Genomic DNA, 115,343 nt, shown 5'->3' on the forward strand with positions numbered 1-115,343 from the left:
TTTTCTTAGTGAATATAAATCAATATAGAACCGTTCTAAATAACTAACTTATACCTTTTTAAAGGCTCTAAACATTTCTCTTTTTCCCGGAGGACCAGCCAATTTTTCTACTGTAAATCCAACAGAAATCATGCTTCTTTTAACAACTCCGCGGGCTGCATAAGTAACAAGGACTCCATTTGGTTTTAAACTATTATACATTTTCTGAAAAATTTCAGTACTCCAAAGCTCCGGCTGCACACGGTATCCGAAGGCATCAAAGTAAATCAAATCAAAAATTTCAAAATCGTCAATTTCATCAAAAAATTGTTTCCTTTTGGTTAACGAGAAACGGCTGCTAATTTCTATTTTTTTATTCCATTCACTTTTATGCATTTTTTGAAAAATGTTATCAAATTCCAATGCTTCCAGTTCTGCAACATAATTCATCTGCAAAACTTCCTCTGAGTCGACAGGATAAGCCTCTACTCCAACATAATCGATTTGCTGCTTTTTTTGTTCTGATTCCAAAAAAGTAATAAAGGCATTTAATCCTGTTCCAAAACCAATTTCAAGAACAGTAACCGGACTGCTTTCAAATAAGGACAATCCGTTTTTTATAAAAACATGTTTTGCCTCTTGTATTGCGCCGTGTTTAGAATGATAACTTTCGTTCCATTCCTGCAAATGAATTGTGGTTGAACCATCTAGCGTTTTAATTATTTCTCTTTTCACAATTTCGAATTATATAATGGAGTTGAATTAATTTTGAGTCTCTTTTAATGATCAAATTTAGCTAAAACAAATGCGTAAAGCCTTAAAAAACGATAGTTTTTTCATAAATTCTTTATAAAATTCAGCTAAAATTTTAGGTTTATTATAAGATAAATAAATCTCAGTCAAACATAGGAATTAATGCAGTTTTACCAAGTAAATTATATATTTTTCCGTAATTTTGCATTTAAGAAAACCTATTCTTCATCAGATCATTACATTATATTTCATCTGCTGGATAATACAAATTAGATAAAAACTTTACATAATTATGAGTACAACTCAAACAAGCAAAATTGAAATCAGAAAAGCTGATTCTTCTAAGATAAGTTCTGTAGACTTTGAAAACTTAAGCTTTGGTGCTGTATTTACAGACCATTTATTTGAATGTGATTACAAAAATGGACAATGGCAGACTCCGGTCATTAAGCCTTATGCGCCAATTTTAATGGATCCTTCTTCAAAAGTCTTTCATTATGGACAAGCTATTTTTGAAGGAATGAAAGCTTATAAGGATGAAAATAATGATGTTTGGTTGTTCAGACCTGATGAAAACTATAAGCGTTTCAACAATTCTGCTGTACGTATGGCAATGCCTGAAGTTCCGGAAGACATTTTTATGGAAGGTTTAAATGAATTATTAAAAATTGATCAGGAATGGATTCAAAGAGGAAACGGAGCAAGTATGTACATCCGTCCTTTTATGATTGCTACAGGTCCCGGAGTAATTGCAAATCCTTCTGACGAATATAAATTCATGATTTTACTTTCTCCTGCAAAATCTTATTATGGCGGAGAAGTTAAAGTAATTATTGCTGAACATTTCAGCAGAGCGGCAAATGGTGGAATTGGTGCTGCGAAAGCTGCCGGAAACTATGCTGCACAGTTTTACCCAACTAATCTGGCAAACAAAGAAGGTTTTCAGCAAGTTATCTGGACTGACGACGCAACGCATACAAAATTAGAAGAAGCAGGAACAATGAATGTTTTCTTCAGAATCAACGATACTTTATTAACAGCTCCAACAAGCGAAAGAATTTTAGATGGTATTACCAGAAAAAGTTTAATTACTATGGCTGAAAAAGAAGGATTAAATGTTGAAGTTCGCCCGGTAATCGTTTCAGAATTGGTTGAGGCTGCTAAAAACGGATCATTAAAAGAAATTTTCGGAGCCGGAACTGCTGCTGTTATCAGCGTAATTAAAGGATTCTCTTATAAAGGTGAATATTTTGAAATGACACCAATCGAGAATTCATACGCTTCATTCTTAAAAGAAAAACTAACAAGTCTTCAAAACAAACTTACTGAAGATACTTACGGATGGACCGTTAAAGTTCAATAATCCGTATAGATAAATAAAAACAAACCCGATAGAATTTTAAATCTATCGGGTTTTTTATTTTACAACAACTTCGAAAAATCAGGTTTAAAATAATTTGGGCCTTTCATTACTTTTCCGTCTTCACGATAAATCGGATGTCCGTCCTCACCCAGTTTACTCATATTGCTGCGCTGGATTTCGTCAAAAACAGCTTCAATCTTGTCTTGCAGGCCGTGTTCAATAATAGTTCCGCATAAAATGTACATCATATCTCCAAGAGCATCGGCAATTTCAACTAAATCATTATTTTTAACCGCTTCAAGATATTCTTCATTTTCTTCTTTCATTAAATTATAACGAAGCAGTTTTTTAGTTTCTCCCAAATCAGCAATTGGAGTCTGGCTGTGACCTATTTTAAAAGCAGTATGAAATTCAGTAACCGCATCAAGTTGTTTTTTCATGTTTTTATTCTATTAAATGAGACGGCAAATTAGCAACAAATCGTATACAATTCTCTAAATTTGTCAAAAATAATTTTTAAGTATGTTTAGTCAAGGACAATTAATATTCGGTCTCTGTTTTTTTATTGCATTTGTAATCGTAATGATTTTTGCTTACCGCAAAGATCTTGCACTTCATAAAGTTTTTTACAAAGGAAACTATAAAGTATTAATTGTGTTTTTGCTTTTTATCGCCCTTTTATTTGTTATCAAAATCTTTTTAAAGAGATAATACATTCTATTATTTTTAGTTATTAGTTTAGACTCCCAAGAAAATTTATAACTTTACGAAAAACCTGCACCAATGAAGATTCTAAAATATTTATTCCTTTTACTTTTATTAAGTTTAGTTGCCCTAACCGTATTTGTTGCTACCCAAAAGGGGATTTTTTCTGTTGAAAGAAGCAAAGTAATCAATTCGCCAAAAGCGACTGTATATAATTATGTAAATGATTTTAGAAACTATGAAGATTTTGAATCATGGGCAGTTGAAGATTCATCTCTAAAATTTACTTTTCCAAGTAAAACTAGCGGCAGCGGTGGTTCTTTTTATTGGTCTGGCGAAGAAGGTGAAGGAAATGCAGTTACTGTAAAAACAAAAGACGGAGAAAGTATCGAACAAAAAATGAAATACGACGGTACAGAAGCCGACGTAACCTGGACTTTTAAAGATACACTGGCAGGAAAAACAAAAGTAACATGGAAAGCAAAAGGAACAATGAGCTTTTTGTTTAAAATATACGCCGCACTTAACGGAGGGTCTGATAAAGTTATTGGAACTATTTACGAAAAAAGCCTTGTAAATATCGATAAAAACCTTGACTACGAAACAAAAACATACGCGATACAGGTAAATGGTGTGGTGAAGAAAACAGAAACTCCTTATATCAAACAAACTTTTACAAGTGAGATTTCTAAAATTAATAAAAATGCTAGAATTGTAATTCCGAAGCTTATTCATTTTAGCGAAACCAATAGTTTAAGCACAAACGGAAAACCTTTTATCATTTATCATACTTATGATACAGCAAAAGGATTAGCCAAAATTTCGATTTGTCTGCCAATCAACAAAGAAATTTCAATTAGTGCCGGAAGCGATATCTTATCCGGAAAATTAAATTCGTTTGATGCTGTCAAAACAACTCTGAAAGGAGATTATTCACATACGAATGAGGCAATTGCAAAAACAACTGCTTATATTAATAATGAAAAAATATTTCCTGAATTAGGCTGGTCGCACCTTGAAATTTTAACCGCCAGTAAATTAGATGTAAAAAGTCCGTCTAAATTAATAACCGAAATTTATTTTCCAATTAAACCAAAAGTTACTGCAGCTCCTGTTACAACACCAGATTATCAATCTGGAACAGAAACTAATCCAAGTACCACAAATACTGCTGCAGAACAAACTACTACAACGCCAAATACAACAACACAAAAACCGGCTGTTAAAAAACCGGTAACACCAAAACCTGTGACACCGGCAGCAGCTCCGCCTGCAAAAACGGAGGAAGATTCTGAATTTTAATTTTTTTAAAGGCTGAATTAAACCTTTTCTGTAAAATTCATTCTAACTAATTATAAAGTTTTTTAAATCAGGAAGTTTGATCGACGAGAAGGAATTTATACAACAATTATTAGATCCTAAAACGCAAAACTCGGCGTTTCAAAAACTGATATCTGATTATCAAAAACCGCTGTATTCTCATATTCGAAATATTGTTTTGAATCATGATGATGCAGATGATGTTCTGCAGAACACTTTTGTAAAAGTATTTCAATACTTAAAGAACTTTAAAGGAGAAAGCAAACTTTTTTCCTGGATGTATCGAATTGCAACAAATGAAGCTTTGACTTTTTTAAATCAAAAGGCAAAATTAAAAGGTATCACCTCACAGGATTTACAGAATAAAACAATCGACAATTTAAAATCAGATGTTTATTTTGACGGAGATGAAATCCAGATCAAACTTCAAAAAGCAATTATTACATTACCGGAAAAACAGCAGCTGGTTTTTAAGATGAAGTATTTTGAAGAATTAAAATACGAAGAAATCGCAGAAATTCTCGGAACATCTGTTGGTGCTTTGAAAGCATCTTATCACCATGCGGTAAAAAAAATTGAAGCATATGTTACATCAAATTAAACCTTTTATAGCAAATCTTATCTTACAGACATTATGAAAGAATTTAAATTAGAAAACGGACCAAAAATAACATCAGGATTTAAAACTCCGGATCATTATTTTGATACTCTTTCAGTAAGTGTTTTAGAACAGATAGAAAAAAAAGAAAGAGAAGTAAAAGTTATTCCGCTTTACAAGCGTAAAAAAGTTATTTCTATAGCGGCTGCCGCAGCAGTTTTAATCGCTTTTATGATTCCAACGGCAAATCATTATTACAAAGCATCAAAAGAACTGGATGAAGCAACACTGGAAACCTATCTGGCATATCAGTCAAATTTGAATCAATATGATTTAATTAAAGAACTGGATACTAAGGATATCGATAAATTGAATAAAAATGTAGCTCTTGAAGAGGAAACTTTAGAAGATATTCTGGCTGCAAACCCAAACATTGAAAATTTAATTTCAGAGTAAAAACAAAATTATACCAATATGAAAATTAAAAATATATTAGCCTTACTTCTGTTTTTAGTTACTTTTTCATTTTATGCCCAAAATGATAAAATAGATGAAAAACGTGAAAAAATTAAAGCTTTTAAAGTTTCGTTTTTAACAACAGAACTTGAACTGACTACGGCAGAAGCTGAAAAATTTTGGCCAATTTACAATGCTTACGATGACAAGCAATTTGAATTGAGACATGATAAAATGAAAACCTATCTGAGAAAATTAGATGATGACAATCTAAATTCTATTTCAGAAAAAGAGGCTGTAACATTGTTATCACAAATAGAAACAACAGATAAAGAATTATATCTTTTGCGTGAAAAATTTATGAGCAGTATAAAAAAGGTACTACCGGCAAAAAAAATATTAAAGCTTAAAAGATCTGAAGACGATTTTAGCCGAAAATTATTAAAACAATATCGGGATAAAGCGGGAAAATAATTCCTTCAAGAAACAACAGCGATAAGAACCCTATATAATAATACTTACTTTATTATTTAGGGTTCTTATTTTTTATTTAAAATTTAGTCGGACTACTTTATTGTATCCTGCAGCGATTGCAGTATTTCTATTCACAAAACGAAGAGTAAAAAATTTAGAATCTGTAGACAGCTGTGTCCAGTTTTCGCCTCCATTTTGAGAATATTGAATTCCTTCAGAACCAACGCAGATAATTTCCCTTCCATTACCTCCAGGCACATACTGTACACATGAAGCGTAACCAAAGCCCATATTCTGGCCTATTAATTCCCATGTTTTTCCACCATCTTTAGTAAAAGCCTTATTGTCCGTTTTTTTATTTGGAAGATCATAATCTCCTCCGGCAATAAAACCATGTTTAGAATCGTAAAAATCAGCAGTATAAATACCAGTCATCGCTTTTCCCTGAACAATAGGAGTTTCGACAACCTTCCATGTTTTTGCTTTATCAGGAGAATAAAAAACCCTTGCTTTTTTTCCGCCGGAAACCAGCCATGTATCATCTCCCTTTATAACAATATTAGTATTACTGGCGGCAAATGCAGCTTCGCCCGTAGCGTTTGTAGGCAATTTATCTGATAATAATTTTGTCCAGGTTTCTCCTCCATCGCGGGTTACAATTACTGAAAAAGTATCTTCTGTCGGGTCACCAATTGCGATTCCTTCTTTGTCATTCCAGAATTGCATACTATCATAAAAAACTTTTGGATTAACTTCTTTATAAACGAGCTTTACTTTTCGGTCTTTCTTTGAAACGGAATACAAAAGGGCGGGATTTGAAACACTTAGTAAAAAAATATTATTAGAATTCTGAGCAATGCTTCTGAATTCTAATTTAAGTGTATCACGGTAAATATGCTCTTCAAATTTCTCTTTTTTTTCCAGATCATAATATCCAAAACGAGAATTATCTCCGCCGTACCAAACTTTATTTTTATCAATTAAAATTGCTCTGATACTAATTTTATCTTTAAACAATGTGTCTATTTTCATTGATGTAAAACCACTGTTTGATGCTACTTTCGTTTTATAATTAAATGTACTGAAAGAAGACATCAATAAAATAAAAATACCACAAAATACAATTAGTTTTTTCATATAAATTAAAATTTGTTAATGCTAAAATACAATTATTTATAACATTACAAATATGTTTTGTCTTTTTTCAGAAAATAATAATTTACGTGCTTTTTTTGTTTAATAAAAAAATAAAAATAATTCAACAAAATTGTAAAACATTAATTACATGATAATTACAAACTCAAAACCTAGTAAATAAATTTGTGGCACAGTAATTGAATATCTCGTAATACAAATAATTTAATATGATTTCATCATGAAAACGAAATTACTTTTAATAGCGCTTGTTGCATTAGTTTTTGGTTCTTGTGGAGCACAAAGTCAAACTACTGTTTACGCAAAAAATTCAGATATAAGTGATAATTTAGATCTTAGAGCAGTTGCTTCGATGTTTGGAGAATCTGCAAATCTTCAGGATTTTGAAAGAAGATTGAACGATCCGAAATATCAAATATCAAACCTTGATTTAAATGGCGACGACGAAGTTGATTATTTACGTGTTATTGAATCTGTAGAAGACAGAACTCACGTAGTAATTATTCAGGCCGTTTTAGATCGCGATGTTTATCAGGATGTAGCTACGATTGATGTAGAAAGAGATAATTACAATAAAGTTAGCGTTCAGGTGGTTGGTAATACTTATTTATATGGAGATAATTACATTTACGAACCGGTTTACAGTATTGCACCAGTTATTTATACTTCATTTTGGGTTACAAATTACAGACCTTACTACTCAACATGGAACTGGGGCTATTATCCAACCTACTATACTGCATGGAGACCTTACCCTATTTACAGATACAGAAATAACATAAATGTTTGTATCAATGTACACAACAGTTATAACTATGTAAATACAAGAAGAAGTTACAGAGCTCCGGTTCTTTATGAATCAAGACGTACGTATGGTTACGAAAGAATGAGACCAAACTATAGTTTTGCTCAAAGACATTCTAATGTAAGCAACAGATATGATTTGGATCAAAGAAGAATTGCAAGCCGAGAATCTAACAGGAATCAAAATGTTTATAATTCTAACAGATCAAATGCCGGACGTCCATCATCTGTAGAAAACAGAAATACGACTAGAGATTATAATACGAGAGATAATAATAGTGGCAGAAATTCATCTGACAGAAGTTACAATACAAATCGTGTAACCAATAACAGCAGAGAAAATATGCCTGCTGCAGAAAGACCAGCACGAACTGAAAATACTCAAAGAGATTATAATAGAAATAATCCAGGTGTTTCTACTCCATCTGTTCCAAGAGGAAATTCAGAAAACAGAAATTATTCAAACAGAACATCTTCACAAGAAAGTCAGCCGCAAAGAAGCTACTCTGAAAATAGAGGAAGTTCAAACAGAGCAAGCTCATCTCAGTCTGCTCCGGTTCAAAGAACGGAATCACCAAGAAGTTACTCTGAAAACAGAGGAAGCTCTCAGGGAAATTCAAATGCATCACGACCTCAAAGCGCTCCTCAGCGTTCAGAATCACCACGAGTGAGCCAGGAATCAAGAGGCGGAGGCCAGCCGCAAAGAGAAAGCAGTTCAGGTTCAAGAGGCGGCGGAAGAAGAGGTTAAGAATACTTCAATTTATATTTAAAATTAAAAGCACAATTTGGGGATTGTGCTTTTTTTTATCTTTTTAATTATAATTGTCGCTAATTTGTTTTAAAACAGTAAATTTGCAACCGTCTTTTATTAAAAATATACATGAGCGCATCGCATAAAAACTTACATAGTAAGTTGTCTATTGGGGGTTTATTGATAACATTGGGGATTATTTATGGAGACATCGGTACTTCTCCATTGTATGTAATGAAAGCTATTCTTGGCGATCATACAATAAATGCCGATATTGTATTAGGAGGAATTTCCTGTGTTTTTTGGACATTAACACTTCAAACTACAATAAAGTATGTTCTTATTACACTAAGTGCTGATAATCATGGCGAAGGTGGTATTTTTGCATTATATGCATTAGTCAAAAAAACTAAAATTCAATGGCTGATTGTTCCCGCCATTATTGGAGGGAGCGCACTATTAGCCGATGGTATTATTACCCCTCCAATTTCGATTTCATCTGCAGTTGAAGGTATTAGGGCATTCTATCCTACTATGGAAACAAGAACAATTATTTCTATAGTAATCACCATTTTATTCATTTTATTTACCATACAGCAATTTGGTACCAAACTGGTTGGAAAATTCTTTGCTCCAATGATGCTGATCTGGTTTGCCATGCTTGGAACTTTAGGTTTTATACAAATTATACACTTCCCGGAAGTAATTAAAGCTATAAATCCGTATTATGCTTATCATTTGCTTTCAGTTCACCCTGACGGATTTTTTGTACTAGGTTTTGTATTTTTATGTACAACCGGAGCCGAAGCTTTGTACTCGGACATGGGACACTGTGGTAGAAAAAACATCAGGATCAGCTGGATTTTTGTAAAAGCAACTTTAGTATTAAATTACTTTGGACAGGCAGCTTACCTAATTCACCACGAAGGAAGTACATTGCAGCAGTTAGGCGGTGAAAATGGGAATCCGTTTTACCTTATCATGCCGCATTGGTTTTTACCATTCGGAATTGTAGTTGCAACTTTAGCCGCAGTAATTGCATCTCAGGCGCTTATCAGTGGATCATTTACATTGATCAACGAGGCAATGCGTTTGAATTTCTGGCCAAAAGTAAAAATCAAATATCCTACAGAAGTAAAAGGGCAATTGTATATTCCGTCAATAAACTGGCTGTTATTTTTTGGTTGTGTTGGAATTGTACTGCACTTTGAAAAATCAGGAAATATGGAACATGCATATGGTTTAGCAATCATTTTATGTATGATTATGACAACCATTTTACTGAACTATTATTTAATCATGAAACGTGTGAAACTATACTTCATGGTGCCGCTTATCACAATTTATTTATTGATTGAATTTAGCTTTCTGATTGCTAACATCACAAAATTTGCCGAAGGTGGTTACGTAACTTTAATCATTGCAACGCTTCTTATTTCGATAATGACAATTTGGTATTTAGCTAAGAAAATCAACAAAAGCTACACGAAAATTATCAAGATCGACGATTATAAAAAGGTATTGGTAGAATTAAGCCAGGATCTTTCAATTCCTAAATATGCGACACATTTAGTTTACATGACCAATGCAAATCGTGTTGACGAATTAGAGGAGAAAGTAATTTATTCAATTTTACAAAAGCGTCCAAAAAGAGCTGATATTTACTGGTTTGTACACGTAAACATTTTGACTGAACCTTATAAAACGCAATATAAAGTTACTGAAATCGCTAAAGATGACATTTACAGAATCGATTTTAATTTAGGTTTTAGAGAGCCTACAAAAATCAATTTGATGTTTAGAGAAGTAATTCGTGATATGGTAAAACGCGGCGAAGTTGATATTACAAGCCGTTACGAATCATTAAACAAAAACAATATTATTGGTGACTTTAAATTTGTATTGTCTGAGAAATTCCTATCAAATGACAATGATTTAAGATGGCATGAAAATATTATCATGAACTCTTATTTCTTCATTAAAAAATTAAGTTTATCTGAAGAAAGAGCATTTGGTCTGGACAGCAGTTCAGTAAAAATAGAGAAATTCCCAATGGTGCTTCACGCACCTGAAAATATTGGATTGACAAGAATCACAAAAGAATAATCTTCTTGCAGAATCAATATAAAAAACACTCTTTTAAAAAATTTATCAGAGTGTTTTTTCTTTTAAACAGAAAGCTAAACAACAATCCTAATTAAAAATTTAACTTTCAATCAATTAATAGTACCTTTGCACCTCAAATATTAGAAATGAGATTACACAGAAATTTAGTTTATACTACCATCGATTCTTTGAATGCAATTTTCAATGAAGGCGAATATGCAGATAAAGTGGTAGCAAGAGCATTAAAAAAAGACAAACGTTGGGGAAGTTCTGACAGGAAGTTTGTTGCTGAAACAATATATGAAATTGTTCGTTGGAAACGTTTATATGCAGAAATTGCAGAAGTAAAAGAACCATACGACAGAGACAATTTATGGAGAATGTTTGCGGTTTGGGCAGTTTTAAGAGGTTACCCAATTCCGGATTGGAGACAGTTAGACGGAACTCCTGAGAGAAAAATAAAAGGTCGTTTTGACGAGCTTTCAAAAGTTAGAGCTTTAAAAGAATCTATTCCGGACTGGATGGATGAACTTGGCGTGAAAGAACTTGGCGAAAAAGTATGGGCAAAAGAAATTGCGGCTCAAAACCAGCCTGCAAAAGTTATTTTAAGGACAAATACGCTTAAAGGAACTAAAGAAAATCTAAGAAACACGTTGATGGACTTAAATATTGAAACAGAATATTTAAAGGATCAGCCTGAGGCTTTAGTTTTAAAAGAAAGAGCAAATGTATTTTTAACAGATGCTTTTAAACAGGGACTTTTTGAAGTTCAGGATGCTAACTCGCAATTAGTTGCAGGTTTTCTGGATGTTAAACCCGGAATGCGAGTTGTAGATACGTGCGCCGGAGCCGGTGGAAAAACACTGCATATTGCTTCTTTAATGGAAAACAAAGGACAATTGATTGCAATGGATTTATATGAAAGCAAACTAAAACAATTAAAATTAAGAGCCAAAAGGAATGGCGCTTTTAATATAGAATACCGTATTATTGACACTACTAAAGTGATTAAAAAACTGCATGAAAAAGCAGATCGAGTTTTAATTGATGCACCTTGCAGCGGATTAGGAGTTTTAAAAAGAAATCCTGATTCTAAGTGGAAATTGCAACCTGAATTTATCGACAATATTCGTAAAGTTCAGAGCGAGGTTTTAGAAAACTATTCTAAAATTGTAAAACCGGGAGGAAAATTAGTATATGCTACCTGTTCTGTTTTACCATCTGAAAACCAGGAACAAGTACAAAAATTCCTTAAAACAGAAATAGGACAGCAATTTACTTTTGTAGAAGATCGTAAATTATTAGCCTCAGATTCTGGATTTGACGGATTTTATATGGCACTTTTAGAAAGAAAGAAATAAATGTAAATTCATATTTTTAAATTCCAAATTCTAATTTGGCTTAAAAATTAAAATATTAAAAATCCCAAATTCCAATCTTTATTATTTGGAATTTGGGGTTTTTATTTTTGAAGATTATCGTAATTCATTTAGTCCCTACGGGACATTATCATGTGCGGCCTATTTTTTTTCTACTGATATATAACTCCTAGCGGAGTTTTATCGAAATTATATTGCTTTCATAAGTAAACATAGAGTATATCGTAGAGATTATAAATAGATAAAAACTACAAAACACACAGCCAGTTTGTCCCGTAAGAACTACATTCTTAAACACAAAAAACAAATCCAAAATTCCAACCATACTATTTGGAATTTGGGATTTTTATTTTTGAAGGTTATCGTAATTCATTTAGTCCCTACGGGACATTATCATGTGTGGCCTATTTTTTCTACCGATATATAACTCCTAGCGGAGTTTTATCAAAATTATATATTGCTTTCAATAAATAAACATAACAAATCTCGTAGAGATTATATATCGGTAAAAACTACAAAACATACATTCAGTTTGTCCCATAGGGACTAGACATTCTCAAACACAAAAAAAAATCCCAAATTCCAATAATAGTATTTGGAATTTGAGATTTATAAAATTGGAATTTATTTATTTATTTTTTACCCTCTAAAGCTTGATTTTCGCAATAACTTTCCGTTTTCGTTTTCTTTGAATTTCGGAACAAAAACTATCTCTTTTGGTTTTTCAAATTTTCCTAAAACATCAAAAAAGTCATCAGAAAAATCATATTTCTCTCCTTCAATTACTAAAATAAGTTTTTCTCCCAAAACAGTATCCGGAACTCCTGTCACGAAAAAACGATTATTAATTAATCCTGTTAGTTTAGCTTCAATCTGCTCCGGAATAAGCTTCACTCCTCCACTATTAATTACATTGTCAATTCTTCCTAAAAATACAAATTGGTTTTCATTTATTAAATCGACCAAATCATTGGTGACAATTGGTTCTTCAGAAATTGCAGCAACATAAATTACAAGACAGCCTCGATCATCTTTTTCAATTTTTACATTTGGCAGAATTGTAAAAGCAGTCTCTCCTATTTTCTTGGCCGCAATATGGGTTATGGTTTCGGTCATTCCATACGTTTCATAAATCTCAGATTTAATTGGCAGAAGTTTTTCTATAAGATCACTGTCTGTTTTTGCTCCGCCAATAATTAACTTTTTTATGTTTGTTAATTTTTCGAGGGAATTTTGAACCTGCAAAGGAACCATTGCAGCAAAATCATAATGTTTATTATTATGTGCCAGAGGTTCTGTGCTTGGAAGTGCAATATCAAGCTCTAATCCTAAAATTAAACTGCGAACAAGCATCATTTTACCGGCAATAAACTGAGTAGGAAGACAAAGTAAGGCTTTATTTCCCGGCTCCAGATTAAAAAAATCTCCGGTTGCGAGTGCTGACTGAATCATCGCCTTCTTTTCTAATCGAATTAATTTGGGAAGTCCAGTTGTTCCGGAAGTTGTCATTTCCATATAATCCTTATGATCAAACCAATCCAGAAAAAATTCTCCGATAGCGCGTTCATAAATATCCCCTTCTTTTATAAAACTATATCCAATACGGCATAAATCTGCAGCGTTTAAATGATATCCGTCTAGTTTAAAATAATTATGAACATTTTTATGTGTTAAGTTTGGCATAGTGTGTTTAATTTAAGTTTAAAAAATCTGCAGCCTCGTTTTTTTGATCATTGATTTTACCCGTTAATTTCTCTTTCCAATTGCTCCAATTGTATTTTTTGCTAAAAATAAAAAGCAAAATAGGATACACAATTACAACCGGCAGAATAACATCTGCTCCGGCAGAAGGTTCTGACAGATCTCTAAAAATAGAATGTGTTTGAAAAACGGTCCAGTCTGAAGTGACCAGCAAAGCTCCAATAAGATTATTTCCGGCGTGAAATCCCAAGGCAAGTTCCATTCCGTCATCCATTAAGGTGATAATTCCCAAAAATAATCCGGTTCCTATATAATAAATCATAATGATATACCCCATTTTGGTAACTTCGGGATTAAGAATATGCATCGAACCAAATATAAGCGATGTCATGATTAATGGAAACCATCTGTTTTTGGCCAGATTAGCAAAACCCTGCATTAAATATCCTCTAAAAACATATTCTTCCGTAGAGGTTTGAATTGGAATAAGAATTGTTCCAATGACTACCAAAATCAAAAAAGGAATCGGTTTAAAATTCCAGACAAATTTGTCCGGCGATTGAAAGTAAAGCACTAAAAAACTGATGACCGAAAAGACAGACCAAAGTAAAAATGAAAAGAAAATTCGTTTCCAATCTACTTTTTCTCTTCCGGTTGTTATGGATAAAAGTGTTTGATTGTGCAGATATTTTACCACAAAATATATTCCCGCAAAGGCAAAAAGAAACGAAATCATCACTAAAAACAAAGTAAGATTGGGTTCAAACATTTTTAAAGCGGAGTCATTATCCGTTGGGAAAGCAGCTTTTTCTTTAAAAGTTTTATAAAGAACCGCAATAGAAAAAGGAATCTGACCTATAAATGATGCCGTAATAATAAAAACTGATCCTAAAAGGTATTTCCAAAAATAATTTTCAGGCTTAACTCCTTGTTCTAAAAACATACTCTTAATTTTTTTGAAATGAGAATTCGATTTAAATAGTAAATCCTATTTTTGTTGTACTAAATAAGAACTGTTTTTAGCAAATCTTATTATAACAGACATTAAATATAGCAAAATGATACAAATCTACCATAATCCGCGCTGTGGAAAATCAAGAAATTGTTTGGCCTTTATTGAAAACACTAAACAAGACTATGAAATAATTCCTTATTTGACCGAAACTCCGACTTTTGATGAATTAAAAGAACTTCTTAAAAAATTAAATTTAAAGCCGGCCGAATTAATTCGCACGAAAGAAAAAATCTGGATTGAGAATTACAAAGGAAAAGTTTTAAACGATAACGAAACTATTCAGGCAATGGTCGATAATCCAATTTTAATTGAAAGACCTATTGTTGTAAAAGACGGAAAAGCCATTATTGGAAGGGACTTAGATAATGTGGCTTCTTTTTTAGATTGATTATAAAATAATCAATTAACATTTTTTTGTGATCTTTCTCTTTAAACCAAAAGGTACATTTGCCATCTAAGAAGAAAAAGAAACCAAAAAAATGAAACAAATCAATTTTGCTGTAATGCTTGTGCTGTTTTTCACAGGATTTTACACTTATGCACAACAAGGACCGCCTGCAAGAAATAAAGTTAAGGTTACCGGAAAAGTTTTCGAAAAAGTAAGCAAACAACCTCTTGAATATGCTACTATATCCATAATGGCTCCAAATGACACAAAAGTCATTGCCGGCGGAATCACGAATCCAAAAGGGGAATTTGAAATAGCTGTAGCTCCCGGAACTTACGATATAAAAGTAGAATTCATTTCGTTTAAATCGACAGAAATAAAACAAAAAAGCATTCAGGAAGACACTAATTTAGGTGTTGTTAATTTATCTGAAGATGCGGCACAGCTGAATGAAGTTGTGGTTCGTGCCGAAAAATCAACCGTTGAAATTAAACTGGACAAAAAAGTTTACAATGTTGGTCAGGATATGATGGTAAAAGGCGGAACTGTCAGTGACGTTTTAGACAATGTACCTTCAGTTTCTGTTGACACGGAAGGAAATGTAAGTTTAAGAGGAAGTGATAATATTAGAATTTTAATTGACGGACGGCCTTCAAACGCAATAAATGTTGCCGAAGCTTTACGCCAGCTTCCTGCAGATGCAATTGATAAGGTTGAAGTTATTACCAATCCTTCTGCACGTTATGATGCTGAAGGTGGATCCGGAATTATCAATATTATCCTGAAAAAAGGTAAAAATCAAGGTTTCAACGGAACTTTTATTGCTTCAACAGGACTTCCTGAAACATATGGTTTAAGTGCCAATTTAAATTACAAAACTGAAAAATTAAATTATTTTACAACTGCTGGTTACAACTACAGAACCAATGAAGGTGCAGGATTAACTAATTCTCAATACTTTAACGAAGACGGTTCTACAAAAAGTTATCTTGATGAAGACCGTGATACTAAAAGAATCAGAGATGGTTTTAATGGAAGAGCGGGGATTGAATGGACAATTACACCAACTACTTTCTGGACAAATGCCATCAATTACCAAAAAAACAGTGGTGAAGATAAAGATTTAATCAATTACAATAATTTTGATGCTGGTCATAATTATACAGGATCATCTTATCGTTTAAACAATGCTGATACTGGAAGTGACAACGTTGAATTTACTTCAAACTTAATTAAAAACTTTAACGATAAAGGACACAAACTTACTGCCGATCTTTCTATTTCCAGAAACACAGATGACAGTAATAGTATTATTGATGCTTCTCCAACGTTTAATACTACTTTAAACAATCAGGTTCAGAAACAGGTACAAGTTCAGGCCGATTATGTTTTGCCTTTAGGGAAAGGAAGTCAGTTTGAAGCTGGTTACAAAGGAAGTTTTGGAGATTTAAATAATGAATACTACGTTACGGACGAAAACAATGTAAAAGATCCAAACCTCTCTAACAATCTGGAATACAAAGAAAACATCAATGCTTTGTATACTCAATACGGATTCAAAATAAATAAATTCTCTTATTTATTTGGCCTACGCTGGGAAGATACCAACATTCAGGTTAACCTTTTAGATTCGAACGATTTCAATACCAAAAAATACAACAACTTATTTCCAAGTGCTTTTATCAGCTATGAAATTTCAGACCAAAGTAATTTTACAGCAAGCTACAGTAAACGTTTATCAAGACCAAGAGGACGTTTCATGAACCCTGCAACAAATTACTCAAGTAATATTAACATCTTTCAGGGAAATCCGGATTTAGATCCATCTTTGACAGACAAATATGATATTGGATATATCAAGCGCTGGGATAAAGTAACTTTTAATACTTCTGCTTATTTTGAAGATACCAAAGATGTTTTCAGCTTTGTTAGAACACCAACAGGAGAATTAGTAAACGGGATTCCGGTAATTTTAAGCCGTCCTATCAACTTAGGAAAAGAGCAAAAATTTGGTTTTGAATTTACATTAAATTACAATGTGTTTAAATGGTGGAAATTAAACAGTAACTTCAATTTCTTCAATGTAAAATCTACTGGAGAAAACACTTATACAGATGTTGTTACAGGCGAAACCATAGTTCAAAACCTTGACAACCAAGCCAATTCATGGTTTGCAAGAATCAACTCAAAAGTTACCTTACCATACAAAATTGACTGGCAGTTAACAGCAATGTACAACGGAGAGCAAAAAACAGCTCAAGGGAAAAATTTAGGACAATTCGGAATGAATACTGCTTTTAGTAAAGATGTATTAAAAGACAAAGCAACCATCGCTTTTAACATTAGCGACGTTTTCAATTCAAGAATTATGAAATCCTATACTTATCTTGAAAACCAAACATCTTACAGCGAAATGCAGTTCCGTAAACGTCAATTTAATTTATCGTTCACTTATCGTTTTAATAAACCTAAAGGAGAAAGAGATAAAAACACACAGCCTAGAAATGATGGCGGCGGCGAAGGTGGAGGAGAATTTCCGGGATAAACTTTGTTAAATTCCAATAAAAAGAAATTCCAGATTCCAATTTAAAGTTGGGATTTGGAATTTCTTTTTTGTTTTATTTTAAATTACAATTTTGCAATAAAAAAAGGACTCGTAAAAACGGGTCCTTTTTATTGAAATCAAATCAAATTAAATTGATTGTTCTTCTTGTCTTTTTTTAGCTCTCTTTTCTTTGAACATTTCCCAGCTAGCACCCGTAACCCAGTAAGATACGAAACCAACTAAGAAAAACATTAACCAAAACCCTATAGTTAGTATGGTTAAGAAAAGTAAAAAGCCTAAGTACTGTGAAAATTCAAACATGTTTTCCGGAATTTTGAATGTTACCACAAATGTAGGGTATATATTTTTCCTCAGCAATAAAATCTAAATCAATTTTCAGGAAATAACATTTATCCGTATATTTATACTCATTTTAAATAAGGATTTTTTCTGAATATTATTCAACTATCTAAAAAAGAAGAACATGAGTATTATCAGGAGCTGAAACCTGCTGTCCGCTATATCTTTCGTGGCGAACACCGCCACAAAAGGATGCCGCTTCCATCAGGGCTAGGCCATCCGTTTTTAAAAGAACTGCATTTTTCAGCATAAAAAATCAACATTTCACCTAGACAAAAAACATATAACAAAATATATTTTTTATAAACAACATATTACTATAAAATGAAATACAGAATAGAAAAAGACACCATGGGCGAAGTTCAGGTCCCGGCAGATAAATACTGGGGTGCACAAACAGAACGTTCCCGAAATAATTTTAAAATTGGAAATTCAGGATCAATGCCGAAGGAAATCATCGAAGGATTTGCTTATTTGAAAAAAGCGGCCGCTTACGCCAATTATGATTTAGGTGTTTTACCAATAGAAAAAAGAGATGCGATTGCTGCGGTCTGCGATGAAATTCTGGAAGGAAAATTAGACGATCAGTTTCCGTTAGTGATTTGGCAGACAGGTTCAGGAACGCAAAGCAACATGAATGTAAATGAAGTAATTGCAAATCGCGCTCAGGTTTTAAAAGGATTTGAAATTGGCGAAGGCGAACAATTCATTAAAGCAAATGATGATGTAAATAAATCGCAGTCATCAAACGATACTTTCCCAACCGGAATGCATATTGCCGCTTATAAAATGGTTGTGGAAACTACAATTCCGGGAGTTGAAAAACTCCACGCAACTTTAGTAAAAAAAGCTGCTGAATTTGCAGCAGTTGTAAAAATCGGCCGTACACATTTAATGGATGCAACACCTTTAACTTTAGGACAGGAAATTTCAGGATATGCAGCCCAGGTAGCTTTTGGACTGAAAGCTTTAAAAAACACATTGGCACATTTATCTGAAATTGCTCTGGGAGGAACTGCTGTTGGAACCGGATTAAACACTCCGAAAGGTTATGACGTAAAAGTTGCCGAATATATTTCAAAATTTACGAATCACCCTTTTATAACAGCCGAAAATAAATTTGAAGCTTTGGCTGCACACGATGCAATTGTTGAAACACACGGAGCATTAAAACAATTGGCTGTTTCTTTAAATAAAATTGCAAATGATGTTAGAATGCTTGCATCAGGACCGCGTTCAGGAATTGGAGAAATCCATATTCCGGAAAATGAGCCGGGATCATCCATCATGCCGGGAAAAGTAAATCCGACGCAATGTGAAGCCCTAACAATGGTTTGCGCTCAGGTTATAGGAAACGATATGGCAATTGCCGTGGGCGGAATGCAGGGGCATTATGAATTGAATGTTTTTAAACCGGTTATGGCGGCAAACTTCCTTCAGTCGGCTCGTTTGTTGGGAGATGCCTGCGTTTCATTTGACGAACACTGCGCGCAGGGAATTGAACCAAATTATAAACGTATTAAAGAATTAGTAGACAATTCTCTTATGCTTGTAACTGCCTTAAATACTAAAATTGGCTATTACAAAGCTGCTGAGATTGCCCAAACTGCTCACAAAAACAGAACAACTCTTAAAGAAGAAGCTATTCGCCTTGGGTATGTTTCTGCTGAAGATTTTGATTCCTGGGTGAAGCCTGAAGATATGGTTTAAATTTGATATTAAAATTAAAAGAGGGATTTTAGTCCCTCTTTTAATTTTACTTTTTTATGAGTCATAAAGCTTTGCAGGATGTTATCTGACAGCATCTTACAAAAGCTTTTTCATTGTTCTATTTTATCACTGCTTAAATCTTGGATATTTAACAATTATTAGTTACTAATATACAGATAACCCGTTTTTTCAACTCTTCTTTCATCGTTATCAAATTCAAGTGTATAGAAATACGTTCCTGTAGGAAGCTTATCTCCTCTTATGATTGTTGCACGTCCATCTGAGAAACCTTCAAAAGGATCTGTTACATTATCATAACCTTTTTTCTCATACACTATTACACCATATCTGTTATAAATCCTAACCACATTATTTGGAAAACAATCGATGCCTTGAATTATAAATGTATCGTTTCTACCGTCTCCGTTCGGAGATAAACCATTATAGATGTTTGGAATACATAAAACATTAATTCTTTGGGTGAAAGTAGTTTGATTACCACATTCATCAATTGCAGTCCACGTTCTGTCAAGTGTATATTTCGCAGTGCAGTCACCATCGGTTTTGGTTTCGTAATAATTTACTACTGCTGTTCCGCATAAGTCGGTCGCAGTCAGAACAGCTGGTTCCGGAATTGTATTACAGTCTGCGTTTACTACTGCCTGAGGTAAAGGTTCAACAAAAACAGGTGCCGTTGTATCAGTTACAATAACTGTTTGTGTGTGTGAAGTCTGATTACCGCATGCATCAGAAGCTATCCATGTTCTGTAAAGCTTATAGTTTCCTGAGCAGGTTCCGTTTACTCTCACTTCATTATAAGTCACTTTGGCTGTCGAACAATTATCCGATGCTGTAAGGACTGCTGCTGTCGGAACTGAATCAGAACATTCAACCGCTATATTGGCTGGTAGTGCCTCTGCAAAAACAGGTGCTGTAGTATCAGACGCTATAATAGTCTGAACCAATTGTGATGTTAAACCACTACAATCTGTTAATGTATAGGTTCTTGTCAAAATGTATGGACTAGCAGCACATCCTGAGCCTCCGTTGTTTGCATCTGTTATCGTTATGGTAACATTATTGTTGCAATTACCTGTTACATTGGTTACTGCATTACTGTTTGCTACAGGAATATCAGCAATACACTGCACAAACATGTCAGCCGGAGCCGTGCCCTGAGGTCCTTTTGTATTGTTAATTGTATACGTATATACCCAGTTATGAGTATGCTCTGCACAATCCTTAAAGCTGTAGGTGTAAGTAACTATTCCATTACAAACTGGCATTGGCGAAATAACCGGTGCCAAAGCTGTTAATATATTTCCACAGTTGTCTTTTACTTCAGGGACTACAGGTGCCGTAACAGCAGAAATACAATCAACTGTTGATGCACCGTCTTCCGGCATGACAAAATCAGCTCTTTCTATTGTAAATGTCTGCGTAACGGAAGTAGTGTTCATAACTGTATCTTCTCCAGTATCTCTTACCTTATTATTGTTCGGATCTTCGTATTCCTTTACTGTGTAAGTTCTTAGTACGTTTCCATTACATCCCGGGTCAGGTCCATTTGAAGCTGTAATTTCAATTACGCCACAAGGAGTATCTCCAATATTTCCATCTCCGTTTCCTAAAGCTTCGTATTCTGCTTCTGTTAAAGTCTGCGCTGTCGGTAATTCGCTGTAACACGCTATATTTGCTGCCGGGAATGTTGGTACTTTTACTTCATATACACAGCAGACAGGCGCTACATCTGCCACTGTTACAATGTTGCATGCATAAGCATCCTGAATTTTTACATCGTAATTTACTCCTGCTAAAATTTTATCAGAGGTCCATGAATTACCAGACCATGTTCCAGGAGTTCCAGTACCTGTTACAGTATAAGGCGGCTGACCTGTTACATTTAATGTCAACACATAACCATTACCGTCTAAAGCACACTGAGTTGAAGGCGAACCGTTTAGTGCAACGTGCTCAATAATGATATTTTGATCTGCCGTTGATACATTTCCATTTCCATCATTAAAAGTCCAGGTTACTACTGTGGTACCTTCATCAGTAATTGGGAAAACTGCGGTCGTGGTCCCTGTTACGGTTCCAGCACAGTTATCCACAGCCGTTGGCGCGGTCAAAGAAGCGACCTCGCATTCTGCCCTGACATCTGCTAAAACTGGTGCAGCAGGTGCTGTAACATCGGTAATAATTACATTCTGGTCTGCCGTGTTTTTATTGCCGTTTCCATCGTTAAAAGTCCACGTTACAATAGTGGTTCCCTGCGCTGTGATTGGAAAAACTGCGGTCGTTGTTCCTGTTACGGTTCCCGCGCAGTTATCCACAGCCGTCGGTGCGGTTAAAGAAGCTATCTCGCATTCTGCCGTGACATCTGCCAATACTGGGACTGCCGGAGGAGTTGTATCAGTAATAATTACATTCTGGTCTGCCGTGCTTGTGTTGCCGTTTCCGTCATCAAAAGTCCACGTAACAACAGTGGTTCCCTGCGCTGTGATTGGAAAAACTGTCGTTGTGGTCCCTGTTACGGTTCCCGCGCAGTTGTCCACAGCCGTCGGCGCGGTTAATGAAGCTATCTCGCATTCTGCCGTGACATCAGCTAAGACCGGTGCGGCCGGTGCCGTGAAATCGGTAATAATTACATTCTGGTCTGCYGTGCTTGTATTGCCGTTTCCATCGTTAAAAGTCCACTTAACAACAGTGGTTCCCTGCGCTGTGATTGGGAAAACTGCGGTCGTTGTTCCTGTTACGGTTCCCGCGCAGTTATCCACAGCCGTCGGTGCGGTTAAAGAAGCTATCTCGCATTCTACCGTGACATCTGCCAGGACCGGTGCAGCAGGTGCTGTAACGTCCCTAATAATCACATTCTGGTCTGCCGTGCTTGTATTGCCGTTTCCATCGTTAAAAGTCCATGTAACAACAGTGGTTCCCTGCGCTGTGATTGGAAAAACTGCCGTTGTGGTCCCTGTTACAGTTCCCGCGCAGTTGTCCACAGCTGTTGGTACCGTTAAAGAAGCCACCTCACATTCTGCCGTGACATCTGCCAATACTGGGACTACCGGAGGAGTTGTATCAGTGATAATTACATTCTGGTCTGCCGCGCTAGTATTGCCGTTTCCATCATTAAAAGTCCACGTTACAACAGTGGTTCCCTGCGCTGTGATTGGGAAAACTGCCGCTGTGGTCCCTGTTACAGTTCCCGCACAATTATCAGTTGTTGTTGGAGTTACCGGAGTTACGCTACACTGACCTGTAATATCAGCTAAAACTGGTGCAGCAGGTGCTGTAACGTCCCTAATAATTACATTCTGGTCTGCCGTGCTTGTATTACCGTTTCCGTCATTAAAAGTCCACGTAACAACAGTGGTTCCCTGCGCTGTGATTGGGAAAACTGTCGCTGTGGTCCCTGTTACAGTTCCCGCACAGTTATCCACAGCCGTCGGCGCGGTTAAAGAAACGACCTCGCATTCTGCCGTGACATCTGCCAATACTGGGACTACCGGAGGAGTTGTATCAGTGATAATTATGTTCTGATTTGCTGTTGCTATATTTCCGTTGCCATCATCAAAAGTCCATGTTACAACAGTGGTTCCCTGCGCTGTGATTGGGAAAACTGTCGTTGTTGTTCCCGTTACGGTTCCCGTGCAGTTATCCACAGTCGTCGGCGCGGTTAAAGAAACTATCTCGCATTCTGCCGTGACATCTGCTAMRACYGGYGCRGYRGGTGCTGTRACATCGGTAATAATTACATTCTGGTCTGCTGTGCTTGTATTGCCGTTTCCGTCATTAAAAGTCCACGTAACAACAGTGGTTCCCTGGGCTGTGATTGGAAAAACTGTCGTTGTGGTCCCTGTTACGGTTCCCGCGCAATTATCAGTTGTTGTTGGAGTTACCGGAGTTACACTACACTGACCTGTAATATCAGCTAAAACTGGTGCAGCAGGTGCTGTAACGTCCCTAATAATCACATTCTGATCTGCTGTGCTTATATTGCCGTTTCCGTCGTCAAAAGTCCAAGTTACTACTGTAGTGCCCTGCGCTGTTATAGGAAATACTGCCGTTGTGGTTCCTGTTACGGTTCCAGCGCAGTTATCAGTCGTAGTTGGTGCAGTCGTCGTTGCTTCACATTGTCCAATAACATCTGCTAATACCGGAACTGCTGGTGGTGTTGCATCAGTGATAATTACATTTTGAATTGATTTTGATGTATTTCCGTTTCCGTCATCAAAAGTCCACGTTACAACAGTAGTTCCCTGCGCTGTGATTGGGAAAACTGTCGTCGTGGTTCCAGTTACGGTTCCCGCGCAGTTATCCACAGCCGTAGGTGCGGTTAAAGAAGCTGCCTCGCATTCTGCCGTGACATCTGCCAGGACCGGTGCGGCAGGTGCTGTGATATCGGTAATAATTACGTTTTGATCAACTGTTCTTGTGAAACCTCCTCCATAATCAAATATCCAGGTGACTATTGTACTTCCTTGTGTAGTGATTGGAAAAGAAGAAGATGTTGTTGCGGTAATAGTTCCTGCACAAGCATCTGATATAGTAGGTGCTACAAGTGATACGCTGCACTCTGCATTTACCGTGTTTAAAGGTACTGGAAATGTTGTTTGTTGTATTTCAATAATGGCTTTTGTTGTATTTTCACAATTACCATCGTTAAATAAATAAGTGACTTCATGGTTTCCAACTGTTGAAGCAGCCAGATCAATTGTTCCTGTTGCAGCATTTACAACTAAACCTGTATCTCCTGAATATATACCACCAGTTAATCCGGTTTGCGTTACCCCAGCAGTTCCTCTATTACAATAACTTGAATTGATGTAGGATATAGCTGCTACTGGTAACGGATTAACAGTAACTGTCACGGGTTTGATATCTGAACATCCTGCAGCGGTTGTACCTTTTATGTAATACGTCCCACTTTCAGTTACTGAATTCGGGTTTGTTAAAACATTTACACCTGCTGCATCACTATAATAAGTAAAGCTTAAACCAGTTGTACTTCCTATAGTTACTTCTTCTGCTGTAAGATCAACAGTCGTCCCTACACAAACGGCTGCTGGATTAACTGTAATTATTGTTGGTTTTGGATTAACTGTAATTACTACAGTATCTGCCTGCACATTCTCACAAGCTGCATCGGTGTCTCTTACACTTACAAGTGCATAAGCAAAAGTTCCTGCTGAATCGGTTGGAACTGGTATGCTGACTGAATTTCCAACAGTTGTTGTTACAGTTTGTTCAGGACCTCCATTTATTGTATAAATGAAAGTATATGGCGCTGTCCCCCCAGCTCCTGTAAAAGTTACACTTGGCATTGCCGCATCCTCACAAACTGCTGTAGCTCCATCAATAGTTGCAGTAATATCTAAAATTGTTACTTTTTGGACTGCAGTCGAGGTATTTCCGTTACCATCATTAAAAGTCCAGGTTATGTCTGTTGAACCTTTAGCTGTAATTGGAAATATCGTTGTTGTGGTACCGATAACTGATCCTGCGCAATTATCAAATGCAGTTGGAGGTGTTGGAGAAATAGGACATTTACTTATTATATCAACTAATGTTGGTATATCCGGAGCTGTAACATCATGAATAATTACATTTTGATTTGCAGTTGAAATATTTCCATTTCCATCTGAGAACGTCCATGTTATTATTGTCGTTCCCTGACTTGTAATTGGGAAAATCGTATTGGTTGTTCCTATAACTGTCCCTGCGCAATTGTCTATTGTTGTTGGGGCAGTCGGTGAGGCTAATTCACATTCTACCGATATGTCTGCCAATACAGGTACAACCGGAGGAGTAGTATCTTGTATAATTACATCCTGAGTCACTGTTCTTGTAAAACCTGCTCCATAGTCAAATGTCCAGGTAATGGTCGTTGTTCCTTGCGAAGTTATTGGAAAGGTAACATTTGGTGTTGCTGTTATAAGTCCGGCACAAGGATCTGTTAGGGTTGGCGCCGCCACTGTTGCAGTACATTGTGCTGTGAAATTACTTAAGGCATCCGGTAAAGTTGTCTCATTAATTGTGATAATAGTTTTGGCTATATTTTCACAATTTCCATCTGTAAAAGTATACGTTACATCATGATTTCCTGTTGTAGATGCCTCTAAAGCAATTAGACCTGTTGTTGAATTAATAACTAAACCTGAATCTCCTGTATAAGTACCACCAATTATTCCGGTCTGTGTTACCGCCGCTGTTCCTCTGTTACAATAGGCTGAATTTGGATAATTAATAACTGCAAGTGGCAGTGGGTCGACTGTTACTGTGTTTGTAAATGTATTGGTGCAGCCGCCAGGGTGTGTGATTGTAGCTGTATATGTAAAATCTACCGGAACAGACAAAGGAGTTCCATCATACTTAAATATTGGATTCGAAGCAGTAACATCACTTAAGTAATCAGCAGGAGACCAGCTTACTACTGCACCATTTGAAGGATTCCCTATAGTTACCGGAAGACCGCACATACAGTAAAAGCAGTAGTTTGAGACTCATATTTTATTGGTACGTTTACTACAGTATCTACACATAATTGAGGATTATTTGCTACCCTAATAGCGGCGGCAATGTTGCAAATAGATGATTCAGGTATTGAGAATGATGCCGTTGTCTGTTCTGCACTGCTCGCTCCTGCGGCAATATTCATTGTCGCATCATTTATAGTCTGTGAGTATAAAATAGGTTTCGCTGCAGTATATAATCCATCACCATTTAAATCATTAAAGAAATCAATAATTATGGGCGTATTGTTTGCAATAGTTCCCGTATTGTTAATAGTATATTTTATTATGGCATTGTTTGTTGTTGTTGATGCATATGCGGCGATACCACTTGTTGGGGTAATCGTAAATGTCGTTTTAGTAACATTTATATTTGATTTTGCGCTGCCTGTGATTACTGTAACATCACATGGTGATACACCACAGGTTACTCCTGGTACCGAATAAATCGCGTCAAGTTTAATGGCATCTGTTGTTAGTCCGCAGTTTAATGTTTTAGCATCAATAATTTTTAGCTGAATACTAAATTTTGCGGTTTCATTTTGTTGTAAATTAGAAGGATCAATTACTCCTGTTGGTAAAGGGAAATTAAGTATACGATTATTACCCACTACAACATTATTTATCGGTTCGCCTACATTTGATGCTCCGGAAATATGAATAACCGAACCTGTAACATAATCCAGTGATTTTGGCATAGTAACAAATATAGATTCACCAGGACTTAATGGCTGTACGCCCTGATTTGTCACCTCAATTTGATAAAGAGCGCCACTACCGTCATTTTTTAAATCAACTACACCTGGTGCTAAATAATATGCATTTAATAAAGCTGGTTTCATACTTAATTGCATTGCATTTCCTTTAGCAGCATATTCTACAACTTTTCCGCAGCCGCTCGTCGATCTGATATTATAACTTACCGCTGATCCGGATGCAAAACCACAACTGGTTTCTCCTCGATATGTAAAGACAAAACTATTTACACCCGCACCAGACCAGGGTAAAAATGATATACCATTAGGATCTGCAGAAATATTCCACTCCCATGTACCTCTGCTGCTATTGTAAACAGGCTCTTTTAAAGTTTTAGTTATTCCATTATATGTTAATGTACTTGTGCCTGCTCTTGCACTATATCCGTCAGGAAAAACAGCTTCGAGTATAAGATTTTCAGCATTACCTACTGCAGTATTAGAAACACTTAGAGTATAATCTATCTTATTTTCTCCAGATGTTTCATTAGTACAAAATTGTACCGGATTGGCAGGTGAAGTTACCGTCATACTTAAATTTACATCTTTAGGAAATAAATTAAGATCTGCTTTACTTTGGGTAGAAGTACAGGTTGGAATCGAGGAATTAAATCCCTGATCAGGATCGATGGGATAACCAGTCGCACCAAAATTATAAGTATACTGGAGTTTATCATTAGTACAAGCTGTATAATGTGCCTCCACATCAAAAGTAGCAGAAGCAGCAATATCTCCAAGTTTTACCCAATATTTACCAGTACCGTAACTTATTGCAGGATATACTGTACCTGTGGCTACATTCGTTAATTTGGTTACCGTAATATTATTATTTGGAGAAACAAAACTCATCCAGTTATTTGGCAGAGCTGCTGAACCTCCTGCTGCTGTAATAGCGGCTGTATCAGAAGTATTGGTTACCTTAACCTGCCAATTTACAGTGCTTCCTACTCCGTCTACATTTTGTAAAGTTGGGGCTGAATTAGCTGTATAATTATAGTAGACGGTGTTATTACTTCCATAATTGAAAGTGGATGATGTATTTTCTGTATTGCTTCCATTTGATTCAGTGGTATACAAATCAAAAACCTGATTCACATTTGCAATAATAGGACCTGCAATAGCACAAACGGGAAGCATATAGAATGCAAGGGTAGTGCTCCCATTCACCCCTATCCAATCGGATACCACAGGTAAATTTGACGTAGACAACGGCATACCATTACTTCCCAGAGCTGCATTGCTAAACGTAACTACAGTATTACCTCCTACGTAAGTGACAGATAATAACGAAGGATCAAATTTATATAGTCCGCTGTTACCAACAACCAAACTGGAAGTATAATAGGGTTCTTTACCTGCAGATGTATCTAATATCCAAATTCCTGGCAAAGTCGCCTTTACATTTCTTATCACTCCATACGTTCGAACCTCATTAAGAAAATGGTCTCCCGTAACATCAATACTATTTTGCCCGTTAATAACGCTGGCTCCAATTCTATAGCTATTTTGTCCTACAATTGCCTGTAAACTTGAATTATTATTAAGTGCAAGATATAACCTCTGGATAGAAAACCCAACAGGAATAGCCTGACAGTCAGATGATACTCCATTAACATCCTTTGTATATAAATCACCTTCTAAATTTGCTAATTGACTGTAAGTATAACTCAAATTATCACGAGATACTTTAGTAAACCAATTTATTGTAATTTGGTCTCCTACTTGCAATACATAATTAATTTGCTTTCCTGATCCTATTTTAGCACCTAAATTAACCTGTTGTAATTGTAAATTATTTACTGCATCAGTACTAAATACTATATCTGCAACTGTAATATTACCACTTACTGTACTGCCGTCTGAAGCTTTTGTAATGGTGATAGTACCTGCTAAATCTGAAGCATTAGTACTAATTTTATCAAAATTCGAACTGTTTGTTGCTGCGTTAGAAGTGTACTTTACCCTTGCCCATAATTCTGTAAAGGCAGTAGAATTGACTACACCTTTAAAAACAGTTTTTACTTTATCTTTAGAAACAGCGCCATGTAAGTTAATGCCCGGCGTGTTTTCATCAACATACGCTGTTGGCATATACCATACGTTTGTATTACTTGGGGCAGGCACATAACCAAAAGTAGCACGCGTCATATCAAAATAGGTAGTGCCAACTGTAGCACAGCCGCCATTAATGACAGCATAATTTAGACTCTGGCTGCTGCATCCATAAGGCATCGTAATCCCACAACCAGGAAAAGCAAAAGTTGAGCTGTATTGAATAGTTTTATTTGTTACTGTTCCTGTACCACTTACCACTAATGGAATTTGAAGTAAATCATCACTTGCGGTAATGCCGGCCAAATTAACTGAAGGACTTATTACCAGTGTTTTAGTTGCTGCATTATAAGTTATAGCAGAAGCTGGGATAACAGCACCTGCTGCAGTATACATATATCGTATAGGCTGAGAAGCATCATAATCCAAACCATCCGGCAATATAATAGTAAAAGTTTTTAATGTCTTTCCGGGCTGCACAAATGCTCTGGCCAATCCTGCGCTAAAGGTTGTCGATAATATAATTTTATCTCCCGGATACAAGGCTGCTTTGTCCAGACTAGCAGTGAAAGTATTGTATTGTTGAGCACCTACCTGAAAAGTAGGTTTAGTATAATCAGTAAGAAGACCATAAGGGTAGTTCGTTCTATTTGTTCTTACACCACATTGATCTATATAACTGCTTCCCAGGCAAAAATAATTACTGCCTGTATTAGGTAAAGGCAGACTATTCAACGAACAGGTCAGATATGCCGAAGTATTAAAACCATATTCAAAATCTAATTGAAAACTTTGTCCCGCCGGTAAATCATCATACTTACCATCACCGTCTAAATTTTGCAATAATGTTCCGTTAGCACTTGTAAGTCCTGCTAAATTTATTACCCAGCAATTTGGAAGACCTGGAATTAAAGCACTGCTTCCCGTCCCGTTACGTGTCAGTACCAAACTAGTAACATCATTTCCATTAAGTAGAATTTTCTTTATAGCAATTGCTTCCGGTTCTATAATAGGTGCAAGGCTTGCATTAGAAAAATTCATACTCCACGGAAACTTCAAATTGTAAAGCGCCGATGCTGTCCCGGAACCTGTATTTGCAATTGTATAAGACACTTTTCCATTAGTACAAAAATCAGGATAAGTTGTTCCTGTAAGACGCGTTACAGACATAGCAGGATTACCAACCGCAGTAGAAATAGCTGCTGTAGAACTATCAGAAAAACACAAACTACCTTTGCTGTCTCCTGAACCAGCTTTTATATTCAAAGCAATGGAATTTCCCGTTGAACAGCTTAACATTTGTTCAGTAAGGATTATCGTAATTTCTTCACCGGGATCAAAACTGGTATTCGCTGCTCCTACCGCAGTTGTTACGGCACTTTGTAATTCTGTTCCGGTAAGTGTCAAACGGAAACCATTTGTTTTCGTCGATACAGTTCCATGATTTGCACCTGCAACTTTATAATAGGCAGATTGAGAAGCTGTTGTCACTGTACTTTCTATATAAACCGTAGTAACTGGAATAACACCCGTATTTTTAAATTTTATTGTTCTTAAAGCATCTGTTTTAAGTGGAGTTGAAAGTACCTGGGGACTGGGCACAGTAGTAAATAAAAAAGCTGGCGAAGGCGTATTGCCGGCAACAGCGCTGGAACCTGTCGCTATTGTTGATCCTCCTGATATCACACTATAATTAATAGTCGATGCTGAGTATCCGCAATTAATACGTAAATTAAAAGTAATTTGTAATGTATTACCAACAGGGATACTATTTAATGTAAAAGTTGGGTTCTGCAGATTAGCAATACTCAATTGGCTTGCACCCGTTATGCTTCCAGCCACATATTCCATACCTGCCGGAAGTGCCAATGAAAAAGTCGCATTATTAAGCGCCCCTGTGTTATTGTTAACAATATCTACCTTATAAGCACCTGAAGCTCCGCCTTGCTCAATACTTATAGGTTGATAAGAAGAGGGAGCATTAATTTGTACTTGTGCTGCCAATTTTATACCTATGATGTGTATTAGTAACAATAAAATCAATGTAGTTTTTGATTTCATAAATAAATTTGTTAGTTAACGGATTTCAGAAAAGAGAAAAAGTATAATCAATACTTTTTACCAGATAATAAAAGGCGCAAATCTCTAGCTATACTCAATAATCTACTGCCTTCATAAATTTTTAAAATAACAAATAAGGGTTATAAATGACTGGAACAAGCAGTTTCGATTTTTACTTATCGTTCTTTTTGCAGGCACACAACGATAAATAAATAATAGGCTGGTAAAATCTCTGTCGATAAAGTATGGAATTAAACTTTAGACTATCTGCTTGTAGGAATAATGGAGGGGTAATTTTCGAAATAAAATAAATCGTGCTGATACTCAACATCAAAGTTACTGAATTTCAATACATTAATAACAAAAAATTATTAAAACTATTATTATAGGCTAATTTATATTTTCTTACATAATAGATAATGAAGTAGTTTCCAAAAAAAAAGGAAAAGTCTTTTGACTTTTCCTTTTTAATTAAAGCAACAATTCTGATGCTTGGATACAAAATTATTTTTCCTCTATATATTCCTGCAGATAACTGAATCTTTCTGTTAACTTACCATTTTCCGTGATTTTGGCACGTTTTAAAATTCCGTCTTTATCTCCGTTAAAAAAGGCGGGAATTACATGTTCCATAAATTGTTCCCCGAAACCTTCACTGGCATCTTTCGGTATTTCACATGGAAGATTATCAACAGCCATAACCGCCACGGCAGCAGGATGAAAAATATCGACTTCTTTGTCTTCTAAAGGAAAATAACCGTACAGAGGCTCTGCAATTGTTGAAGAACGAAGCGTGCAGGCAATCGGGCCATTCACATCACAGGAAATATCTGCTACAACTTTCAATTTACAATCACTTGCATTTAGCATTTCTCTTGTCAAAATCATCGGAGCATTGCTGGCGTAAAAATGACCCGCAAAATAAATATCTGAAACCTTGGTAAATTTCTCAAAATCTGAAGTATATGCTTCAGGATTTTCAACGAAATCTTTAAAATCCAAAACTTGTCCGTCAATTCGTTTGTTATATTCCAAAACATCTAACTGCACATATACTGCCTGCGCATATTTTTTGTTCAGATAATTATCAACTGTGATTTCTTTTACTTTAATTGCATCCAAAATTTCTTTTGCACCGCTCCCCACCTTTCCGGTTCCGGTAATCACAAATTTTAAAGCTGGCATCGTAATGCGTTTCAGCTGTGCAATTAAGGCTTCTTTACCAGAAAGTGTTTCGGCTTTGGGCAGTTTAAACAATTCAAATTTAATCCCGAAAGCACGAATTCCGTTATAAACACCAACCATTCCGGCATATTTTCCAAAACCAATTAATCGACGGTCGAGGGCATCAACAATGGTTTCATGATCGTACAGATCAATGTTTTTTTCTAAAATAGCCTGAAGCAATTTTCTGTTATGCGGCTGTTTTTTTATGGTATGCGAAAAAAAGAAATAGGATTTATTTGGAATTAAATTTTCAACAGGAACTTCTTTTACACCAAACAAAACATCACAACCCGAAACATCATCTGTAACGCTGATTCCCATATTTTTATATTCAGAATCCGAAAAAATTCTAATATCAGAACTTTCAACTTCTACTGAAGCTTGATGATATTGCTGTTTAAGTTTTGCAAGCTCATTTGGAGAAAAAACAACTCTTCTGTCTGGTGGATTTTTTCTTTCTTTTATAATTCCAAATTTCATTTAAATAAATTTAAAGCATTTAATAATATAACTTTTTACATCGCATTTGTTTCAAATATAACAAATTTAGTTAAATTTTTGTTTTAAAATTACTATTTAGAATGTTTAAAAACCGTGAGTAGCTGAAAAACAAAGAAATAAGAAAAACAATAGTTAAGAATATGTTAAAACCTCTATTTCAAATGACAGAAAACTGAGAAAACAACAAAATTGAATTCGATATATTTGTTTTTAAAGAACGATGCAAATGATTTTCCTTAAAAAAACAAAGATACCACAAATACTTTTTTCTTTATTAGTTTTAAGTGCTTGTGGAAATGATAATAAAACAAAAACGGTTACTACTCCAGCAGTCGAAGATACTTTGCCCAAAATGAAGCCGTTAGGCCCTGAAAAGAAAATTTCTCAGGCTTACAAAAATTCGGTTATTGGCAGAATAAACCATTTTTATAATAAAAACTGGCCTAACAACAGCATGAACGGAAGCTTTTTAGTAGCCCGAAATGGTCAGATTATTTTTGAAAGATATAATGGTTTTGCCAATAAAAATGAGGGTACAAATATAACGGCAGAAACTCCGGTACAAATTGCTTCTGTTAGTAAAGTTTTAACTGCTACTGCGATTTTAAAACTGGTAAATGCCGGTAAAATAGATTTAGATCAAAAAGTAAATACGATCTTAAAAACATTTCCTTATGAAGAATGTACGATTAGAATGCTTTTAAGCCATCGTACGGGAATGCGTAATTATGCTTATTTTACAGATCATGATAAATCGGTTTGGGACAGACACAATCAGCTTACGAATAAGGATATTTTAAACCTTTTGGCGACTAAAGACATTGGTTTAGAATCTAAGACCGGAACCCGTTTTAGTTATTGCAACACCAATTATGCCATGCTGGCGCTTATTATTGAAAAGATTACAGGTCTGAAATATAAAGATGCAATGTCTGAAATGATTTTCAAACCTTTAGGAATGACACATACATATGTTTTTGATGATGACAAAGACAGAAAGAAAATTGTTCCTTCATATAAAGGAAATGGCGTTGAAATTGGTTTTGATTATCTTGACAATGTTTACGGAGATAAAAATGTTTTTTCAACTGTACGCGATCTTTTAAAATTTGACCGGGCAAGACAATCACCAGACTTTTTAAAACCTGAATTGCTAAAACAAGTTTATACCGGTTACAGCAATGAACGTAAAGGAACTAAAAATTACGGTTTAGGAATCAGGATGATTAATTGGGAAACCGGACAAAACTATTATTTCCATAACGGCTGGTGGCACGGTAACACTTCATCTTATATCACTTTAATGAAAGAGAACGTTACGATCATTGCTTTGTCTAACAAAATGACAAGAAACACCTATGCTGTGCGTAAATTAGCTCCTGTTTTTGGTGATTACCCTTTTAATTTTAAAGACGAAGAATAAAATTATAGTCGTAAAGCCGAAAGCCCAAAGTCGTAAAGTCTTAAAAACCATTTGCCAATGCTGACTTTGGACTTTCGACTTTGGACTTTAAGACTTTTTTTTAAAAAATTTAGCAGATAGTAATTTCAAAAACTCTAAATTTGCAAACTTATTTTTTGGGGTCGACTGGTTTTGACAGCAAGTCGAATTGAACAGTAAGCACGTCGAGCATTGAGACCTTGCTCGTAAATATAAGATCTCAAACTTTTACACGGCGAAAATAATTACGCTTTAGCTGCATAATCCGAATCATAGTAAGATTGCGCCACGTCTCTACAAGGTAGAGAAGCTGGATTCTCCTGGAAAGCCTTGGTTTGTGGCGTTCCGTTCAGGGGAACCGTAAAAATAAACCTAGATCTCCATGAGCTTCGGGTGGATTTCGAAAATTAAGAAGATAAGTGTTCGGTGGCTGTTTCTGGCCTAGCTTAACATCGAAAATCTAATCAGGAAATAAGCGTGTAGAAAGCTCTTTAGTTGCTTGTTTGGACCCGGGTTCGATTCCCGGCGACTCCACAAAAAAGCCTGTAAACTCTTTGTTTACAGGCTTTTTTAACTTTCTAAAAAAACGTCAATCCAAAACTCCATCCTATCCATCCAATAATATCTTTACTATTATTGTTAATTACATTATAGCGTTTGGTGCGATCCTGAACAAATGTAGAAGTATTTAAATTTCCATCTTTATCTCTTTTTTCAGACCAATATAGATTAAAAGAAGGCCCCGCAGATAATGCCACACCTTTGAATAATTGAAAAGAAAAAGAAGAATCAAATTTATTTAAGGAATTGTATCGGTCCCAATTTCCTAAATAAAGATATTGTGTGCTAAATTCAGGATTATAAGAAAAACGTTTTCCTAATGGAATGTTTTTTCCTAATCCAATTCCAAAAGAAAACAGCTTTTCTTCGTCATTTCGTTCGCTTCTTCCGGCCATCAAAATAGTATACATTTTATGATCTCCTGTTTTTACAGAAAGATTTACATCTGAGATTTCGTTGCTCGTAATGCTGATTTTTTTATAACCGCCTTTTTTAAAGTTTAACAAACCAAAACTATAACCAGACGGCGAATCTGTAATATTTACCAAGCCAAACTGAACTCCGTCTAATTCTTTGGCATAATTAAAAAGTCCGGCAATTTGAGCGCCTTGCACTTTATCTTTTCCAATATTATAAATACCTGCAAACTGTAATCCGTTTTGTGAACCATTTACTGTATTATGAATCCCGGCTACCTGAAGTCCTTTTGAATCCTTATACACATTGTTGTAAATACCGGTCATTTGCAAACCAATCTGCGAACCTTTTACACTATTATGAATACCACTTATCTGCAATCCGTTCAAATTGCCAAAAACATTGTTATAGATTCCGGCTAACTGAACTCCATTTACAGATCCGCCAACAGTATTAAATATTCCGGCCATTTGAAGTGCTTCGACATTCATACGGTTAATATTGTAAAGTCCGCCTATTTCTAAACCGCGAACTCCGGCATTATAACCGCCTAATACATTTAAGGAAAAATTATTGACAATTTGAGCATTCATCATACCGTGTGTGCTGATACTCGGAATTAACGAAGCCTGCACCGGAACCTTAGATATAAATCCGCCAATATTAAGCGATTGTATTTTTTGTTTTGAAGAAATAAAGAAACGCCCGATTCCTGATTTTTCAATTGCAGAGAAATCCCCGTCGATATAATCAGATGTTGATTTTCTATTTTCTTTCTGAATTTTAACCTCAGAAAGAAACATCGTAGTCACCGTTTTATAATTTTCTTTAACAGCAGTTAACTCAATAGTTTGGGATATATTTTTTAACCGAAGTTCAAAAACGCCATCCTTATTCGTCAATGTCGACTGCAGTGCATTTTTTTCAATTACACTGACGTTTTCAAGACGTTTATTGGTTTGCACATCTATAATGTAACCGCTTACGATTTGCTGCTGATCGTTAGTGCTGTTTTTTTCTAATACAAAAGCAAGTTCTAAAGGAGCATAACGAACAATAATAAAACCTGGCGATTCTTTATATTCGTATCGATTACCCAACAGCTGGTCTAAAGTTCCTCTAATAGTAGAATTAGCGGTATTGATGCTGACAATGCTGTCCTTTACAGCCAGTTTTCCGTAATAAGCAAATCTAAAATTTCCTTTTTCTTCCATTAAGTCCAAAATACTGCCTAATGGTTTCTTATCCGCCTGAACAGATATTTCGTTGTCTAATATAGCCTGAGCATTCACTTTAAGAAAAACACCCGAAAAAAATACAATTAATGCAAAAATAAACTTTGAGCTGTTTAGCATATAAAGGAATTACTCTACTATTATCTGCAAAATAACAAAAAGTGTTTTAACTTATATAATTTCTGACACGATTAATTTTGTTCATTATACCAAAAGGTAAGCATCAATAATCCGTTTAAAATAAGTGGTCTTTTTATTTTCATTTTCAAGAGTCATAAACCTAAAATAAGTTTATTTTTTACACTTAAAAAACTATCACAAAAAACCCTAAATGTGGACTATTTTGCCCCTGCTTTTTCATCATTTTTCTCTAACTTAGCAGTCTACATTTTAAAATGTAAGATTAAAACAAACTTTGTTTTTCTGCAAAATACTGAATGAGAAATAATTACCGTTATTTCTCTTACTTTTTTACTGCAAAAACATTCTTCTAATAATTTAGTTAATTGAAAACTATGAGCAAATTTGATTTTGGAATTGTAGGACTTGGTGTAATGGGCCGTAACCTACTTTTAAATATTGCAAGCCACAACTTCGCGGCCGCAGGTTTAGACTTAGACACTGAAAAAGTCAACTCTCTTCAACAAGAAGCCGATTCTGATCATACAATTGAAGCAACAACAGATGTTAAACATTTTGTGGAGCTTATTCAACAGCCAAGAGCAATTATGTTATTGGTTCCTGCCGGAAAACCGGTTGACAGTGCCATTGCAAGTTTATTGCCTCATTTAGACAAAGGAGATATTATTATTGATGGCGGAAATACATACTTCACCGATACTGACCGAAGATTTCTGGAATTATCTGAAAAAGGAATTCACTTTTTTGGAATGGGAATCTCTGGCGGAGAAAAAGGTGCGAGATTTGGCCCTGCAATGATGCCGGGAGGCGATCAGAAAGCATACGAAAGACTTCGCCCTATTTTTGAAGCTATTGCAGCAAAAGTTGACGGGGAACCTTGTGTAGAATATTTAGGAAACGGTTCTGCAGGTAACTATGTAAAAATGGTTCACAATGGAATTGAATACGGAATCATGCAGTTGATTTCTGAGATTTATGATCTGATGAAAAGAGGTTATAATCTTGATGATGCAACAATTCAAAAAACTTTTGAAGAATGGAACCAGACGGATGATCTTAGATCGTACTTGATCGAAATTACCGGAAAAATCCTGAAACAAAAAGATGAAGACGGAAGTCTGCTTATCAATAAAATTTCAGATTGGGCAAAATCTAAAGGAACAGGAAAATGGACTTCTCAAAATGCAATGGATTTACAAGTTCCGGTTCCAACAATCGACGCAGCAGTCAATATGCGTGATATGTCTAAAACAAAGCCGGAAAGAATTGAAGCTGCCAAAAAACTGGTTTGGAATTCTGACGCCGCTGATATAAATACAAACGAAGCCGTAGCGGCATTAAAATCAGCTTTGTATTTCTCTATTGTAGTAACTTATGCCCAGGGTCTGGCACAACTTTATACGGCATCTAAAGAATATAATTACGGATTAAATCTGGAAACTGTTGCCAAAATATGGCGAGGCGGATGTATTATTCGTGCTTCTATTTTAGAAGATTTCAGAAAAGCATACGTTTCAAAATCAGATTTACCAAATTTACTTTTAGATTCAGGAATCGCTTCAAAATTAACAGCGAACCAGCAAGGAATAAGGACTGCAGTTCAGTTTGCTGTCCAAAAAGGATTACCTGTGGCAGGATTAATGAATTCATTAGCTTATTTTGATGCTTACCGATCTGAAAATCTTCCAACAAATCTAATTCAGGCGCAGCGTGATTTCTTCGGGGCGCATACTTACGAGCGTATTGACACCGCCGGAGTTTTCCATACTCAATGGTCTGAATAAGAACTTAAAGCAACACAACTACACACAATGACTAAAAATAAACTAAAAAATCCAACAATCATTGTTATTTTTGGAGGAACCGGAGATTTGGCAAAGAGAAAACTCTTTCCCGCTTTTCAAAATCTGTATCTTGACGGACGTATGTCTGAAAAGTTTCAGATTATTGCTCTTGGAAGAGCAGAAAAAACCAATGAAGATTTTCGCAGTTATGTCTTAGAAAACTTAAACACTTTTTCAAGAAGAAAAGGCATTTCTGACCCTGAAACAGAAAAATTTCTTTCTCATATTACTTATCATAGTCTTGATATTGATAAGGAAGAATCTTATATCGGATTAAACGAAAAGATCAACACTTTTGATCTGGCTTTTGGAGAACGTGCCAATCGTCTTTTTTATCTTTCGATTACGCCTTCTTTCATTTCGACGATTTCAAGCAATATCAAAAAGATTGGACTTGCCGCAAACCCGAAACAGGATCGTATTATTATTGAAAAACCTTTTGGTTACGATAAAGCCTCTGCAATCGAATTGAACGAAATGCTTTCGCAGACTTTCAAAGAAGAGCAGATTTACAGAATCGACCATTATTTAGGTAAAGAAACTGTTCAGAATATTTTGGCTTTCCGTTTTGGAAATTCAATGTTTGAACCTTTATGGAGCCGTAATTTTATTGATTTTGTTCAGATCACCGTTGCAGAAGAAGTGGGCGTTGAAGAACGAGGCGGATTTTATGAAGGTGTTGGCGCTTTAAAAGATATGATTCAGAATCATTTGCTTCAAATTTTGTGTATGACGGCTATGGAAGCTCCTGCATCATTAAATGCAGATGACATACGTAATCGTAAAGCAGATGTTTTAAAATCAATTCGCCGCATTAAACCGGAAGAAGTTGATCATTATATTGTAAGAGGCCAGTATGGTCCGGGTGAAATAAAAGGAACTCCGGTTCCGGGATATCGTCAGGACAAAGGAATTGCTCCGGATTCTAATACCGAAACTTATGTGGCAATGAAAATATATCTGGATAACTGGAGATGGCAGGGAATTCCTTTTTACCTCCGATCCGGAAAAAGAATGGAAGAAAAACAATCTTCTATTATTATCCAGTTTAAGCCAGTTCCGCATTCTGCATTTTCTTATGGAAAAGAAGGAATGACACCAAACCGACTGATTATCAACATTCAGCCAGCAATGGATATTAAACTGCAGTTTATGACCAAAAAACCGGGGCTTTCACTTTCATTGCGACCTGCAGAAATGGTTTTTGACTATTTTGCGTGTTCTACAATGTCACCGGAAGCTTATGAAACCTTAATTGCAGATGCTTTGTTAGGAGATCCTACCCTATTTATGCGCTGGGATCAGGTGGAAGAAGCCTGGGATGCTATTGATACCATTCAGCAGGTATGGAAAACTGTTGCTCCAACTAATTTCCCTAATTATAAAGCCGGAAGCTGGGGACCGGAAGAAGCAGACGAATTATTGGCTCGCCAGGGACATGCCTGGATTCCAAATACACAAACCAAAGAAGATCTTATAGAAGATGATAAAAATATATAATAACACTGAAGAAATTAATAGTAAAGCTGCAGACCTTTTTATAGAATCAGCACAAAAAGCAATTACTGAAAAAGGCAAATTTACAGCGGTTCTTACCGGAGGTTCTTCTCCTGCGGGAATTTACAAACTATTAGCTTCTGATGTTTACAAAACTAAAATAGACTGGAGTAAAGTTTTTATTTTTTGGGGCGATGAACGCTGGGTACCTCTTAATGATGATTTGAGTAATGCAAAAATGTCTTACGAAACATTATTGAACCATGTTGCCATTCCAAAAGAAAACATCTTTGAAATGTATAAAGATGGTGTTACACCAGAAACTTATGCTGCTGAATACGAACAGTCAATTAAAAAGGTTTTAGGCGATGAAGGAAAATTTGACCTTATTTTATTAGGCATGGGTGATGATGGACATACTGCGTCACTTTTTCCGGGTCAGGCAGTTTTAGAAGAACAAAATAAATGGGTTGACGCTTATTATTTAGCTCCTCAAAGCATGTACCGTATTACACTTACAGCCCCATTAATAAACAAAGCCGAGAAAATAATCGTAGTAGCTTTTGGTGAAAAAAAAGCACACGCTTTGAAAGAAGTAACAGCCGGCGTATACAACCCGTCGCTTTATCCTATGCAGTTAATTAAACCTGTTTCCGGGGAATTATTATTTCTTGTAGATAAAAGTGCTGCGGGAACAAATTAAGGATTTGTTTTAAAATCTATAATAAAAAGTTTATACTGCAAAGTATAAACTTTTTATTTATTGAAAACCGCAGAATTTAGATTATTGATTTTAGCTGCAGGTAAAAATATGTTTGGAGCCGCTTTTCTGGAAATTGATTAAAGCTTCTTTTAAGTCACCTCCCAAATTGGAGGTAATGACCCGTAATACTTCTTTTAAATCTTTAAAATTATTTGGTTTTACAAAATAACACATAGAACCTAAACCAGATGCCGATTCCATATCTTTTTTATGCGAAGATGTAGAAATCATAATTACAGGAATGTCCTGATAATCTGCATTTTTCTTTAACAATGTAAGACAGTCCCACCCATTCATAATAGGCATATTGAGATCCAGAAAAATAAGTTCCGGCTTTTCAGTAATCCCATTTAATATTTCAAATACTTCCTTACCATTTGCTGCACAATGACACACAATATCTTCATCTATCTCTTCTAAAGCCTCACAAAACATTTCTGTATCATCTATATCATCATCAGCTAATAAAATTATTTTCTTTTTCATAACATTAAATATTGTTTCCATTTTGTTCCAAAGGAAGCGTAACAATAAAAGCAGCGCCTTCGGAATTGCTTTCTGCGATTATATTTCCTCCATGACGCTCTGCTATTTTTTTACAAAGCGATAATCCTAAACCGGTTCCTTCATAATTATCTTTGGAATTAAGACGGGTAAAAGTTTCAAATATTCGTTCTGCTTGTGCTGGTTCAAAACCAATTCCATTATCTTCTATTTTAATGAGAGCAAATTTTTGATTGCCCTGTGCTATTATTTTGGAAGATATAATTATTTTGGGCGGTACTCCATTTTTGGCAAATTTTATAGAATTATTAATCAGATTATAAAAAAGCTGATAAAGAAGTACAGATGCTCCTTCCAGTGTTGGAAGGTCTTTGTAATCAATTTTACCACCAGTTTTTTGTAAAGCGATTTCTAAATCAATTTCTATATTTTTTATAACCTCTTCAAGATTTACCAAAGTTGGCTTTTGCAGGTCGGCATTGATTTTAGAATATGCCAGAACTCCATCAATCATATTGTACATCCGATCTGTCGCAACGTGTATTCTTTCAATAAACCTCGCAGCAGGTTCTTCTAACCTGCCGGCAAAATGATCTTCGAGCCTGCTTGTAAAGGTTTTAATTTTTCGGACAGGTTCTTTTAAATCATGCGAAGCGACATGCGCAAACTGCTGCAAATCTTCATTAGAGCGTTTTAATTCTTTGGTTCTGTTTTCGACAAGAATTTCCAGTTTTTCGGTAATCGTTTTTTGTTCGTGAATATCTGTACAGGTTCCAAACCATTTAATAATTTCTCCGGCCGCATCTTTTACCGGTACCGCTTTACTTAAAAACCATCTAAATTCTCCTGTTTTTCCATTCCGTAATCGAAATTCAATTTGATATGCAGTCCCTTTTTGAATACTTTCATACCAAAATTGTTTTACTACCGAAACGTCGTCCGGATGCAATATGGGAATCCAGCTGTCATCTCCAAATTCATTTTCTTTAAAACCGGTATATTCATACCAGCGTTTGTTATAATAATCAACAAAACCATCAGGCCTTCCTGTCCAGATAATCTGAGGAACCAAATCTGCAAGAAGCCTGAATTTTTCTTCGCTTTCTTTAATAATCTGTTCTACTTCTTTTTGCGAAGTAATATCACTAGCAGCACCAAACCATTCAATTATGTTATTCTGATGGTCTAAAATTGGAATTGCCCTTGAAAAAGTCCATCGTAAAGTTCCATCAGCTCCTAAAACCCGGTGTTCTAATTCAAAAATACTTTTATTTGCTATTGATTCCTTAATATTATGCTGAACTTTTTCCTTATCATCCGGATGAATGTATTTATCAAACCAATTTTGGATAGGCTCTTCTACATTAGAAATAAATCCGCGGCCTTCCATAGTATGCATGATTGTCCAGTCTGCATTCATACTATACACCATATCAGAAGAAGCATTAACTAAAGCACGAAAACGGTTTTCACTTTCTTCCATTTTTTTTCTTGCCACTACCTGCTCCGTAACATCTACTGCTATCTGAATCATGCCGGTTATTTGTCCGTTTTCAACTAATGGGCGATAGGACAAATTATAATAATAGTCTACCATTTCACCGGTACGATTATGCTGGACCAATACTTCACTTTGATCAAAAGGAACTCCTTTATTATAGACGTTTTGAACCTGAGTCCATACATATTGCCCTTTTAATTCGGGTAAAACATCTATGAGGGGCATTCCTATAATTTCTTCTCCACGGCCAATCATGGCGAGCATGTGCTTATTGATCTGCTCAATTACCAAATTGTCCCCCATTAAAACCAAAGTTGGAGACGGTGTCTGATCTATCATCGATTTTAGTCTGGCTTCACTTTCTTCTATCATTTTTCTTGATAAATACTGCTGTTCCTCTGCCAGTTTTATTTCTGTAATATCTCTCGTTGTCCCTGCAATAGCTTCAACTTCTCCTTTTTCATTTAAAACCGGAGCAAATATATAATCGTAAACCCTTTTACCTAATTCTGCGTGCGGAAAAGATACTGTTCCTCTGATAGATTTTTTGGAAGCAACCACTTCGTCGATTTCTTTTTCATGCATTACCGCATGCCATTCTTCATAACCATTTTCTCTTAAACCTTTTCCAATTGCATCCTCTGCCGATTTCCCCCACATATTAAGCAGGGCTTTATTGGCATAAGTAAAATTATAAGATAAATCAAATACATAGACCAAATCCGGTGTCGTATTGGCAATAGAATCGTAAAGTCGCCTTTCTCTCTCTGCAGCGATCAATGCATTGTTGAGTGTAATCTCTGTTTTTTTTCTTTCGGTAATATCTTCTGTAGTAACAATGATTAAGTCATCCTGTTTTACAACAGTAAACCGAAACCAGAGCTTTATGCCTTCTCCATCGTACCAGCACTCAAAATTAGCTGTTACTCCGGTTTTCGCCGCTTCTATAAATTTTTCGAGAATGCCATTTTCTTTTACGGTGGGAAAAACAGCGCTGAACCGTTTGTTTTTATATTCTAAATCGCCAATCCAGTTTTTTGTGTAAGAATTAAAAAGCAGCATTGAAAAATCTTCTATTTCGCCTGTTTCATTATACAAACACTGTAACACTGCGATTCCATTTGCAGCAGAATTAAAAACGGTTTGAAAAAAATCATTATTTTCTGTTAGTTCCATCGCTGCTTTTTAATTTGTAAAAGGAGTAATTGTTTTTGCTTTGTTAATGCTAATATACCAAATTTTACAGTATTATATTAAGTATTTTCTTTACGATTAATTCGATCCGGCAATAACTAATTGGTGAAGCCTGATGGTTCCCGAAATGAAAAAATTGTGAAGTCCCATTTTTACAATCAGGTCATCACAAGCAGAGCCAATTACAAAACCTGAAAGACAAAAAAGAAATCAAATGCGACTGTCGCAAATTATATAAATTAAAGACTAAATTAAAATTGGTTTTAATTACGCAATCTTTATTAAATTAATTACGAAACCAGTTTAGCGGGTTTTATTTCTTTTTTGAATAAGTAAGTTTTTCAATTTCTCTCAGAAACTCAGAATCAAATTCAGAATAGGCACGCAAAGTGTATTTTTCATCCCGTTCGTGCATTACCAAACGAATTTTTTGAACCATCAGCCAAATGGGTTCATAGCGTTTATGTCCTAAAAGATACTGCAATTGTAAAATGGAAAATTTCCTTTTAGAAAGTGTCATTAATTCAATGCAGATCATCCAGTATTTTACAGGCAGATTGGAGTTTTCCATAACCGTTCCGGATTTCAGGCTGATTCTGTTTTTGCACTTTTTGCATTGAAATTTTAAATCAATTCTTCTAAAAGAATGCATATTATGCCCGCACTTTTTACAAACCAAACCGTTTTCCAAACGTTTGTTTTTTAGTTCCTCGATGCAGGTTTCCTCGTCGTTATATTTTTCAAAATATTTCCGTAATTCCATTTAGCAAAATTCTCTTTGAAGAATTAAATATAGAGTAAATCGGCTTTGATAAAAACTATTTAAAATAAAAAAGAGGATAATCAAGTAGAAAATCCTCTTTTAAAATTATAAAAAATGCAATTACAGTTTGTGGGCTATTTCTTTTTTGTATTTATTCAGAATAGATTTTGTCATACCCAGATTTGCTTTGGTCGAATCTACTGCCAGATAAATAAAATATTCTCCATTATCAGAAACGTCAATAATATGAATTTGAGACGTAAGCGTAATCATAATATTATCAATAACCTGATCTTGCAATTTTAAAGCTTTTATAGCATTCATTTTTGCTTTAACCACTTCAAGATTGTAGGCAGATGCCAGCTCCGGATCAAAATCATTAGAAACAGAATGCGAATAATAAGACATTCCGCTTTTAATTTCTGCTACAGAAACTGCGATAAAACCAGGTACGTTCTTTTTAAGATCTTCTCCAAATTGTTTTAAAAAATCAGACATAAGTTTTTGGTTTAATATAGGTTCTAAATGTTATTTCATGTGGATCTGACACAAATTTATATATCTGATTTTATTTAATTATCCGCAATTCGTACCTATTTTTATTTTTTTTCTTACTTTTTTCCAACCAGAAATTTCATTTTTAATTCCACAAAAAAAGGGAAGATGTAAACACCTTCCCTTTTTATAACTAACCTTTAAAATTTAAAAAGTAACAAATTTTGCCCCCAGACTAAACCATCTTGCCGGTAATGGAAACGCTCCAACTTCATAGTAAGTGGTATTAAAAATGTTTTGAGCATCAATAAAAATGGTAAATTTATGAATAGACTGGCTCACTCTCATATCGTTTATCCAATAGGAAGCTCCGGTAACTCTTTCATTAAAACGAGTAGCCAATAATATTGAAAAGTCTTTATGCTGAAAATCTATCGTATTGGTTACCTGATGTTTTAAAGAGGAAATTAAATATTTAGAATAAGGCTCATCGCGGGTATCCTTAAATTTAGAATCCAGATAAGAATATCCTAAAGTGAAATTTAATTTTGAATTATCAGAAAAATCAAATCTATATGATCCGCGCATATTGATTCCATTTGTAAGCAAATCTCCATAATTCTGACTTTGCCACGGCACCGTTGTCACCATTCTTGTCCAGTCGATATAATTGCTGATTTCTCTGTAAAAATAACTGGCATTTAAGTTTAACGATTTTCTGCTGAATTTAAATCCAAACTCACTTTGAAAAGCATTTTCAGCAGCTAAGTCAGGATTTCCTATATTTCCCGGACGCTGATTTAGGTATAAATCTGTAAACGAAGGAATCCTTTGACTAGTCCCCACATTAGCAATAACCTTAAATTCATTTGTCAATTCATAACTTGCGTCAATGCCCGGGTAGATCTGCCATTTATAATCTGAATTATAATTAAGATAAGTTCCTAAATTCACGTTTAGTTTCTCAAACAAATATGTTCTGTATTCTGCATAAATCCCTACATTTTCACGATCGTGATTTCCAATGTTTGAGGAATGAATATCTTCATTTCTGAATTCGGCACCAAAACCAATTTCTCCTTTTTCTGTTTTGATCGAAGAATTCAGTTCTGCCGCAATTGAGTTTGTGTAATGCTGGCTTCTTCCTGCATTCAGATTGTTATTTCCCAAATACCTGTAATCGTCATAATTATATCTATACGTAACTCTTGGCATAATTTTCCAATTTTCCGTAATTGAGTGTTTCGACTGAATATTAGCAAAAGTCGTCTGCACTACTTCTGTAGAATTTTTATCGCCCGGCGCAGCATAAAATCCGTTGGCGCCAAATCCGTTCTTTACGTACCCAAATGAGCCTAAAATTTCATTCGAATCATTGATTTGTACATTTCCCTGATACAGGATTTTATTGTTTTCAAATCCGGTATTGTAGCGATATCCATTACTTTTATCGTGCGAAGCAAAAATAGAATGCTGGTGTTTTTCTTTTCCTAAAACAACTCCCGCCTGAACTCCGCCTGCGTAAAATGTATCTCCTGTATTTTCAGAATCTTTTTCAAAATTAGAACCGGCATACGTGCTCAATAAAACACCCGATTTTACTGGCTTTTTAGTAATAATATTAATCGCTCCCGTTAAGCTGTTGATTCCAAATATTCTTGCAGCCGGACCACGCAAAACTTCAATTCTCTCAATTGCTTCTACCGGAAGAGGCAGATTAAGCATATTATGAGCAGTTTGAGAGTCTATTATTTTCGCACCATTTAACAAAACAACAGTCTGCTCAAAACTTCCTCCGTCTACACTTATATCAGCCTGTCCTCCAAAAGGTCCTCTTTGTCTTATATCGACACCGTTTGCATATTGCAAAACTTCCTGAAGCGTACGTCCCGGTAACTTTTTAATGGTTTCATTATTGATAACATACACATTTCTGTTTTGCTTAGAAATTGGTGTGCTTAAACGGTTTTCATGAATTATTACCTCATCAATTTCTATAATCGAATCCCTTTTTGTCTGGGCATAAAAATTTGTACATATTAATGCTGTAACAGCAAAATAGATTTTTTTCATTTTGGTTTAAAATTTTTGCAAAAGTAGTATCTTGCCGTACTAATCAAGTATACCAGTTTTGTAATTATGAGTGGTCCGGTTCAAATTCCTTTTAAAAGCTTTATTCATCTTAAGCCCGGAGAAAACACGGCAATTTATCTGCAGATTGTTTTTGAATTCATAAAAGCAATACAGACAGGATTTCTGCCGGAAGGAACAAAACTTCCCGGAACCCGCATTTTATGCAGGCTTTTGGCAGTAAACAGGAACACTTTAATAAAAGCTTTTCAGGATTTAGAATCGCAGGGATGGATTGAAACGCTGCCCAATAAAGGAACTTTTATTCTTTCTCAGCACAAACAAAAAATTAGTGAAGATTTTATAATTTCAGAGAAACAAAATTCATCTCAAAATAATATTGGATTTGAATTCAAACGTTCTACAATTCTCGAAAATCCTACTGAAACCAGCAATCTTCCGTTTCAGTTTAATGACGGAATGCCGGATTTAAGATTAGTTCAAAATGATATTCTGGCGAGATTGTATGTTTCAAAATTAAAAAGACAAAAAACCTCCAAAGTATACGAACAAATTCAGATTCGGTCTCACTTGAATTTTAAAACCCATTTTTCCAATTATTTGAACCTAACGCGCGGTTTGCGCATTGCCACTTCTAATTTACTAACAACAAGCAGTCATGAAATTAGTTTGTACCTGGTTACTAAAGTATTGATTTCTTCTGGTGATAAAGTAGTTGTGGCTTCTCCGGGCTATTATATTTCGAATATGACTTTGACCAATACCGGAGCGCAGATAATTACGATTCCCGTCGATCAGGACGGAATTGATACGAATCGTTTAAAAGAGATTTGTGAAGAAACGAAAATCAGGGTTTTATACCTGACTTCAAATTATAATTATCCCACCACTATTTCGTTAAGCGCCAAAAGAAGAAAAGAATTACTTGAACTTGCCAATCAATATGGTTTTGTGATTTTAGAAGATGATTATGACTTTGATTTTCATTATGATAATAATCCCATTTTACCATTAGCTGCTTTCGATTCGAATCAAAAAGTAGTTTATATTGGTTCATTTGGAAGATCGCTTCCCTCCGGATTTAGTTATGGTTTTGTTGCTGCACCGCCGAAATTTATTAATGAATTGGAAAAACATCAAAATATTCTGGAACCTGGAATTGATGTTTTGAAAGAACAGGTTTTAACCGAATGGATTAACGAAGGCGAAGTGCATCGTCTTTCTAAAAAAAACAAAAAAATCTACAAAGAACGCCGCGATTATTTTGTTTTCTTACTGAATGAAAAACTGAAAGGCAAAATTAAATTTAAAGTCCCGGCTCGTGGCCTCGCAGTCTGGATTGAATGGCTCGATAAATTTAATTTGATTACACTGCAAAAGGAATGTGCAAAAAATGATTTGTTCCTTCCAAAAACGATTTTGTACCAAACCAAAGATTTAACTGCAACAAGATTAGGTTTTGGACATTTGGAAAAAGAAGAAATGGAAAAAGCAGTCGCAATTTTATGCAAATCTATTTACACAATTTCCACCAAATAATTTATATACAAACAAATTTTAAATACGTAAATCGTAGAGACGCACTGCAGTGCGTCTACGCTAGTGTATCAACACAGATTATCAAAAAATGTGGATATACGTTGAGTAGACGCACTTCGGTGCGTCTCTACGATTTATTGGTGTGGAACTAATCTTTGTACAGATTTGGATTTGTATAATTAATTAGAAATCCCATTTTTAATTCTGTATTTATTAAAAATAATAAACACAATTCCAACAATAAAAATCAAAGAAATATTTGCCAATCCTAATAAAAACTGACTTTTAACTGCGTATATATTCACAAAACTATAGCTGAAAAGAGCGCTCACCATATAAGCTCCGCCACCGGTTAATCCGCTGGCAACTCCCGCATTTTTTGAAAATCGGCTTAAACAATACCCCAGAATAATATTGTAAATAAAACCTCCGCAGATATTCAAACCCATTGTAAATACTACTAATGTGTAAATATTACTTTCCAGAAATGATGTAAAAATCATTAACAAAACCAAAACCAGCTGAATTGTTATCGCAATTCCAACTTTTTTAGCCAAAGGTTTTTTGATAATAGATTTTGCAGTAATTCCGCCAATCATAACAGAGAGTCCGGATAATAAAGCACTGTAACCCGTTGTTATAGCCGAATATCCAAAAATACGTTCAATTATAAACGGGCTTGTTAAATTGAACATAATAACGATTCCGAAAGTAATACCTAAAATCACAAATCCTAAAGTAAAATCGGCTGATTTCAGCATATTGGAATACGTACTAGTAATCGATTTAAATTTAAAGGGATGCAGTTCTTTAATGCTTTCCCCGCTATAGCGAAGTTCTAAAAGTAAAATAAGCAGCGATAATCCGCCGAGAAAATAAAAATTAGATTTCCATCCAAAACTATGTTCCAGATAACCGCCTAAAAATGGCGCCATAATAGGGGCGCTGGCCCAGATGATCGAAAACAAACTAATGTAGCTTTTTAATTTTTCGCCGGTAAATAAATCAACAAAATAAGCACGTTTTGCAATTACGATAAAGGCAATGGCAATTCCCTGAATAATTCGCATTGCATATATGACATAAATATCCGGAACCAGTGCAATTATAAAACTGGTTATTGAAAATACCGCAAGAGATGTTATACTAATTTTAAAACGCCCAAAACTATCTAATATACTGCCTATAAAAATCTGGCTTATGCCGAGACTAAACATAAAAAAAACTAATGTAAGCTGAACAGCCGACGCCGATACATTTAAATCTTTTGCCATTGCGGGAAGCGAAGGCAGATAAATATCTGTCGCAAAACCGGATAAGGGAATTAGAGCCAAAGCCAATATAGTGCTGAATCCTTTGTGATTCTCTTTTAAATTTCTCATTTTCATTTTTAAGTTAATTAGTATAAAATAGACCGAATGGTCTAAAATATTTTAAAAAAAATATGTTACAAAACATATCTTTCGAATTCGGTTTTAATGCTTTCCAGAACCACGTTCATCTGATCATTATTATCAAAAACTTTTCTGTATAAAACAGCGCCCTCAATCATTGCAAATATCTTAATGCTAAACTGTTCCGGGTTAATTTCAGGAGAGAGTTCTTTATTGGCGATTCCCAATTCAATGATATCAAAAAATCTTTTCTGAGCAGACAAAATCGCTTTTTTTACCTGCTCTTTTATAAATAGATTTGTATCATCTGCTTCTACGCCAAAATTTAAAATAGGACAGCCGTCGGTCATATTATCGCGATTGTTGTAAACGGCCAGTAATTTAAAAAGCTTTTCTTTTGCCGTTTTTCCCTGAGATACCGCATTGTTTAGTTTTTCTGCCAATTGTGATCTTAAATACAAAAAAGATTCTTTACAGATTTCTTCTTTGTTTTCAAAATTTCCGTAAATACCGCCTTTGGCCAGTTTTGTGGCTTCCATGATATCAGTAAGTGAAGTTCCGGCCATTCCTTTTTTATTGATTATCGGAGCCGATTTTTCAATGATAAACTGTTTTGTACGCTCTGCTTTACTCATGATCTTTTCTTTTACACTACAAATTTAGACCGATCGGTCTAAATTTGCAAGCTTTTTTTAATTTATTTTTATAATACATTAAAAATCAAGCAAAACCAAGGCATTTTAAATTAAACTTTACTGGCAAAAATTGGAAAATCATGTCTTTTAAAATATCCGTTTAAAAAATTAATAGTAACTTTTCGGGCTTTTTATTCTAACCTGAGCTTTCATTATGACAACAGATATTATAGAATTACATGATTGTATTGTTTTGGTAGAACAGTCTAATACGACAAAAACTATAGTACAGAAATGTGAAATTGACGGAGATGCCGTAGGTTTTGCATTTTATGGTTCTGGCAATGTTGAGCTGGAAATAAAGCATAACAACCAGACTAAATATTTAATGAATACTACAGGCTTGGCGATTTGCTTTTTTGGAAATCAAAAAGTTGAATTCTCACATAAAATCGAGCCTGATAAACCTTTGCAGTCGATTAGTATTTTTACAAAACTCAAAAACCTGGATTCACTCCCGCAGGCAGAAAAAGAGATTTTCCAAAATTATCTGCCGCAGTTATTAAACCCAAAAGAACATTTTGTAAAAGGCCCGTCTTTTTATATGACACTCGAAATGCAGCTGGCAGTTCAAAAAATTTTCAATACTTCGTATACCGGAAATACCCGATTTCTATTTTTAAAAAGTCAGATTAATGAACTTCTGGCACATTTTTATGCGCTTTTAGCTTCTGATAAAAAAACAGATTTATCTGAAATTGATAAGAATAAGCTTTTTCAGGCTAAAGAAATTGTAACAACACATTATTCAACACCGCCTTCTATTACCCAATTATCTCAAATGGTGGGACTGAACAGCAACAAATTAAAAAAGAATTTCAAGGAACTTTTTGGAATTCCGGTTTTTAAATATGTTCAGGAAGAACGCTTGAATAAAGCGTATGAATTACTCCGCGAAAGCGAAAAAACAGTTCAGGAATCGGCTTGGGAAGTGGGTTATGAAAGTCTGAGTTCGTTTTCTAATGCTTTTCATAAAAAATTCGGAATGCGTCCCAATGAAGTAAAACAGCAGTTCTTTTCAAACAAATCATAATTCTTCTGCGACAAATGATTTGAATTTAATCCGGGCAACTTTGTATCAGTAATCATTTAAAAAGATATTGATATGAAAAAGAAAATTTTAGTTCTGGGTTCCAACGGAAAAACAGGACGCAGAGTGGCAGCAAGATTAAAAAACAATCCTGAGGTTGAAATTCGTTTAGGTTCTCGAAATGAAGAAATTGCGTTTGACTGGGAAAAACCTGAAACATGGGAAAATGTCCTAAAAGACATTGACAGCGTTTATATTACTTTTCAACCGGATCTGGCTGTTCCTTTTGCTGCAGATGTAATAGATAATTTTACACAGCTTGCTTCAAAATCCGGTGTACAGAAAATCGTTTTACTTTCGGGAAGAGGCGAAAAAGAAGCACAAATCTGTGAAGAAATGGTAAAGAAAAATGCCAAAAACTGGACGATTGTCCGTGCAGGCTGGTTCAATCAAAACTTTAGCGAAAGCTTCTTTTTAGATCCGGTTCTTTATGGCGTTGTCGCTTTGCCAAGAGCCGAAGCACTGGAACCTTTTACAGATGCTGATGATATTGCCGATGTTGTAACTGAAGTGCTTTTGAGTCAAAATCATAACGGAAAAACATATGAGCTGACCGGACCAAGATTATTAACTTTTGAAGATGCTGTAAACGAAATCGCCAATGCAAGCGGGAGAAACATTACTTTTCAGGGTTTGAGTCTGGAAGAATATGTACAAATGCTAAAAGAATATCAGGTTCCTGAAGATCATATCTGGCTGGTTAATTATCTTTTTGAACAGGTTTTAGACGGAAGAAACTCCAATGTAACGTCTGACATTGAAAAAATCCTGGGCAGAAAAGCAAAAGATTTTAGCGCTTACGCAGAAGAAACAGCCAAAAGCGGAATCTGGAATCCTAAAAGTTAGAAGATGAAATATATCAGAGCAATATTTTCAGGGATTTTGGTTTGGATTGGGGTTAGTGCGTCTTTTTATCTGTTAGAACAAATTTTATTTGTAAAAGATGCCTTTTTCTGGCATTCTTTTATGGTAACAATTTGGATTGTATTTTTTGCTATTGGAGGTGCAGCGTTTTATTATATGAAAAATTACAAAATGAGCGGACTTCAGCTTGGCATTATAATGTCGATTACGGCCCTGTTTCTTGATGTTATTATAACGGTTCCTTTTGTAGAAATTCCAAACGGAGGAAGTTATGCAAGCTTTTTTTCGAGTCCGGTTTTATGGATCTTAGCTTTTGTAAATACTGTTTCTGTTTTTCTTTGGCGAAAGCAAAATAATAAAAAAACTCCTGTTTAGTGGTAACAGGAGTTTTTCGGATTAAATATAATAGTAGTCTGTGGAATTTATAAACCTCGTGTAAGCCATCCTTTTTTATGTGCTGTAATAATCGAATATGGTGCAATCCAAAACAATGAAAAAGTATAGAAAACACTATAAGAATAAGCCCAGAATGCTTCTCCTAAAGAATATCTTTTTGCATAAAATAAAACTGAAAAGCTTGATACAGTCAATATTCCTAAAAGTGCTGAACTAAGAAATAATAATGGGTGCGTAGCAATAAAATAAAACATGAAAATAAAAAACGGATAAGTCATGATGATTCTCAATGACTGTTCTGTAAATAAAAGTCTTGCTCCAACTTTAGATTCTTTTCTAAAATCTTTCCAAACATATTTAGCCATCATAATATTTTCACGAACATTGCTTCTACCCCATCTAATGAACATTTTATATAGGCCTTTGTAGTCTTCAGGAACATTTGTTAATACATAAGCATTACGCTGAAACAATACGTGGTGCCCTTGTTTTAAAATCATATTGGTCATTGCACGATCTTCACCAATGTCTGAAGGCTGTCCCATAAATGTCTGGTCGATCCATTCCGGAAGGCAGGCAAAAACGGCTGTTCTTCTGTATGCTGCTAAAGCTCCTGGTGTACAAAGTACTGAACCCAATGAACTTTCTGCAGAACGCATGAATTCAAAACTCATGACAAAACTTACGTTTAGCATTTTTGGCAAAATGGCTTTTTTATTATTCAAAACCTGAACATTTCCGGCAACCGCGCCGCATTTTTCATTAACTACAAACGGACTTACCAAATTTCTTAAAGTATCTTTTTTAACGATTGAATCACTGTCTACCGTTACAAAAATTTCGCCTTTTCCCAAGTTAAATCCACGGTATAATGCATGACGTTTTCCTTTGTTCTGCGGCTGTTGAAAAATAGATACACGATCTCCTAGTTTTAATTTCGCCTGCTGAATCCAGTACCATGTATCATCTTTACTTCCATCATCTATTGCAAGAAGTTCTAATTTATGCGCTGGGAAATCGCTTTCTGCAAGACTCATTAAAGTTTCATACACTAATTTTCCTTCGTTGTAAGCCGGAACAATTACGGTACAAACCGGCAGTAATTCATCTGAAACAGATTCGATTGGCTTGTATTTAAAGTAAAGTACCAAATTGTATAAAAACATTCCGCCTTTAAAAAGGAATAATGCAATTGTAACAGCAAGAAAAATAATTCCTCCGGTTGAATTTAATCGCTCCAAATGAAGCTGATCAAAATCGGGCTGTAATTGAAGTACTGAAAGAGATCCTGCAATTAATAATAAAAATGTTGCTGCAAGTACCATAAACCCGAACAGGCTTTTTGGTCTTTCAATATGTTTTTTGGCTGAGTCGTTGTTTATTGTAAATATAGAAGGATTGATTACATCGCTGTTGATAGTGCCTCCTGTATAAAATTGTTTTGAGATAATTGTTTCGCTTTCCATGTCCTGTTTGTTTGTATTTAATTCTCTAAAATGGCTTTTATCAAATGGTCGTTTTTAATTTTTCAGGATAATTGAGAAAAAGTAAAAGTGACATGTTCCCAATTTGCAAGCGCTGTGCCATTTAAGGTTTAGACTGAATTTAAGCAGTTTACGAATTAGTATGCAGAAACAATGTGTATAAAATTTTTACACTTTGTAGAATGTTTATACAATTTTGTATGTGTGAACAGTAGTAAAATAAGGGATTTTTTGTAACTTAGGAAAGACGTAACTAAATTATAAAAACGATGTATCGTCCAAAAAATTGTATGATTTTACAATTTTTAAAAACGATGAAAAAAAATGAAAATTTTTACTTACAAAAAGGCTTCTGACAGAATTATTCAGTATTAATATCTGGAAATTTCCATTTAAATAAATTAATTTTATAGATGTAATAAATAATTATACTGCGGAATTAATTTTATCTTAGCAGAAAACAATTATTTTTCGTTTTTTATTTAATTGAAAAGTAAATATTAAAAACATTATAGATTTCATGAACACACAGATTTACAACATTTTACTTGCTGACGACGACGACGACGACTGCTCTTTTTTTGAAGAGGCTTTAGATGAATTATCGCTTGCAACAACTCTAGTGACTGTAAATGACGGAGTTCAGTTAATGAATTATTTAGCTGATAATTTAGAAAAGAATCTTCCTGATGTACTTTTCCTTGACTTAAATATGCCAAGAAAAAATGGCTCTGAATGTCTGACAGAAATCAGGCAGACTGAAAGGCTGAAAGATTTTCCAGTTATTATTTTTTCTACTTCACTCGACACCAAAATTGTCGATGTAACGTATGAAATGGGTGCTACATTTTATATTAGAAAACCCGGAGATTTTTCTAAGCTGAAAACTGTAATCAACAATGCCCTCATTACGGCTTCTGATAACAAGTTTAAACAACCCGACAGAGCACATTTTATAATTCAACCCTAAATTATTTTTTAATGAGTCATGTATATAAGGAACATTATTTTCTAGCTGATGGCGGAGAAATGGGAGAATTAATCCGCTCCAAGGACTGGAGCAAAACTCCCATAGGTGATCCTGAAAACTGGCCTCAAAGTCTGCGTACCATAACTTCTGTAATGCTTAATAACCCTTTTGGGATGTACATTGCATGGGGAAAAAGTTTTACGCAGTTATACAATGACGCGTTTCTAAAAATAATTGGTCAGGATAAACATCACGAGGCTTTAGGAAATTCTCCGGAAGAGACATTTTCTGAAATATGGAATATTACCAGGCCGATGTTTGAAGACGTAATGCAGGGAAAATCACTTTCTTTTCCTGATTTTGTTATTCCGATAAATAAAAACGGCATTGTAGAAACCTGCTATTTTGATTTTTCTTATTCTCCCATAAAAATAGAAAATGGAGAAATTGGAGGCGTTTTAGTAACCGTTATTGAAACTACAGCAAAGAAAAAATCTGCTGATATTTTAAAGGAAAACAATGAGCGTTTTAAAAACAATATTATGCAGGCACCAATGGCAATGTGCATCTTTAGAGGAAAAGATCATGTTGTCGAGATTGTAAATGAAAAAATGGTGCATCTTTGGGGAACAACTGCTGAAAAAATAATCAACAAATCTATTTTTGATATTCTGCCGGAAATTAAAGATCAGGGATTAGAAGAACTGATTGAAAACGTTTATAAAACGGGTAAAAAATTTATTGCCAATGAACGTTTAGTACAACTTTCGCGGAATGGAAAAACAGAAAATACGTATGTCAATTTTATTTACGAAGCTTTAACCGAATGCAATGGAAGTATTTCCGGCGTTGTCGCAATGGCAATCGAGGTTACAGATCAGGTTAAGGCAAGAGCTGAACTTCAGGAAAGTGAACAAAAAATCAGGCAATTGGTTGAGAATGCTCCTTTTCCTATTGCCGTTTATGTGGGAGAAGAAATGCGTATTGAACTCGCAAATGATTCTATTATAAAAGTCTGGGGAAAAGGTCCGGATGTAATTGGAAAATCATACAGGGAAATTTTACCTGAACTTGATAATCAATTAATTTTTGATCAGGTACAAACCGTTTTAAGAACCGGTAAATCATTTCATAATAAAAATGCCCAAATCGATATAACCATAAACGATAAGCTCGAAACTTTTTATTTCAATTATAGTTTTACCCCTTTATTTGATACAAACGGAAATGTTTATGCAGTCATGAATACGGGTGCTGAAGTTACCGATTTACATCTTACCTCTAAAAAAATAGAAATTGCAGACAAACGTTTCCGTGATACTGTAAAACAGGCTCCGCTTGGAATAACTATTTTACGTGGCCCGGATTATATTGTCGAATCGGCAAATGAGGCTTATCTTAAACTTGTTGCCCGAGAAGAAAGAAGTTTTGTTGGCAGACCTCTGTTTGATTCTCTTCCCGAAGTGAGAGAAACAGTAGATTCTTTATTAAAAAATGTCCTTACAACCGGTATTCCGTATCATGGAAATGAAGTTCCGATTCCTTTAAACAGACATGGAAAAAATGGAATTTGGTATTTTGATTTTCTCTATCATCCTTTAAGAGAAGAAGATGGAGAAATTACCGGAATCATAGTTACAGTAACAGAAGTAAGCGAAAAAGTAGAAGCCCGAAAAAAAATCGAACAAAATGAAGATCGCCTCAACATTATTGTAGAGGCCAGTGAATTAGGAACCTGGGAGCTGAATGCAAAAACCAGAGTACCTAGTTATTCGCAAAGATATCTTGAAATTGTAGGCGGTTATTCAGAAAATATTGCTTTAACCCACGAACAGCTGTTAAAACATTTACATCCCGATGACCTTCATATTCGGAATAAAGCTTTTAAGGAAGCGCTTCGATCAGGAACCCTTCATTATGAAGCCAGAACAATCTGGCTGGATAAAAGCATTCACTGGATAGAAGGAAAAGGACAGGTTTTTTATGATGAAAATAATGTACCGGACAAATTAATTGGAACTGTAAGGGATATTACTCCAGAGAAAAAACATCAGCAGGAATTAGAACAAAGCGAACAAAGATTTCGAAATCTTATCATGCAGTCTCCTGTTCCAAAAGCAATTTTAAAAGGAAGCGAAATGGTAGTTGAAATTGCCAATTTAGCTTTACTAAAAAATATTTGGGAGAAAAAAGAAGCCGATATCCAGGGAAAAAAACTATTTGAAATTTTTCCGGAACTTCTTACTCAGAAATACGGCAAACTTTTAAAAGAAGTTTATAAAACCGGAAAAGTGCATTCTGAAATTGAATCACCACTATTTATTAATGGTGATGAAAGAGAACATCAGCTTTATATTGATTTTGAATATGCTCCAATATTCGAAGCAGATAATAGTATTTCCGGCATTAGGGCTACAATTATTGATGTTACAGAAAAGGTCGAAGCCAGAAAAAAAATTGAAGAAAGTGAGAAACGTTTTCGTTCCCTGACAGAAAGTATTCCGCAGTTAATCTGGGAAACCGATGAGAAAGGGAATGGTTTGTTTGCTTCGGGAAAATGGGCAGAATATACCGGAATAAAACCTACCGGAGATGCTGATTGGAAATCCATGATTCATCCTGATGATTATAAAGAAAATATAAAAATATGGAGTCACAGTCTGCATACGGGAGAAGTTTTCAGAGCTGATGTCAGGGTTTTAAGAAAAGACGGAAGCTACAGATGGCACGCCGTAATTGGCGAACCGGTTTTAGACGCAGATAATAAAATTTTTAAATGGGTAGGCGCTTTTACTGATATTCATACAGAAAAAGCTTTTACGCAAGAGTTAGAACAACAGGTAACCGCAAGAACCAGAGAATTGAGCCAGATGTACGAATCACTTAAAAAAAGTGAAGAACGTTATCATTTAATGGTTGAAGAAGTTCAGGATTATGCTATTTTATATTTAAACCGAAATGGAATTGTCGAAAACTGGAATGTAGGCGCTCAAAAAATAAAAGGCTATAAAGCTGAAGAAATAACCGGAAAACATTTTGGCATTTTTTATACTCCGGAAGATAAGGAAAATGATCTTCCAAATAAACTGCTTCAGGTTGCAAGAGAAAAAGGACGCGCGGTACAGCAAGGCTGGCGTGTGCGAAAAGACGGAAGTTTGTTTTGGGCAAGTGTTGTAATTACGGCTGTTCATAATAAAGATAACGAGGTTATTGGTTTTTCGAAAGTGACCCATGATCTGACCGAGAAAAAACGAGCCGATGATAAAATCAAACTCAATGCACTGGAACTCGAACATAAAAATGCCGAATTGGAATATATGAACAAAGAACTTCAGTCTTTTGCCTATATTTCAAGCCATGATTTGCAGGAACCGCTTAGAAAAATCCAAACTTTTGCATCGCAGATTATTGATAAGGAATTCGAAAATTTATCAGATTCGGGAAAAGATAAATTCAAAAGAATGCAAAATGCAGCACAGCGCATGCAGACATTAATTAATGATTTATTGTCTTATTCGAGAACTAATATTCAGGAGAGGAAATTTGAAAAAACAAATCTTTCTAAAATTATTGATGAAGTAAAAGAAGATCTGAAAGAAGAATTGGAACAAAAAAATGCCATTATCGAAAGCAATGATATTGGCGAAGTAAGTATTATTCCGTTTCAGTTCAGGCAATTATTATACAACTTAGTGAGCAATTCGCTCAAGTTTTCAAAACCTGATATTCCGGCTGAAATAAAAATAAAAAGTGAAATCGTAAAAGGTTCTGATCTTAAAGAAAGCTCTTTATCAAAAGAAATAACCTACTGCCATATTACGATTTCAGATAATGGAATTGGTTTTGAATCGCAATACAGTAAAAAAATATTTGATGTTTTCCAGCGTTTACACGGAAGAGATCATTATAACGGAACCGGTATTGGCCTTGCAATCGTCAAAAAAATCGTTGAAAACCATAATGGAATCATTACTGCAAAAGGCGAGCAGGACAAAGGTGCCACGTTTGATATTTATATTCCGCTCCAATAACTTTCTAAATAAAACAAAAAAAGGAAATAACTTTACTAAGTCATTTCCGTTTTTGTTCCTGATTCGTTTGAATTAGGAATTTCTTCTACTTATTATCTAGTATAAACTGTAATAATACCAGTAGTTTTGTCTTTTAATTTCAACTCTTTGTTAGTAAGATTTATGATATCGCTTGTTGAACTTGCGTTACCAATAGTGATAGTCAAATCATTGTGAGATCTTACGTAAGTTCCTGTTGTTTCAACTAAAGCACAATTTGAACCGCTGTAGTCACCTATAACTGCTGAATTACTTAATTTTAGTTCTAGATAATCTCTATTAGCAGTACATCCTTCTTGATTTTCAGCAGCATCTACTAATACTTCTTGTCCATTAACAATTGTTCCAGTTTTACTTAGGTTATATTTCCCCTGAATTGGTACAATTGTTTCTCCTTCATTATCATCGTTGCTGCAAGACGTAGCAAACATTCCCAAGCTTAAGGCTAATACGAATAATATGTTTTTACTTTTCATGTTGATTTGTTTTTTAATGATTTAATTTAATAATGCTAAATTAAAAGGATAATCTTACACAAATTTTCATGATTTACAGAATTTATTACATAAATCGCATTTTACTTACATGGTTTACCTTTTAAATATTTATTAAACATATAATGAGTAACAGGTCGTAAAGCAGCATTAGTTTCAGGATGTCTTCCGTTTCCATTATCATTAAAAAAATCTACGCTGTCTCCTATTTTCCCATACCAGACAAAAGCTTCACCATTTTTCATAAAGCAGGGTGTAGTATCACAGGCCTTAAGCTTTTTGAAATCTAAAAGACTCTCATCGAGCGGAAGTATAACATTTGGATTCCCATTATCTCTCGAAGAACAATCTACAACTTCATAATGATCTTCTGACCACTGCATGCAATGATTCTTGAAAAAAGCGAAATAAATTACAGTTGCTATTAAAGAGAAAATAAAGAGTGTAGCTATTACTGTTCGTTTTGATATGTAAATTTTTTCTAAAACTGACTTTATGAAATTTACTAGTTCATTTATTTTCGATGGTTTTGGTTTATTTTTAAAGGTTTCACTTGACTCATTCTTTTGCTTTTTTTCTGTTGAATCTTCCTTTTTTGTTTCTTCTATTACTTCTCCAGAAATAATTTTCCCTTCACGATTATCATTATCTCTTCCATTTATACCTTCTTTAATAAATTTTTGAAAAGGTCTGAATTCAAAATCTACCAAAATTGCAGCTAATTCTACAGTAGTAATTTTTGCCGGCTCTTTTCCTCCTTTTAAAAAAGCACCAACTTTTCTAAACTTATCGGTGTATTGTATTGAAGTGTCTTCTTCATTTGGAATAAAGTCGGATTTAAAAAAATTACGATATACGACAAGATCATGTGCTTTAGGGGTGGAATTAAAAATTTCCCAACATAAATCTCTCAAAAGTGCTTGTGATGGATTATTTAAATAATGAGCATGTTTTCCCTCTATTTTTTCAATTTTATACTTATTTCTTATCGCTTCTTTATACTCATTTTCAATTTCATCTAGAGTATTTTTTCTCATAGGCTTTATATTTTTTAAGATTTTTCAGCGGATTTTTTAAGCTTTTTCGGAAAATCTAAGTCGAATTAGTGCATCCCGGAATTCCGTATCAATACCCCATCAGAACCGTTGTTACTTTGCTTCAACAAAATTAGTTAGCGCTTGATCTGCAGGTCAAAACAAATGTACAAAACTAGTTTAATCAAAAGTGCGGAAAACCGTAAAACGGAGTCTATCTGGGAAGTATAAATAAAGTTTTATAGTTCTACGCACTTCACTTCCCAAAAAAATGGTGTTGCAATCCAAAAACCCGGAAAACCTCCGGCCAGCAACGCCTATCTCTAATTTTTAAATTTTAAAAAAATGAAAACATTATATCTATTGGGAGCGTGCGCGCTATTGTCAACTACATTATTTTCTTGTACTGCTGACGAATTTGAAACAAGTAAACAAAAAGCGGAAACCGTAAAAGATTCGATTTCGGGTCCACAAGCAAGTGATCCTCCTGGACCTGGTGATGATCCAATTAATCTTCCGCCACCAAAAAAATAACAAATAAAATTTATTGTTTTCAATAAATTACTAAATTCGGGGAAAGTAACTGTTATGGTACGATCCCCGTTTTTTATTTTATTAATTACGCTGTCTTTGATTTCCTGTGAAGAAAAAAATAAAGGTTTTCATAAAGTTAATCCAATAAAAAAATACGCTTCTAACTTACAGCAAAAAGCACTTTTTGATTTTCAAAAAAATCAATATGACAGTTCTTTTTATTACTTTAATAAATCAAAAATAGCATTTGAAAAATTTAAAGACAGCACCAATATTGTCTATAATTTAATTCAAATGGCCAATATACAGCAGATAAACGGCGACTATTACGGCAGTAAAGAAACATTAACAGAAGCTTTACCTTATGTGAAAAACGATAATAACTTTAGTGCCGCTATTAATAATTTCTTCGGAATCGCTGATAAAGAACTTTCTATTTACGATGATGCAATATTTTATTATAATCAGGCCATAAAAGATTCTAAAGATCAATTATCTCAACAATCTCCCTTAAATAATATTGCGGTTGTTTATATCAAACAGAAAAAATATGAAGAGGCTATTAAAATTCTGGAAGGAATTTTAGAAACAAAAGAATTCGATAAATTTTTAAAAAGCAAAGCAAGAGTAATTGATAATCTTGGTTTTGCTTATTTTAAAAAAGGTTTAAATGATAAAGGTTTGCAATTAATGACTGAAAGCTTAAACCTGAGAAAAGAAATTGAAGATTCGTACGGAAGTATTGAAAGTTATTTTCATCTTTCAGAATATTATTCAAAAACTAATATTAAAAAGTCTGACGAATATGCGAAAGAGGCTTATGAAACAGCAACTAAATTTAATAGTGTTGACGAACGTTTAAAAGCATTATCATTTTTAATTTCGAATAATGCCGGAATACAATATGCTCAAAACTATATCTCTATAAACGACAGCATCATCAAAATACGCAACAATTTTAAAAACAAATTTGCTAAAATAAAATACGATTCTAAAAAAGAAAAAGACGAAAACCAGAAACTCCGTTTAGAAAAAGTTGAAAATGAATTGTCGCTTCAGGAAGCCGAAAAAGATAAAGTTATTTTAATTGCAACTTTAATCTGCCTTATTTCATTGGCACTTTATTTAAGAAAGCGCTATAAACACAATGCAAGGATCAGAGAAATAAAAACAGCATACGACACTGAAACCCGTATCGCTAAAGATATTCATGACGGATTAGCCAATGATGTTTTTCATGCCATTACTTATACACAAACCCAGCCTTTAACCAACGAAAATAACAAAGAAAACCTGCTGCAAAAACTCGACGATATTTACTCACGCGTTCGTGGAATTTCCCGTGAAAATAATGATATTCATACCGGAGCCAATTACATGAATAATTTAAAAGAAATGCTTTCTACCTATAATAACAGCCAGACCAATATTATTATAAATGGGATAGAAAAAGTAGTCTGGGATTCGGTTGAAGATTTAAAGAAAATTGCCATTCAGCGCGTATTGCACGAATTAATGGTCAATATGACAAAACACAGCAAAGCCTCTATCGTTGTTATAACATTTGAAAACAGCCCGAATAGTTTCTCTATAAACTACTCCGATAATGGAAAAGGCTGCGAAAAATCTAAAATTATAAAAAATGGTCTGCAAAATATGGAAAACCGTATTTTGTCTAATAAAGGAACTATTACTTTTGAAACGGAACCTGATAAAGGTTTTAAAGTAAAAATAACAATGCCTAAATAAAAGCCTATGTTTAAGAAAGTAATAATAGCTGAGGATTTTGAAGAATTTAATTTAGCCGTCAAACAAACCTTAAATGATCTCGACATTGCCAATTTTCAACATGCAAAATATTGTGATGATGCTTTTCTGAAAATAAGAAAAGCGATTCAGGATAATGAACCATATGATTTATTAATTAGTGATCTTTCATTTAAAAAAGACCATCGCGAAGTAAATATTGGCAGCGGAGACGAATTAATTCAAAAAGTTCGCGAACTCCAGCCTGATATTAAAATCATTGCCTACTCTATCGAAGATAAAAACCTTCGCATAAAATCACTTTTTGATAATGCGGAAATTGATGCTTTTGTGCTAAAAGGCCGAAACAGTATTGAGGAATTAAAAAAAGCCATTAAGATAATTGCAGCTTCTGATCAAAAATTTATTTCTCCCGAAGTCGCGTCGGCATTACAGGAAAAAAATAATTATGAAATTGATGATGTCGATATTAAAATACTAAAATATTTATCTGCAGGAACGTCTCAGGATGAGATTATTGAAATTTTTAAAAGTACCGATATCAAACCAAACAGTAAAAGTGCTGTAGAAAAAAGATTGTCTAAACTAAAAGACTTTTTTAAAGCCAACAATACCGTTCATTTGGTTTCTATTACAAAAGATATGGGGATTATTTAAAATTCTCTCTACTCAATTTTCAAGCTCCTTCGGGGGCTTTTTTTATTGCTGAAATTTAAATTTCACGGATTATGGATTTCCGTAAAATACTGGTTTTTATTGGTTTTACTTTTGGATTATTAATCATTATTAATTAAAACTAAAAAAATTATGGAATACAAAGTAATACCATTCGTAGCTTCAATCGATCCGAAAAAAGGAACTTCAGATCATGTTGCTGAACAACTTGAAAGTTTAATAAAAACTTATACAATTCAAGGCTGGGAATATGTACGTTTAGAAAGTGTGTCAACCTTTGTTCATCCAGATAGTGGATGCTTTGGAATAGGAGCTAAACCAGGTTACACAACAAATAGTCAAATGGTTGTTTTTCAGAAAAGATGAAATATCTAATACTATTTTTCATTCGAATATATTGGAAAAGTATACCAGCCTCTAATAGAAAAAAATGCATTTTTAAAAAATCCTGTTCAAATTATGTATTTGAAGTAACTCAAAAAGAAGGATTTATGGAAGGGTTAAAAGCTTTTCTATTTCGATATAAAAATTGCAGAGGAAATTTTTCCATTTTTCAGAATCCGATGGACAATAAAATTCAAATGATTCTACCGTCGCAAATAATAATTGACAGAGAAGAAATCGCTGATCGACTAATTCAATAAACTTAATTTAAAATTACCAAAAACATGATAACACTAGAACTAAAAAGCCATTTTTTGAGATTATATCAAATGGCATTATCTGATGATCAGTTTAATGTATTAGAATTGCAAATGTTATATCATTTTGCAGACGAAAGAGGAATTCCGAAAGAGGAATTAGATAAACTTTTTCTAAATCCGGTTAATACAGAATTTGTTATTCCTGAAGCTTTAAACACCAAAATTGAGTATCTGTATGATTTCACCAGAATTATTTGGGCAGATGGAAAAATAACCGACGACGAATTAAATATGCTTAGAAAATACTGTCGCAAATTTGATTTCGTAGAAGAAAACATCAATGATTTATCTGATTATCTCATTGGCTGTGTGCAGAGAAATGTCGGAAAAGAAGAAATTATTAGTCAACTAAATGCTTAAGCTATGAAAACACTAACCCAACTATTCAGTTTAAAAAAACCTGAAGATTCTTCTTTTAAAATTCTTGAAGAAAATGAAGAAGATAGAGAACAAATCAGAATTACGTATTACCAAAGCGGTTTTGCAGCATCTGTTAAAGCTACCGGAAAACCAATTGTTTTAAAAGCCTGTCTTCAAAATTTATATATGAGTTTTGAAGATCAATGCCGAAAACAAAAAATGGAACAAGACCGCCTAAAACAGCCTTACCGCGAAGAACAGGAAAAAAACAGAACTGAACTTAAAAAATCAGAAGCGGCAATTGGCATTTATGAAAAGAAAGAACAAGGCATTAATGATAATATCGACCAGATTAAAAACGAAATTATCGATGTAAAACGCAATCCCGATAAATACGGAATTGAAGAAGGAAAAGGCTTAAAAGCCCAATTTTATATCGGTTTAATTCTCCTGCTGCCAATTACACTTTATGTTTTGGTTTTCTATATCTCAGCTTCTTATTCTGCTTTTTTTAAGGAATTTTCAAATGATAGTTTAACAGCGGCCATATTTGATGCAGATGCTTTTACAAACGCTTTTAAAGCAAGCTGGCTCGAAGGTGTTTTGGTTACAACAATTCCGTTTGTTTTTATGGGATTGGGTTATGTAATTCATATGGTTCAAAAAGGAAAAGGCTTAAAAAATGTTTTTAGACTGATTTCGCTTTTTGCCATTACGTTTTTGTTCGATTCTCTTTTGGCTTATATCATCGAGAAAAAAATATATGAGTTTAACAAAACAACAGAATCTTCTCCATACAATTTAAACATTGCGCTTGGACAACCAGAATTCTGGATGATCATTTTTGCCGGTTTTGTGGTTTATATTATCTGGGGACTTGTATTTGATTTTGTAATGAAAGAATTTGAAAACATCGATAAAATCCGAGCTTTTATTAGAGGCAGAAAAGAAAACTTATTAAATCTGGAAAAACTAAAAGCAGAATACATCAATAAAATCAACACTTTTAAAGAGCAAATTGTAAACATTAACGGAAAAATCTCAGAACTTCAATTGAAAATCGATGGGTTTGTTTTTCCTGTAAAAGAATATCTGCATTACCATCATCAATATAAAGAAGGCTGGTTTCAGGCAATTAACACTGAAATCGCCTTACCTCACAAAGAAAAAGTAGAATTACTCGAAAACTGTGAAAATTTATCTGAAGAACATCTTGGAAGATTAAACTTAATTGATCCGGATTTTCAGCATTTAGTTTATTTCAAAAACTAATATTATGAAAAATACATTACTCAAAATTTCAATGTCATTACTGCTGGTTGTATTTTTTTCGTGTAAAGAAGACCCTAAGAATGAAGAAAAAGAAGCGGCCGTTAAAAGTTCTGTTTCAGAAAATTACAACATCAGTATTCTTGTTGATTTATCAGATAGAATAAGTCTTAAAAAGAATCCAAATCCAACTATGGAAATTTATCAGCGGGATTTAGGATATATAAAATCAATTTCTGAAGCTTTTACACAACATTTAAAATCAAAGAGAATGAGGCAGATTAATGACAAAATGCAATTATTCTTTAACCCCGAACCCGAAAATTCTGAAATTAATTCTATTTCAAAAGAATTAAGAATTATGGCAGACAAGAACAATGCTTCAAAAGAACTTCTTAATTCTATAAACGCAACCTATGCTTCAAAAACATCAAAAATATACGAATCAGCAATTAAAGATGATAAATATATTGGTTCTGATATCTGGAATTTTTTTGACAGTAAAGTTCAGGATCAATGTCTTGAAAAAGAATATAGAAATATACTGATTATTTTGACTGACGGTTATATGTTTTATGAAGGGACGCAAATTAAAAATGGAAATTTATCCAATTATTTAACACCACAGTTAATCAAACAAAATGGTTTAAATACAAACGAATGGCATAAAAAATTTCAGGATAAAAAATTCGGTTTTATTAAGATTGATAAAGATTTTTCCAATCTTGAAGTTTTAGTTTTAGGAATAAATCCGGTAAAGAATAATCCATATGAAGAAAAAGTAATCAAAGAATATTGGAGCAAATGGCTTTCTGAAATGAATATAAAACACTTCGAAATTAAAAATGCTGATCTCCCTTCCAATATGGATAAGATTATTTCAGATTTTATTTTAGCAAAAGATTAAAAACAAAACTCGTGTTTTTAAAAGAGGAACTTCATTGTCCTCTTTTTTGCGTTTAAATCCGTATCAAAACTTCTCAAAAAACTTTAGCACATTACGGATTTCCATACAATACTGATTTTGATTGGTTTTACTTTTGGATTATTAATTTAAAACTACAAACCAATGGAAATAAATATTCAACTTAAATCATTAGCAGATAAAATCAATCAGTTAAAAGACAAAATTGGGACCGAAGAATCGGCAAAACATGCTTTTGTACTCCCATTTATACATATTTTGGGATACGACGCATTCAATCCGCTTGAAGTTGTTCCTGAATTTACTGCAGATTTAGGCCTTAAAAAAGGAGAAAAAGTAGATTATGCTATTTTTCAAAATGGAGAACCAATTATTATTGTGGAATGCAAAGGATGGAAAGAAAAACTATCTGTTCATAATTCGCAATTGTTTCGATATTTTCATGTCACAAAAACACGATTCGCACTTTTGACAAACGGAATAACTTACCAATTTTTTACTGATCTCGATGCGCAAAATAAGATGGATGAAAAACCATTTTTAGAGTTTGATATCACCAATCTGAAAGAAAATACCATTAATGAAATTACAAAGTTTCATAAATCAAATTTTGATGTGGACAATATTGTAAGTAATGCCAGTTCTTTAAAATACATTAAAGAAATCAAAAAGCTTATAAATGCAGAATTAGACAGCCCTTCAAATGATTTTACGAAATTATTTGCCAGTAAAATATATTCAGGAAGATTAACTGAAAAAGTCGTTGACGAATTTAAAGATTTAGTTCAAAAATCAGTTAGTCAATTTATTAACGATAAAATCAATGATCGGTTAAATGCTGCTTTAACCAAAGAAACCATAAAGCAGCAAGATCAGGAAATTTCCATTGCTGAAGATGATAGTAAAATTAATACCACGGAGGAAGAACTTGATGCTTACCGTATAGTCGTAGCAATTTTACGAAGAAAATTACCCGTAAGCCGAATTGTGTATCGTGATACGCAATCGTATTTTGGAATCTTGCTGGATGATAATAATCGTAAACCATTATGCAGACTTCATCTTAATGGCAGTAAAAAATATATAAGCTTGTTTAACGATAATAAAACCGAATCCAAAATCCCTATTGCATCAATAGACGATATTTATCAATTTGAAAAAGAATTACTGGATACAACAAATCTTTATGAAACCGAATAAATCACGTATAAGTACTCATTTCAAAAACTATAATTCTAATTAGATTTATCGAATCCAAAAACTTAAGTCTAACCAAATACCACAAAGCCTATGCAGAAAAACTACTTAATCCTGTTTTTCATATTTACTTTTTATTCCTGCAAAAAAGCATCTGCTCCGCCTCAGGCAAAAATCAATACGTTTTACAAAGAGGTCACTACTGCAGATGACCGAAAAACCATTACGCCTGAAGAGGCAAAAACGTATCATGTTAATAAAACATATCAATACGAATACAGAACAGGAAATCCCGGACATTATGAATACAATTATGATGTAAAAGGCATTAATGCCAAAGGCGATTCGGTTTGCGGCAATATTAATGTCAAAGGAAAATACGGTGCGGGAATTTTAACCACTGATACAGTTGCTGAACTTGAAATCAACACAGAATGGATTGCATACGGAAAACTAAAAGCTGTTGATAAAAAAGGAAACCAATACGATTTAATTGTGAAATAAAAACAAGCTTATGAAATATACTTTACTCTTATTTTTTGTTTTTTTAACTTCTTTCTGTCCTCCTGATACCAGCGTTTATATCTGCGGGTCTGGCGGATCAAAAAAATATCATTTTAAAGAACATTGCCGTGGTTTATCATCATGCCGGCAGGAAGTCGTAAAAACAACACTCAAACAAGCTCAAAATCTGGGTTTGACAATCTGCGGATGGGAAGATTAAATCTTCTCATCCATTATTAATTATTTGATAATAATGCCTTTACAATAAATTCACATTGGTTTTATTAATTTGATATAAAACTAATCGTTATGAAATTCTTTAACCTAAATTTTCTAAAATCATTCAAAGAATGGCTTTTTTTAAGAGCTATGCAATCTTCTTTCCTTCATTAATAAGGGCATCTAAAAATAAAGGAAAGTATTATTGAATGAATAAAATTGAAAACTCATTTTTGAACAAAAACCAATTTGGTGAAGATTTCTTGTGGGGTGTTTCTACCGCCGCTTTCCAAATTGAAGGAGCACATGATTCTGACGGAAAAGGTTCTTCTATCTGGGACGTTTTTACTTCTCAAAAAGGAAAAATTAAAAATGGACATCATGCCCTGACCGCCTGCGATTTCTACAATTCTTACCAAAATGATATTGATTTGATTCGGGAATTAAATATTCCGAATTTTAGATTTTCTATCAGCTGGACCCGAATTATGCCTACGGGCGCCCATCCTGTAAATCAGGCCGGAATAGATTATTACAATAAAATTATCGATTCGTTACTGGCATCTGGAATTGAACCCTGGATTACGCTTTATCATTGGGATTTACCTCATGAATTAGAATTAAAAGGAGGCTGGACAAGCCGTGAATCGGTTTCTTGGTTTTCAGATTATGTTGAAGTTTGTGCACAGCATTTTGGCGATCGTGTCAAAAATTGGATGGTAATCAATGAACCTTCCGTATTTACTGGAGCCGGATATTTCCTAGGAATTCATGCTCCCGGAAAAAAGGGAATTACCAATTACATCAAAGCTATCCATCATGTAACGCTGGCAACCGCTGCCGGCGCAAAGGTGTTGCGAAACAAAATGCCAAATGCCAATATTGGAACCACGTTTTCATGCACGCATATCGAACCGGCAACAGATAACCCCAAAGATGTTGAAGCCGCAAAACGTGTCGATACTTTATTAAACCGAACTTTTATAGAGCCTATTTTAGGATTAGGATATCCGCAAAAAGATCTGCCAGTTCTAAAAAAGCTCAATAATTATATTTTGGAAGATGATTTAAATAATCTCGCTTTTGATTTTGATTTCATTGGTTTACAGTGTTATACCCGCGAAGTTGTAAAATCGGCAATGCTGATTCCGTATATTGGCGCTGAATTGGTAAGTGCCGAAAAACGAAATGTGATTGCAACTGAAATGGGCTGGGAAGTTTATCCGCCTGCCTTATATCATGTCCTGAAAAAATTCAATGAATATAAAGGCATCAAAAAAATTATCATTACTGAAAATGGTGCCGCTTTTGCCGATACTGTAACAAACGGAAAAGTGTTTGATATAAAACGAACGCATTACATTCAGGACCACTTAGAACAAATTTTAAAAGCCAGACAGGAAGGATTAAATGTTGAAGGTTATTTTGTCTGGAGCTTAACTGATAATTTTGAATGGGCAGAAGGTTATAATGCACGCTTCGGCTTAATTCATGTCGATTTCGAAACGCAAAAAAGAACTATTAAAAACTCAGGATTATGGTTTAAAGACTTTTTGTCTTAAAATTAATTTCTCTAAAACATAAAGCCTTTCGAAATAATCCGAAAGGCTTTTTTTATATTATTTACTGAACCTGAATTTGTACTGCTTTTTTAAAATACCAATATGAACTTTTCCGTTCTGCTTTAAATGAGCAGTAATAAGAATAAATTTTTCTTCCGGATATTTAATATCATAAGTAAAAGTGGTGTCCTTTACTTTCACCTGCAATTGATGTTTACCTTCATCTGAAATTGAAAATCCGGATGTTTCATAACCCGGCATTCCGTCTGCCGCTTTTAAGTTAATATCTTTGACTTTCTTTTTATCCAGAAATACTTCTAGTTTTAAATTATCTAATTTCCTGTCTGTTGGCTGTTCAAACGAAACAACAAATTTTTTACACCCAAAAGTGCAAAGAACGATTAATAATAGAAGGAGCTTTTTCATGATATTTTTCTTTAAGAAATAAATATAAAATATTTTTACTGATTCGGGAAGTTATTATCAAAATAAAAAGCCTTTCAGAATTTTACTTCCGAAAGGCTTTTTCTCTACAAATTAACAGGCAATATTATTTCCATCCGCCGCCCAGGTCTCGGTAGACATGAACTGCAGCATTTAATTGTTCTTTTTTAGTATCAACCAATTCCAGTTTTGCTTCTAATGCATCTCTCTGCGTCATCAAAACTTCAAAATAATCTACTCTGGCCGATTTAAACAAATCGTTAGAAACATCAATAGAAGTGTTTAAAGCATCTACCTGTTTCGATTTAAGATCATATCCTTTCTGAAGGTTTTCAATTTTAGAAAGTTGATTCGAAACTTCCAAATAAGCATTCAAAACTGTACGATCGTAGTTGTACAACGCCTGAAGTTGTCTTGCATTGGCACTGGCAAATTCAGCTTTAATGGCATTTCTGTTAATTAATGGCGCTACAAGATCTCCCGCTAAAGAATATAAAAGAGATTCTGGCATTGTAAACAGGTAAGAAGGTTTGAAAGCCTGTACACCGATTGCAGCAGTAATATCCAAAGATGGATAAAACTCAGCACGAGCTACTTTTACATCTAATTTTGCAGCTACTAATTCAAGTTCTGCCTGTTTTACGTCAGGACGGTTAGCCAGCAACTGAGATGGAATTCCAGAACTTACAACTGCCGGAAGCAAGCTTAAGAAATTTGTATTGCTTGTTCTTTTAATTTCCTGCGGATATCTTCCAAGTAAAAAGTTGATTTTGTTCTCCGTTTCTTTTATTTGCTGTAACAAATCAAACTCCAGACTTTGTGATGTTAAAACTTCAGCTTCAAACTTCTTTACTCCCAATTCTGTTGCTCTTGCAGCCTGCTTTTGCACTTTTACAATTTCCAAAGCATTGGTTTGCAGTTTAATAGTTTGTTTTACAATATCCAATTGGTTATCTAAGGCCATTAATTCATAATAAGAATCGGCAACTTCAGCAATAAGGTTTGTAATAACAAAGTTTCTGCCTTCTACAGTGGCCAAATATCTGTTTAAGGCTGCTTTTTTAGAATTACGTAGTTTTTTCCAGATATCTACTTCCCAGTTGGCATAAGCCTGGATCGTAAAATCTCCTAACGGATCAGGAGTTTCAATTCCGGGCTTGATCTCTGTTGTCGCGTCACCAGCTCCCTGGCTTGTGTATCTTCCCACTTTCTCTACTCCCGCTCCGGCTCTTAAACCTGCAGTTGGCAATAAAAGTCCTTTTTTGACACGGATATCATTCTTCGCGATTTCAATTTCCTGTAAAGTAATATTTAACTCCTGATTATTTTTCAGGGCAATATCAATTAAATCTATAAGATTCTGATCTTTAAAGTAATCTTTCCAGGCTAAAACTGCCGTATTATAATTTGCATCCTGAGTTTGATGAGTTACACCAAATGACTCCGGAACTGGAGTACTTGTAGTAATTGCTGCCTCTGGCGCAGGGGCTTTACACCCTGCAGCCATAAGGCAAATACCTAATGCAATACCATATTGATATGATTTGAATTTATACATGATTGTTATCAATTTCTTCTGTTAATGGATTTTCTTCTTCGTGTTTTACCAGTTTGTGTTTTTCTGCAATTTTGGCAAAAATCAAATACAAGCCAGGAATTACAAATACTCCGCAAATTGTTCCGATAAACATACCTCCCGCTGCTGCAGTTCCAATTGTTCTGTTACCAATTTTACCTGGACCAGTTGCAAAAGCAAGCGGTAATAATCCGGCGATAAAGGCAAATGAGGTCATCAAAATTGGACGGAATCTTGCTTTTGCTCCTTCCATTGCGGCTTCTAAAACTGATTTTCCTGCGGCGTGTCTCTGGATCGCAAACTCTACAATCAGTACGGCATTTTTACCTAATAAACCAATAAGCATTACCATTGCAACCTGAGCATAGATATTGTTTTCCAATCCTGTCACTTTCAATAATAAGAAAGCTCCAAAAATACCGGCAGGTAAAGAAAGAATTACAGATAACGGAAGGATAAAACTCTCATATTGAGCCGCTAACACCAAGTAAACGAATCCTAAACAGATCAGAAATACCCAAATTGCCTGATTACCCTGAGCTACCTCATCGGCAGAGATACCTGCCCAGTCAATATCATAACCTCTGGGTAATTTTTTCTCCGCCACTTCCTGAATTACTTTAATCGCAGTACCAGAACTATAACCAGGAGCCGGTCCACCACTAATCTCAGTTGATGTGTACATATTGTGTCTTGTGATTTCTGAAAGTCCGTATACTTTTTCTAATTTCATAAAAGCTGAAAACGGAACCATCTCATCACGATTATTTTTTACATACAGTTTTAATATATCATCTGGCTGTGCACGATATTCCGGAGCCGCCTGAACGATTACCTTATAGTTAATTCCGTATTTAATAAAGCTGATTTCGTAGTTACTCCCCACAAGAGTTGACAAAGTATTCATGGCATTTTCAATAGAAACTCCTTTTTGCTGTGCCAAATCATTGTCTACTTTCATCATGTACTGAGGGAAACTCGCACTAAAGAAACTGAATACGTTGGATAATTCCGGACGTTTTCTTAATTCTTCAACAAATTCTTTATTAACTTCTTCCAGTTTTTTAAAATCTGTAGTACCAGTTTTATCTAATAAACGAAGCTCAAATCCTCCTGCTGCTCCATATCCGGGTACTGCAGGCGGTTGAAAAAATTCGATATTTGCTCCCGCGATATCTTTGGATTTTTCTTCCAGTTCCGTCATAATTTCCTGAACAGATTGTTTGCGGTTATTCCAGTCTTCTAAGTTGATCAAACACGTTCCGGCATTTGATCCTGTTCCTTCTGTTAAGATCTCGTAACCTGCAAGTGCAGAAACTGATTTTACACCTTCAACACTTTCAGATATTTTTTGCAGTTTTAAAGCAATATCATTTGTTCTTTCTAATGACGAACCCGGAGGTGTCTGAATAATAGCATAAAACATTCCCTGATCCTCATTCGGAATAAATCCGGAAGGTACAGTGCTGCTGATTAACCATGTTCCGGCACAGAAACCAAGAAGTGCAACAATAGTTACTCCTCTTCTGTTTACAATTTTACCTAATACGTTTTGGTATTTTCCTTGTGCAAGATTAAACTTTTCGTTAAACCAGTCTATAAATCTGTTTACAGGTGTTTTCTTTTTAGGTGTACCATGATTATTTTTTAACATCATTGCACAAAGCGCCGGTGTTAAAGTTAAGGCCACAATACCAGAAAGTATAATTGCAGTTGCCATTGTAATTGAGAACTGTCTGTAGAAAACCCCAACAGGACCTGACATAAACGCAACAGGAATAAATACTGCCGCCATCAGGAACGTAATAGCAATAATTGCCCCCGCAATTTCGTGCATTGCTTTCTTAGTTGCTTTAAATGGCGACAGATGTTCTTCTTCCATCTTGGCGTGAACAGCCTCAATAACCACAATGGCATCATCGACCACGACTCCAATCGCTAAAACCAAAGCAAATAATGTAATTAAGTTCAATGATATATCGAAGAATGTCATGAACACAAAAGTTCCAACTAACGAAACAGGCACCGCAATGGCAGGAATAACCGTAGAACGCCAGTCTCCTAAGAAAAGGAAAACAACTAAACCTACCAAGATAAAAGCTTCAACTAAAGTGTGGATTACTTTTTCGATAGAAGCATCAAGGAATTTAGAAACGTCGTATGAGATTTCATAATCCATTCCTTTTGGAAATTTCTGCTTGATTTTTTCCAGTTTCGCTTTTACATCTTCAATAACCTGATTTGCATTACTTCCAAAAGATTGTTTTAATACAATTGCTGCAGAAGGTCTTCCGTTCAGGTTAGAATAAATATCATACATTGAACTTCCAAATTCAACTTTGGCAATATCTTTTAAACGCAAAAGTTCTCCATTTGCAGTCGATCTGACTACGATATTTTCATATTGTTCTTTTGTTGTAAAACGTCCGGAATATTTCAATACATATTCAAACGCCTGAGAACGTTTACCGGAACTTTCACCTGTTTTACCCGGTGAGGCTTCAAGACTCTGGCTTGATAATGCTTCCATTACCTCATCTGCAGAAATTTTGTAGGCTAACATACGATCTGGTTTTAACCAAATACGCATTGCATATTCACGTGTTCCCAAGATATCTCCTGAACCAACTCCGTTTACCCTTTTTAACTCAGATAAAACGTTAATATCTGCATAGTTGTACAAGAACTTCATGTCGGTATTTTTATCCGTACTATAAAGGTTAACGTACATTAACATACTTGGTACTTCTCGTGTAATCTTAACCCCTTCACGAACTACCAAAGGCGGAAGTTTATTGGTAACCGAAGCCACACGGTTTTGAACGTTAATTGCGGCCTGGTTAGGATCTGTTCCTAAGTTAAATACAACCTGGATACTTGCTTCACCATCATTACCGGCATCAGAAGTCATATATTTCATTCCCGGAACCCCATTTAAGGCTCTTTCTAAAGGAATTACAACCGATTTAATCATAAGCTCTCCGTTCGAACCAGGGTAATCTGCTGTAACATTTACCATTGGCGGAGAAATTGAAGGGAACTGAGTAATTGGTAAATTTAATACCGACAAAACCCCTAAAAAGACAATTATCAGCGATATTACTATCGACAGTACAGGTCTTTGTATAAATTTATTAAACATTTTTATATTTTTTTAATGATTAAAACCAACTAACCTATTCTGCTTTTAAGCGCAGATTATTAATGACCTTTTTAGGTGATACAAATTCGTATTTGATTTTGTCATTTTCTTTTACTTTCTGAACACCTTCAAGTAAAATTTTGTCATTTTCATTAAGTCCGCTTTTAATCACATATAAATCCGGGATTTCGCCCGTAATTGTAATTTCTTTTGAGCTTACTTTATCATTTTTGTCTATTACGAAAACATATTTTTTGTCCTGAATTTCGTAAGTCGCTTTTTGTGGAATTACAACAGCATTTTTAAGCGGTACCATCATTTGAACCTGCCCTGTTTCACCATTTCTTAACAGTTTTCCTGAATTTGGGAATCTTGCTCTAAAAGCGATATTTCCTGTTTCATTATCAAATTCACTTTCTATAACTTCAACATTTCCCTTTTCTTTAAAGATGTCTCCGTTAGCCAAAACTAAATTCACTTTATTTTCAGCACGATCTTTAACATCAGTTTGATACTGAAGATATTCCGGCTCCGAAACATTGAAATAAGCAAACATTTGACTGTTGTCTGAAAGACTTGTCAATAATTCTCCTTCGTCAATAAGACTACCTAATTTTAACGGAATTCTGTCAATAGTTCCGTCAAACGGAGCTCTGATTTCTGTAAACGATAAATGAAGTTTTGCCAGTGCAACTTCTGCTTTTGCAGATTGAAGTTTTGCCTGCGCCACGCTTAATTCGTTTTTAGAAACGATATTTTTATCAGCTAGTAATTTTGAGTTTTGCAGTTCAATTTCTACTGATTTTTGTTCTGCCTGCGCTTTAAGTAATTCTGCCTGATACATGTTTGGCATAATTCTGAAAAGCAATTGCCCGGCTTTTACAAACTGACCTTCGTCAACATAAATATTTTGTAAAAACCCTTTTTCCTGAGCGCGGATTTCAATATTTCGAACAGATTTAATCTGCGAAACATATTGTTTGGTAAATGAAGTATCAATTCTAATCGGATTTGTAACCGTGAATTTTTCAGCTTCCTCTTTTTCTTCTTTTTTAGATGTACAGCTAGTTAGGCACAATAGGGCAATCAAGCCCGTGAACATGATAATTTTTTTCATGATTTAGTTTGGAAATTAAGCGATTGAATGCTTGGAATAATGATTCTCTTTAGATGATAAATGCATCAGTCAGCCACAGTCAGAACTTAACTTTCATATAAGAAGAAGTAAAAATATACATCAACAGGATATGCAGATCACGACTTAGGTAACCGATGTATATTGTAAAATCAAATTCTTAATACTCGTTGAGTAATGTAGATAGGATTTGAATGCCCAAAGAAAGGCGTAGAAAATTTTAAACGATTTGAATCATTAGCCGCAGACTGATCTGAAAGTGCCAGATACAAAGTGTCTACCAAACTATAAGCAGCAGCAAAAAACTTGCTGTGAAGTAAATTTGCATCATCATTTCCCGGAAGATCTTCTTCGAGATCAATATCGGCATCTTCAATAATTGAAGTTCCGCGATCCTGATTCGTAAATTTCACTCTGTGTTTCTGCGCAAGATGATGCTGATGAGAAAAAGTATTTGCATTAAGATATTGGCCTCCGCCCAGCAGAAGCAAATTCATGAATACTAGAAATACAATTAACTTTCTCATTTGGGTGCGAAAGTAGTAAAAGTATCATAACAAAAAAAGAATTTTTAACAAGGTTTAACAGTTATATAAAACGAAAACGTTTTCATTCATTTAATATTCAACAATTTTATTAAAAAACTTACTTTATTAGGTAACATATTTTTTATATATTTATAAATCAGTCACTTACAAATATTAAAAAATTGTAATTTGCATTATTGTGAATTCCTGACCGGCTTTAGTAAATTTTTCAAAAGTATCTTTCATTCCAAATTTTTCGTAAAAAGACTTTTTATTAGCTCTGGCATTGCACCAGACTTTTTCTAAATCTCTTTCTTTTGCAAAATCTAAAATATGTTTTAAAAGCTTTGACGCGATTCCTCTTCCCTGATATTCTTCCAAAGTTGCTAATTTTCGAAACTGCATTTCCCTTCCTTCAATAAAACAGGAAACTATAGAAACTAATTTATCATCTTCAAAAACTCCAAAATGAAATCCTGCACTGTCTTCTTCCAACTGTACAAACTCAAAAGGCTGGTCCGGCCACATTACTTTATGTCTTATCTGCCAGGTTTGCGAAGCCTGAATTTCTTTAATTTCCATTTTGCATTGATTTAACTGAAATACAAATTTAACTATAGTAATGAAAAACTAAGTTTAAGGAATAAAAAAAGGAACCCAAATTAGATTCCTTTTTTTACTCCTGAGCTTAAAATTATATTACTTTGATATAATAAACTTCTTTATTTGTATCTGTAATTTTTTCAATTCCATTTTCTCCTTTTTCTGCAATATTTACGGCTCTGATTGTCTTAGAATTCTCGTCTAAAAAACAATCCCAGATTTTTCCGTCAGATAAGATAATAGCAGAATACAAAGAGTCGGATTTGTCATTATTAAAATAAATAATATTTTCTGTTTTAGTTAATGTCTTTACTTTTGATTTACGATCCTGGTCATAAAACAGAAGTTTGTCCTGTACTACTTCAATTAATTTATCAACCTTCTTATTCTTAAAATCTTCCTTGGCACTTAAAGTCCAGTCTGGTTTATCGCCAGTCATTAACCATGTTCCGTTTACTTTTGCTAAAATGTCTTTTCTTAGAATTTCTTTTAAAGTATCAACCTTTTTTAATGCTTGCTGAGCTATTTCATTATCAGGTTTAATTTTTGAAGCAATTGAAAATTGATCCAGGGCTTTTACAAAATCTGATTTCTTAAAATAAGAAATTCCCAGATCGTATTTGTTTTTTTGGAATTTCTCCTTTGTATCATTTTGCGAGATACTTTTCACTGAAAACAGCAAAATGATAAGAATTAAATAATTTTTCATTAGTAGGGCGTTTATTTTTTCCAAACATAATAATAATATTTTTCTTCCCTTTATTGTTTAACGTAAATTAAACATTTTTCTTAAAAACCCCTTATCTGATCGATTCTGTGTAAATTTAATTTTAATTTTTTAATTACTGATAACAAATAAATGTAGATGTTTATATAAAAAATAACCGCTTTAATTATAAAGCGGTTATATGATTATGAGTGAGAATTACTTTATTTGCTGACCCAGATATTATTATCCGGTGTTGCATCTAAGAAAATTCCGCCGTCGAGAGTAACTTTTTTAATTTGTTTTTTGTTCTTCAAAGCCACTGAAACTGCTTTTTGATTTTTCTCCCAAACTGCCGGAGTCTGGTGAATTGTTTCTGTTGAGTCATCTGAATAAACAATATTAACATCAAATGGAATTGCAAATCCTCCCTTATTTTCTACAGCAATTGTGTTTTTTGAAACCTCTTTCACCGAAAGATCGATGTAATTGTTTGTGAAGAACCAATTATTGAAAAACCAATTCAGATTTTTTCCTGAACCTGTATTCATAGAATTAAAATAATCCCACGGAATTGGATGTTTTCCATTCCATGTTTCCATATAATGATGAAGCGATTTTTTGAATAAATCATCACCAAGTAAATCTTTTAAAGCGATATACGAAAGAGAAGCTTTTCCGTAAGAGTTGTTTCCATACCCCGGACCTGAAACTTGCGTAGACATAGAAATAATAGGCTGATCTTCTTCTGTAGATTTGTCATTGATGTATTGTTCTACCCTAAATTCTTTATAAAATTTATCGGCTGCTTCTTTGCCGTGTTCTGCAATTCCAATTAAATATTCAAAAGTAGTTGCCCAGCCTTCGTCCATAAAAGCATAACGCGTTTCGTTGATTCCCATAAAAAATGGAAAATATGTATGAGCGACTTCATGATCCTGAACTAATTGTGCAAATTTTGGATCATCCATTTGTGAATCGTTACACATCATTGGATATTCCATATCTGCAAATCCCTGAAATGCTGTCATTTTTGAAAACGGGTACGGAATTCCAGGCCAGTTGTTTGAAAACCAGTCTAAAGCATATTGATTGTTTTTAACCGAATTGACAAAATCAGTTCCTTTTATATCATAAGCCGCCTGAACACTTGCACGACGATTTGTTTTTTTATCTACAATAACACTGCTCGCATCCCATAAATAATGATCGCTTAAACCAAAACATACATCTGAAATATTTTTGGCTTCAAATTTCCATGTATTCCACTCATTTTGTTTGGTCACTAATCCGCTTTTCATTTCCTGTTCGTTTGCAATATGGAGAATTTCATCTGTCATGTATGATTTTTTAAGACGTGCCGCAAACTCCGGCTGTAAAACCTCATCCGGATTTAAAAAATCTCCAGTTGCGTATACGACATAGTTTTTTGGCGCTTTTACAGAATATACATAATCATTAAAATCGTTGTAAAATTCCTGACGGTCTGTGTGTGATATTCTGTCCCATCCATTATAATCATCAAAAACAGAAACTCGCGGATAACTATAAGCCACGAAAAAAGTCGTTTCATCAATCTGTCCTTCTCTTCCGCTTTCTTTTGATAAAGGATAATTCCAGTCGATATTGATGATTGTTTTAGAATGCGGCGCAATGGCTTTTTTCATTTTTATATTTCCAACAGTTCCCCAGTTTCTTGCGTCTTCTTTATAAACTTCTCCTCCTATTTTTAGGGACGTAATCGTTAATCCGCTAGTTAAAAAATCATCACTTACACTACCGCCTCTTGGCGATGAAGGTTTGTGAAGGTTGTTGACAAAACGAACAACAAAATTTCTTAAACTGTCGTTACTGTTATTTTCGTAGACAATAGTTTCGGTTCCTGAAACCATTTTCGTTTTGGCATCAACGGTAATATCCATAGTATAATTTCCGTGATTCTGCCAATAATTTTTTCCGGGTTTTCCGTCCATTGAACGAGTTCCTTTGGCGTAAGCATCTTTAATATTCCTTGGCATATAAAGCTCTTGTGCAAAGCTTGTTTGTGCCAAAAACAAAAAAGCTAAACATGCAAATTGAAATAGACTTTTTTTCATAAGCTGGTTTTTGTTAATTTTTAAATTGTTTTTACAATAAGACTTCTTTTTTTGAAGAAGGTTACAATTCTTAACAAAATTATATTTTTAAAAGCAAAAAATCACAAACTAAGATTTTACAATCAAAAATCTCAGAACCTTAGGATCTCAGCTCCTTAAAAAAAGAAAAACCGCCTTATTCTAAACGAAAAGACGGTATCTACAATTAATATATAACCTTGATACTACAAAATATAGTCGGTATTAATGAAGTTTGATTCTTTGCTGTTTAGCAATTCCTGCAAAATTTCATTGTTATAAGCGATATCTTTTGAAGCGACAAACGTACGAATTGAAAAGGAGCGCAAAGCATCTGGAATACTTAATGTTCCTACTGCAGAATCTTTACGACCTGTAAACGGGAAAGCATCCGGACCTCTCTGGCAAGAACTGTTTAAGTTAACACGACAGACTAAGTTTACCAAAGCATCAATAAGCGGTGCAAGGGTTTTAATATCTTTTCCGAACAAACTTACCTGCTGTCCGTAATTTGATTCTGCCATATCTTCTAATGGTTCCTGAATATCTTTAAAAGAAATAACCGGAACTACAGGTCCAAATTGTTCTTCATGATACACTCGCATTTTGCTGTTTACCGGATATAAAACTGCCGGAAAAATATAATTATCTGTATGTTTTCCTCCTTTTTCATTAATGACTTTTGCGCCTTTGCTTGTTGCATCGTCAATTAATCCCTGAATATATTTTGGTTTATCTGTTTCCGGAAGCGGTGTCAATGCAACTCCTTTTTCCCACGGATTTCCAAATGGCAGTGAATCTACTTTTTCAGAGAATCTTTTGTTGAATTCTTCTGCGATCGATTCGTGCACATACAATACTTTTAATGCCGTACAACGCTGTCCGTTAAAAGATAAAGTTCCGGTAATACACTCCTGAATAGCCAGATCTAAATCGGCATCAGGTAAAATAATCGCTGGATTTTTAGCTTCAAGGCCCAAAATTAAACGAAGTCTGTTTTTGTTTGGATGCTGATCCTGTAAAGCAATCGCCGATTTACTGTTTCCGATTAAAGCCAGAACATCAATTTTCCCGGATTTCATAATTGGAGAAGCTACTTCGCGGCCTCTTCCGTAAACAATATTGATAACACCTTTTGGGAAACTGCTTCTAAAAGCTTCTAATAATGGCGAAATACATAAAACACCATGTTTTGCCGGTTTGAAAATTACAGTGTTACCCATAATTAAAGCCGGAATCAATAAAGAGAAAGTCTCATTTAAAGGATAATTGTAAGGCCCAAGACATAACACCACGCCAAGAGGTCCGCGGCGGATCATGGCATTTACACCCTGCACTTTTTCAAAATGTGCACTGCGTCCATTTAATTCTTTATAGCTTGCAATGGTATCGTAAATATATTCAACCGTTCTGTCAAATTCTTTTTGAGAATCGCCCAATGATTTTCCAATTTCCCACATTAAATATTTTACTACTTCTTCGCGGGTTTCTTTCATTTGTTTCACGAAATTCTCCATGCATTTAATACGGTCAGCTACTTTCATTGTTGGCCATAATCCCTGCCCTTTGTCGTATGCAGCATTGGCAGCTTCTACAACTTCCGCCGCTTCTTTTTCTGCCATAAAAGGAATAGATCCTAATAAAGTAGGCGCATATTTTTCTGTAGAAGAAATAGTCGAAAACACAGGTGTAGTCTGGCCTGTCCATTGTTTTAATTCTCCGTTAACAAGGTAAGTATCTTGATTTATAAGGCTTTTAATCTCAAATTCTTCGGGTATTAAACTCATAATCTGGTAATTTTTATTTGGTTATTAATAGCTTTTAATGAAAAAAGAGGCTTTTTTCGCCTCTTCTTCATTTTTATGGTTGTACGGTTTCGCCTTCCCAGTCCAGGATTCCACCAAGCAGATTATAGGCATTTTCGATACCTAACTCATTCATAATCTGACATGCTTTTGCACTTCTGGCTCCAGAACGACAATACACGTAGTAGTTTTTATTTTTATCTAATTCTTCGATTTCATAAATAAAACCCTGACCTTTATTGATGTCAATGTTTACAGCATTTTCAATATAGCCATCATTAAATTCGTCTTCAGTTCTTACGTCCAGTATAACTGCATTCTCGTCAGCAGCCAGCTGGTTAACCCAATCTTCTTGTGATAAATTCATAATATGTGTTTTTTGTAAAATTACGACGTTTCTATTAATTAAAAACGTTCTAAATGCGATTTCGATTATTATTCTCAGAAAACGTTTTAGAGAAAGTATTATAATCAGTGAATTACAAATTTACTTACTATTTTTAAAAATTCAGTCTACAAAATCGATGGAAAATAGGATTTTTTCATTTCGATTAAATGCTCTTAAATATAGTTTTCTGACAATTATTGCCACTTGAATCTGTTATCTTTGTAAAAAATTATAATTTTTAATCTCTTTTTGATAAAAGTATTCACCATGAATTACACTAATTTTCACAAATTAATTTTTGAAATTTTGTAAAATTGGAGCCGAAAAAATAATTTTCAACACAGAGAAAGACATCTAAATATTTCAAAACGTCCGCTATCAATTCAAAAATAATTACTAAATCAATTTGTAAAAATTTGTGCAATTCGGGGCAAAAAAATATAATCAATGCAAAATTCATTAAAAAACATCTTTCCAAATTTCTCAAGTGAACTCATCGCCACCATCGAAGAAAATGGAAGCCATCAGGATTTTAAAGCCGGAACAATTTTAATGCGTACCGGGCAGTATATTAAAAATACCGTTTTGATAACCAAAGGAAAAATTAAAATTTACCGTGAAGGCGAAGATGGCGGCGAGTTTTTAATGTATTATCTGCAGCCCGGACAAGCCTGCGCAATCTCAATGATCTGTACGGCAAAAAGCGAAAAAAGCCAAATCATGGCAAAAGTTGTCGAAGATGTGTCGGTAATGATGATTCCGCTGCAAATGATGGACAAATGGATGATGGAACACCGATCCTGGTACGAATTTGTAATTGAAACCTACCGAAGCCGTTTTGAAGAAGTACTCGAAGTGGTAGACAATATTGCATTCCGTTCTATGGATGAGCGTTTGGAATTTTATTTAAAAAGACATTCTGATGCCTGCGGCTGTTCTGAAGTGAATCTTTCGCATCAGGAAATCGCAACCGAATTAAATACATCAAGAGAAGTTGTTTCCAGATTATTAAAGAAAATGGAACAGCGTGGTTTGGTTAAACTCAACCGAAACCAGATTGAACTTTTAAAGTAATAACTGCCCACGGGTTTTACAGATGAAACGGACTTTCTCTGATTAATTATACAAGTGTCCGTTCAAGCAAAGTGAGAATCCAAAAAGCATTTCGACTTCGCTCAATGTGACAAAAACATCAGTGACAATCCGTTTCATCTGTAAAACCTGTGGGCAAAAAACCCAGAGTCAAAAAAGAAAAAACATATTCTGTGATAAATGTTACTGTACATTTCTAATTTCCGAAGCAAATTTGCATAAAAACACTGCAATGGAATATTTCGGATATTTTGCTTCTATTATAATTGGGATTTCACTGGGCTTAATTGGCGGCGGCGGATCTATTCTGACTATTCCTATTCTGGTTTACCTTTTTAAAGTAAATCCGGACCAGGCTACTTCTTATTCCTTATTTATTGTTGGATTAACCGCATTATTTGGCAGTTATAGTCATTATAAGATGGGAAATCTTAAACTAAAATCGGCTTTATATTTTGCGATTCCTTCTGTGATTTCAATTCTTATCATTCGCGAAGTTATATTTCCACAAATTGCGGCGACTCTTTTTTCAATTGCCTCTTATACCATTTCAAAAGATTTTCTGATTATGATTGTATTTTCAGTTTTGATGATAACAGCGGCAATTTCAATGATTCGAAAAAACCTCACAGAGATAAAAAGTTCCGAAACCAATTATGTACAATTAAGTTTTATTGGTTTTTTGGTTGGAATTGTAACCGGATTTCTGGGTGCCGGCGGCGGATTTTTAATTATTCCTGCACTTTTGTTTTTTGCTAAATTGCCAATGAAACAAGCCGTTGGGACTTCATTATTAATCATTACGATTAATTCTTCCATTGGTTTTGGCGGTGATTTATACATTGGAACTCCAATTGATTATTCTTTTTTATCAGGCATTTCGGTAATGGCTCTTTTAGGAATGCTGATTGGAAGCCAACTTTCTAAAAAAATCGACGGAAGTAAATTAAAACCGCTTTTTGGGTGGTTTGTTCTCGTAATGGGATTTTATATTATTGCAAAAGAAGTTTTGTTTCACTTGTAGAAAATCTTTGTCAAAGTTTCAAACTTTGACAAAGATGAAACTTTTATAATGTCTTTTTCTCGGTAGTTTTAGAATTTGGTTTTCTGTAAAATAAATACCTCAAAACCAAAGTATAAAAAGTAAAAATGGAAGTCGTTAAAGTTCCCACAACAAATAAAAATTCTGTTTGTGATAAAATAAAGAATTTATAAGATGCGCCGGCTCCGTGGAGCAAAATTACCAGAGCAATAAAAATCGCCCATCTTGACGAAAAAACAAAAGCTTTTTTAGCATTTTCCTGTCTCAGTTTTCGCTCCAGACTTTCATTGGCCTGCTCGATTTCAAATCGCTTTAATTCAATATATTCGGAATGGCTTTTAGGATCATAAGGTCTCATCAGATGATCTTCTTTTTCTGCTTCTTTCGTTACATCTTTTGGAACATTAATAATATCATTTCCTAAAGCACTTTCCGGTAATTTTTCTGCTAAAGTCTTTTTCATTAACTATTCAATTTTTTCTGATAAAATTCTTTAATTAAATCATTTCCAATTACCACATCATGCGTTCCGTCCCAGGTTTGCGACCACGGACTTCCTTCTTCATGTGTAAGGGCTGAAAGCTGCAGTCCTGTTAAACCTTTATAATTATCCCAGATTTTTTTAAGGAATTCTTTATCCTCCTCCTTTAACGGCGTTTTAGCAGAAAGATTCAGTAAAAACGGATCAACCGGATCTTTCCCGAACATGCGTATGGCATAATACAAATCCGGAATAACCGCCCCGTATTTCCAGGCCTGAATTTCATTATCAAAAAGCGGCTTTCCGGTAATTCCCAAATGCCATCCATCAGAAATATAAGTAAGCTTTAGCAATTTCATCGGATCAAGTCCCTGCCCTTCTGCTTGTGCCAATTCTATGAAGTATTTCGCAATGTCAAAACAATTATACATTTTCAAAAATTTTAATTATTTCTCTATAACAAAGCTAATAAAAAGCAAGTCAAATACAATATTTGTAAAAATTATATTATGGGAACTTAATTGGGAAGACGAAATGATTTTAGAATAAAAAGTTTATAGTGGCTAAAAAAATCAATGTTCCCCATACCCAACATCATCCATTTTACCACTAAAAACGCGATATTGAATAATAAAATAAACAATTACCAGAAACAAAGCCACAAAAAACCAGCTTAATCCGGCGTTTAATCCATATTCGTGAGCAGCTGTATTGTAGATCGTTAACGACGGATTTACTTTGTTAGTTGAAGGCAGAACATTCGGAAAAATAGAAACAGCTGTCGAAGCAAATCCGCCCACTAAGAAGAAAGTCGAAAACATAAATCCGTAACCGTCTTTTTGAAAAGAACGGACTTTAAATAAACCTAAAATTCCAATAAAAGTCAAAAGCGGAAAAAACCAAAGAATTGGATTTTCTACAAAATTATGAAACGGTTTTGGCTCAATAAAATGCCAAACCTGCAGTGAAATACAAACCAAAACCAAAAGAACAATATTCAATACAAAAACTACATTTTTTAGTTTTGGATTTAAAGATGAATTTGTTTTATAAATAATCCAGTTTGCTCCGTGAATCGTCAATGCTACAACGCTTACAATACCTAAGAAAAGTGTAAACCAATCGATAATTCCCAATTCATTGGCCTGCGGACTAAAAGTTGGATTCCACAAAGGCAGAAAAAAATAATGTGCTTCTTGAGTTGAAACGCCGTTTTGAACCATTCCTAGATTTACACCGCGAACAATATTTCCTAAAGCAATTCCAAAGAAAAGTGCCAAAAGCAGACTCGCAATCCCGAAAGCTTTGTCCCAAATTGTTTCCCACATGTGGTGGTGAATCTGCCCGCGCATTTCCAGTCCGATCGCACGGAAAATCAAAAGCCATAAAATCATAATCAAAGGCAGGTAAAATCCGCTGAAAGACGAAGCATACAAAGTAGGAAAAGCAAAAAACAAAACACCTCCCGCCGCAATCAGCCAAACTTCATTAGCATCCCAAAAAGGGCCGATTGAATTTGTAATTACTTTTTTATCTCTTTCTGTATCGGCAAAAAATAAATGAATAATTCCTGCACCAAAATCATAGCCGTCTAAAACCAGATAAACAGCCAGAATTCCCATTAAAACGATGTACCAAAAAAATTCCATATTTATATTTTTTCTGTTGAAAGCTCCACATGATGTGGCCCTTTATTGATAATTTTCCCAATCAAAAGCAAAAACAACATTCCGAGTAAAAGGTATAAGCCAATAAAACCAAGTAATGTAAATAATGTATTTCCGGAAGAAACTGTTGGCGAAGCTCCGGAAGCAGTTCGCAGTAAATTATAAACCAGCCAGGGCTGTCTTCCTAATTCGGCCGTGTACCAGCCTGTTGTATTGGCAATGTAAGGAAACGGCATCATAAACATAAGCGACCATAAAATCCATTTGGTCTGAAACAATTTTCCTCTGATTAATTGAAAAAGTGAAACAACCATTAATCCAATAAATACGGTTCCGAGTCCCACCATAATGTGATACGCATAATACAATCCCGAAATATTGGTTGGATGAAGGTCTTCTTCAAACTGATCTAAACCTTTAATTTCCTGATCCCAGTTTCCGTAAGTCAGGAAACTCAAAATATTGGGAACGGCGATTTTATTATCCAGTTTTTTATCTTTTACATCGGGCTGACCGATTAAAACAATTTCAGATCCTCTTTTTTCGGTATGAAAAATACCTTCCATTCCTGCAAAAGTTACAGGCTGATATTTCACGACATTTTTGGCCAGCAAATCTCCCGTTGGAACTGCCACCACAATACTCGAAATCAACCCAAAAACAACTCCTGTTTTAAGGAACAATCTCCCAAATAAAATATTCTTCTTACTCAAAATGTAAAAAGCGCCAATTCCGGCTACAACAAAGGAACTTGTTACCAAAGAAGCGGCCTGATTGTGCAGATAAGAAGGCCAAAGCCAAGGATTTAAAAATAAAGCCTGAAAATTATTGAGTACAAATTTTCCGTTTTCGAGAATTTCATAACCAACAGGATTCTGCATCCACGAATGTGTTGCGATGATTAAAAATCCGCTGGCCCAGGAACCAATGCAAATCAATAATCCGGTTACAAAATGCCATTTATGTCCGAGGAGTTTTTCTCCAAATAAAAATATTCCTAAAAATGAAGATTCGAGAAAGAAAGAAAACATTCCTTCCATGGCAAGAGTCTGCCCAATAATTCCGCCTGTTAATTCTGAGAATTTTGCCCAGTTGGTCCCGAATTGAAATTCCATCGGAATTCCGGTTACCACGCCCATTGCAAAATTGAGAGCGAAGATTTTCATCCAGAAATGAGTGGCATGATTGTATTGTTCGTCTTTCGTTTTTAAATATTTCCATTTGAAGTAAACAATTATGAGCGAAAGACCCATTGTAAGCTGTGGAAAAAGATAATGAAAAGTAATGGTGAAGGCAAACTGCATTCGGTCATAAAAGAGCATTTCTTCCATAATGGTAATTTGTTTATGAAGTTCCACAAATTTAACCATTACAACCCGAAATTCATGCCTTTAAAAAAAGTTTATTTTTAAAATTTTGAACCATATAAGTTATTTTTAAACCATATAAGTGATGTAAACTCATTTTAGTTTTTGTAGCAAGTTTGTCATTTCGACGAAGGAGAAATCTCCGCAAGAAGCTCGACAAAGATTGGATTCTCATTGCGGAGTTACTTATGAAGATTTCTCCTTCGTCGAAATGACAAACTATGTCTTATATTCTTTGTGTACCAATGGTTGAAACCATTGGCTATGTTTGATATTGCTTCTTTAAATATAGCCCGAGGTTTCAACCTTGGATACATTCGTTATTTTATTCTTTCTTCAAAATCCCTTTTTCAACGCTTTCATTAATTAAATTCTCGGCGTAATTCCATATCGATTTTGAACCTTCTTTTATAACGCTTTTCTTTTCGTAGACTTTGTCGTACTTCACATCAAACTCTTTCCACGTTCCGCCGTTGTTTGAAGTATTTTGCAATAAAGGTTCTAATCTGTCCATAGATCTTGCAAATTTGGCTTCGTTGGTTTCTCCTGCTTCAAATTCCTCCCAAATCGAAATAAATTCGTCTGCCTGATTTTTTGGGAGCAAACCAAAAATTCTATTTGCTGCCAATCGTTCTTCATCGGTATTAGAATGATTTTTTATAGTATCATACATAAAAACATCGCCGGCGTCGATTTCTACAATATCATGTATCAAAACCATTTTTACAACTTTCAGTACATCGATTGGCTCATTTGAATGTTCTGCCAAAACGACCGCCATTAAAGCTAAATGCCAGCTGTGTTCAGCATCATTTTCACATCTGTCGCTATTAAACAGCTTGGTTTTACGCTGAATATATTTTACTTTATCAATTTCTTTTATAAAAGCAATCTGATTCAATAAATCTTCTGTCTTCATCTTTCACTGTATATATTTTAAAATGATATTTGTCATATGCAAAATTAGAAGTTAAAGCTTAATTGCGCGGGTTTAAATTAATGAATATAACACCGTATGATAAAATAACCTTTCCTTTTTACACAAAAATCAAATTTCTGTAACATAAGTCACCTATTTTAATAGAAAACAAAGTTATCTTTGTATTCCCATTATTTTTCAAAACATATCATGAAAATAGAACAAATTTACACCGGATGCCTTGCACAAGGTGCATACTATATAACTTCAAACGGAGAAGCGGCGATTATTGATCCGCTTAGAGAAATACAGCCTTACCTGGATCGCCTGAAACGTGACAATGTTAAACTAAAATATATTTTTGAAACACATTTTCATGCCGATTTTGTTTCGGGCCATATTGATTTAAGCAAAGAAACTCAGGCTCCAATTGTTTACGGACCAAATGCTGCCTGTGAATTTGAATGCATTTCTGCAAAAGACGGACAGGAATTTAAAATTGGAAACGTTACCATAAAAGCTCTTCATACTCCCGGCCACACATTAGAAAGTACAACTTACTTATTGATTGACAAAGACGGAAAAGATCATGCTATTTTTTCTGGAGACACTTTATTTATTGGAGATGTCGGTCGTCCTGATTTAGCTCAAAAAGCGGCAGGAATGACACAAGATCAACTGGCTGCAACTTTATATCATTCGTTAAGAAATAAAATCATGACTCTTGCCGATGATGTAATCGTTTATCCAGCGCACGGAGCCGGAAGCGCCTGCGGAAAAAACATGAGCAAAGAAACTGTTTCGACTATTGGAAACCAAAAAGCTTCAAATTATGCTCTGCGTGCCAATATGACCGAAGCTGAATTTATAAAAGAAGTAACTGATGGATTACTTCCTCCTCCTGCTTATTTCAGCATGAATGTCGCCATGAACAAAAAAGGTTACGAAAGCTTTGAAACGGTTTTGCATAATGGAATGAAAACCATAAAAGCAGAAGAATTTGAGGCTGTCGCCGAAGAAACAGGAGCTTTAATTTTAGATACCCGAAAAAGCGGCGATTTTGCAAAAGGATTTATTCCACAATCAATTAATATAGGAATCAATGGTGATTTTGCACCGTGGGTTGGAACACTCGTTGGTGATGTAAGACAGCCTATTATCTTAGTGACCGAAAATGGTCTTGAAGAAGAAACCGTAACACGTTTAAGCCGTGTGGGTTTTGATTCAATTGTTGGACATCTTGAAGGCGGATTTGAAGCCTGGAAAAAAGCAGGTTTTGAAATTGATACCGTAAACCGAATCTCTGCAGAACAATTTGCAAACGAATTTAAATTTGGCGAAGATAAAGTTATTGATATCCGTAAAGAAACAGAATATGAGGCAGAACATATTGAAGATGCCTACAGCAAGCCTCTTGCCTATATTAACGAATGGGTAAAAGATATTGATTCAAATGAACATTTTTATCTGCATTGTGCCGGTGGTTACCGAAGTATGATCGCTGCTTCAATTTTACAGGCTCGCGGTTTCAGAAATTTTAGCGAAATTGACGGTGGTTTTGGAGCTATCGCAAAAACTGAAATTCCAAAATCAGATTTTGTTTGTCAGAGTAAAGTATTAAAATAATTTAAGATACTGAGTTACTAAGATCCTGAGGTTCTAAGTTTTTTTTAGCCTTTACCATCTTAGTCTCTTAGAATCTTAGCAACTTAGAACCTTAAAAAAATGCTGGAAATAATTAAAGAACCTTGGCCTTGGTACGTTTCGGGGCCGCTAATCGGATTAACTGTTCCTATTTTATTAATTATCGGAAATAAATCTTTCGGGATTAGTTCTTCGCTTCGTCATATTTGCGCGGCTTGTATCCCTTCGAATATTTCATTTTTTAAATACGACTGGAAAAAAGAAAGCTGGAATTTATTCTTTGTTTTGGGAATATTCCTGGGAGGAGTTATTGCGGCTTATTTTTTATCGAATCCAAATGAAGTTCAAATTACACCACAACTTTCAGAGCAATTAGCGTCATACGGAATTACAGATCATTCCGGTTTAGTTCCGGCGCAGTTATTTTCATGGGAAAGTTTATTAACACTTCGCGGATTTATCATGATTGTTGTTGGCGGATTTTTAGTAGGTTTTGGAACGCGTTACGCGGGCGGCTGTACAAGCGGACATGCCATTATGGGATTATCAAACTTACAATGGCCTTCATTAGTTGCTACAATCTGTTTTATGATTGGCGGATTTATAATGTCTCTTTTGATTCTTCCTTATATTCTTTCACTTTAAAATTTCAAAAATGAACAATTTAGAAAATAAAAACACAGATACAGAAGGAATCAACGCAAGCCAGATTAAAGATTCGGGATTTTCCAATCTTAAGTATTTAATTGTTGGGATCTTTTTCGGGATTATATTCGTAAAAGCAGAAATTATCAGCTGGTTTCGTATTCAGGAAATGTTTCATCTGCAGTCGTTCTTTATGTATGGCGTAATTGGAAGTGCAGTTGTTGTTGGCGTTTTATCTGTTTTTATTATTAAAAAATTTAATATCAAAACTATTCAGGGCGAAAAAATCGAAATTCAGCCAAAGACTTTCAGCAAAGGCCAAATTTACGGCGGATTGTTATTTGGTTTTGGATGGGCAATTACAGGAGCTTGCCCGGGTCCGCTTTTTGCTCAAATAGGAACCGGAGCAACTGTGATCGTTGTAACTTTAGTAAGTGCCATTGCCGGAACCTGGGTTTATGGTTTCTTTAAAGATAAACTACCTCATTAAAATTTGATTCAGATTTTTGTTTCAAGTTTCACGTTGATCCAATAAAACCCAGCAGGTTTTGAAACCTGTTGGATTTATTTTTTCATCTAAATTTAGATCCTACATTTTACCAAATAGTTAAATATCAATAAATCAGTTTTTTACAAAATAAATTTACTTACATTTATTTTACTTTAAAAACCAATCTTACAGCACCACTTTTGTATTAACAAAAATTTAACACGACACTTGTATATACAACTATTAAAAGTTATACATTTGTATATACAAATTATACACTTACGACTATGACAATTGAAGAGGTTATTAAGAGTACAGTTAAGATGGATAATGCGAAAAAAGTTATTCTGAACATTATGTACACACAAAATGTGATTCAGGATCATTTCAACGAAATAATAAAACCGTATGATTTATCTGGAGAACAATACAATGTGCTGCGTATATTAAGAGGACAAAAAGGAAAACCTGCTAATATGTGTGTGATACAGGAACGTATGCTGGCAAAAACCAGCAACACCACCAGATTAGTTGACAAATTATTATTAAAAGATTTTGTTACAAGAAATGTATGCCCCGGAAACAGACGTAAAATTGAAGTTTTGATTACGCAGAAAGGATTAGACGTTCTAAAAGAATTAGACCCAAAGGTAGATGAGCACGAACGTTTGTTTGCCAATAATATAAGTCCGGAAGAATTAGAATTATTAAATGAATTATTAGAAAAATACCGAACCCAACAAAATTAATATTATGAGCACATTATTAGAGAATTTAAACTGGAGATATGCAACTAAAAAATACGATGCATCAAAAAAAATATCTTCAGCAGATTTAAATACTATAAAAGAGGCAGTTAGATTAGCAGCTTCATCATATGGATTACAGCCATACCGAGTTCTGGTTGTAGAAAATCCGGAAATCAGAGAGCAATTAAAAGCTGCTGCTTATGGACAAACACAGCTTACAGATGCTTCTCAAATCTTTGTTTTTGCAAATGATTTAAATGCTGGCACAGAATCTGTAGCGGCATACATTAAGAATATCAGCGAAACAAGAAATATTCCTGTTGAAGCATTAAGCGGATTTGCAGATATGATGAATGGTGTGATTTCAAATTTATCACAAGAAGCTAAAAACATCTGGACAGCAAAACAAACTTATATCGCTTTAGGAACATTATTAGCTGCTGCTTCTGAATTAAAAATTGATGCTACTCCTATGGAAGGTTTCAATGCAGCAGAATTCAATAAAATCTTAGGATTAGATAAACTAGGATTAAACGCTGCAGTGATTGCTGCTGTAGGTTACAGACATGATGAGGACGACGCTCAGCACTACAAAAAAGTTAGAAAATCTCACGAGGAATTATTTATCACTATATAATAATTATTATTAATCAAATTCAATTTTAACAACATGAAAAATTTAAAAACAATTGCAATTGCATTATTCGTAGCAGCTGCTGGTATTTCAGTAAACGCACAAACTAAAAAAATCGACGTAAAAGCTTCTACTATTAAATGGGTAGGTAAAAAAGTAACAGGAGAACACTCTGGAACTGTAAACTTTAAAGAAGGTGCTGTAGTTTTCAAAGGAAAAAAATTAGTTGGAGGAAGCTTCACAGTTGACATGACTTCATTAACTTCTACAGATTTAACCGGAGAATACCAAGGTAAATTAAACGGTCACTTAAAAGCTGACGATTTCTTTGGAACTGACAAATACCCAACTTCAAAATTAGTTTTCAAAACTATTGGTGCTAAATCTGCTGATGTTTACACAGTAACTGCTGATTTAACTATCAAAGGAATCACTAAACCAGTAACTTTTGACATTACTGTAAAAGGGAACACTGCTACAACTGCATTTAAAGTTGACAGAACTAAATATGATATTAAATATGGTTCTGGAAGTTTCTTCGAAGGTTTAGGAGACAAAACTATCAATGACGAATTTGAATTAACTGTAGCTTTAAAATTCTAATTTCAGGCTTACTAATTCCTATATAACAAAAACCCCAATAGTTGATTCTATTGGGGTTTTTCTTTTTTATTTCTTTTTAATATTTCTTTTCACAAACATAACATTCTTAACCATAAAATAACGCTTTCATAATAACTATCCCTGTATTGATTAACATTCGGGGTCTAATTTTGAGGAAATAAAAAATCAAAAACTAGAAATTAAAATTATAGTTATGAAAACAAAAATACGTGTTATAATTATTACACTTCTAAGCACTTTTTTTCTACAAGCTCAGCAGCAGGCAAAAGGAATTATCGGAACTAATAACTGGATGAACAACTGGACCAATTTTAATCCGTCTAAAATAGAATACAGCGAAGCGACCAACATAATTGCAGGAACTATTGACAAAGACACGAGATTAGTAAAACGCAATACTTATCAGCTGGTTGGAATTGTTTATGTAACCAATAATGCAACTTTAACTATTGAACCCGGAACTATAATAAGAGGCGACGATAAAACCTGTGGGACTCTCGTTGTTACAAATGGCGCAAAAATTGTTGCCGAAGGTTTAGAAACAGATCCAATTGTTTTTACTTCAAACAAAGAAATTGCAGACAGACGTCCGGGTGACTGGGGCGGAATTATCATTTTAGGAAAAGCTCCAATTAATTCTCTTGGAGGACTTCATACGCTTCCTTTTACCTTAGACCCAATATTAAATCATTACGGAGGTCAGGATGCCGAAGACAATTCGGGAATTTTAAAATACGTAAGAATTGAATTTGCAGGAAGAAAACTGAGCGCTGAAAAAGAACTTAACGGACTTTCCTTAGCCGGAGTTGGAAGAAAAACTGTTTTAAATAATATTCAGATCAGTTTTTCAAACGACGATTCTTTTGAATGTTATGGCGGCGATTTGAATATGAGTAACCTGATTTCTTACAGAACTACTGATGATGATTTTGATTTTACGCAAGGCGCACAAATCAACATTAATAACAGTATTGCTGTCCGTCATCCTTTTTCATCAGATATCTCAGGTTCAAGATGTTTTGAAGTAGACTCATACGATAAAATTCAAAACACGGATATGAGCAAGAAAATGACTAAAATCAATGCCAGCAATATTACTTTGGTTAATTTGGAAGAAAACAATCAGGGATTAGTAAGAGAATCTGTTTTTGTTAGAGAAAACACTTATTTCAACTTAAGCAATGCAATTGTTTCAGGGTTTTCACCTTTTGTTTTATTAGAATCAAACATTGGAAACGGAAACGAAAATCTGGCTAAATTGAGTTTTAAAAACATAATTGTAAATAACTGCAACGGCGGAATTACCAGTGAATCATCAAGCTCAAATGAAACAATTCAAAATTATTACAATCCAAATTCTGGTATAGAATATTCAAAATGGAAAAATAATGAATTGTTTACAACGCCTAACATTAAAGGAAATCCGGATTTTAGAGCTAATGTAAACAATACAATTGCAATTGGAAATTAAGCTTTTAGAACCCGTTTAGATTCTAAAATTTAACAAATTTCAAAATTTAGAAAAGTTTTTTTTGAGATTTTATGTATTCTAATTCAAATTACATTTATATCTTTGTCGCAACAAAATAAGATATGAGAACAATAATGAACAATACTTGGTGGTGGAAGAATTTACGTCAAACGTCGTGAACGAAGCTTCCTATGGTATTTTCAAAACTATAAATATAAAAGGCTTGTCATCACGACAAGCCTTTTTTTTTGGCCGGAACTTTAGAAGAAAAAAATATATTAAAAACTAAAAACAACATACTTTGAAACCTTTTATACTCAACACACATTACAAACAAATTCTGGCAGATACGATTACGCCGGTAAGTATATATTTTAAAATAAGAGATAAATTTCCAAATAGTCTGTTATTAGAAAGTAGTGATTATCATGGAAATGACAATAGTTTCTCTTACATCTGCTGCAACCCAATTGCTACGATAAAAATTGAAAATGAAGTTATTTCAAAAACTTTCCCTGACGGAACTTCAGAACAAAATAAAATTGATAATCTGACTAACATTCCAGAAGTAATTCAGGAATTTTCAAGTAAATTTCAATCAGAAAAGAACGATTTTAAATTTATCAATAACGGATTGTTCGGATATATTTCTTACGACGCCGTTCGTTATTTTGAGAAAGTTTCGATTGCAAAAAAAGACAATGCAACTTCAATTCCAGATGTTTTTTATGCGGTTTATCAAAACATCATCGCAATTAATCACTTTAAAAATGAAGCTTACATTTTTTGCCACAGTGTTGACGGAAAAAATAATATTGCCGAAATTGAACAATTACTACAATCCAGAAATATCGCTTCGTATAAATTTTCAAAAGAAGGCGAAGGTTTCTCCAACTTAACCGACGAAGAATTTAAACATAATGTTGCCTTAGCAAAAAAACACTGTTTTCGCGGAGACGTTTTTCAATTAGTACTTTCACGTCGTTTTACACAAGGTTTTAAAGGTGACGAATTTAATGTTTACAGAGCTTTAAGAAGCATAAATCCTTCTCCTTACCTATTCTTTTTTGACTATGGAGATTTTAAAATATTTGGGTCTTCGCCCGAAGCACAAATTATTGTAAAAAACAGAAAGGCAGAAATCCACCCAATTGCCGGAACTTTTAAAAGAACTGGAAATGACGAACGTGACGCGCTTTTGGCCAAAGAACTTTCTGAAGATAAAAAAGAAAACAGCGAACACGTAATGTTAGTAGATTTGGCCAGAAACGATTTAAGCCGAAATGGTCACGATGTAAATGTGGAGAAATACAGAGAAGTTCAGTTTTTCTCTCACGTAATCCACCTGGTTTCAAAAGTAACCGGACATTTACATGACAAAGCAACCACAATGCAGGTTGTTGCTGATACCTTTCCGGCCGGAACTTTGAGCGGCGCACCAAAACACAGGGCAATGCAATTAATAGAAGATTATGAAAAAACAAATCGTAATTTCTACGGAGGCGCTATCGGTTTCATGGATTTTGAAGGAAATTTTAACCACGCCATTATGATTCGAACTTTCCTGAGTAAAAATCATCAACTGCATTATCAGGCCGGAGCGGGAATCGTAGCAAGTTCTGACGAAGAAAGTGAAATGCAGGAAGTTTACAATAAATTAAGAGCGTTAAATACAGCGCTGGAAATGGCAGAAAAAATTTAGTAAACAGTCACAGTTTTCAGTCGCAGTGAAACGGAATGATCAATGATTGTCTTCAGAGGTTGAAACCTCGGGCAATATTTGAAAAGCATTTATAAGCGGAATGTTATGTAAACATAGCCAATGGTTTCAACCATTGGAAACAAAGATTGGTAAAAAACCAGAAACAATTAACAAAGAAGAATAAAATTATAAAAACCATGAAAAAAGCAATATCAATTTTAGTTTTAATCATTAGCATGACATCTTGTAATTCAGAGAAAAAACAAAATTCCCTTGAAGGAACCTGGCGTCTTATATCAGCTGAAACGACAGAAAAAGATTCGACGTTTTCAACCTTCAATCCAAAAACAAAAATGATTAAAATTATAAATGAAACACACTTTGCTTTTTTTAATCATGACTTGAATAATGGCAAAGATTCAACAAATGCCGTGTTTTTTGGCGGAGGCGGAAAATATACTTTAAAGGATAGTATTTACACTGAAAATCTCGAATATTTTAATAACCGCCAATGGGAAAATGGAAAATTTGAGTTTGTGTTAAAAATCAAAAACGACACGTTAACTCAAAAAGGAGTAGAAAAAGTAGAAAAATTAGGAATCAACCGAATCATTACTGAAAAGTACGTTCGAGAAAAATAAAAATTTTGTATCAGTTTTAAGTCTCAGTCTCAGTATTCAGTCAAAATGAAAACTTAGCATCTTAGAAACTTAGCATCTTAGAAACTTAAAAAAAATGAAAAAAATATTAGTTATAGACAATTACGATAGTTTCACTTATAATTTAGTGCACTATTTAGAAGATTTAAACTGCGAAGTAACCGTTTACAGAAACGACGAATTTGATATTGATGAAATCGCTTCTTTTGATAAAATATTACTTTCACCAGGGCCTGGAATCCCTGATGAAGCTGGTTTATTAAAAGCAGTAATCGAAAAATACGGCCCAACGAAAAGTATTCTTGGTGTTTGTTTAGGACAGCAGGCAATTGGTGAAGTGTTTGGCGGAACACTTTCAAATCTTGACAAAGTGTACCACGGCGTTGCCACCAATGTAAAAACTGTAGTTTCAGACGAAATTCTATTTGAAGGTTTAGGTAATGAATTTGAAGTTGGAAGATATCATTCGTGGGTTGTTGACAGCAATTTACCCGAAGCTCTTGAAGCAACATCAATTGATGAAAACGGACAAATTATGTCCCTGAGACACAAAAAATATGATGTTAGAGGCGTTCAGTTTCACCCTGAAAGCGTTTTGACTCCAAAAGGAAAAAGGATTTTAGAAAACTGGATAAAAAGCTAGTATTCAGTCTCAGTTTACAGTCTCAGTTTACAGTCTCAGCTTACAGTCTCAGCTTACAGCCTCAGTAAAACTCAGAATCTCAGAACCTTAGCAACTTAGAATCACAAAAAAATGAAAACTATATTAAATAAATTAATCAATCACGAAGTGCTTTCTAAAGAAGAAGCAAAAAACGTTTTGATTAATATTTCAGGCGGTCAGTACAATCCGAGTCAGATTTCGGCTTTTTTGACCGTATTTATGATGCGAAGCATTACAATTGAAGAACTTTCGGGCTTTCGCGAAGCTTTATTAGAATTATGTATTCGGGTAGATTTATCAGCCTATAATACAATCGATTTATGCGGAACAGGCGGCGACGGAAAAGACACTTTCAATATTTCGACTTTGGCTTCTTTTGTTTCGGCCGGAGCCGGAATTAAAGTCGCAAAACATGGAAATTACGGCGTTTCATCCATTTCCGGGTCAAGCAACGTAATGGAAAAAATGGGAATTAAATTCAGCAGCGATCCTTCGTTTTTAGAAAAATGTATTGATCAGGCGGGAATTTGTGTTTTGCATGCGCCTCTTTTTCACCCTGCCATGAAAAACGTTGGGCCAATTCGTAAAGAATTAGCGGTAAAAACCTTCTTTAATATGCTGGGTCCAATGGTAAATCCATCATTTCCGCAAAATCAATTAGTTGGAGTATTCAATCTTGAATTAGCCCGAATGTATGCTTATTTATATCAGAATACCAATATCAATTTCACCATTTTGCATTCGCTTGACGGATATGACGAAATCTCATTAACAGGTCCGACAAAAACGATAACATCAAATATGGAAGGAATGCTGAAACCAGAAGATTTTGGCGTTCGTCTTTTATCTCAAACTGAAATTGAAGGAGGAAAAACGATCGAAGAATCGGCAGAAATATTCACCAATATTATTTCAGGAAAAGGAAATGAAGCGCAAAATAATGTAGTTTGTGCCAATGCAGCAATGGCAATCGCAACGGTTAATAAATGTTCTCCGCAAGAAGGATTTGAACTGGCAAAAGAAAGTTTATTCTCCGGAAAAGGATATGAAGCTCTTAAGAAATTACAAGAACTAAGCAGGTAAAAAATTAGTTTCAAGTTGCCGGACATGAAACTTGAAACCTGAAACAAAACAAACAATGAACATACTCGATAAAATAATATTTGATAAACACCGTGAAGTCGAACTTAAAAAATCAATTATTCCGGTTTCACAATTGGAGAATTCTGTTTTTTTTGGCAGACAAACCATTTCCTTAAGTCGGAAATTAAAAGAAAGTAATTCCGGAATTATCGCCGAACATAAACGCCGTTCTCCTTCAAAATCAATAATTAACAACAATTTTACGGTTGAAGAAGTGGTAAAAGGCTACGAAAATGCCGGAGCATGCGGAATATCTGTTTTAACCGACAGTAAATATTTTGGCGGATCTCTTGACGATTTACTTCTGGCTAGAGCTTCAGTAAATATTCCGCTTCTGCGAAAAGAATTTATTGTAGATGAATACCAGATTTTAGAAGCAAAAGCACACGGAGCCGATTTGATTTTATTAATCGCAGCGGTTTTAACCCGTGAAGAAATCAAATCATTATCTGAATTTGCAAAAAAATTAGGCTTAGAAGTTTTACTGGAAGTTCATAATCAGGAAGAACTGGAAAAATCGATTATGCCGAGTTTAGATATGATTGGCGTAAACAACAGAAACCTGAAAACTTTTGAAGTCAGTTTAGATTTCAGCAAAGAACTGGCATCACAGATTCCTGATGATTTTGTAAAGGTTTCTGAAAGCGGTATTTCATCAGTTGAAGCTATTCAGGAACTCAAACCTTATGGTTATAAAGGTTTCTTAATTGGAGAAAACTTCATGAAAACTGATAATGCGGGCAAAGCAGCAACAGAATTTATTAGTAAATTATAAATTTAAGTTCGCCACGAATTTCACTAATTACACTAATTTAATTCGTGCTATTAGTGAAATTCGTGGCAAAAATTAAACACAAAGCTTTGCGAACTAAGCTTTATAAGCACAATAAAAAGCAAAAAAACACAACGAAATGAAACTCAAAATATGCGGTATGAAATATCCCGAAAATATTCTCGAAGTAGGTGCACTCCTGCCCGATTATATGGGATTTATTTTCTGGGAAAAATCCGCGAGATATTTTAACGGAACTATTCCTGAACTCATAAAAACAATCAAAAAAGTAGGCGTTTTTGTAGATCAAAGTCAGGAAGAAATTCTGGAAAAAGTAACAAAATACAATTTGCAGGCCGTTCAGTTACACGGCAATGAAACGGTTGAATTTTGTGCCGAATTAAAAAGTAAACTGTCTAAAAAAATCGAAATTATAAAAGCATTTTCTGCAAATGAAAATTTTGATTTTGAAGTCATAAAACCTTTTGAAGAAGTGTCCGATTATTTTTTATTTGACACCAAAGGAAAATTGCCGGGCGGCAATGGAACAACATTTGACTGGACAATATTAAAAAAATACAATTCTGAGAAACCCTTCTTTTTGAGCGGTGGAATCGGAATAAACGAATTAAAAGCCATCGAAGAAATTTCAAAAAGCAATTTACCCATTTATGCTATCGATGTAAATAGTAAATTTGAAATCGAACCCGGGCTGAAAAACAGAAATTTATTTAGCAATTTCAAACGAAAATTTGATGTTGCCAACTTTTAAAATAAAAAAAAAATGAGTTTTAACGTCAACGAAAAAGGATATTACGGAGAATTTGGAGGAGCTTACATTCCTGAAATGCTATATCCAAACGTAGAAGAATTACGTCAGAAATACCTAAGCATAATGGACGAACCAGATTTTAAGGCTGAGTTCAACCAACTGCTTAAAGATTATGTAGGACGCCCTAGTCCGCTGTATTTTGCGAAACGTTTATCTGAAAAGTACAATACAAAAGTCTATCTGAAAAGAGAAGATTTAAACCATACCGGAGCGCATAAAGTCAACAACACCATTGGGCAGATTTTATTGGCAAAACGTCTTGGCAAAAAAAGAATTATTGCCGAAACCGGCGCCGGACAGCATGGCGTTGCAACAGCTACGGTTTGTGCTTTAATGGGAATTGAATGTATTGTGTATATGGGCGAAATCGACATTGCACGTCAGGCACCAAACGTAGCCCGTATGAAAATGTTAGGTGCAGAAGTTCGTCCGGCACTTTCTGGTTCCCGTACTTTAAAAGATGCCACAAACGAAGCGATCCGCGACTGGATCAACAATCCGGTTGACACACATTATATTATAGGATCTGCGATTGGACCACATCCCTATCCGGATATGGTAACACGTTTTCAAAGCATTATTTCAGAAGAAATTAAATGGCAGTTAAAAGAAAAAGAAGGACGTGAAAACCCGGATTATGTTATAGCCTGCATTGGCGGAGGAAGTAATGCCGCAGGAACGTATTATCATTTTCTGCATGAGCCTGAAGTTGGGATTATTGCTGTTGAAGCTGCCGGAAAAGGTGTCGACAGCGGTCATAGCGCAGCAACAAGCAAATTAGGAAAAGTAGGCGTTATTCATGGCTGTAAAACACTATTAATGCAAACCACAGACGGACAAATAACAGAACCGTATTCTATTTCTGCCGGATTAGATTATCCCGGTGTTGGGCCATTACATGCTCATTTAGCCCAATCGGGACGCGGGGAGTTTTTCTCTGTTACAGATGATGATGCCATGAATGCAGGTTTGCAATTGACAAAATTAGAAGGAATTATTCCGGCGATCGAAAGCGCGCATGCGTTTGCAGTTTTAGATCAAAAGAAATTTAAGCCTTCAGATGTTGTTGTTATTAGTCTTTCCGGCCGCGGCGATAAAGATTTAGATAATTATATTGACTATTTTAAATTGTAATAAAAATCGTAATTTGGGCGTTCCCTTCGGGCGGGCTGTCCGCTGTATCTTTTTATTTTTAAAGAAAAAATAAAAAGGATGCCGCTCCCATCCCTAACGCAATAAATAACGAGAAAAATAATAATTATGGAACAGTTATTCTCCTACGGAACATTAAGATCAAAACAGATCCAAATGCAGGTTTTCAACAAAGTATTATCCGGAACTGCAGACCAGCTCCTTGGCTACAAACTAAAAAGCCTGCAGATTGAAGAAGAATTTGGAATGGCAGATTATGTTGTAGCGGTTCCAAGCGATGATCTTTCAGATATTATATATGGGGTTGTATTTACAATTTCAAACACAGATCTGGCTAAAGTAGATATCTTTGAATCGAACTCCTATAAAAGAGTTCAGGTAAGACTAAAGTCTGGAATACAGGCTTGGATTTATACAGAAAATTAATAATTCCAGACATGATTCTAGCAGCCGCGCAAACAAAACCGACACGAGGAGATATCGATGCCAATTTATCAGATCATTATCGCCTTATAGAATTGGCTGTAAAAAATAAAGCGCAATTAATTGCATTTCCTGAAATGTCTATTACAGGATATGAAAGAGAACATGCACAGCAATTATTTTTCCAGAAAAACGATTCGCGTCTGGATCATTTGAAAAAATTAGCTATAGAAAATAATATTGTAATTATTGCCGGAGCGCCTATTGAAATTGACTCAAACCTGTTTATTGGTGAATTTGTTATTTCTCCGGACAATTCGGTTTCAATTTATACGAAGCAGTTTTTACATGAAGGCGAAGATGATTTTTTTCAGTCCTCTTTTGATAATAATCCAATGATTACTATTGAAAATCAAAAGATTTCATTTGCCATTTGTGCCGATATCGATAATCAGCTGCATCCGGAAAATGCCCGTAAAAAGGAAACTGACATTTATATTGCCAGCATTTTCTTTTCGCCAAACGGCATCCCGAACGCTTACAGAGATTTGCAAAATTATGCACTAAAACACGGAATGAATGTTTTAATGTCCAACTTTAGCGGAGAATCCTGGGGTTCGCCTTCAGCTGGACAAAGTGCATTCTGGAATAATAAAGGAGAATTAATTGGACAGATGAATGATTCAGATTCCGGATTATTATTGGTTGAAAATCAAAATCATAATTGGACAAGCAAGGTTTTAAAATTTTAAAAAAAATAATGCCGCAAATTTTACAGATTCTCACAGATTAAATTATTTAAAAATCATTGAAATCTTTTTAATCTGTGTCACAAAAAAACATAATAATGAACAGAATAACTCAAAAATTACAAGAAGATAAAAAGATACTTTCGATCTATTTTTCTGCTGGATATCCAAACTTAAATGATACAGTGCAGATTATTCAGGATCTGGAAAAAAATGGCGTTGATTTAATTGAAATCGGACTTCCTTTTAGTGATCCTTTGGCAGACGGACCAACAATTCAGGCGAGTTCTACTCAGGCGCTTCATAACGGAATGACGACTCAAATTCTTTTTGACCAGTTGAAAAACATCCGCGAAAGCGTAAAAATCCCGTTGATTATTATGGGCTATTTCAATCCAATGTTACAATATGGAGTTGAAGCTTTTTGCCAGAAATGTGCCGAAATTGGAATCGACGGTTTAATCATTCCGGATCTTCCGGTTGATGTTTATGCAGAGGAATACAAAGCAATTTTCGAAAAATACGGGTTAATCAATGTATTCCTGATTACGCCGCAAACTTCAGACGAACGCATTCGTTTTATCGACAGCGTATCAAACGGATTTATTTATATGGTTAGTTCTGCAAGTGTTACAGGTTCGCAGGCAGGTTTTGGAGATGTACAGGAAAGTTACTTTGAGAGAATCTCAAATCTGAATTTAAAAAATCAACAAATTGTAGGTTTTGGAATTTCAAATAAAGAAACTTTCAATCAGGCTGTAAAATATGCAAAAGGCGCTATTATTGGAAGTGCTTTTATTAAACATTTAAGCGAAAACGGAAGCGGGAAAATTGCTGAGTTTGTTGGAAGGATTCGATAATTATTTTATTTCATAATTAATATCGTCTAGTTGTCATTTCGACGAAGGAGAAATCTCCGTTGCAAAATCTACAAAGTTTGAAACTTTTGATTGTAGAGTTACTCGCGGAGATTTCTCCTTCGTCGAAATGACAAGAATGAGCGAAAAAGCTGAAATATTATTTCTATTTCAGCTTTTTTTTTGTTCAAATTATCGAAACCGTTTTATGTTAATATTATGTTAAAATAAAATTAAACAAGTGTTTAAATTAAACAAGTGTTTAATTTTGCATCCGATTAGAAACACTATCATGTCAGACATCGAATTAAACGATAAAAAAATTCAGATTCTTAATGTAGCTGAAAAGTTATTTTCTGAGAAAGGATTTGAGGGTACATCGATACGGGATATTTCCAAAGAAGCAAAAATTAACATTGCTATGGTCTCGTATTACTTTGGCTCAAAAGAAAGGCTGCTGGAAGCTTTGATTTTCTACAAAACTGTTGATTTAAAACTACAACTCGAAAATTTATTGAACGAAAATCTCGAACCGCTTGAAAAAGTCAATAAATTAATCGAAATTTACGTGAACAGAATTTGCCTTAACAAAGGCATTTACAGAGTTTTACATTTTGAACTTTACAATAAAAAAAGAGAAAAAAGCCTAAAAGCATTTACCGAATTAAAAAAAGGAAATTTAAAATCTGTTGAAAGCATTATTAAACAGGGACAGGATTTGGGTGTTTTTAGAAAGGATATTGTTATTCCGCTTATAACACCAACCATTATCGGAACCTTTTTTCACTTTCACATGAATCGCTCTTTCTTCGAAGAATTACTGGATTTAAAAACAGAAGAAATGTTTAACAATTACATTAAAAACGATCTTACAAAGCACATTCAACAAACTATAAAAGCGCTACTTGTTTATGAAAATTAGTCAATTAATGCTCTTTGGAGTTTTCTTTATAGGAATATCTTCAATAGAAGCACAAGAAAAAACAAGTTTAACCTTAGATGAGGCCGTGAAAATGGCCTGGGAAAAGAGTAACGAAGTTACGCTTGCCAACACCAAGGTAAACTCAAAAAAATACGAATTACAAACGGTTAAGAATAATCAATACCCGGATTTAAAAATTTCTGGTCAATATCAGCGTCTTACAAAAGCTTCTATCGACATGCACAATGAAGGTGAAAATGCAGCCAGTCTGGCTTCTCCCGATCGTGCAATGCTTGGAATGGCTAACCTGAGCCTGCCTCTTTTTGCGGGATTCAAAATTCAAAGCAGTATTGACGCATATGAAAGTTTATATGAAGCAGAAAGTGTTAATGCGGCCAAAACAAAAGAAGATGTTGCTTTAAGAGTAATTACTTATTACACTGCTTTGTATAAAGCACAAAAGACTTTGGATGTTTTAAATGAAAATCAAAAAAGCGCAAAACAGCGTGTTACTGATTTTATCGAATTGGAAAAAAACGGAATTATCCCAAGAAATGATTTATTGAAAGCGCAATTATTAGTTTCAAAAACACAATTATCTATTGATGAAGCTAATAATAATATCAATAACATTAATTTTTATTTAACGACATTACTTAAATTAGACCCGTCTGTTAAAATTCAGGTTAATGAAGATGATTTCTTTAACTTAAAAACAACCAATGCGCCAACATCTGATGCTTTGGCTCTGGAAAACAGAAAAGATCTGGAAGTGATTCGGTTACAGCAAAAAGCTTCAGAAGCTAATGTCAGAATAGCAAAAGCAGGATATTATCCAACTCTTTCTTTGCTTGGAGGTTATACCGCTTTAGATCTTAAAGACATTATTACGGTAAAATATGCTATGAATTTTGGTTTAGGTTTATCTTATGATTTATCAGGAATCTTAAAAAACAGCGCACATGTAAAAGAAGCAGAAAGCAGAGCGCTTGAAGTAAAAAATACAGAAGCAATTATGACGGATCGTATTAAAGTTGAAGTTCAAAAATCTATTGAAGATTATGACTTAGCGATTAATCAGAGTGTAGTTTACGAAGAGGCATTTCAGCAGGCAACTGAGAACTACAGGCTTGTAAAAGATAAATTCGACAACGGTCTTGCTGATACCAATGATTTGGTTGAAGCTGATGTTGAACAGCTAAGTGCCAAAATTAATACCGCTGTTGCAAAAGCAGCAATCATTCAAAAATACTACGAATTACTTTCAGTATCAGGACAATTATCACAATCATTCAATCTTTCTAAAATATAATCGATAGCTCTCATGGAAAAGAAAAAGACAAATAAAAAATTCATCATCATACTTGCAGTTCTGATTTTAGGAGGCGGAACTTACGGAATCTCTAAATACCTGCACTCTCAGGCTCACGAAGAAACAGATGATGCTCAAATTGAGAAAAAAATGAACCCAATTATACCTAGAGTATCAGGATATATAAGTAAGGTTTACGTGAAAGATAATGACTATGTAAAAAAAGGGGACACTTTATTTACTATTGATAAAAGAGATTATCAGTTAAAAATTGATGAAGCAAATGCTGCATTATTAGGAGCAGAAGGGCAGTACGAAGCAGCAAAAGCTGATATTGGAAGTGCAAACGCTAGTATTTCTGTTTCTGACGCTCAAATGAGATCTGCAACGGGTTCTATCGAAAGTGCAAAAATCAGGTTGAGACAATTGACAAACGATTTTAACCGTTACAACAATTTATACAAAACACATACTATTACAAAACAGCAATTTGAGCAGGCTCAGGCCGCTAAAGATGAAGCTGAAAACCAAGTACGTGTTTTAGAGCAACAGCAAAAAGCAAGTTCTTATCAAAAATCTGTTATTCAGTCAAAATCTAAAGTTTCTGATAAACAAACAGAAGTTGCTGCAGCAAACATCAAAAAAGCAAAAACAATGCTAGATGTTGCGCATTTAAATTTAAGTTATACAGTGGTTACGGCAGCTATTGATGGTCAGGTTTCTAAAGTAGATATTCAGCCGGGACAATTAGTTCAGCCAGGACAATCTTTATTTTATATTATTAATAACAACGAAGCATGGGTTGTAGCTAACTTTAAAGAAACACAATTAAATAAAATGGTTGTAGGACAAAAAGTAAGCTTAAAAGTAGATGCTTATCCAAAATATGAATTTAAAGGTACTGTAACTTCATTTTCTCCAGCTACAGGATCTCGTTTTTCATTATTACCTCCTGACAATGCTACAGGAAACTTTGTAAAAACAATTCAGAGATTACCGGTAAAAATTAGTTTAGATGAATCAAACGATCCTGAAAAAGTAAAACTTTTAAGACCAGGAATGAATGTTGATGTAGACGTACATTTAAAATAAATAAATGGCAGCAGCAATACAAGGAGACGACGATTTAGTAGAATACGGTTACCGACGCGTTATTATTACAATTACGGCAGTACTTTGTGCATTGCTTGAAATTGTAGATACTACGATTGTAAACGTAGCTCTAACAGACATGCGCGGAAGTCTTGGTGCTACCTTGACCGATGTGGCATGGGTTATTACAGCATACGCAATTGCGAATGTTATTGTAATCCCGATGACGAGCTGGTTATCACAGCAGTTTGGAAGACGTAATTATTTTGTGGCATCTATTATAATATTTACGGTCTGTTCCTTTTTGTGTGGTAATGCCACCAACATTTGGGAACTTGTAGCCTTTCGATTCGTACAAGGTATGGGTGGAGGAGCGTTACTTGTAACAGCCCAAACGATTATTACGGAAAGTTATCCCGTGGCAAAACGCGGAATGGCACAGGCAATTTACGGAATGGGTGTAATTGTGGGGCCAACTCTTGGACCGCCTTTAGGAGGTTATTTAGTAGATAATTATTCCTGGCCTTATATTTTTTATATCAATATTCCACTGGGAATTATTGCTACAATTCTGGCTCTGAGCTTTGTTAGAAGTCCGAAATACGGAGAGAAATTAAAAGCCAATCAGGTTGACTGGTGGGGAATTATTTTATTGAGTACTTTTATTGGTTCTTTACAGTTTGTTCTGGAACACGGACAACAGGATGACTGGTTTAATGATTCACTTATTGTAACTTTGAGTGTCGTTACCGTTTTAGGATTAGTACTATTTATCTGGCGGGAACTTACTTATAAGCATCCAATTGTAAATTTGAGTGTTTTAAAAGACGGAAATTTAAGAATTGGAACCATAATGTGTTTTATTTTGGGTTTCGGATTGTATGGTTCGACATTAATTATTCCAATTTATACGCAGTCGATTTTAGGATGGACAGCAACTGATGCCGGTTTATTATTAATTCCGGGATCTATTACAACGGCAATCATGATGCCGTTTGTTGGAAACATGATTCAGAAAGGCGTGCCTCAGGGTTATATGGTTGGAGTAGGATTTTTAATTTTCTTCTTCTTTACTTTTATGATGTACAGCCGTATGACGCCAGACACTGGTGTAGAACATATGTATTGGCCTTTAATTTTAAGAGGAATTGGTTTAGGATTACTTTTCGTTCCTATTACAACACTTTCTCTTTCCACTTTAAAAGGAAAACAAATTGGTGAAGGAGCTGCATTTACCGGAATGATGCGTCAATTAGGGGGATCTTTTGGTATTGCGATTATTACAACTTTCATCACACGTTTCAGCCAGTCACACAGAGTAGATTTAATTAACAATTTAGATCCGGCCAAATTTGATGTTCAGCAGCGACTCGCAGGAATGCAGCACGCATTTATGGCAAAAGGATATAGTGCCGATGTTGCTTTGAAAAAAGCATATCAGGCCATAGATTATTCAGTAATGAAGCAAAGTACCGTAATGGCTTATATGGATATTTTCCTTTATCTCGGAATTATGTTTTTATGCTGCATACCGATTATTCTCTTTATTAAAAAAGGGAAGAACAAAATTAGTGCAGCCGACGCAATGCACTAATAATAATAATTTTATAATACGCAGAAACGCCGAATTCTTAATTGAATTCGGCGTTGTTTTTATGATCGATTATTAATCCTTTGCATAAATCTGCAGGGATTAAAATCCCTGCCTACAATATGGATCGAGTCTACGACTCTTTCAGAAAAACTTAGAATCTTAGCAACTAAAAAACTATCTTGTAAAAACCAAATGATTTCCTTTCGAAAGATTAGCATCAAAATGATATCCTTCGTAATTAAATCCTTTTAGGTCATCAATCGTTTCGGCATTTGTATCAATGATATAACGAACCATCATTCCCCTCGCCTTTTTTGCAAAGAAACTGATCATTTTTAATTTACCATCTTTATAATCTTTAAAATCAGGAGTAATTACAGGAACTTTTAAAGCTTTTACATCTACCGCAGAAAAATATTCATTACTGGCTAAATTCACAAATAATTCTCCTTTTTTCAATTCTTTGTTCAACGCTTTTGTTACAACAGGTTTCCAAAATTCATGAAGATTTTTATATTCGCCAACAGGAAGTTTTGTTCCCATTTCTAAACGATAAGCCTGCATTAAATCCAGCGGCTTTAAAAGACCATAAAGTCCTGATAAAATTCGGAGTTTATCTTGTAAAGCGTCCAGTTTTTCTAAAGGAATCGAATAAGCATCTAAACCTGTATAAACATCTCCATCGAAAGTATAAACTGCCGGACGCGCATTTTTTACTGTAAATGGTGTTTTCCAGTCCTGATTACGCTTCCAGTTTAAGTCGGCAAGTTTATCTGAAATAGACATTAAATCTGATAATTCTGCAGGTTTCTTTGGTTTTAAAATTTTATGAACCTGACGTGCTTCTTTTAAAAATGAAGGTTCTGTATGTTCAGCAGTTGGTAATTCTTTTTCGAAATTTAGAGATTTCGCAGGCGATATAACAATTTTCATTTGTGCATTTTTAAGTGATTCAAAAATACAAATTGAAATTTTAAAAATATTATAATGCAATTGATTTGTTTGATGGCTGTATAGATTTGTTTTTTGCCGCGAATTGCACGAATTTCACTAATTTCTTTGCCACAGATTAAATGATTTTCACAGATTTTAATCCTTTTTAATCCTTTAATCTGTGGCAAAAAACACTTAATCTTTAGCAAAAGAAAAAAATTCGAGAAATTCGTGCAATTCGTAGCAAACCTTTTTTCTATTTCATAAAAATCAACATCAAAAACTATTAAATTCTTCAAAAAAGTGTTCAATACATTATATTAAGGATTTTCTATGTTGTAAATTTGCAGTCGTTCATTCTCCTCAGGAATGAACATTATTTAAAATTAGTGAATTCGTGGCTATACAAACAAACTACAAAACTGCTTTACAAAACAAAATCTTCGAAATCATTTCGAAAGCTTCTCAGGAATTAAATGTAGACTCTTATGTCATAGGAGGATTTGTTCGTGATTTACTTTTAAACAGAGGTTCTAAAAAAGACATTGATGTTGTGGCAGTTGGAAGCGGAATCGAATTGGCGCTTAAAGTTTCTGATTTACTTCCAAACAAACCAAAAGTGCAGGTTTTTAAAAATTACGGAACAGCAATGCTTCGTTTTGAAGATACTGATATTGAATTTGTTGGAGCCCGAAAAGAATCTTATAATCGCGACAGCAGAAACCCAATTGTAGAAAACGGAACACTTCAGGATGACCAGAATCGTCGTGATTTTACGATCAATGCTTTGGCTTTATCTTTAAATAAAAACAGTTTTGGAGATCTATTAGATCCATTTGACGGTCTAACCGATTTAGAAAATAAAACAATCAAAACGCCATTGGATCCGGATATTACCTATTCTGATGATCCTTTACGTATGCTGCGCGCTATACGTTTTGCTACTCAATTAAATTTTGAAATTGAAGAAAACTCTTTGAATGCGATTACCAAAAATGCAGATCGTATCAAAATTATTTCCGGCGAAAGAATTGTAGACGAATTAAACAAAATTCTGTCTACTCCTAAACCGTCAACAGGATTTTTACTTTTATACAAAACCGGACTTTTAGATTTAATTTTACCTGAATTAACCGCTTTAAATCAGGTAGAAGAAATTGAAGGTCATACTCATAAAAACAATTTCTACCACACACTGGAAGTTGTAGATAACATTTGCCCAAACACAGATGATGTATGGCTTCGCTGGGCAGCTTTATTGCATGATATTGGAAAAGCGCCAACAAAACGTTTCAACAAAAAACAAGGATGGACTTTTCACGGACATGAATTTTTAGGCGGAAAAATGGCGAAGAAAATCTTCGAACGTCTGCACATGCCATTGAATCAAAAAATGAAATTTGTGCAAAAGATGGTCGTTATGAGTTCACGTCCAATTGTTTTGGCTGAGGATATTGTAACTGACAGCGCTGTTCGCCGTTTGGTTTTTGATGCCGGCGAAGATGTTGAGAGCCTAATGACTTTATGTGCTGCAGATATTACAACAAAAAATCCGGCGAAATTCAAGAAATATCACAAAAACTTCGAGCTTGTTCGCAAGAAAATTATAGAAGTCGAAGAACGCGATCATGTTCGTAATTTTCAGCCACCAATTTCTGGTGAAGAAATTATGGAAATGTTCGATTTGAAACCTTCGCGAGAAATTGGAGTTTTAAAAGAAGCCGTAAAAGAAGCTATTTTAGAAGGCGATATTCCGAATGAATATCAGGCTGCTTATGATTTTGTGATTAAGAGAGCTGCGAAGTTAAATTTAACTCTAAAGAAATAATGGATATTTTAGGCGGAATTTTTATATCTATATTATTGTTAATAATTATTTATCCAAATTTTATTTTTTTTAAAGGATTAAGAAAGACTGGGGAAAAACATTACAAACACAAATTATTTTACTTTTTAATATCAATAATTCTTCCTTCTTGTGTAATTTTTCTTGTTGCAGCGATCTCAACAAGTCCTGCCCTAATTGAAATGTCAGGATTAAAAACTGATATGAAAGATTACACTTCTAGAATCATATTTGGAAGTTTAATATTTCCTCCATGCATTTTAATCAATATATATACCTCAAAATTCTATTTAGGAAGAATTTCTAAAAATCAAAATAAAGATAAAAACGAAATCGAATTAATCGGAAAAGAATGAAAAAAGAAAATAAATCAGTAATCATTTGGTTACTATCGGGTTGTGTTTTATTATTTTTAATGGTTGTCGTGGGCGGCATTACACGTTTAACCAATTCAGGGTTATCCATGACCGACTGGCATTTGGTAACCGATACTTTCCCTCCATTAACAGAGGCCAAATGGCAGGCCGCTTTTGATGAATATAAAAAGTTCCCTGAATATCAAAAAATCAATATTCACAATGATTTTCAGTTAGCAGATTATAAGTTTATTTATTTCTGGGAATGGTTTCACCGTTTCATTGGCCGCATTATTGGTTTGGTGTTTTTTGTGCCTTTTGTTTATTTCTTAATCAGAAAAAAATTAGATACGCCAACTATAAAAAAATGCACTGTACTATTAGCAATGGGAGCTTTTCAGGGTTTTCTTGGATGGTTTATGGTTCGAAGCGGATTAATTGACAATCCGGATGTGAGTCATTTCAGGCTTTCTCTTCACCTTACTTTTGCCTTCATTACTTTTGCTTATACACTTTGGGTGGCACTCGATTTGATTTATCCTGAAAGAAATATCAATAAAATTTTACCGCTGCGCAAAATTGCAAGATATGCGTTAGCAGCTTTATTGATTCAAATTATTTATGGCGGATTTGTGGCGGGATTAAACGCCGGATTAATTCATAATCACTGGCCTTTAATGAGCGATGGTGAATTTATTCACGAATCGGTTTTTATTGAGCAGTCTGGTTTAATTAAAAATTTAACCGAAGGAAAAAGCGGTGTTCAGTTTATACACAGAACTTTTGCTTATGTCGTTGTAGCGGCAATTCTTTTCCTTTTCTTTAAAAGTAAAAAATATACGCTTACAAGAACGCAGGCAAACGGAATCAACACTTTGGTCGTTTTTGTTTTTATACAGTTTGTACTTGGAGTTTTCACTTTATTGTACAGCGTTCCTTTAGCTTTAGGATTAATTCACCAGATTATGGCTTTTTTCCTTTTGAGCGCTATGACGTATACGCTGCATAGATTAAGCAAATAAAAATCAAAGATTTAAAAATAACAAGAGCCGAAAAATTTTCGGCTCTTGTTATTTTAATTTTATTGATAAAAATTGCATTTCGTTAACCGGATTAAAATCCGGCCCTACAATATGGATCAAGCCCATGGCTCTTTTTATTCAAATTGTAGAGTTCCGAAGAAACGGTTTATATTGCAGAGACGGATTTCAATCCGTCAGAAATAAATGAGAATCCCACAAGATTTATGTTCCGTAGGAACATTTGATATAATCCTTTAAACAAATTTACCCAAGCCAGCTTTTAAAATCCTGCACTTTTTCACGGCTTACAATAACCTCATCTTCTTTGTAGGTTGGTAAAATTACTTTTAAACGAGAATTGGTATAAACCTGAATTTCCTTAATTGCCTGAAGCGGTACAATAAATTTTCTGCTTACGCGAAAGAAATCCTTTTTGTCTAATTCTTGTTCCAGAATCTCTAAAGTTGAGTCTATCAAATAGTTTCTGTTGTCGTATGTATGAATGTAAGTCCCTTTATTTTCACTAAAAAAACATTCGATTTCCTCGGTAGTAATTACTTTTAAATGCTGCCCGATTTTAACCGTAAATCTCTTTTTATAAGTCTTCTCAAAAGGATTTGACAGCATTTGGCGAATCTGCTCAAAGTCAAGCTGCAGGTTTGAAGATTCAGAAGTTGTCTTTGGAATGCGGGACCTGAATTTAGAAACTGCAGTTTCCAGATCATCTTCGTCAATAGGTTTTAAAAGATAATCGATACTATTTAATTTAAAAGCTTTTAAGGCATATTCATCGTAAGCAGTCGTAAATATAATAGCACTTTTAATAGCTACTTTCTCAAAAATTTCAAACGATAAACCATCTGATAATTGAATATCCAGAAAGATTAAATCCGGATGCTGATTGTTTGTAAACCATTCAACTGATTCTTCAACGGAGTGAAGCATCGTTTCTACCGTAACATCTAACTTTTCAAGCTTTCTTTGCAGCAGCCTGGCAGCTGGTTTTTCGTCTTCTATAATTAATGTGATCATTTATTATAATGTGGTATTTAGAAAAAATAGTATTTCAAAGTTACTCCCATTTATTTGTATTTGCGGCTTCTTTCTCCATATATTTTTGGATTTTCTTCTGCTCCCAGTTATCACTAAAAAATAGATCGCGGCCAAAAACAGACATAGCGT

The 115,343-nt window shown here is 34.5% G+C and carries 95 protein-coding genes, 1 other RNA gene and 1 pseudogene (1 of these 97 running past the window's edge); 60 read left to right on the forward strand and 37 right to left on the reverse strand.

Going from position 1 to position 115,343, the window contains the following annotated elements:
- Nucleotides 1-48: 48 nt before the first annotated feature.
- On the reverse strand, nt 49-714 hold the full coding sequence (mnmD, locus tag ASE21_RS02025) for a tRNA (5-methylaminomethyl-2-thiouridine)(34)-methyltransferase MnmD (RefSeq protein ID WP_057120885.1): 666 nt from the start codon (nt 712-714) through the stop codon (nt 49-51).
- A 310-nt stretch (nt 715-1,024) separates the two neighbouring features.
- Here mnmD and ASE21_RS02030 point away from each other — a divergent pair, with 310 nt between their 5' ends.
- Entirely contained in the window at nt 1,025-2,095 is a 1,071-nt protein-coding gene (locus ASE21_RS02030; protein ID WP_057120886.1) for a branched-chain amino acid aminotransferase, read from the forward strand.
- 59 nt (nt 2,096-2,154) lie between these two features.
- On the opposite strand, the gene ASE21_RS02035 is transcribed toward ASE21_RS02030, so the two are convergent.
- Entirely contained in the window at nt 2,155-2,535 is a 381-nt protein-coding gene (locus ASE21_RS02035) for a nucleoside triphosphate pyrophosphohydrolase family protein (RefSeq protein WP_057120887.1), read from the reverse strand.
- 343 nt (nt 2,536-2,878) lie between these two features.
- Between ASE21_RS02035 and ASE21_RS02045 the strand changes: the two genes are divergently transcribed.
- The 4 genes from ASE21_RS02045 (at nt 2,879) to ASE21_RS02060 (ending at nt 5,648) form a co-directional block, all read left to right on the forward strand.
- A complete protein-coding gene (locus tag ASE21_RS02045; RefSeq protein ID WP_057120889.1) occupies nt 2,879-4,102 on the forward strand; it encodes an SRPBCC family protein in 1,224 nt (407 codons plus the stop codon).
- Between the two features lie 76 nt (nt 4,103-4,178).
- Nucleotides 4,179-4,721 carry an RNA polymerase sigma factor gene (locus ASE21_RS02050; protein ID WP_057120890.1) on the forward strand — a complete coding sequence of 181 codons (543 nt, stop codon included), beginning with the start codon at nt 4,179-4,181 and terminating at the stop codon, nt 4,719-4,721.
- 33 nt (nt 4,722-4,754) lie between these two features.
- The gene (locus ASE21_RS02055) at nt 4,755-5,174 is read left to right on the forward strand and encodes a hypothetical protein (RefSeq protein ID WP_057120891.1); all 420 of its coding nucleotides are present in this window, start codon (nt 4,755-4,757) and stop codon (nt 5,172-5,174) included.
- Nucleotides 5,175-5,192: 18 nt separating this feature from the next.
- Complete coding sequence (locus ASE21_RS02060; RefSeq protein ID WP_057120892.1) at nt 5,193-5,648, forward strand: hypothetical protein; 456 nt, start codon at nt 5,193-5,195, stop codon at nt 5,646-5,648.
- Nucleotides 5,649-5,720: 72 nt separating this feature from the next.
- Here ASE21_RS02060 and ASE21_RS02065 read toward each other — a convergent pair whose 3' ends face one another.
- The gene (locus ASE21_RS02065; RefSeq protein ID WP_057120893.1) at nt 5,721-6,785 is read right to left on the reverse strand and encodes a WD40/YVTN/BNR-like repeat-containing protein; all 1,065 of its coding nucleotides are present in this window, start codon (nt 6,783-6,785) and stop codon (nt 5,721-5,723) included.
- Nucleotides 6,786-7,023: 238 nt separating this feature from the next.
- On the opposite strand from ASE21_RS02065, the gene ASE21_RS02070 reads away from it, so the two are divergent.
- The 3 genes from ASE21_RS02070 (at nt 7,024) to ASE21_RS02080 (ending at nt 11,825) form a co-directional block, all read left to right on the forward strand.
- Nucleotides 7,024-8,355, forward strand: coding sequence for a hypothetical protein (locus ASE21_RS02070; RefSeq protein WP_057120894.1), 1,332 nt, complete (start codon nt 7,024-7,026; stop codon nt 8,353-8,355).
- 132 nt (nt 8,356-8,487) lie between these two features.
- Complete coding sequence (locus ASE21_RS02075; RefSeq protein WP_057120895.1) at nt 8,488-10,464, forward strand: KUP/HAK/KT family potassium transporter; 1,977 nt, start codon at nt 8,488-8,490, stop codon at nt 10,462-10,464.
- A gap of 146 nt (nt 10,465-10,610) precedes the next feature.
- Nucleotides 10,611-11,825 carry an RsmB/NOP family class I SAM-dependent RNA methyltransferase gene (locus ASE21_RS02080; protein ID WP_057120896.1) on the forward strand — a complete coding sequence of 405 codons (1,215 nt, stop codon included), beginning with the start codon at nt 10,611-10,613 and terminating at the stop codon, nt 11,823-11,825.
- Nucleotides 11,826-12,482: 657 nt separating this feature from the next.
- Here ASE21_RS02080 and ASE21_RS02085 read toward each other — a convergent pair.
- Both ASE21_RS02085 and ASE21_RS02090 read right to left on the reverse strand, forming a co-directional pair.
- On the reverse strand, nt 12,483-13,526 hold the full coding sequence (locus ASE21_RS02085) for an AMP-binding protein (protein ID WP_057120897.1): 1,044 nt from the start codon (nt 13,524-13,526) through the stop codon (nt 12,483-12,485).
- Nucleotides 13,527-13,533: 7 nt separating this feature from the next.
- A complete protein-coding gene (locus tag ASE21_RS02090) occupies nt 13,534-14,487 on the reverse strand; it encodes a CPBP family intramembrane glutamic endopeptidase (RefSeq protein WP_057120898.1) in 954 nt (317 codons plus the stop codon).
- Nucleotides 14,488-14,602: 115 nt separating this feature from the next.
- Between ASE21_RS02090 and arsC the strand changes: the two genes are divergently transcribed.
- From arsC to fumC, 3 genes are all read left to right on the forward strand, one after another.
- Nucleotides 14,603-14,947: an arsenate reductase (glutaredoxin) gene (gene arsC, locus ASE21_RS02095; RefSeq protein ID WP_057120899.1), complete on the forward strand. Its 345-nt coding sequence runs from the start codon at nt 14,603-14,605 to the stop codon at nt 14,945-14,947.
- Nucleotides 14,948-15,038: 91 nt separating this feature from the next.
- Entirely contained in the window at nt 15,039-17,492 is a 2,454-nt protein-coding gene (locus tag ASE21_RS02100) for an outer membrane beta-barrel family protein (RefSeq protein WP_057120900.1), read from the forward strand.
- A gap of 684 nt (nt 17,493-18,176) precedes the next feature.
- Complete coding sequence (gene fumC, locus ASE21_RS02110) at nt 18,177-19,562, forward strand: class II fumarate hydratase (RefSeq protein WP_057120901.1); 1,386 nt, start codon at nt 18,177-18,179, stop codon at nt 19,560-19,562.
- A gap of 158 nt (nt 19,563-19,720) precedes the next feature.
- Here the strand turns inward: fumC and ASE21_RS02115 are convergent, their stop codons facing one another.
- From ASE21_RS02115 to ASE21_RS02125, 3 genes are all read right to left on the reverse strand, one after another.
- A complete protein-coding gene (locus tag ASE21_RS02115; protein ID WP_057120902.1) occupies nt 19,721-26,044 on the reverse strand; it encodes a gliding motility-associated C-terminal domain-containing protein in 6,324 nt (2,107 codons plus the stop codon).
- Nucleotides 26,026-30,945, reverse strand: coding sequence for a hypothetical protein (locus tag ASE21_RS02120; protein WP_057120903.1), 4,920 nt, complete (start codon nt 30,943-30,945; stop codon nt 26,026-26,028). The genes ASE21_RS02115 and ASE21_RS02120 overlap by 19 nt, the downstream gene beginning before the upstream one ends.
- 504 nt (nt 30,946-31,449) lie before the next feature.
- A complete protein-coding gene (locus ASE21_RS02125) occupies nt 31,450-32,652 on the reverse strand; it encodes an NAD(P)-dependent oxidoreductase (protein WP_057120904.1) in 1,203 nt (400 codons plus the stop codon).
- 241 nt (nt 32,653-32,893) lie between these two features.
- Here ASE21_RS02125 and ASE21_RS02130 point away from each other — a divergent pair, with 241 nt between their 5' ends.
- Entirely contained in the window at nt 32,894-34,096 is a 1,203-nt protein-coding gene (locus ASE21_RS02130) for a serine hydrolase domain-containing protein (RefSeq protein WP_057120905.1), read from the forward strand.
- Between the two features lie 157 nt (nt 34,097-34,253).
- Nucleotides 34,254-34,651: a transfer-messenger RNA gene (ssrA, locus tag ASE21_RS21530) on the forward strand.
- A 41-nt stretch (nt 34,652-34,692) separates the two neighbouring features.
- On the opposite strand, the gene ASE21_RS02135 is transcribed toward ssrA, so the two are convergent.
- Nucleotides 34,693-36,447: a hypothetical protein gene (locus ASE21_RS02135; RefSeq protein ID WP_057120906.1), complete on the reverse strand. Its 1,755-nt coding sequence runs from the start codon at nt 36,445-36,447 to the stop codon at nt 34,693-34,695.
- A 395-nt stretch (nt 36,448-36,842) separates the two neighbouring features.
- Between ASE21_RS02135 and gndA the strand changes: the two genes are divergently transcribed.
- Genes gndA through pgl form a run of 3 tightly spaced genes read left to right on the forward strand, consistent with a single transcriptional unit; the run spans nt 36,843 to nt 40,512 of the window.
- Nucleotides 36,843-38,252, forward strand: a complete 1,410-nt coding sequence (gndA, locus tag ASE21_RS02140; RefSeq protein ID WP_057120907.1) for an NADP-dependent phosphogluconate dehydrogenase — start codon at nt 36,843-36,845, stop codon at nt 38,250-38,252.
- Nucleotides 38,253-38,279: 27 nt separating this feature from the next.
- A complete protein-coding gene (gene zwf, locus ASE21_RS02145; RefSeq protein ID WP_057120908.1) occupies nt 38,280-39,812 on the forward strand; it encodes a glucose-6-phosphate dehydrogenase in 1,533 nt (510 codons plus the stop codon).
- Nucleotides 39,796-40,512: a 6-phosphogluconolactonase gene (gene pgl, locus ASE21_RS02150; protein WP_057120909.1), complete on the forward strand. Its 717-nt coding sequence runs from the start codon at nt 39,796-39,798 to the stop codon at nt 40,510-40,512. Before zwf ends, pgl begins: the two co-directional genes overlap by 17 nt.
- 90 nt (nt 40,513-40,602) lie before the next feature.
- On the opposite strand, the gene ASE21_RS02155 is transcribed toward pgl, so the two are convergent.
- The 5 genes and pseudogenes from ASE21_RS02155 to ASE21_RS02175 form a co-directional block, all read right to left on the reverse strand.
- Nucleotides 40,603-41,058: a response regulator gene (locus ASE21_RS02155; protein ID WP_057121159.1), complete on the reverse strand. Its 456-nt coding sequence runs from the start codon at nt 41,056-41,058 to the stop codon at nt 40,603-40,605.
- 4 nt (nt 41,059-41,062) lie between these two features.
- Nucleotides 41,063-43,753: a PAS domain S-box protein gene (locus ASE21_RS02160; RefSeq protein WP_057120910.1), complete on the reverse strand. Its 2,691-nt coding sequence runs from the start codon at nt 43,751-43,753 to the stop codon at nt 41,063-41,065.
- A gap of 334 nt (nt 43,754-44,087) precedes the next feature.
- A pseudogene (locus ASE21_RS02165) lies at nt 44,088-44,534 on the reverse strand (transposase); the annotation flags it as partial.
- A gap of 120 nt (nt 44,535-44,654) precedes the next feature.
- Nucleotides 44,655-45,032, reverse strand: coding sequence for a hypothetical protein (locus tag ASE21_RS02170; RefSeq protein WP_057120912.1), 378 nt, complete (start codon nt 45,030-45,032; stop codon nt 44,655-44,657).
- A gap of 204 nt (nt 45,033-45,236) precedes the next feature.
- Nucleotides 45,237-47,102, reverse strand: coding sequence for a TonB-dependent receptor plug domain-containing protein (locus tag ASE21_RS02175; RefSeq protein ID WP_057120913.1), 1,866 nt, complete (start codon nt 47,100-47,102; stop codon nt 45,237-45,239).
- A gap of 66 nt (nt 47,103-47,168) precedes the next feature.
- On the opposite strand from ASE21_RS02175, the gene ASE21_RS02180 reads away from it, so the two are divergent.
- The gene (locus ASE21_RS02180) at nt 47,169-48,659 is read left to right on the forward strand and encodes a PLP-dependent aminotransferase family protein (protein WP_057120914.1); all 1,491 of its coding nucleotides are present in this window, start codon (nt 47,169-47,171) and stop codon (nt 48,657-48,659) included.
- 179 nt (nt 48,660-48,838) lie between these two features.
- On the opposite strand, the gene ASE21_RS02185 is transcribed toward ASE21_RS02180, so the two are convergent.
- Together ASE21_RS02185 and ASE21_RS02190 are read right to left on the reverse strand one after the other, a co-directional pair.
- Entirely contained in the window at nt 48,839-50,041 is a 1,203-nt protein-coding gene (locus ASE21_RS02185; protein WP_157848766.1) for an MFS transporter, read from the reverse strand.
- Nucleotides 50,042-50,106: 65 nt separating this feature from the next.
- Entirely contained in the window at nt 50,107-50,688 is a 582-nt protein-coding gene (locus ASE21_RS02190; RefSeq protein ID WP_057120916.1) for a TetR/AcrR family transcriptional regulator, read from the reverse strand.
- 214 nt (nt 50,689-50,902) lie between these two features.
- Between ASE21_RS02190 and ASE21_RS02195 the strand changes: the two genes are divergently transcribed.
- The 3 genes from ASE21_RS02195 to ASE21_RS02205 all read left to right on the forward strand — a co-directional run bounded on the left by ASE21_RS02195 (nt 50,903) and on the right by ASE21_RS02205 (nt 53,077).
- A complete protein-coding gene (locus ASE21_RS02195) occupies nt 50,903-51,781 on the forward strand; it encodes a helix-turn-helix domain-containing protein (RefSeq protein WP_057120917.1) in 879 nt (292 codons plus the stop codon).
- A 72-nt stretch (nt 51,782-51,853) separates the two neighbouring features.
- The gene (locus ASE21_RS02200) at nt 51,854-52,684 is read left to right on the forward strand and encodes an NAD(P)H-binding protein (RefSeq protein ID WP_057120918.1); all 831 of its coding nucleotides are present in this window, start codon (nt 51,854-51,856) and stop codon (nt 52,682-52,684) included.
- A gap of 3 nt (nt 52,685-52,687) precedes the next feature.
- Nucleotides 52,688-53,077: a DUF5367 family protein gene (locus tag ASE21_RS02205; RefSeq protein WP_057120919.1), complete on the forward strand. Its 390-nt coding sequence runs from the start codon at nt 52,688-52,690 to the stop codon at nt 53,075-53,077.
- 47 nt (nt 53,078-53,124) lie between these two features.
- On the opposite strand, the gene ASE21_RS02210 is transcribed toward ASE21_RS02205, so the two are convergent.
- Nucleotides 53,125-54,564 (reverse strand): glycosyltransferase, encoded by a 1,440-nt coding sequence (locus tag ASE21_RS02210; protein ID WP_057120920.1) that lies wholly within the window; start codon nt 54,562-54,564, stop codon nt 53,125-53,127.
- Nucleotides 54,565-55,102: 538 nt separating this feature from the next.
- Between ASE21_RS02210 and ASE21_RS02215 the strand changes: the two genes are divergently transcribed.
- The gene (locus ASE21_RS02215) at nt 55,103-55,552 is read left to right on the forward strand and encodes a response regulator (protein WP_057120921.1); all 450 of its coding nucleotides are present in this window, start codon (nt 55,103-55,105) and stop codon (nt 55,550-55,552) included.
- Nucleotides 55,553-55,563: 11 nt separating this feature from the next.
- Nucleotides 55,564-59,583: a PAS domain S-box protein gene (locus tag ASE21_RS02220; protein ID WP_057120922.1), complete on the forward strand. Its 4,020-nt coding sequence runs from the start codon at nt 55,564-55,566 to the stop codon at nt 59,581-59,583.
- A 92-nt stretch (nt 59,584-59,675) separates the two neighbouring features.
- Here ASE21_RS02220 and ASE21_RS02225 read toward each other — a convergent pair whose 3' ends face one another.
- Together ASE21_RS02225 and ASE21_RS02230 are read right to left on the reverse strand one after the other, a co-directional pair.
- Nucleotides 59,676-60,098 carry a lipocalin family protein gene (locus ASE21_RS02225; protein WP_057120923.1) on the reverse strand — a complete coding sequence of 141 codons (423 nt, stop codon included), beginning with the start codon at nt 60,096-60,098 and terminating at the stop codon, nt 59,676-59,678.
- 101 nt (nt 60,099-60,199) lie between these two features.
- Entirely contained in the window at nt 60,200-61,153 is a 954-nt protein-coding gene (locus tag ASE21_RS02230; protein WP_057120924.1) for a hypothetical protein, read from the reverse strand.
- Between the two features lie 342 nt (nt 61,154-61,495).
- On the opposite strand from ASE21_RS02230, the gene ASE21_RS02235 reads away from it, so the two are divergent.
- The 12 genes from ASE21_RS02235 (at nt 61,496) to ASE21_RS02290 (ending at nt 70,866) form a co-directional block, all read left to right on the forward strand.
- The gene (locus tag ASE21_RS02235; protein ID WP_057120925.1) at nt 61,496-61,684 is read left to right on the forward strand and encodes a hypothetical protein; all 189 of its coding nucleotides are present in this window, start codon (nt 61,496-61,498) and stop codon (nt 61,682-61,684) included.
- 54 nt (nt 61,685-61,738) lie between these two features.
- The gene (locus ASE21_RS02240; RefSeq protein ID WP_057120926.1) at nt 61,739-63,433 is read left to right on the forward strand and encodes a tetratricopeptide repeat-containing sensor histidine kinase; all 1,695 of its coding nucleotides are present in this window, start codon (nt 61,739-61,741) and stop codon (nt 63,431-63,433) included.
- A 6-nt stretch (nt 63,434-63,439) separates the two neighbouring features.
- Nucleotides 63,440-64,108 carry a response regulator transcription factor gene (locus tag ASE21_RS02245; RefSeq protein ID WP_057120927.1) on the forward strand — a complete coding sequence of 223 codons (669 nt, stop codon included), beginning with the start codon at nt 63,440-63,442 and terminating at the stop codon, nt 64,106-64,108.
- A gap of 150 nt (nt 64,109-64,258) precedes the next feature.
- Nucleotides 64,259-64,492, forward strand: coding sequence for a hypothetical protein (locus ASE21_RS02250; RefSeq protein WP_057120928.1), 234 nt, complete (start codon nt 64,259-64,261; stop codon nt 64,490-64,492).
- Nucleotides 64,489-64,770, forward strand: a complete 282-nt coding sequence (gene yidD / locus ASE21_RS02255) for a membrane protein insertion efficiency factor YidD (RefSeq protein WP_057120929.1) — start codon at nt 64,489-64,491, stop codon at nt 64,768-64,770. The genes ASE21_RS02250 and yidD overlap by 4 nt, the downstream gene beginning before the upstream one ends.
- Before the next feature lie 24 nt (nt 64,771-64,794).
- Complete coding sequence (locus ASE21_RS02260; protein WP_057120930.1) at nt 64,795-65,190, forward strand: hypothetical protein; 396 nt, start codon at nt 64,795-64,797, stop codon at nt 65,188-65,190.
- Between the two features lie 3 nt (nt 65,191-65,193).
- Nucleotides 65,194-66,462: an ABC transporter permease gene (locus ASE21_RS02265; RefSeq protein ID WP_057120931.1), complete on the forward strand. Its 1,269-nt coding sequence runs from the start codon at nt 65,194-65,196 to the stop codon at nt 66,460-66,462.
- 4 nt (nt 66,463-66,466) lie between these two features.
- Nucleotides 66,467-67,366, forward strand: coding sequence for a hypothetical protein (locus ASE21_RS02270; protein ID WP_057120932.1), 900 nt, complete (start codon nt 66,467-66,469; stop codon nt 67,364-67,366).
- Between the two features lie 162 nt (nt 67,367-67,528).
- Nucleotides 67,529-68,584 (forward strand): type I restriction endonuclease, encoded by a 1,056-nt coding sequence (locus ASE21_RS02275; RefSeq protein WP_057120933.1) that lies wholly within the window; start codon nt 67,529-67,531, stop codon nt 68,582-68,584.
- 90 nt (nt 68,585-68,674) lie between these two features.
- On the forward strand, nt 68,675-69,085 hold the full coding sequence (locus tag ASE21_RS02280; RefSeq protein WP_057120934.1) for a hypothetical protein: 411 nt from the start codon (nt 68,675-68,677) through the stop codon (nt 69,083-69,085).
- Nucleotides 69,086-69,095: 10 nt separating this feature from the next.
- Nucleotides 69,096-69,305, forward strand: coding sequence for a hypothetical protein (locus ASE21_RS02285; RefSeq protein WP_057120935.1), 210 nt, complete (start codon nt 69,096-69,098; stop codon nt 69,303-69,305).
- Between the two features lie 208 nt (nt 69,306-69,513).
- A complete protein-coding gene (locus tag ASE21_RS02290) occupies nt 69,514-70,866 on the forward strand; it encodes a GH1 family beta-glucosidase (RefSeq protein WP_057120936.1) in 1,353 nt (450 codons plus the stop codon).
- A gap of 57 nt (nt 70,867-70,923) precedes the next feature.
- Here ASE21_RS02290 and ASE21_RS02295 read toward each other — a convergent pair whose 3' ends face one another.
- The 10 genes from ASE21_RS02295 to ASE21_RS02340 form a co-directional block, all read right to left on the reverse strand.
- Nucleotides 70,924-71,292 (reverse strand): hypothetical protein, encoded by a 369-nt coding sequence (locus ASE21_RS02295; protein ID WP_057120937.1) that lies wholly within the window; start codon nt 71,290-71,292, stop codon nt 70,924-70,926.
- Between the two features lie 124 nt (nt 71,293-71,416).
- Complete coding sequence (locus tag ASE21_RS02300) at nt 71,417-72,868, reverse strand: TolC family protein (protein ID WP_057120938.1); 1,452 nt, start codon at nt 72,866-72,868, stop codon at nt 71,417-71,419.
- Entirely contained in the window at nt 72,861-76,028 is a 3,168-nt protein-coding gene (locus ASE21_RS02305; protein WP_057120939.1) for an efflux RND transporter permease subunit, read from the reverse strand. Before ASE21_RS02305 ends, ASE21_RS02300 begins: the two co-directional genes overlap by 8 nt.
- Before the next feature lie 34 nt (nt 76,029-76,062).
- Nucleotides 76,063-77,145 (reverse strand): efflux RND transporter periplasmic adaptor subunit, encoded by a 1,083-nt coding sequence (locus ASE21_RS02310; protein WP_057120940.1) that lies wholly within the window; start codon nt 77,143-77,145, stop codon nt 76,063-76,065.
- Nucleotides 77,146-77,315: 170 nt separating this feature from the next.
- Nucleotides 77,316-77,690, reverse strand: coding sequence for a hypothetical protein (locus ASE21_RS02315; RefSeq protein ID WP_057120941.1), 375 nt, complete (start codon nt 77,688-77,690; stop codon nt 77,316-77,318).
- A 174-nt stretch (nt 77,691-77,864) separates the two neighbouring features.
- Complete coding sequence (locus ASE21_RS02320) at nt 77,865-78,272, reverse strand: GNAT family N-acetyltransferase (protein WP_057120942.1); 408 nt, start codon at nt 78,270-78,272, stop codon at nt 77,865-77,867.
- 112 nt (nt 78,273-78,384) lie between these two features.
- Nucleotides 78,385-79,002, reverse strand: coding sequence for a hypothetical protein (locus ASE21_RS02325; RefSeq protein ID WP_057120943.1), 618 nt, complete (start codon nt 79,000-79,002; stop codon nt 78,385-78,387).
- A 221-nt stretch (nt 79,003-79,223) separates the two neighbouring features.
- The gene (locus ASE21_RS02330; protein ID WP_057120944.1) at nt 79,224-81,095 is read right to left on the reverse strand and encodes a M1 family metallopeptidase; all 1,872 of its coding nucleotides are present in this window, start codon (nt 81,093-81,095) and stop codon (nt 79,224-79,226) included.
- Nucleotides 81,096-81,319: 224 nt separating this feature from the next.
- Nucleotides 81,320-82,900 (reverse strand): NADP-dependent glyceraldehyde-3-phosphate dehydrogenase, encoded by a 1,581-nt coding sequence (locus tag ASE21_RS02335; RefSeq protein WP_057120945.1) that lies wholly within the window; start codon nt 82,898-82,900, stop codon nt 81,320-81,322.
- Nucleotides 82,901-82,973: 73 nt separating this feature from the next.
- On the reverse strand, nt 82,974-83,285 hold the full coding sequence (locus ASE21_RS02340) for a rhodanese-like domain-containing protein (RefSeq protein ID WP_057120946.1): 312 nt from the start codon (nt 83,283-83,285) through the stop codon (nt 82,974-82,976).
- Nucleotides 83,286-83,753: 468 nt separating this feature from the next.
- On the opposite strand from ASE21_RS02340, the gene ASE21_RS02350 reads away from it, so the two are divergent.
- Both ASE21_RS02350 and ASE21_RS02355 read left to right on the forward strand, forming a co-directional pair.
- Entirely contained in the window at nt 83,754-84,380 is a 627-nt protein-coding gene (locus ASE21_RS02350; RefSeq protein WP_057120948.1) for a Crp/Fnr family transcriptional regulator, read from the forward strand.
- A 250-nt stretch (nt 84,381-84,630) separates the two neighbouring features.
- Entirely contained in the window at nt 84,631-85,422 is a 792-nt protein-coding gene (locus ASE21_RS02355; RefSeq protein ID WP_057120949.1) for a sulfite exporter TauE/SafE family protein, read from the forward strand.
- Between the two features lie 43 nt (nt 85,423-85,465).
- Here the strand turns inward: ASE21_RS02355 and ASE21_RS02360 are convergent, their stop codons facing one another.
- The 5 genes from ASE21_RS02360 to ASE21_RS02380 form a co-directional block, all read right to left on the reverse strand.
- Complete coding sequence (locus ASE21_RS02360) at nt 85,466-85,903, reverse strand: hypothetical protein (RefSeq protein WP_057120950.1); 438 nt, start codon at nt 85,901-85,903, stop codon at nt 85,466-85,468.
- Nucleotides 85,903-86,352 carry a Panacea domain-containing protein gene (locus ASE21_RS02365; protein ID WP_057120951.1) on the reverse strand — a complete coding sequence of 150 codons (450 nt, stop codon included), beginning with the start codon at nt 86,350-86,352 and terminating at the stop codon, nt 85,903-85,905. Before ASE21_RS02365 ends, ASE21_RS02360 begins: the two co-directional genes overlap by 1 nt.
- Before the next feature lie 141 nt (nt 86,353-86,493).
- Complete coding sequence (gene cydB, locus ASE21_RS02370; RefSeq protein ID WP_057120952.1) at nt 86,494-87,570, reverse strand: cytochrome d ubiquinol oxidase subunit II; 1,077 nt, start codon at nt 87,568-87,570, stop codon at nt 86,494-86,496.
- A 2-nt stretch (nt 87,571-87,572) separates the two neighbouring features.
- On the reverse strand, nt 87,573-88,919 hold the full coding sequence (locus tag ASE21_RS02375) for a cytochrome ubiquinol oxidase subunit I (protein ID WP_057121160.1): 1,347 nt from the start codon (nt 88,917-88,919) through the stop codon (nt 87,573-87,575).
- Between the two features lie 361 nt (nt 88,920-89,280).
- The gene (locus ASE21_RS02380) at nt 89,281-89,874 is read right to left on the reverse strand and encodes an HD domain-containing protein (RefSeq protein WP_057120953.1); all 594 of its coding nucleotides are present in this window, start codon (nt 89,872-89,874) and stop codon (nt 89,281-89,283) included.
- A 210-nt stretch (nt 89,875-90,084) separates the two neighbouring features.
- Between ASE21_RS02380 and ASE21_RS02385 the strand changes: the two genes are divergently transcribed.
- The 21 genes from ASE21_RS02385 to ASE21_RS02485 all read left to right on the forward strand — a co-directional run bounded on the left by ASE21_RS02385 (nt 90,085) and on the right by ASE21_RS02485 (nt 110,004).
- Nucleotides 90,085-91,500 carry an MBL fold metallo-hydrolase gene (locus ASE21_RS02385; protein ID WP_057120954.1) on the forward strand — a complete coding sequence of 472 codons (1,416 nt, stop codon included), beginning with the start codon at nt 90,085-90,087 and terminating at the stop codon, nt 91,498-91,500.
- A 99-nt stretch (nt 91,501-91,599) separates the two neighbouring features.
- A complete protein-coding gene (locus ASE21_RS02390; protein WP_057120955.1) occupies nt 91,600-92,163 on the forward strand; it encodes a YeeE/YedE family protein in 564 nt (187 codons plus the stop codon).
- Nucleotides 92,164-92,173: 10 nt separating this feature from the next.
- Nucleotides 92,174-92,653 carry a DUF6691 family protein gene (locus ASE21_RS02395; protein WP_057120956.1) on the forward strand — a complete coding sequence of 160 codons (480 nt, stop codon included), beginning with the start codon at nt 92,174-92,176 and terminating at the stop codon, nt 92,651-92,653.
- A 287-nt stretch (nt 92,654-92,940) separates the two neighbouring features.
- On the forward strand, nt 92,941-93,402 hold the full coding sequence (locus ASE21_RS02400) for a MarR family winged helix-turn-helix transcriptional regulator (protein WP_057120957.1): 462 nt from the start codon (nt 92,941-92,943) through the stop codon (nt 93,400-93,402).
- Nucleotides 93,403-93,406: 4 nt separating this feature from the next.
- Entirely contained in the window at nt 93,407-94,039 is a 633-nt protein-coding gene (locus tag ASE21_RS02405) for an NAD(P)H-dependent oxidoreductase (RefSeq protein WP_057120958.1), read from the forward strand.
- A gap of 33 nt (nt 94,040-94,072) precedes the next feature.
- Nucleotides 94,073-94,639 carry a YceI family protein gene (locus ASE21_RS02410; protein ID WP_057120960.1) on the forward strand — a complete coding sequence of 189 codons (567 nt, stop codon included), beginning with the start codon at nt 94,073-94,075 and terminating at the stop codon, nt 94,637-94,639.
- Nucleotides 94,640-94,853: 214 nt separating this feature from the next.
- On the forward strand, nt 94,854-96,131 hold the full coding sequence (locus tag ASE21_RS02415; RefSeq protein WP_057120961.1) for a hypothetical protein: 1,278 nt from the start codon (nt 94,854-94,856) through the stop codon (nt 96,129-96,131).
- 301 nt (nt 96,132-96,432) lie between these two features.
- The gene (locus tag ASE21_RS02420) at nt 96,433-97,833 is read left to right on the forward strand and encodes an anthranilate synthase component I family protein (RefSeq protein ID WP_057120963.1); all 1,401 of its coding nucleotides are present in this window, start codon (nt 96,433-96,435) and stop codon (nt 97,831-97,833) included.
- A gap of 197 nt (nt 97,834-98,030) precedes the next feature.
- Entirely contained in the window at nt 98,031-98,474 is a 444-nt protein-coding gene (locus ASE21_RS02425) for a hypothetical protein (RefSeq protein WP_057120965.1), read from the forward strand.
- A 94-nt stretch (nt 98,475-98,568) separates the two neighbouring features.
- Nucleotides 98,569-99,135, forward strand: a complete 567-nt coding sequence (locus ASE21_RS02430) for an anthranilate synthase component II (protein WP_057120966.1) — start codon at nt 98,569-98,571, stop codon at nt 99,133-99,135.
- A 111-nt stretch (nt 99,136-99,246) separates the two neighbouring features.
- Entirely contained in the window at nt 99,247-100,239 is a 993-nt protein-coding gene (trpD, locus tag ASE21_RS02435) for an anthranilate phosphoribosyltransferase (protein ID WP_057120968.1), read from the forward strand.
- Between the two features lie 55 nt (nt 100,240-100,294).
- Nucleotides 100,295-101,074 carry an indole-3-glycerol phosphate synthase TrpC gene (trpC, locus tag ASE21_RS02440; RefSeq protein WP_057120970.1) on the forward strand — a complete coding sequence of 260 codons (780 nt, stop codon included), beginning with the start codon at nt 100,295-100,297 and terminating at the stop codon, nt 101,072-101,074.
- Between the two features lie 136 nt (nt 101,075-101,210).
- Entirely contained in the window at nt 101,211-101,843 is a 633-nt protein-coding gene (locus tag ASE21_RS02445) for a phosphoribosylanthranilate isomerase (RefSeq protein WP_057120972.1), read from the forward strand.
- Between the two features lie 12 nt (nt 101,844-101,855).
- Nucleotides 101,856-103,037 carry a tryptophan synthase subunit beta gene (gene trpB, locus ASE21_RS02450; RefSeq protein WP_057120974.1) on the forward strand — a complete coding sequence of 394 codons (1,182 nt, stop codon included), beginning with the start codon at nt 101,856-101,858 and terminating at the stop codon, nt 103,035-103,037.
- Between the two features lie 126 nt (nt 103,038-103,163).
- Nucleotides 103,164-103,481 carry a gamma-glutamylcyclotransferase family protein gene (locus ASE21_RS02455; RefSeq protein WP_057120975.1) on the forward strand — a complete coding sequence of 106 codons (318 nt, stop codon included), beginning with the start codon at nt 103,164-103,166 and terminating at the stop codon, nt 103,479-103,481.
- Nucleotides 103,482-103,492: 11 nt separating this feature from the next.
- A complete protein-coding gene (locus tag ASE21_RS02460) occupies nt 103,493-104,230 on the forward strand; it encodes a carbon-nitrogen hydrolase family protein (protein ID WP_057121161.1) in 738 nt (245 codons plus the stop codon).
- Between the two features lie 95 nt (nt 104,231-104,325).
- Nucleotides 104,326-105,087 carry a tryptophan synthase subunit alpha gene (trpA, locus tag ASE21_RS02465; protein ID WP_057120976.1) on the forward strand — a complete coding sequence of 254 codons (762 nt, stop codon included), beginning with the start codon at nt 104,326-104,328 and terminating at the stop codon, nt 105,085-105,087.
- Nucleotides 105,088-105,376: 289 nt separating this feature from the next.
- Nucleotides 105,377-106,006, forward strand: a complete 630-nt coding sequence (locus ASE21_RS02470; RefSeq protein ID WP_057120977.1) for a TetR family transcriptional regulator — start codon at nt 105,377-105,379, stop codon at nt 106,004-106,006.
- Nucleotides 105,996-107,318, forward strand: coding sequence for a TolC family protein (locus tag ASE21_RS02475; RefSeq protein WP_057120978.1), 1,323 nt, complete (start codon nt 105,996-105,998; stop codon nt 107,316-107,318). Before ASE21_RS02470 ends, ASE21_RS02475 begins: the two co-directional genes overlap by 11 nt.
- Before the next feature lie 12 nt (nt 107,319-107,330).
- Nucleotides 107,331-108,410: an HlyD family secretion protein gene (locus tag ASE21_RS02480; protein ID WP_057120979.1), complete on the forward strand. Its 1,080-nt coding sequence runs from the start codon at nt 107,331-107,333 to the stop codon at nt 108,408-108,410.
- Nucleotides 108,411-108,414: 4 nt separating this feature from the next.
- On the forward strand, nt 108,415-110,004 hold the full coding sequence (locus tag ASE21_RS02485) for an MDR family MFS transporter (protein WP_057120980.1): 1,590 nt from the start codon (nt 108,415-108,417) through the stop codon (nt 110,002-110,004).
- Between the two features lie 174 nt (nt 110,005-110,178).
- On the opposite strand, the gene yaaA is transcribed toward ASE21_RS02485, so the two are convergent.
- A complete protein-coding gene (gene yaaA / locus ASE21_RS02490; protein ID WP_057120981.1) occupies nt 110,179-110,937 on the reverse strand; it encodes a peroxide stress protein YaaA in 759 nt (252 codons plus the stop codon).
- A gap of 397 nt (nt 110,938-111,334) precedes the next feature.
- Here yaaA and ASE21_RS02500 point away from each other — a divergent pair, with 397 nt between their 5' ends.
- From ASE21_RS02500 to ASE21_RS02510, 3 genes are read left to right on the forward strand one after another with little or no spacing between them, the layout of a single operon-like run.
- Nucleotides 111,335-112,765 (forward strand): CCA tRNA nucleotidyltransferase, encoded by a 1,431-nt coding sequence (locus ASE21_RS02500; protein WP_057120983.1) that lies wholly within the window; start codon nt 111,335-111,337, stop codon nt 112,763-112,765.
- Nucleotides 112,765-113,139 carry a hypothetical protein gene (locus tag ASE21_RS02505; RefSeq protein ID WP_057120984.1) on the forward strand — a complete coding sequence of 125 codons (375 nt, stop codon included), beginning with the start codon at nt 112,765-112,767 and terminating at the stop codon, nt 113,137-113,139. Before ASE21_RS02500 ends, ASE21_RS02505 begins: the two co-directional genes overlap by 1 nt.
- Nucleotides 113,136-114,161, forward strand: a complete 1,026-nt coding sequence (locus ASE21_RS02510; RefSeq protein ID WP_057120985.1) for a COX15/CtaA family protein — start codon at nt 113,136-113,138, stop codon at nt 114,159-114,161. Before ASE21_RS02505 ends, ASE21_RS02510 begins: the two co-directional genes overlap by 4 nt.
- Before the next feature lie 264 nt (nt 114,162-114,425).
- On the opposite strand, the gene ASE21_RS02515 is transcribed toward ASE21_RS02510, so the two are convergent.
- The gene (locus tag ASE21_RS02515; RefSeq protein ID WP_057120986.1) at nt 114,426-115,193 is read right to left on the reverse strand and encodes a LytR/AlgR family response regulator transcription factor; all 768 of its coding nucleotides are present in this window, start codon (nt 115,191-115,193) and stop codon (nt 114,426-114,428) included.
- 40 nt (nt 115,194-115,233) lie between these two features.
- Nucleotides 115,234-115,343: the 3' portion of a 2TM domain-containing protein gene (locus tag ASE21_RS02520; protein ID WP_057120987.1), read on the reverse strand. Its footprint extends 259 nt past the window's final position; the window shows 110 of its 369 coding nt (coding positions 260-369); its start codon lies beyond the right edge, outside the window; the stop codon is at nt 115,234-115,236.

Origin of the sequence: Flavobacterium sp. Root901, assembly GCF_001429765.1 — a bacterium.
GTDB lineage: Bacteria > Bacteroidota > Bacteroidia > Flavobacteriales > Flavobacteriaceae > Flavobacterium.

Bases quoted from the DNA above. Each gene is read 5' to 3' on its own strand.
- ASE21_RS02030 (WP_057120886.1), top strand. From the start codon at position 1,025: ATGAGTACAACTCAAACAAGCAAAATTGAAATCAGAAAAGCTGATTCT.
- ASE21_RS02035 (WP_057120887.1), bottom strand. From the start codon at position 2,535: ATGAAAAAACAACTTGATGCGGTTACTGAATTTCATACTGCTTTTAAA.
- ASE21_RS02045 (WP_057120889.1), top strand. From the start codon at position 2,879: ATGAAGATTCTAAAATATTTATTCCTTTTACTTTTATTAAGTTTAGTT.
- ASE21_RS02055 (WP_057120891.1), top strand. From the start codon at position 4,755: ATGAAAGAATTTAAATTAGAAAACGGACCAAAAATAACATCAGGATTT.
- ASE21_RS02060 (WP_057120892.1), top strand. From the start codon at position 5,193: ATGAAAATTAAAAATATATTAGCCTTACTTCTGTTTTTAGTTACTTTT.
- ASE21_RS02065 (WP_057120893.1), bottom strand. From the start codon at position 6,785: ATGAAAAAACTAATTGTATTTTGTGGTATTTTTATTTTATTGATGTCT.
- ASE21_RS02070 (WP_057120894.1), top strand. From the start codon at position 7,024: ATGAAAACGAAATTACTTTTAATAGCGCTTGTTGCATTAGTTTTTGGT.
- ASE21_RS02075 (WP_057120895.1), top strand. From the start codon at position 8,488: ATGAGCGCATCGCATAAAAACTTACATAGTAAGTTGTCTATTGGGGGT.
- ASE21_RS02080 (WP_057120896.1), top strand. From the start codon at position 10,611: ATGAGATTACACAGAAATTTAGTTTATACTACCATCGATTCTTTGAAT.
- ASE21_RS02085 (WP_057120897.1), bottom strand. From the start codon at position 13,526: ATGCCAAACTTAACACATAAAAATGTTCATAATTATTTTAAACTAGAC.
- ASE21_RS02090 (WP_057120898.1), bottom strand. From the start codon at position 14,487: ATGTTTTTAGAACAAGGAGTTAAGCCTGAAAATTATTTTTGGAAATAC.
- arsC (WP_057120899.1), top strand. From the start codon at position 14,603: ATGATACAAATCTACCATAATCCGCGCTGTGGAAAATCAAGAAATTGT.
- ASE21_RS02100 (WP_057120900.1), top strand. From the start codon at position 15,039: ATGAAACAAATCAATTTTGCTGTAATGCTTGTGCTGTTTTTCACAGGA.
- fumC (WP_057120901.1), top strand. From the start codon at position 18,177: ATGAAATACAGAATAGAAAAAGACACCATGGGCGAAGTTCAGGTCCCG.
- ASE21_RS02120 (WP_057120903.1), bottom strand. From the start codon at position 30,945: ATGAAATCAAAAACTACATTGATTTTATTGTTACTAATACACATCATA.
- ASE21_RS02125 (WP_057120904.1), bottom strand. From the start codon at position 32,652: ATGAAATTTGGAATTATAAAAGAAAGAAAAAATCCACCAGACAGAAGA.
- ASE21_RS02130 (WP_057120905.1), top strand. From the start codon at position 32,894: ATGCAAATGATTTTCCTTAAAAAAACAAAGATACCACAAATACTTTTT.
- ASE21_RS02135 (WP_057120906.1), bottom strand. From the start codon at position 36,447: ATGCTAAACAGCTCAAAGTTTATTTTTGCATTAATTGTATTTTTTTCG.
- gndA (WP_057120907.1), top strand. From the start codon at position 36,843: ATGAGCAAATTTGATTTTGGAATTGTAGGACTTGGTGTAATGGGCCGT.
- zwf (WP_057120908.1), top strand. From the start codon at position 38,280: ATGACTAAAAATAAACTAAAAAATCCAACAATCATTGTTATTTTTGGA.
- pgl (WP_057120909.1), top strand. From the start codon at position 39,796: ATGATAAAAATATATAATAACACTGAAGAAATTAATAGTAAAGCTGCA.
- ASE21_RS02155 (WP_057121159.1), bottom strand. From the start codon at position 41,058: ATGAAAAAGAAAATAATTTTATTAGCTGATGATGATATAGATGATACA.
- ASE21_RS02160 (WP_057120910.1), bottom strand. From the start codon at position 43,753: ATGGAACTAACAGAAAATAATGATTTTTTTCAAACCGTTTTTAATTCT.
- ASE21_RS02170 (WP_057120912.1), bottom strand. From the start codon at position 45,032: ATGTCTGATTTTTTAAAACAATTTGGAGAAGATCTTAAAAAGAACGTA.
- ASE21_RS02175 (WP_057120913.1), bottom strand. From the start codon at position 47,102: ATGAAAAAAATCTATTTTGCTGTTACAGCATTAATATGTACAAATTTT.
- ASE21_RS02180 (WP_057120914.1), top strand. From the start codon at position 47,169: ATGAGTGGTCCGGTTCAAATTCCTTTTAAAAGCTTTATTCATCTTAAG.
- ASE21_RS02185 (WP_157848766.1), bottom strand. From the start codon at position 50,041: ATGAGAAATTTAAAAGAGAATCACAAAGGATTCAGCACTATATTGGCT.
- ASE21_RS02190 (WP_057120916.1), bottom strand. From the start codon at position 50,688: ATGAGTAAAGCAGAGCGTACAAAACAGTTTATCATTGAAAAATCGGCT.
- ASE21_RS02195 (WP_057120917.1), top strand. From the start codon at position 50,903: ATGACAACAGATATTATAGAATTACATGATTGTATTGTTTTGGTAGAA.
- ASE21_RS02200 (WP_057120918.1), top strand. From the start codon at position 51,854: ATGAAAAAGAAAATTTTAGTTCTGGGTTCCAACGGAAAAACAGGACGC.
- ASE21_RS02205 (WP_057120919.1), top strand. From the start codon at position 52,688: ATGAAATATATCAGAGCAATATTTTCAGGGATTTTGGTTTGGATTGGG.
- ASE21_RS02210 (WP_057120920.1), bottom strand. From the start codon at position 54,564: ATGGAAAGCGAAACAATTATCTCAAAACAATTTTATACAGGAGGCACT.
- ASE21_RS02215 (WP_057120921.1), top strand. From the start codon at position 55,103: ATGAACACACAGATTTACAACATTTTACTTGCTGACGACGACGACGAC.
- ASE21_RS02220 (WP_057120922.1), top strand. From the start codon at position 55,564: ATGAGTCATGTATATAAGGAACATTATTTTCTAGCTGATGGCGGAGAA.
- ASE21_RS02225 (WP_057120923.1), bottom strand. From the start codon at position 60,098: ATGAAAAGTAAAAACATATTATTCGTATTAGCCTTAAGCTTGGGAATG.
- ASE21_RS02230 (WP_057120924.1), bottom strand. From the start codon at position 61,153: ATGAGAAAAAATACTCTAGATGAAATTGAAAATGAGTATAAAGAAGCG.
- ASE21_RS02235 (WP_057120925.1), top strand. From the start codon at position 61,496: ATGAAAACATTATATCTATTGGGAGCGTGCGCGCTATTGTCAACTACA.
- ASE21_RS02240 (WP_057120926.1), top strand. From the start codon at position 61,739: ATGGTACGATCCCCGTTTTTTATTTTATTAATTACGCTGTCTTTGATT.
- ASE21_RS02245 (WP_057120927.1), top strand. From the start codon at position 63,440: ATGTTTAAGAAAGTAATAATAGCTGAGGATTTTGAAGAATTTAATTTA.
- ASE21_RS02250 (WP_057120928.1), top strand. From the start codon at position 64,259: ATGGAATACAAAGTAATACCATTCGTAGCTTCAATCGATCCGAAAAAA.
- yidD (WP_057120929.1), top strand. From the start codon at position 64,489: ATGAAATATCTAATACTATTTTTCATTCGAATATATTGGAAAAGTATA.
- ASE21_RS02260 (WP_057120930.1), top strand. From the start codon at position 64,795: ATGATAACACTAGAACTAAAAAGCCATTTTTTGAGATTATATCAAATG.
- ASE21_RS02265 (WP_057120931.1), top strand. From the start codon at position 65,194: ATGAAAACACTAACCCAACTATTCAGTTTAAAAAAACCTGAAGATTCT.
- ASE21_RS02270 (WP_057120932.1), top strand. From the start codon at position 66,467: ATGAAAAATACATTACTCAAAATTTCAATGTCATTACTGCTGGTTGTA.
- ASE21_RS02275 (WP_057120933.1), top strand. From the start codon at position 67,529: ATGGAAATAAATATTCAACTTAAATCATTAGCAGATAAAATCAATCAG.
- ASE21_RS02280 (WP_057120934.1), top strand. From the start codon at position 68,675: ATGCAGAAAAACTACTTAATCCTGTTTTTCATATTTACTTTTTATTCC.
- ASE21_RS02285 (WP_057120935.1), top strand. From the start codon at position 69,096: ATGAAATATACTTTACTCTTATTTTTTGTTTTTTTAACTTCTTTCTGT.
- ASE21_RS02290 (WP_057120936.1), top strand. From the start codon at position 69,514: ATGAATAAAATTGAAAACTCATTTTTGAACAAAAACCAATTTGGTGAA.
- ASE21_RS02295 (WP_057120937.1), bottom strand. From the start codon at position 71,292: ATGAAAAAGCTCCTTCTATTATTAATCGTTCTTTGCACTTTTGGGTGT.
- ASE21_RS02300 (WP_057120938.1), bottom strand. From the start codon at position 72,868: ATGTATAAATTCAAATCATATCAATATGGTATTGCATTAGGTATTTGC.
- ASE21_RS02305 (WP_057120939.1), bottom strand. From the start codon at position 76,028: ATGTTTAATAAATTTATACAAAGACCTGTACTGTCGATAGTAATATCG.
- ASE21_RS02310 (WP_057120940.1), bottom strand. From the start codon at position 77,145: ATGAAAAAAATTATCATGTTCACGGGCTTGATTGCCCTATTGTGCCTA.
- ASE21_RS02315 (WP_057120941.1), bottom strand. From the start codon at position 77,690: ATGAGAAAGTTAATTGTATTTCTAGTATTCATGAATTTGCTTCTGCTG.
- ASE21_RS02320 (WP_057120942.1), bottom strand. From the start codon at position 78,272: ATGGAAATTAAAGAAATTCAGGCTTCGCAAACCTGGCAGATAAGACAT.
- ASE21_RS02325 (WP_057120943.1), bottom strand. From the start codon at position 79,002: ATGAAAAATTATTTAATTCTTATCATTTTGCTGTTTTCAGTGAAAAGT.
- ASE21_RS02330 (WP_057120944.1), bottom strand. From the start codon at position 81,095: ATGAAAAAAAGTCTATTTCAATTTGCATGTTTAGCTTTTTTGTTTTTG.
- ASE21_RS02335 (WP_057120945.1), bottom strand. From the start codon at position 82,900: ATGAGTTTAATACCCGAAGAATTTGAGATTAAAAGCCTTATAAATCAA.
- ASE21_RS02340 (WP_057120946.1), bottom strand. From the start codon at position 83,285: ATGAATTTATCACAAGAAGATTGGGTTAACCAGCTGGCTGCTGACGAG.
- ASE21_RS02350 (WP_057120948.1), top strand. From the start codon at position 83,754: ATGCAAAATTCATTAAAAAACATCTTTCCAAATTTCTCAAGTGAACTC.
- ASE21_RS02355 (WP_057120949.1), top strand. From the start codon at position 84,631: ATGGAATATTTCGGATATTTTGCTTCTATTATAATTGGGATTTCACTG.
- ASE21_RS02360 (WP_057120950.1), bottom strand. From the start codon at position 85,903: ATGAAAAAGACTTTAGCAGAAAAATTACCGGAAAGTGCTTTAGGAAAT.
- ASE21_RS02365 (WP_057120951.1), bottom strand. From the start codon at position 86,352: ATGTATAATTGTTTTGACATTGCGAAATACTTCATAGAATTGGCACAA.
- cydB (WP_057120952.1), bottom strand. From the start codon at position 87,570: ATGGAATTTTTTTGGTACATCGTTTTAATGGGAATTCTGGCTGTTTAT.
- ASE21_RS02375 (WP_057121160.1), bottom strand. From the start codon at position 88,919: ATGGAAGAAATGCTCTTTTATGACCGAATGCAGTTTGCCTTCACCATT.
- ASE21_RS02380 (WP_057120953.1), bottom strand. From the start codon at position 89,874: ATGAAGACAGAAGATTTATTGAATCAGATTGCTTTTATAAAAGAAATT.
- ASE21_RS02385 (WP_057120954.1), top strand. From the start codon at position 90,085: ATGAAAATAGAACAAATTTACACCGGATGCCTTGCACAAGGTGCATAC.
- ASE21_RS02390 (WP_057120955.1), top strand. From the start codon at position 91,600: ATGCTGGAAATAATTAAAGAACCTTGGCCTTGGTACGTTTCGGGGCCG.
- ASE21_RS02395 (WP_057120956.1), top strand. From the start codon at position 92,174: ATGAACAATTTAGAAAATAAAAACACAGATACAGAAGGAATCAACGCA.
- ASE21_RS02400 (WP_057120957.1), top strand. From the start codon at position 92,941: ATGACAATTGAAGAGGTTATTAAGAGTACAGTTAAGATGGATAATGCG.
- ASE21_RS02405 (WP_057120958.1), top strand. From the start codon at position 93,407: ATGAGCACATTATTAGAGAATTTAAACTGGAGATATGCAACTAAAAAA.
- ASE21_RS02410 (WP_057120960.1), top strand. From the start codon at position 94,073: ATGAAAAATTTAAAAACAATTGCAATTGCATTATTCGTAGCAGCTGCT.
- ASE21_RS02415 (WP_057120961.1), top strand. From the start codon at position 94,854: ATGAAAACAAAAATACGTGTTATAATTATTACACTTCTAAGCACTTTT.
- ASE21_RS02425 (WP_057120965.1), top strand. From the start codon at position 98,031: ATGAAAAAAGCAATATCAATTTTAGTTTTAATCATTAGCATGACATCT.
- ASE21_RS02430 (WP_057120966.1), top strand. From the start codon at position 98,569: ATGAAAAAAATATTAGTTATAGACAATTACGATAGTTTCACTTATAAT.
- trpD (WP_057120968.1), top strand. From the start codon at position 99,247: ATGAAAACTATATTAAATAAATTAATCAATCACGAAGTGCTTTCTAAA.
- trpC (WP_057120970.1), top strand. From the start codon at position 100,295: ATGAACATACTCGATAAAATAATATTTGATAAACACCGTGAAGTCGAA.
- ASE21_RS02445 (WP_057120972.1), top strand. From the start codon at position 101,211: ATGAAACTCAAAATATGCGGTATGAAATATCCCGAAAATATTCTCGAA.
- trpB (WP_057120974.1), top strand. From the start codon at position 101,856: ATGAGTTTTAACGTCAACGAAAAAGGATATTACGGAGAATTTGGAGGA.
- ASE21_RS02455 (WP_057120975.1), top strand. From the start codon at position 103,164: ATGGAACAGTTATTCTCCTACGGAACATTAAGATCAAAACAGATCCAA.
- ASE21_RS02460 (WP_057121161.1), top strand. From the start codon at position 103,493: ATGATTCTAGCAGCCGCGCAAACAAAACCGACACGAGGAGATATCGAT.
- trpA (WP_057120976.1), top strand. From the start codon at position 104,326: ATGAACAGAATAACTCAAAAATTACAAGAAGATAAAAAGATACTTTCG.
- ASE21_RS02470 (WP_057120977.1), top strand. From the start codon at position 105,377: ATGTCAGACATCGAATTAAACGATAAAAAAATTCAGATTCTTAATGTA.
- ASE21_RS02475 (WP_057120978.1), top strand. From the start codon at position 105,996: ATGAAAATTAGTCAATTAATGCTCTTTGGAGTTTTCTTTATAGGAATA.
- ASE21_RS02480 (WP_057120979.1), top strand. From the start codon at position 107,331: ATGGAAAAGAAAAAGACAAATAAAAAATTCATCATCATACTTGCAGTT.
- ASE21_RS02485 (WP_057120980.1), top strand. From the start codon at position 108,415: ATGGCAGCAGCAATACAAGGAGACGACGATTTAGTAGAATACGGTTAC.
- yaaA (WP_057120981.1), bottom strand. From the start codon at position 110,937: ATGAAAATTGTTATATCGCCTGCGAAATCTCTAAATTTCGAAAAAGAA.
- ASE21_RS02505 (WP_057120984.1), top strand. From the start codon at position 112,765: ATGGATATTTTAGGCGGAATTTTTATATCTATATTATTGTTAATAATT.
- ASE21_RS02510 (WP_057120985.1), top strand. From the start codon at position 113,136: ATGAAAAAAGAAAATAAATCAGTAATCATTTGGTTACTATCGGGTTGT.
- ASE21_RS02515 (WP_057120986.1), bottom strand. From the start codon at position 115,193: ATGATCACATTAATTATAGAAGACGAAAAACCAGCTGCCAGGCTGCTG.